The organism is Vibrio sabulosilitoris, assembly GCF_055391395.1.
The window spans coordinates 115,343-230,685 of the sequence record NZ_AP029600.1 but is presented as its reverse complement, the minus strand read 5'-3'; the positions used below and the strand labels follow the sequence as shown (position 1 = coordinate 230,685).

90 protein-coding genes and 3 pseudogenes (1 of these 93 cut by a window edge) are annotated in these 115,343 nt (G+C 47.6%); 51 read left to right on the top strand and 42 right to left on the bottom strand.

Annotated elements, in window-relative coordinates:
• The 3 genes in view from ACZ5R2_RS16950 to ACZ5R2_RS16940 are tightly spaced (at most 41 nt apart) and all read right to left on the bottom strand, a layout consistent with a single transcriptional unit that may run on beyond the window.
• On the bottom strand, positions 1-206 hold the start of the coding sequence (locus tag ACZ5R2_RS16950; protein WP_464903402.1) for a COX15/CtaA family protein. It extends 793 nt beyond the left edge of the window; only the first 206 of its 999 coding nucleotides appear in the window; the start codon lies at positions 204-206; its stop codon lies beyond the left edge, outside the window.
• 41 nt (positions 207-247) lie between these two features.
• A complete protein-coding gene (locus tag ACZ5R2_RS16945) occupies positions 248-805 on the bottom strand; it encodes a hypothetical protein (RefSeq protein ID WP_464903403.1) in 558 nt (185 codons plus the stop codon).
• A complete protein-coding gene (locus ACZ5R2_RS16940) occupies positions 802-1,518 on the bottom strand; it encodes an SURF1 family protein (RefSeq protein ID WP_464903404.1) in 717 nt (238 codons plus the stop codon). The genes ACZ5R2_RS16945 and ACZ5R2_RS16940 overlap by 4 nt, the downstream gene beginning before the upstream one ends.
• Before the next feature lie 25 nt (positions 1,519-1,543).
• Between ACZ5R2_RS16940 and ACZ5R2_RS16935 the strand changes: the two genes are divergently transcribed.
• Complete coding sequence (locus ACZ5R2_RS16935; RefSeq protein WP_464903405.1) at positions 1,544-1,777, top strand: DUF2909 family protein; 234 nt, start codon at positions 1,544-1,546, stop codon at positions 1,775-1,777.
• A 99-nt stretch (positions 1,778-1,876) separates the two neighbouring features.
• On the opposite strand, the gene ACZ5R2_RS16930 is transcribed toward ACZ5R2_RS16935, so the two are convergent.
• The 4 genes and pseudogenes from ACZ5R2_RS16930 to coxB form a co-directional block, all read right to left on the bottom strand.
• Positions 1,877-2,800: a cytochrome c oxidase subunit 3 gene (locus ACZ5R2_RS16930; RefSeq protein WP_464903406.1), complete on the bottom strand. Its 924-nt coding sequence runs from the start codon at positions 2,798-2,800 to the stop codon at positions 1,877-1,879.
• Complete coding sequence (locus ACZ5R2_RS16925) at positions 2,797-3,432, bottom strand: cytochrome c oxidase assembly protein (RefSeq protein ID WP_464903407.1); 636 nt, start codon at positions 3,430-3,432, stop codon at positions 2,797-2,799. The genes ACZ5R2_RS16930 and ACZ5R2_RS16925 overlap by 4 nt, the downstream gene beginning before the upstream one ends.
• A gap of 10 nt (positions 3,433-3,442) precedes the next feature.
• A pseudogene (gene ctaD / locus ACZ5R2_RS16920) lies at positions 3,443-5,005 on the bottom strand (cytochrome c oxidase subunit I); the annotation flags it as partial.
• A gap of 65 nt (positions 5,006-5,070) precedes the next feature.
• The gene (gene coxB / locus ACZ5R2_RS16915; RefSeq protein WP_464903408.1) at positions 5,071-6,285 is read right to left on the bottom strand and encodes a cytochrome c oxidase subunit II; all 1,215 of its coding nucleotides are present in this window, start codon (positions 6,283-6,285) and stop codon (positions 5,071-5,073) included.
• Between the two features lie 668 nt (positions 6,286-6,953).
• Here coxB and ACZ5R2_RS16910 point away from each other — a divergent pair.
• On the top strand, positions 6,954-7,568 hold the full coding sequence (locus ACZ5R2_RS16910; protein WP_464903409.1) for a fumarylacetoacetate hydrolase family protein: 615 nt from the start codon (positions 6,954-6,956) through the stop codon (positions 7,566-7,568).
• Between the two features lie 187 nt (positions 7,569-7,755).
• On the opposite strand, the gene ACZ5R2_RS16905 is transcribed toward ACZ5R2_RS16910, so the two are convergent.
• Positions 7,756-8,757 (bottom strand): porin, encoded by a 1,002-nt coding sequence (locus ACZ5R2_RS16905; protein ID WP_464903410.1) that lies wholly within the window; start codon positions 8,755-8,757, stop codon positions 7,756-7,758.
• Between the two features lie 604 nt (positions 8,758-9,361).
• Here ACZ5R2_RS16905 and ACZ5R2_RS16900 point away from each other — a divergent pair.
• From ACZ5R2_RS16900 to ACZ5R2_RS16890, 3 genes are all read left to right on the top strand, one after another.
• The gene (locus tag ACZ5R2_RS16900; RefSeq protein WP_464903411.1) at positions 9,362-10,249 is read left to right on the top strand and encodes a porin; all 888 of its coding nucleotides are present in this window, start codon (positions 9,362-9,364) and stop codon (positions 10,247-10,249) included.
• Positions 10,250-10,440: 191 nt separating this feature from the next.
• A complete protein-coding gene (locus ACZ5R2_RS16895; RefSeq protein ID WP_464903412.1) occupies positions 10,441-11,055 on the top strand; it encodes a glutaredoxin family protein in 615 nt (204 codons plus the stop codon).
• Positions 11,056-11,183: 128 nt separating this feature from the next.
• Positions 11,184-12,590 carry a response regulator gene (locus ACZ5R2_RS16890; RefSeq protein ID WP_464903413.1) on the top strand — a complete coding sequence of 469 codons (1,407 nt, stop codon included), beginning with the start codon at positions 11,184-11,186 and terminating at the stop codon, positions 12,588-12,590.
• A gap of 189 nt (positions 12,591-12,779) precedes the next feature.
• On the opposite strand, the gene ACZ5R2_RS16885 is transcribed toward ACZ5R2_RS16890, so the two are convergent.
• The 7 genes from ACZ5R2_RS16885 to ACZ5R2_RS16855 all read right to left on the bottom strand — a co-directional run bounded on the left by ACZ5R2_RS16885 (position 12,780) and on the right by ACZ5R2_RS16855 (position 17,127).
• Complete coding sequence (locus ACZ5R2_RS16885; protein WP_464903414.1) at positions 12,780-12,926, bottom strand: hypothetical protein; 147 nt, start codon at positions 12,924-12,926, stop codon at positions 12,780-12,782.
• A 219-nt stretch (positions 12,927-13,145) separates the two neighbouring features.
• Positions 13,146-13,493, bottom strand: a complete 348-nt coding sequence (locus ACZ5R2_RS16880) for a hypothetical protein (protein ID WP_464903415.1) — start codon at positions 13,491-13,493, stop codon at positions 13,146-13,148.
• A gap of 2 nt (positions 13,494-13,495) precedes the next feature.
• Positions 13,496-13,897, bottom strand: a complete 402-nt coding sequence (locus ACZ5R2_RS16875; RefSeq protein WP_464903416.1) for an OsmC family protein — start codon at positions 13,895-13,897, stop codon at positions 13,496-13,498.
• A 19-nt stretch (positions 13,898-13,916) separates the two neighbouring features.
• Entirely contained in the window at positions 13,917-14,897 is a 981-nt protein-coding gene (locus tag ACZ5R2_RS16870; RefSeq protein ID WP_464903417.1) for a Gfo/Idh/MocA family protein, read from the bottom strand.
• A 48-nt stretch (positions 14,898-14,945) separates the two neighbouring features.
• Positions 14,946-15,560, bottom strand: coding sequence for a LysE family translocator (locus tag ACZ5R2_RS16865; protein ID WP_464903418.1), 615 nt, complete (start codon positions 15,558-15,560; stop codon positions 14,946-14,948).
• A 404-nt stretch (positions 15,561-15,964) separates the two neighbouring features.
• Positions 15,965-16,483: a hypothetical protein gene (locus ACZ5R2_RS16860; protein WP_464903419.1), complete on the bottom strand. Its 519-nt coding sequence runs from the start codon at positions 16,481-16,483 to the stop codon at positions 15,965-15,967.
• A 131-nt stretch (positions 16,484-16,614) separates the two neighbouring features.
• Complete coding sequence (locus tag ACZ5R2_RS16855; protein ID WP_464903420.1) at positions 16,615-17,127, bottom strand: nicotinate-nicotinamide nucleotide adenylyltransferase; 513 nt, start codon at positions 17,125-17,127, stop codon at positions 16,615-16,617.
• A gap of 235 nt (positions 17,128-17,362) precedes the next feature.
• Here ACZ5R2_RS16855 and nadE point away from each other — a divergent pair, with 235 nt between their 5' ends.
• A complete protein-coding gene (nadE, locus tag ACZ5R2_RS16850; RefSeq protein ID WP_464903421.1) occupies positions 17,363-18,193 on the top strand; it encodes an ammonia-dependent NAD(+) synthetase in 831 nt (276 codons plus the stop codon).
• A gap of 96 nt (positions 18,194-18,289) precedes the next feature.
• Here nadE and ACZ5R2_RS16845 read toward each other — a convergent pair whose 3' ends face one another.
• Positions 18,290-18,967, bottom strand: a complete 678-nt coding sequence (locus ACZ5R2_RS16845) for a LuxR C-terminal-related transcriptional regulator (protein WP_464903422.1) — start codon at positions 18,965-18,967, stop codon at positions 18,290-18,292.
• Positions 18,968-19,321: 354 nt separating this feature from the next.
• Here ACZ5R2_RS16845 and ACZ5R2_RS16840 point away from each other — a divergent pair, with 354 nt between their 5' ends.
• The 5 genes from ACZ5R2_RS16840 (at position 19,322) to ACZ5R2_RS16820 (ending at position 26,044) form a co-directional block, all read left to right on the top strand.
• Complete coding sequence (locus ACZ5R2_RS16840; protein WP_464903423.1) at positions 19,322-20,998, top strand: RluA family pseudouridine synthase; 1,677 nt, start codon at positions 19,322-19,324, stop codon at positions 20,996-20,998.
• A 126-nt stretch (positions 20,999-21,124) separates the two neighbouring features.
• Positions 21,125-21,820 carry an HAD family hydrolase gene (locus tag ACZ5R2_RS16835; RefSeq protein WP_464903424.1) on the top strand — a complete coding sequence of 232 codons (696 nt, stop codon included), beginning with the start codon at positions 21,125-21,127 and terminating at the stop codon, positions 21,818-21,820.
• A gap of 534 nt (positions 21,821-22,354) precedes the next feature.
• Positions 22,355-23,659, top strand: coding sequence for a dicarboxylate/amino acid:cation symporter (locus tag ACZ5R2_RS16830; protein WP_464903425.1), 1,305 nt, complete (start codon positions 22,355-22,357; stop codon positions 23,657-23,659).
• A 333-nt stretch (positions 23,660-23,992) separates the two neighbouring features.
• Positions 23,993-25,417, top strand: a complete 1,425-nt coding sequence (gene nhaD / locus ACZ5R2_RS16825; RefSeq protein ID WP_464903426.1) for a sodium:proton antiporter NhaD — start codon at positions 23,993-23,995, stop codon at positions 25,415-25,417.
• Between the two features lie 270 nt (positions 25,418-25,687).
• On the top strand, positions 25,688-26,044 hold the full coding sequence (locus ACZ5R2_RS16820) for a MaoP family protein (protein WP_464903427.1): 357 nt from the start codon (positions 25,688-25,690) through the stop codon (positions 26,042-26,044).
• 55 nt (positions 26,045-26,099) lie between these two features.
• On the opposite strand, the gene ACZ5R2_RS16815 is transcribed toward ACZ5R2_RS16820, so the two are convergent.
• On the bottom strand, positions 26,100-26,351 hold the full coding sequence (locus tag ACZ5R2_RS16815; protein ID WP_464903428.1) for a DUF3081 domain-containing protein: 252 nt from the start codon (positions 26,349-26,351) through the stop codon (positions 26,100-26,102).
• 277 nt (positions 26,352-26,628) lie between these two features.
• Here ACZ5R2_RS16815 and ACZ5R2_RS16810 point away from each other — a divergent pair, with 277 nt between their 5' ends.
• The 4 genes from ACZ5R2_RS16810 to malZ all read left to right on the top strand — a co-directional run bounded on the left by ACZ5R2_RS16810 (position 26,629) and on the right by malZ (position 32,404).
• Positions 26,629-27,249 (top strand): NAD(P)H-dependent oxidoreductase, encoded by a 621-nt coding sequence (locus ACZ5R2_RS16810; RefSeq protein WP_464903429.1) that lies wholly within the window; start codon positions 26,629-26,631, stop codon positions 27,247-27,249.
• Complete coding sequence (locus ACZ5R2_RS16805; RefSeq protein WP_464903430.1) at positions 27,246-29,186, top strand: monovalent cation:proton antiporter-2 (CPA2) family protein; 1,941 nt, start codon at positions 27,246-27,248, stop codon at positions 29,184-29,186. The genes ACZ5R2_RS16810 and ACZ5R2_RS16805 overlap by 4 nt, the downstream gene beginning before the upstream one ends.
• A complete protein-coding gene (locus ACZ5R2_RS16800; protein WP_464903431.1) occupies positions 29,167-30,507 on the top strand; it encodes an MATE family efflux transporter in 1,341 nt (446 codons plus the stop codon). The genes ACZ5R2_RS16805 and ACZ5R2_RS16800 overlap by 20 nt, the downstream gene beginning before the upstream one ends.
• 106 nt (positions 30,508-30,613) lie before the next feature.
• Positions 30,614-32,404, top strand: a complete 1,791-nt coding sequence (gene malZ / locus ACZ5R2_RS16795) for a maltodextrin glucosidase (RefSeq protein ID WP_464903432.1) — start codon at positions 30,614-30,616, stop codon at positions 32,402-32,404.
• 94 nt (positions 32,405-32,498) lie between these two features.
• Here malZ and ACZ5R2_RS16790 read toward each other — a convergent pair whose 3' ends face one another.
• Together ACZ5R2_RS16790 and lamB are read right to left on the bottom strand one after the other, a co-directional pair.
• Complete coding sequence (locus tag ACZ5R2_RS16790; RefSeq protein WP_464903433.1) at positions 32,499-33,404, bottom strand: MalM family protein; 906 nt, start codon at positions 33,402-33,404, stop codon at positions 32,499-32,501.
• An 80-nt stretch (positions 33,405-33,484) separates the two neighbouring features.
• Positions 33,485-34,828 carry a maltoporin LamB gene (gene lamB, locus ACZ5R2_RS16785; protein WP_464903434.1) on the bottom strand — a complete coding sequence of 448 codons (1,344 nt, stop codon included), beginning with the start codon at positions 34,826-34,828 and terminating at the stop codon, positions 33,485-33,487.
• Positions 34,829-35,269: 441 nt separating this feature from the next.
• Here lamB and glgX point away from each other — a divergent pair, with 441 nt between their 5' ends.
• The 4 genes from glgX to ACZ5R2_RS16765 all read left to right on the top strand — a co-directional run bounded on the left by glgX (position 35,270) and on the right by ACZ5R2_RS16765 (position 42,055).
• Positions 35,270-37,228 (top strand): glycogen debranching protein GlgX, encoded by a 1,959-nt coding sequence (gene glgX, locus ACZ5R2_RS16780; RefSeq protein WP_464903435.1) that lies wholly within the window; start codon positions 35,270-35,272, stop codon positions 37,226-37,228.
• A gap of 379 nt (positions 37,229-37,607) precedes the next feature.
• Positions 37,608-39,314 (top strand): GGDEF domain-containing protein, encoded by a 1,707-nt coding sequence (locus tag ACZ5R2_RS16775; protein WP_464903436.1) that lies wholly within the window; start codon positions 37,608-37,610, stop codon positions 39,312-39,314.
• 327 nt (positions 39,315-39,641) lie between these two features.
• A complete protein-coding gene (locus ACZ5R2_RS16770) occupies positions 39,642-40,979 on the top strand; it encodes a sodium/glutamate symporter (RefSeq protein ID WP_464903437.1) in 1,338 nt (445 codons plus the stop codon).
• A 173-nt stretch (positions 40,980-41,152) separates the two neighbouring features.
• The gene (locus tag ACZ5R2_RS16765) at positions 41,153-42,055 is read left to right on the top strand and encodes a LysR family transcriptional regulator (RefSeq protein ID WP_464903438.1); all 903 of its coding nucleotides are present in this window, start codon (positions 41,153-41,155) and stop codon (positions 42,053-42,055) included.
• A gap of 63 nt (positions 42,056-42,118) precedes the next feature.
• On the opposite strand, the gene ACZ5R2_RS16760 is transcribed toward ACZ5R2_RS16765, so the two are convergent.
• Positions 42,119-42,394 (bottom strand): nitrogenase-stabilizing/protective protein NifW, encoded by a 276-nt coding sequence (locus tag ACZ5R2_RS16760; RefSeq protein WP_464903439.1) that lies wholly within the window; start codon positions 42,392-42,394, stop codon positions 42,119-42,121.
• A 337-nt stretch (positions 42,395-42,731) separates the two neighbouring features.
• On the opposite strand from ACZ5R2_RS16760, the gene ACZ5R2_RS16755 reads away from it, so the two are divergent.
• The gene (locus ACZ5R2_RS16755; protein WP_464903440.1) at positions 42,732-44,570 is read left to right on the top strand and encodes an ABC transporter ATP-binding protein; all 1,839 of its coding nucleotides are present in this window, start codon (positions 42,732-42,734) and stop codon (positions 44,568-44,570) included.
• Between the two features lie 619 nt (positions 44,571-45,189).
• Here the strand turns inward: ACZ5R2_RS16755 and ACZ5R2_RS16750 are convergent.
• The 4 genes from ACZ5R2_RS16750 to ACZ5R2_RS16735 form a co-directional block, all read right to left on the bottom strand.
• The gene (locus tag ACZ5R2_RS16750) at positions 45,190-46,839 is read right to left on the bottom strand and encodes a FapA family protein (protein ID WP_464903441.1); all 1,650 of its coding nucleotides are present in this window, start codon (positions 46,837-46,839) and stop codon (positions 45,190-45,192) included.
• Positions 46,840-47,046: 207 nt separating this feature from the next.
• Entirely contained in the window at positions 47,047-49,071 is a 2,025-nt protein-coding gene (locus ACZ5R2_RS16745) for a GNAT family N-acetyltransferase (protein WP_464903442.1), read from the bottom strand.
• A 99-nt stretch (positions 49,072-49,170) separates the two neighbouring features.
• Entirely contained in the window at positions 49,171-50,139 is a 969-nt protein-coding gene (locus ACZ5R2_RS16740; RefSeq protein ID WP_464903443.1) for a ParB/RepB/Spo0J family partition protein, read from the bottom strand.
• Positions 50,140-50,147: 8 nt separating this feature from the next.
• Positions 50,148-51,365 carry a ParA family protein gene (locus ACZ5R2_RS16735; RefSeq protein WP_464903444.1) on the bottom strand — a complete coding sequence of 406 codons (1,218 nt, stop codon included), beginning with the start codon at positions 51,363-51,365 and terminating at the stop codon, positions 50,148-50,150.
• Between the two features lie 1,262 nt (positions 51,366-52,627).
• On the opposite strand from ACZ5R2_RS16735, the gene ACZ5R2_RS16730 reads away from it, so the two are divergent.
• Both ACZ5R2_RS16730 and ACZ5R2_RS16725 read left to right on the top strand, forming a co-directional pair.
• Positions 52,628-54,598, top strand: a complete 1,971-nt coding sequence (locus ACZ5R2_RS16730; RefSeq protein WP_464903445.1) for a replication initiator protein RctB domain-containing protein — start codon at positions 52,628-52,630, stop codon at positions 54,596-54,598.
• A 715-nt stretch (positions 54,599-55,313) separates the two neighbouring features.
• Positions 55,314-55,511 (top strand): hypothetical protein, encoded by a 198-nt coding sequence (locus ACZ5R2_RS16725; RefSeq protein WP_464903446.1) that lies wholly within the window; start codon positions 55,314-55,316, stop codon positions 55,509-55,511.
• Between the two features lie 108 nt (positions 55,512-55,619).
• On the opposite strand, the gene ACZ5R2_RS16720 is transcribed toward ACZ5R2_RS16725, so the two are convergent.
• Positions 55,620-56,375 carry a substrate-binding periplasmic protein gene (locus tag ACZ5R2_RS16720; RefSeq protein WP_464903447.1) on the bottom strand — a complete coding sequence of 252 codons (756 nt, stop codon included), beginning with the start codon at positions 56,373-56,375 and terminating at the stop codon, positions 55,620-55,622.
• 68 nt (positions 56,376-56,443) lie between these two features.
• On the opposite strand from ACZ5R2_RS16720, the gene ACZ5R2_RS16715 reads away from it, so the two are divergent.
• The 3 genes from ACZ5R2_RS16715 (at position 56,444) to ACZ5R2_RS16705 (ending at position 59,535) form a co-directional block, all read left to right on the top strand.
• A complete protein-coding gene (locus ACZ5R2_RS16715; RefSeq protein WP_464903448.1) occupies positions 56,444-58,363 on the top strand; it encodes an ATP-binding protein in 1,920 nt (639 codons plus the stop codon).
• Between the two features lie 92 nt (positions 58,364-58,455).
• Positions 58,456-58,662, top strand: coding sequence for a DUF3283 family protein (locus ACZ5R2_RS16710; protein ID WP_438456730.1), 207 nt, complete (start codon positions 58,456-58,458; stop codon positions 58,660-58,662).
• Positions 58,663-58,818: 156 nt separating this feature from the next.
• Entirely contained in the window at positions 58,819-59,535 is a 717-nt protein-coding gene (locus tag ACZ5R2_RS16705) for a YebC/PmpR family DNA-binding transcriptional regulator (protein ID WP_464903449.1), read from the top strand.
• 231 nt (positions 59,536-59,766) lie between these two features.
• Here the strand turns inward: ACZ5R2_RS16705 and ACZ5R2_RS16700 are convergent, their stop codons facing one another.
• Positions 59,767-60,096: a hypothetical protein gene (locus ACZ5R2_RS16700; protein WP_464903450.1), complete on the bottom strand. Its 330-nt coding sequence runs from the start codon at positions 60,094-60,096 to the stop codon at positions 59,767-59,769.
• 247 nt (positions 60,097-60,343) lie between these two features.
• Between ACZ5R2_RS16700 and ltrA the strand changes: the two genes are divergently transcribed.
• Together ltrA and ACZ5R2_RS16690 are read left to right on the top strand one after the other, a co-directional pair.
• Complete coding sequence (ltrA, locus tag ACZ5R2_RS16695; protein WP_464903451.1) at positions 60,344-61,627, top strand: group II intron reverse transcriptase/maturase; 1,284 nt, start codon at positions 60,344-60,346, stop codon at positions 61,625-61,627.
• 145 nt (positions 61,628-61,772) lie between these two features.
• Positions 61,773-62,651: pseudogene (locus ACZ5R2_RS16690) on the top strand (NAD(P)-dependent oxidoreductase); the annotation flags it as partial.
• A 220-nt stretch (positions 62,652-62,871) separates the two neighbouring features.
• Here ACZ5R2_RS16690 and ACZ5R2_RS16685 read toward each other — a convergent pair.
• Both ACZ5R2_RS16685 and malT read right to left on the bottom strand, forming a co-directional pair.
• Positions 62,872-63,972 (bottom strand): annotated as a pseudogene (locus ACZ5R2_RS16685) (alkene reductase).
• 149 nt (positions 63,973-64,121) lie between these two features.
• Positions 64,122-66,830 carry an HTH-type transcriptional regulator MalT gene (malT, locus tag ACZ5R2_RS16680; protein ID WP_464903453.1) on the bottom strand — a complete coding sequence of 903 codons (2,709 nt, stop codon included), beginning with the start codon at positions 66,828-66,830 and terminating at the stop codon, positions 64,122-64,124.
• A gap of 575 nt (positions 66,831-67,405) precedes the next feature.
• Here malT and ACZ5R2_RS16675 point away from each other — a divergent pair.
• The 4 genes from ACZ5R2_RS16675 (at position 67,406) to ACZ5R2_RS16660 (ending at position 75,513) form a co-directional block, all read left to right on the top strand.
• Positions 67,406-69,859 carry a glycogen/starch/alpha-glucan phosphorylase gene (locus ACZ5R2_RS16675; RefSeq protein WP_464903454.1) on the top strand — a complete coding sequence of 818 codons (2,454 nt, stop codon included), beginning with the start codon at positions 67,406-67,408 and terminating at the stop codon, positions 69,857-69,859.
• Between the two features lie 121 nt (positions 69,860-69,980).
• Positions 69,981-72,161, top strand: coding sequence for a 4-alpha-glucanotransferase (malQ, locus tag ACZ5R2_RS16670; RefSeq protein WP_464903455.1), 2,181 nt, complete (start codon positions 69,981-69,983; stop codon positions 72,159-72,161).
• A 289-nt stretch (positions 72,162-72,450) separates the two neighbouring features.
• Complete coding sequence (gene glgB / locus ACZ5R2_RS16665) at positions 72,451-74,610, top strand: 1,4-alpha-glucan branching protein GlgB (RefSeq protein WP_464903681.1); 2,160 nt, start codon at positions 72,451-72,453, stop codon at positions 74,608-74,610.
• Between the two features lie 243 nt (positions 74,611-74,853).
• Positions 74,854-75,513 carry an HAD family hydrolase gene (locus ACZ5R2_RS16660; RefSeq protein ID WP_464903456.1) on the top strand — a complete coding sequence of 220 codons (660 nt, stop codon included), beginning with the start codon at positions 74,854-74,856 and terminating at the stop codon, positions 75,511-75,513.
• Between the two features lie 78 nt (positions 75,514-75,591).
• Here the strand turns inward: ACZ5R2_RS16660 and ACZ5R2_RS16655 are convergent, their stop codons facing one another.
• Positions 75,592-76,542 (bottom strand): AEC family transporter, encoded by a 951-nt coding sequence (locus ACZ5R2_RS16655; protein WP_464903457.1) that lies wholly within the window; start codon positions 76,540-76,542, stop codon positions 75,592-75,594.
• Positions 76,543-76,745: 203 nt separating this feature from the next.
• Between ACZ5R2_RS16655 and ACZ5R2_RS16650 the strand changes: the two genes are divergently transcribed.
• Both ACZ5R2_RS16650 and ACZ5R2_RS16645 read left to right on the top strand, forming a co-directional pair.
• Entirely contained in the window at positions 76,746-77,597 is an 852-nt protein-coding gene (locus ACZ5R2_RS16650; protein WP_464903458.1) for an alpha/beta hydrolase, read from the top strand.
• A 454-nt stretch (positions 77,598-78,051) separates the two neighbouring features.
• Positions 78,052-78,474: a hypothetical protein gene (locus ACZ5R2_RS16645; RefSeq protein ID WP_464903459.1), complete on the top strand. Its 423-nt coding sequence runs from the start codon at positions 78,052-78,054 to the stop codon at positions 78,472-78,474.
• Between the two features lie 192 nt (positions 78,475-78,666).
• Here the strand turns inward: ACZ5R2_RS16645 and ACZ5R2_RS16640 are convergent, their stop codons facing one another.
• The gene (locus tag ACZ5R2_RS16640; protein ID WP_464903460.1) at positions 78,667-79,335 is read right to left on the bottom strand and encodes an NADPH-dependent F420 reductase; all 669 of its coding nucleotides are present in this window, start codon (positions 79,333-79,335) and stop codon (positions 78,667-78,669) included.
• A 113-nt stretch (positions 79,336-79,448) separates the two neighbouring features.
• Between ACZ5R2_RS16640 and ACZ5R2_RS16635 the strand changes: the two genes are divergently transcribed.
• From ACZ5R2_RS16635 to ACZ5R2_RS16610, 6 genes are all read left to right on the top strand, one after another.
• A complete protein-coding gene (locus ACZ5R2_RS16635; protein ID WP_464903461.1) occupies positions 79,449-80,336 on the top strand; it encodes a LysR family transcriptional regulator in 888 nt (295 codons plus the stop codon).
• A gap of 135 nt (positions 80,337-80,471) precedes the next feature.
• On the top strand, positions 80,472-80,675 hold the full coding sequence (locus ACZ5R2_RS16630; protein WP_464903462.1) for a hypothetical protein: 204 nt from the start codon (positions 80,472-80,474) through the stop codon (positions 80,673-80,675).
• Positions 80,676-81,442: 767 nt separating this feature from the next.
• Positions 81,443-81,931: a porin family protein gene (locus tag ACZ5R2_RS16625; protein ID WP_464903463.1), complete on the top strand. Its 489-nt coding sequence runs from the start codon at positions 81,443-81,445 to the stop codon at positions 81,929-81,931.
• A gap of 444 nt (positions 81,932-82,375) precedes the next feature.
• Positions 82,376-82,813, top strand: coding sequence for an IS200/IS605 family transposase (gene tnpA, locus ACZ5R2_RS16620; RefSeq protein ID WP_464903464.1), 438 nt, complete (start codon positions 82,376-82,378; stop codon positions 82,811-82,813).
• Between the two features lie 593 nt (positions 82,814-83,406).
• Positions 83,407-85,020 (top strand): IS1634 family transposase, encoded by a 1,614-nt coding sequence (locus ACZ5R2_RS16615; RefSeq protein WP_464899543.1) that lies wholly within the window; start codon positions 83,407-83,409, stop codon positions 85,018-85,020.
• An 87-nt stretch (positions 85,021-85,107) separates the two neighbouring features.
• A complete protein-coding gene (locus ACZ5R2_RS16610) occupies positions 85,108-86,019 on the top strand; it encodes a transposase (protein ID WP_464919462.1) in 912 nt (303 codons plus the stop codon).
• Positions 86,020-86,379: 360 nt separating this feature from the next.
• Here ACZ5R2_RS16610 and ACZ5R2_RS16605 read toward each other — a convergent pair whose 3' ends face one another.
• Together ACZ5R2_RS16605 and ACZ5R2_RS16600 are read right to left on the bottom strand one after the other, a co-directional pair.
• The gene (locus ACZ5R2_RS16605; protein ID WP_464903466.1) at positions 86,380-88,131 is read right to left on the bottom strand and encodes a S41 family peptidase; all 1,752 of its coding nucleotides are present in this window, start codon (positions 88,129-88,131) and stop codon (positions 86,380-86,382) included.
• 336 nt (positions 88,132-88,467) lie between these two features.
• Positions 88,468-89,262 carry an alpha/beta fold hydrolase gene (locus ACZ5R2_RS16600; protein ID WP_464903467.1) on the bottom strand — a complete coding sequence of 265 codons (795 nt, stop codon included), beginning with the start codon at positions 89,260-89,262 and terminating at the stop codon, positions 88,468-88,470.
• A 229-nt stretch (positions 89,263-89,491) separates the two neighbouring features.
• On the opposite strand from ACZ5R2_RS16600, the gene ACZ5R2_RS16595 reads away from it, so the two are divergent.
• Both ACZ5R2_RS16595 and ACZ5R2_RS16590 read left to right on the top strand, forming a co-directional pair.
• Positions 89,492-89,992 carry an acyltransferase gene (locus tag ACZ5R2_RS16595; RefSeq protein WP_464903468.1) on the top strand — a complete coding sequence of 167 codons (501 nt, stop codon included), beginning with the start codon at positions 89,492-89,494 and terminating at the stop codon, positions 89,990-89,992.
• 123 nt (positions 89,993-90,115) lie between these two features.
• On the top strand, positions 90,116-90,637 hold the full coding sequence (locus ACZ5R2_RS16590; RefSeq protein WP_464903469.1) for a GrpB family protein: 522 nt from the start codon (positions 90,116-90,118) through the stop codon (positions 90,635-90,637).
• 205 nt (positions 90,638-90,842) lie between these two features.
• On the opposite strand, the gene ACZ5R2_RS16585 is transcribed toward ACZ5R2_RS16590, so the two are convergent.
• Complete coding sequence (locus ACZ5R2_RS16585) at positions 90,843-91,196, bottom strand: MerR family transcriptional regulator (protein ID WP_464903470.1); 354 nt, start codon at positions 91,194-91,196, stop codon at positions 90,843-90,845.
• A 79-nt stretch (positions 91,197-91,275) separates the two neighbouring features.
• Between ACZ5R2_RS16585 and ACZ5R2_RS16580 the strand changes: the two genes are divergently transcribed.
• The 3 genes from ACZ5R2_RS16580 to ACZ5R2_RS16570 all read left to right on the top strand — a co-directional run bounded on the left by ACZ5R2_RS16580 (position 91,276) and on the right by ACZ5R2_RS16570 (position 94,301).
• Positions 91,276-92,106 (top strand): aminotransferase class IV family protein, encoded by an 831-nt coding sequence (locus ACZ5R2_RS16580; RefSeq protein WP_464903471.1) that lies wholly within the window; start codon positions 91,276-91,278, stop codon positions 92,104-92,106.
• A 101-nt stretch (positions 92,107-92,207) separates the two neighbouring features.
• Positions 92,208-92,672 (top strand): GNAT family N-acetyltransferase, encoded by a 465-nt coding sequence (locus tag ACZ5R2_RS16575; RefSeq protein WP_464903472.1) that lies wholly within the window; start codon positions 92,208-92,210, stop codon positions 92,670-92,672.
• Between the two features lie 492 nt (positions 92,673-93,164).
• The gene (locus ACZ5R2_RS16570; protein ID WP_464919461.1) at positions 93,165-94,301 is read left to right on the top strand and encodes an MFS transporter; all 1,137 of its coding nucleotides are present in this window, start codon (positions 93,165-93,167) and stop codon (positions 94,299-94,301) included.
• 142 nt (positions 94,302-94,443) lie between these two features.
• On the opposite strand, the gene ACZ5R2_RS16565 is transcribed toward ACZ5R2_RS16570, so the two are convergent.
• Both ACZ5R2_RS16565 and ACZ5R2_RS16560 read right to left on the bottom strand, forming a co-directional pair.
• Positions 94,444-95,061, bottom strand: a complete 618-nt coding sequence (locus ACZ5R2_RS16565) for a helix-turn-helix domain-containing protein (RefSeq protein WP_464903474.1) — start codon at positions 95,059-95,061, stop codon at positions 94,444-94,446.
• A 121-nt stretch (positions 95,062-95,182) separates the two neighbouring features.
• Entirely contained in the window at positions 95,183-96,130 is a 948-nt protein-coding gene (locus tag ACZ5R2_RS16560; protein ID WP_464899512.1) for an IS30 family transposase, read from the bottom strand.
• 540 nt (positions 96,131-96,670) lie between these two features.
• Here ACZ5R2_RS16560 and ACZ5R2_RS16555 point away from each other — a divergent pair.
• Positions 96,671-97,573 carry a DMT family transporter gene (locus tag ACZ5R2_RS16555; protein WP_464903475.1) on the top strand — a complete coding sequence of 301 codons (903 nt, stop codon included), beginning with the start codon at positions 96,671-96,673 and terminating at the stop codon, positions 97,571-97,573.
• Between the two features lie 19 nt (positions 97,574-97,592).
• Positions 97,593-98,204 carry a LysE family translocator gene (locus ACZ5R2_RS16550; protein ID WP_464903476.1) on the top strand — a complete coding sequence of 204 codons (612 nt, stop codon included), beginning with the start codon at positions 97,593-97,595 and terminating at the stop codon, positions 98,202-98,204.
• Positions 98,205-98,419: 215 nt separating this feature from the next.
• Here ACZ5R2_RS16550 and ACZ5R2_RS16545 read toward each other — a convergent pair whose 3' ends face one another.
• The 3 genes from ACZ5R2_RS16545 to arfB all read right to left on the bottom strand — a co-directional run bounded on the left by ACZ5R2_RS16545 (position 98,420) and on the right by arfB (position 101,342).
• A complete protein-coding gene (locus tag ACZ5R2_RS16545; RefSeq protein ID WP_464903477.1) occupies positions 98,420-99,082 on the bottom strand; it encodes a DUF2057 family protein in 663 nt (220 codons plus the stop codon).
• A 351-nt stretch (positions 99,083-99,433) separates the two neighbouring features.
• On the bottom strand, positions 99,434-100,771 hold the full coding sequence (locus ACZ5R2_RS16540) for an MATE family efflux transporter (protein WP_464903478.1): 1,338 nt from the start codon (positions 100,769-100,771) through the stop codon (positions 99,434-99,436).
• Between the two features lie 157 nt (positions 100,772-100,928).
• Positions 100,929-101,342 carry an alternative ribosome rescue aminoacyl-tRNA hydrolase ArfB gene (gene arfB / locus ACZ5R2_RS16535; protein WP_464903479.1) on the bottom strand — a complete coding sequence of 138 codons (414 nt, stop codon included), beginning with the start codon at positions 101,340-101,342 and terminating at the stop codon, positions 100,929-100,931.
• A 183-nt stretch (positions 101,343-101,525) separates the two neighbouring features.
• Here arfB and ACZ5R2_RS16530 point away from each other — a divergent pair, with 183 nt between their 5' ends.
• Both ACZ5R2_RS16530 and ACZ5R2_RS16525 read left to right on the top strand, forming a co-directional pair.
• Positions 101,526-102,236, top strand: a complete 711-nt coding sequence (locus ACZ5R2_RS16530; protein WP_464903481.1) for a DUF1223 domain-containing protein — start codon at positions 101,526-101,528, stop codon at positions 102,234-102,236.
• Between the two features lie 245 nt (positions 102,237-102,481).
• Entirely contained in the window at positions 102,482-103,606 is a 1,125-nt protein-coding gene (locus ACZ5R2_RS16525; RefSeq protein WP_464903482.1) for an MBL fold metallo-hydrolase, read from the top strand.
• A gap of 33 nt (positions 103,607-103,639) precedes the next feature.
• On the opposite strand, the gene ACZ5R2_RS16520 is transcribed toward ACZ5R2_RS16525, so the two are convergent.
• The 4 genes from ACZ5R2_RS16520 to ACZ5R2_RS16505 form a co-directional block, all read right to left on the bottom strand.
• Entirely contained in the window at positions 103,640-105,754 is a 2,115-nt protein-coding gene (locus ACZ5R2_RS16520) for a type I secretion system permease/ATPase (protein ID WP_464903483.1), read from the bottom strand.
• 110 nt (positions 105,755-105,864) lie between these two features.
• Positions 105,865-107,781 carry a bifunctional diguanylate cyclase/phosphodiesterase gene (locus ACZ5R2_RS16515; protein WP_464903484.1) on the bottom strand — a complete coding sequence of 639 codons (1,917 nt, stop codon included), beginning with the start codon at positions 107,779-107,781 and terminating at the stop codon, positions 105,865-105,867.
• A gap of 5 nt (positions 107,782-107,786) precedes the next feature.
• On the bottom strand, positions 107,787-108,464 hold the full coding sequence (locus ACZ5R2_RS16510; protein WP_464903485.1) for a transglutaminase-like cysteine peptidase: 678 nt from the start codon (positions 108,462-108,464) through the stop codon (positions 107,787-107,789).
• 25 nt (positions 108,465-108,489) lie between these two features.
• On the bottom strand, positions 108,490-109,881 hold the full coding sequence (locus ACZ5R2_RS16505; protein ID WP_464903486.1) for an HlyD family type I secretion periplasmic adaptor subunit: 1,392 nt from the start codon (positions 109,879-109,881) through the stop codon (positions 108,490-108,492).
• Positions 109,882-110,143: 262 nt separating this feature from the next.
• On the opposite strand from ACZ5R2_RS16505, the gene pdxH reads away from it, so the two are divergent.
• The 3 genes from pdxH to ACZ5R2_RS16490 all read left to right on the top strand — a co-directional run bounded on the left by pdxH (position 110,144) and on the right by ACZ5R2_RS16490 (position 115,293).
• Positions 110,144-110,779 (top strand): pyridoxamine 5'-phosphate oxidase, encoded by a 636-nt coding sequence (gene pdxH / locus ACZ5R2_RS16500; RefSeq protein WP_464903487.1) that lies wholly within the window; start codon positions 110,144-110,146, stop codon positions 110,777-110,779.
• Positions 110,780-111,478: 699 nt separating this feature from the next.
• Positions 111,479-114,595 (top strand): bifunctional proline dehydrogenase/L-glutamate gamma-semialdehyde dehydrogenase PutA, encoded by a 3,117-nt coding sequence (gene putA, locus ACZ5R2_RS16495; protein ID WP_464903488.1) that lies wholly within the window; start codon positions 111,479-111,481, stop codon positions 114,593-114,595.
• Positions 114,595-115,293 (top strand): 1-pyrroline-5-carboxylate dehydrogenase, encoded by a 699-nt coding sequence (locus tag ACZ5R2_RS16490; RefSeq protein WP_464903489.1) that lies wholly within the window; start codon positions 114,595-114,597, stop codon positions 115,291-115,293. Before putA ends, ACZ5R2_RS16490 begins: the two co-directional genes overlap by 1 nt.
• Positions 115,294-115,343: the final 50 nt, after the last annotated feature.

Genomic DNA, 115,343 nt, shown 5'->3' with positions numbered 1-115,343 from the left:
GCTTTGTAGGGCTCGACGGCGCGCTCTGGATAGAGTTGGTTTGCGAGCGCAATGTCCGCTTGAGATTGAGGGACAACCAGTTTGCCATAGCAACCCGGCCAGTCTGGGCACCCTAATCCAGCATCGGACAGGCGAGTGTACGCGCCCAACGCAATCACGACGACAGCCAAGTAGAGAGTTAAACGAACAAGATCTAAAGTTTTCAATGCTGCCTCCTTGCATCAATGATTTGTGAGTTTGCTGAATTCTACCCAACGCGTGAAAGTTTGAGCAGTTTCTTAAAGTCACGCAGCATGCCCTTCATCAACTGCGGGGTCTTCTCGGCATCACTCTGCCCAAGCGAATAGCGCATCACCCACTGCCCCAACGGATCAATAATGATCACATCTTCCCCAACCGCAACTGTCTCGGGCAGGGCATCAACCATTTGGGTATTAATATCCGCTTGAGCGATCACCCTTGCGTCGCTTTGTCCCTGAACAATCATGACTGGCTCAACCCGCTCCTGATACTTGCCCAGTGCAAGATAGCTTTGTCTGAGCAGATACAGCCGCTGCTGGCAAGATTCATCACACTGCTTAGGCACAATATAAGCCAATTGCCACATTGGCTTTTCTGGCTGATAGGTCACGCCAAGATTTTGATAGGTCAAACGGGGCTCGATCAGTTGCCCTTGATTGGTCACGCCAGGTTGGTACCACTGATTGGCGAGGATCAGGTAGGCACTGACCGCTGGTATCGAAAAAAACACTACCAGTGCGATAAGGGTTGCTCGACCTCGCCAAACTGGATTAGAAGTCGTCATTTTGCCTCCTTAGTGGCAGTTGAACTGAGCCTTATTGCGCGCCAACAACACCAAGCAACTAGCCCAAAAAGCACACTCGCCATCGCAAACCATTGCACGGCATAGCCAAAGTGTTTGCGAGAGGGCAACGGCAATGGATTCCACGGCATTGGGTACGGCCACTGTGACACTTGAGGCTGAACGAGGTTGGCTTCGATCGGTAAGTCAAACAGCCGTGACAGTTGGCCAAGGTTGAGATTTTGAATCCGGTAAGGAGCGATAAATTCTGGAGACAACTGACTGCTTAGCGGGTTGAGAGAACGGCGATACACGCGCCCGACAAACTTGACCTCTCCGCGTAACCAGTCCACCTGAGGCAGCACCTCGCGAGATGGAGGAGCGGCAACAAACCCACGCTCAACCAACCAATAGCGATCTTGGGCTTCTATGACTTGATAAGCAAGATAACCCACCTTGCCCTGCCAAGTCTGATTATCCAGCAGTACGTAGTGCTCAGCGACAGCGCGTCCCTCGACATTCACCCGAAAACCCGTTGGATTACTGATAGATAAGGTATGCTCCAAGGCGACTGGTGGCATCTCAGCGCGCTGGGCAAGCGTCGACTCGATCTGTTGTTTATCGTAACCCCGCTCTAATTGCCACAGTCCTAATTTGACCAACAGTGAAAACACAACCACAGTAAATACAACTGCAAACAACACTTTACCGCTCATGAGCGTTTTCCAGCGAGGTTTTATAATGGTCTTTTTGTTCAAAGCCGCTTTAGTCATACTACTACTCTTTATCATCCTTAACCTGGCCTTCGCCCTATTCCAATTAGTGCGCGACAACGGCCAACATGACCAACAAAAACCTATGAGTCACTACTTGGGCCGCCGAGTGATGATCTCGGCAGTGGTGGTTATTCTCCTCATCCTCGCCCTGACCAGCGGATTGGTTGATCCAAACCAATCCCCTTATCAAGTGCCGTAATGGTGGTTATTGAGGCTAGTCTCAGTGGCATGATACGTTCACCTTGAGCCCTCTCTAGCCTCTATAAGCCTAGTCTATTCATGCAGATACGCCCAAGTATTACAGGACGTAGACGAAGACAAACAGGCATAACCACACCACATCGACAAAGTGCCAATACCAGCTTCCTGCCTGAAAGGCAAAATGGTTATGTGGCGTAAAGTGATCCTTAGCAATACGGGCGAGCAAGATGATTAAGAAGATGGTACCCAAACAAACATGCAAGCCGTGAAAACCGGTCAGCATAAAGAAGGTGTTACCGTAAATGCCCGATTGCAGCGTCAGCCCCATCTCCTGATACGCATGCACGTACTCTTCAACCTGAAAGTACAGGAAGAACAGCGCGAGGATGATGGTCAGCTCGAGCCACACGATTAAAGCAGTACGACGATTCTTCTCAAGACTGACGTGAGCAAAGTGCAAAGTGATCGACGACAACAGCAGGATAATGGTGTTTTTCAGCGGTAGGCCCTGCCATGGCATGGCTTCTGTCGTAACACCACTGGGCGTGGTCAATAATGGCCAAATAGCTTCAAAACTGGGCCACAACAGCTCGTTAGTCATCGCATTGTTGCTGGCCCCACCAAGCCAAGGTACCGAGATCATTCGCGCATAGAACAAGGCACCGAAGAAGGCACCAAAGAACATGATTTCAGAGAAGATGAACCAACTCATTCCTTGGCGAAACGATCGCGACATCTGCTCGGAATACAAACCCGCCATGGATTCAGTGATCACGTTTTTAAACCATCCCGCCAGCATGTAGAGCAAGATGCCAAAACCGACAAATAAGATAATCTTGCCCAATATGCCACCTGCGCCATCGCTGCCAATATTCTGAATCGTTACTCCAGCACCAACGGCAACCAAAAATAGAGAAACAGCACCGACAATCGGCCAGCGGCTCTGAGCAGGAACATAATAAGAATCGACAGTCGTATCCGATTGAGAGCGAGGGTTTGAGCTCCCAGTATTTGAGATCATAGCGCCACTCCTTGTTTCGCTTGAGAGTTCAAAGGCGTTGCTTTAGCTTGGCTTTGTTTCGCCACCGCCGGTGCGGAGTCCGCCTTAAGCGAGTCTTTAGAGACCCGATTAGAGATGTCATATAGTGTATAAGACAAGGTTAAAGTATGAATTGAGTCAGGGATATCTGGCTCAATGTAGAATATCAGCCCCATATCGGTGGACTCACGCGCTGCCAGTGGTTGTTGGTTGAAGCAAAAACACTCCATTTTATTGAAGTAACTCGCCCCAAGCCCCGGCGACACCGAAGGCACCGCCTGTCCAACCATATCGACATCTGAGCGATTTTCTGCCAAATAAGACGTTTGAATCACCTCTCCTGGGTGCACCTCCATCGAGGTCACCTTGGGGGTAAACCCCCACGGCATACTGGGCGAAATATGCGATAAAAACTCGACTTTGACAGTACGACTAATATCCACCTGCATACCCACAGGTGCCTCGACCGACGCCGAATTAGTCTTGCCGTTAATGCCAAGCACGTCGCACATCACATCGTAAAGTGGGACCAACGCAAAACCAAAGCCAAACATAGCCACGACGGCCACGGCGAGTTTGGCGACAAGCTTGCGATTTTTTTCTTGTGTGTCCATCGCCCGCCTCCTAGTCCACCTTTGGTGGCGTCTCAAAGGTATGGTGCGGAGCAGGGCTCGGCACTGTCCATTCTAGCCCCTCAGCACGCTCCCAGACTTTCGCTTGTGCCGCGTCGCCACCACGGATGCACTTGATCACAACCCACAGGAAGATCAGCTGTGACAAGCCAAAGGCAAAACCACCAATCGAGACTATCTGGTTCACATCAGCGAACTGGATAGCATAGTCCGGGATACGCCGCGGCATACCAGCGAGTCCTAAGAAATGCATCGGGAAGAATAGCAGATTAACCGAGATAACCGAGCACCAGAAGTGCCACAAGCTGAGCTTGTGATCATACATATGGCCAGTCCATTTAGGCAGCCAGTAATAGGCGGCAGCCATGATTGAGAACACCGCTCCCGAGACTAATACGTAATGGAAATGTGCGACCACGAAATAGGTGTCATGATACTGGAAATCAGCCGGAACAATCGCCAGCATCAGCCCAGAGAAACCACCTATGGTGAAAAGGACAATAAAGGCGATCGCAAACAGCATCGGCGTCTCAAAAGTCATCGCCCCACGCCACATTGTCGCCACCCAGTTGAACACCTTAACCCCAGTCGGCACCGCAATCAGCATAGTGCAGTACATAAAGAACAGTTCGGCAAACACCGGCATCCCAGTGGTGAACATATGGTGCGCCCATACCAAAAAGGACAGCAAAGCGATTGAGCAGGTTGCGTACACCATCGAGTGGTAACCAAACAGCTTCTTACCGCTAAACGCAGGCACGATCGCCGAGATAATACCGAATGACGGCAAGATCATGATGTACACCTCAGGGTGACCAAAGAACCAGAAGATATGCTGGAACATCACAGGATCGCCACCGCCTGCGGCATCAAAGAAGCTGGTGCCGAAGTATTTATCCGTCAGCACCATGGTCACCGCGCCAGCGAGCACCGGCATTACCGCTATGAGCAGGAATGCGGTGATCAACCAGGTCCAAACGAATAGCGGCATCTTAAACCACCCCATGCCTGGTGCACGCATGTTGACGATAGTAACAATAACGTTAATCGCCCCCATGATTGAGCTGATCCCCATTATGTGCACGGAGAACACAAACAACGCGGTACTGTCAGGACCATAAGTCGTCGATAGCGGTGCATAGAATGTCCAACCAAAGTCTGGACCGCCACCGGGCATGAATAGCGAAGCCAACAGGATTAAAAAGGCAAAAGGAAGAATCCAAAAACTGAGGTTATTCATCCGTGGCAGCGCCATATCTGGAGCCCCGATCATCATCGGAATCATCCAGTTGGCCAAACCGGTAAAGGCAGGCATAACCGCTCCAAACACCATGATCAAACCATGGACCGTGGTCATCTGGTTAAAAAACTGCGGCTCAACCAATTGCAAGCCAGGCTGGAACAGCTCAGCGCGAATGATCATCGCCATCGCGCCGCCAGTCAAAAACATAATAAAGCTAAACCACAGATAGAGCGTACCTATGTCTTTGTGGCTGGTTGAGTAAATCCAGCGCGCAATCCCCTTGGCAGGACCATGCGCGTCGTGATCATCATGGGCATGCCCACCACCAAGCACCTCGTCCGCTGCCGATTGTTTGGTCGGCTGGTTGATGTGTTTGCTCATTGTGCCTCCTTGGCAGGTGCTGCTGAGCCTGTGCCTTGCTTAAATTGATTAATATCCGATGCCTGAATGGTTTCACCGGTGTCGTTACCCCAGGCATTACGTTGATAGGTGATCACCGCAGCGATCTCCTGCTCGGTCAGCTGGTTATCGAACGCCTGCATCGCCGTTCCAGCGCGTCCATTGACAATAATATCGATATGCTCGGAAACATCGCCAAGCGCAATCGCACTGCCTTTAATGGCCGGAAATGCCCCAGGGATCCCCTCACCGCTCGCTTGGTGACATACCGCACAGCGTCCGCTGTAAACCGCCTCACCCTGAGACATCAGGTCTTCCATACTGAGATTGTTGGCAAGTGCAGCCGCCGCTTGCTCTTGCGCCAGTGCCAGCTCTTGCTTCTTGCCTGCCAGCCACTGGTCATAATCGTCTTGTTCCATCGCGTGTACTACAATCGGCATAAAACCGTGCGCCTTACCGCACAACTCCGCACATTGCCCGCGATACACCCCTGGCTCGTCAATCTGCGTCCATGCTTCGTTGATAAAACCGGGAATGGTGTCTTTTTTGACCGCAAAATCGGGCACCCACCAAGAATGGATGACATCGTCTGAGGTAAGGAGAAAACGTATCTTCTTAGCAATCGGGACAACCAATGGATTGTCTACCTCCAGCAGGTAATGGGCTCCTTTGGCTTCTAAACCATCAATCTGCTTTTGATCGGTAGCAAGTAAGCTAAAGAAAGAGACGCCTTCATCAAGATAATCGTAATGCCATTTCCACTGTGAGCCCGTGACCTTGACCGTCATGTCCGATTGAGATGTGTCTTCCATCGCGATCAAGGTTGTGGTCGCTGGTATAGCCATACCAATCAAAATAAGCACCGGGATCACCGTCCAGATAATCTCGACTTTAGTGCTCTCGTGAAAGTGAGCAGCCACGGCCCCTTTTGACTTTCGATGTTTGAAGATGGAGTAAAACATCACGCCAAACACCACCAAAGCTATCGCGCAACAGATATAGAAGATCAACATATGCAGGTCGTAGACCTTCCCGCTTATCTCTGTCACGCCCTGAGTGAGGTTGTAACGACTCATACTGGTTGAAGGCTCTTCACTCGCGCTTGCAATAAAAGACAACAGCCAAAAGTGCACGGCAATAGCCGCAGAGGACAGTCTCAACAAGAGTCTGCGCCAGTCCATGTGAACTCGCATTTGTTTTGCTCCTTAGCGTTCCCACCAATATAGGAATTGGAAAAAGTCAGTAGAACTGTCAACCCGTGCGCTAGTCCTTGTATCCCTGCTCGAGTCGTACCATCCAGTCCCAATGACTGTTACTTCACAAACAACATAAGATGTTATTTTTATGTTAATAAACGCTAGTTAAAGATACGAGAATGCGCAAGAAATCGACCAACAAAATAGCGAGAGGCGAGAGGCGAGAGGCGAGAGGCGAGAGGCGAGAGGCGAGAGGCGAGAGGCGAGAGGCGAGAGGCGAGAGGCGAGAGGCGAGAGGCGAGAGGCGAGAGGCGAGAGGCGAGAGGCGAGAGGCGAGAGGCGAGAGGCGAGAGGCGAGAGGCGAGAGGCGAGAGGCGAGAGGCGAGAGGCGAGCAAATTTGCGGTGTTGACATAATACTGTCAACCTATTTCCAACCTTTACCACCACTATCTAGTGCTACGCCACCTCGAGCGAAGCGTACTCGCAGTGAAACGATCTCGACTCTCGACTCTGACCTCGCCTCTCGCAGGGCAAAGCCCGATCTCGATTCTCGCCTCTGCCGGTGCCTATCGATTCTGCTCCCAGAATTGAACAGGCTTAACTGAACTGTCATGGATATTTTCATACAATACGAGGCCTTAGTTGTATTGAATGAGAGATTGTTATGACCACTGTACGCTATGGAGAGCAGTTGATAGAGCCGAGTAAGATACTCTGTGTGGGACGGAACTATGTGGAACATATCAAAGAACTGGGTAATTCGATTCCTGATGAGATGGTGGTGTTTAACAAGCCAGCGACCTCTATTGCACAGCAATTAAGTGCCCAGCATCAAGAGCCATTGCACTATGAAGCAGAGATCTGTTTTCTTTACCAGCTGGGGAGACTGGCTGCAGTGGGGGTTGGTTTAGACCTAACTAAACGTGAGCTGCAAGGTCGACTAAAGCAAAAAGGGTTACCTTGGGAGCGCGCAAAGGCATTTGATGGCTCGGCGGTATTTAGCCGTTTCATAGCAACTCAAGAAATCGATATCAACAACCTGCAGATTGAGCTGTATGTCAATTGCGTTAGAGTGCAGTGCGGGCATGTGGAGCAGATGCTGTATCCACCGGCAATAATTCTTGCTGAGCTTAAGAGCTATACCACGCTTCAAGATGGTGATGTGATTATGACCGGCACGCCGAGTGGTGTGGGAGTTGTACATCGCAGGGATGTGTTTCGGGTTTGTCTTAAGCTAGGGGATAAGACTCTGATTGAGACGGAGTGGGTTGCGCAGTAGAGAAGCGAGCGAGAACATTTTCTAAATCAGACAACCACTGTCAAGTGTTCCACCGCCTCAAGCGAAGCGTACTCGCAGTGAAACGACCTCGACTCTCGGCTATGCTTTTTCACGACTCTGCTTTTCCGCATAAAAAAACGGAGTGGTTGCCCACTCCGTTTTTGAATCTTTTCTATATCAACCTAGATTATAGATAGATACGAGCACCTAGTGCCCAAGCATCAGTGTTGCTGTTGTCGTTTAGGTCAAACTGGTAACCTGTGTAACCAACAACGTTTGGCGCGAAGTTGTACTCAGCGTTAATAGCCATAACTTCAGTTTCAGTTACAGAGCGTACGCCTTTTGCATCAGCTTCTACTACTTCGTAGTTGATGCTGAAATTTAGGCTGCTTGGCAATGCGTAAGCTGCAACAACTTCGTAAGAATCTGTGTCTAGGTTCTTTTCTTCAGTCATTTGGTAAATACCAGCTACGTATAGACCGTTGCCGTAAGAACCGTACTTAGCAGATAGTACGTTGAAAGTTACGTCATCGCCACTTACTGTACCTGTGTTGTATGCATAACCAAGCTGCGCGCCTGCGACAGAGTAAGTTAGAGCGATTTGAGCACGTTGACCAGTAGGATGCTCAGCACCTTGCCAACCTGCACCGAAGCCAATTGAACCAGCATCACCTAGCTCTACACCGTTACGGTAAGAAACCATTTTATCAGCACGGGTTTGACCAGTCTTAGTGAAACCAGCACCTTCAACACCGCTGTATAGGAAGCCGTTTGCGAATGCGATTGGCATATCAGTTACAGAAGCAACGTCGTAGTATGGTGCCCACTGAGTACCCACTACTGCACGACCTAGGTCTTCGTGAGTCAGACCCATGTAACCTAGACGAGTAGTGAATGAGTTTTCACCACCGTTAAGGAAGTTAAGTGCCCACTCACCACGCGCGTCAACAGTGAAACCGTTGTCTAGTTCTTGAGTTGCCGTCATGTTGATACGAGATGAAGTCGTACCTACTTCTGTTTTTTTGTCGACTTCTTTGCCTTTAACAACGATCTTATCGCCGCCATTTAGGTTAGCAGAAACGTGACCGCTGATAGAGAACGTTGTACCGTCCTCGTTGTAAAGTTCAAAAGCTTGAGCGCCGAAAGTAGTAGTCGCTGCGATAGCGATCGCTAGAATTTTTTTGTTCATTTTAAAGTCCATATTTTTTTCTTGGTCACCGACACTCTGCTTTTTATAGGAGAGCCCAAAAAGCGCCTTCACTTCATGCCGGTTCGCGAAATGATAAACGCCTAATTCATTGAGTTTCACAAGAATCCATCTTGTCAGTCGCAATGACTTAAGAGCAATTAACCAGTGACATCGACTCTACACACGAACGTCATAAAAGTTCCATAAAACAATCAAAAACGAACAAAACACATTTTATAAAACCCATAAAATCATAAAAATCAGACACATAAACAAAAACATAAAAACCTCAATTACACACTCTTTAGGTTTTTTATGAGCCAGCGCACAAACTGTACGGAACTAAGATCACACTCGATTGATTTTGGCGTGAATAGTAATGCACTTTTAGTGCCTTTCTAGCATAGAGATCCGACCACTTATTTGACGTCAAAATGAGCAATCTTTAGACAAAAAAACCAACCAACTCATTTACTTAAGCAAATCAACAATGACATCAAAGTGTCACATATCAGCCATGAAAGTGTCATCCAATCCTTCTAACTTAGGCACCATCTTTCGTACGAGCATGAAAGCTCATATCTAATAAATAAGGTAAATGACAATGAAAACTTCAGCAGTGGCAAGTGCACTTTTTCTAGCTCTAGCTTCTACATCTACAGTTGCTGCAACTGTATACAGCAACGACGGTACTGAGCTTTCAGTTGGCGGTCGCGTTGAATTCCGTGGTGATATCCAGTCGGACGATGACAATACTATCGCTGACAAAACTCGTGCACGCCTGAATGTGAAAGGCTCATCTCAGGTGTCTGAAGACCTAACTGCATTTGGTTTTTACGAAGCAGAGCAAGAAGCTGGAGCAGAGTTTAAAAACCGTTACATGTTCGCTGGTCTAGATACTAACTTCGGTGCATTCTCTGCAGGTACACAGGACCAAGCAGCAGTAATGATCTCTAATATCTCGGACATCACTACTTTCTCTGGTAACCAACAAAACATCAATGCGAGTTCTGACAAGCAAACGGGTGTTCTAGCATACAACGCTAACTTTGACGCACTACAAGTTGGTGTTACTTACGCTGGTTCTAACGCAGATGACGCTTTCTCTCTAGCGGCAATCTATGCACTGCCAATGGGTCTTGACCTTGGTCTTGGCTACTCAGCTCAAGATGACCAAAACGAGTTGATTGCAGGTTTAGCATACTCATTAGACGCTCTATACATTGGTGCTACTTTCGGTACTGGTGAAGATAAAGATGGTGACGACTTCACTACTATCGAGCTTGCTGGTGAATATAAAGTAGCTTCTAACATTGCTCTTCAAGCGATGTACGCGAATAAAGAAGTTGATGACAACACTGACACTGACATTGCTGAACTAGGCGCAGTTTACCGCTTCAACAGCAACATGCGTACTTACGCTGCATACCAATTTGACCTAGACGACAGCGACAACAGCAAACTACGTGTTGGCCTACGTTACGACTTCTAATCAGTCATAACATCGTTCTGACAAACTATCCCTTATCCAAAAGGTCGAGCCCCCGCTCGGCCTTTTTAATTTTTAGCCACACCCCAAAGTACTGCCTCGTCGCCCTTTTTGTATCTAAACACAAATTTTGAAATAAAATTCTTCTGCCGCCTTTCCTATACTGTAACCAACTCATAAAAAAGGAATTCACCATGCCAACACCAATCAAAGTCACCCTATATCGCTGGGCAGGAAGCTGGGGACCATTTAAGGTCAATATTCCGTGTGGTGAGTGCACGCTAACTAAAGATATCCTCAAAGACACCTTTGAGGGCGAATTAGCGGGTATTCCAATTGAGCTTGAGACAAAAGATTGGTTATCACACTGGTGGGAGCCACTAAAAGCCGGAGGTTGGCATGCCCCAATCATCATGGTTGAGGGCAAGATCATCAGTCAGGGTGAAGCGCTGAATCGCGGTGTGCTGGTACAATCAATCATCGCTCAGTGGGCACAGCAAGATGAGCTCAAAGGTAATGTCGTGTTTGGCAAGGCGACTTGCCCATACTGTGTCAAAGCCAAGCAAGCACTGGATGAGGCAAACATCGATTACAACTACTTTGACGTTGTGCGTGACAGCGCAGCACTGTATCGAATGATCCCTGAGGTCAAAGCCATTATTGGTGAGAAAACGCCAGTGACCGTTCCACAGATTTGGCTTGATGGTGAATATGTCGGTGGCTTTGACAAGCTAGAGACGCACCTAAAAAAGCGCGATGAGCATTTGCAACCAGACAATATTGTTAATATCGACTCACGTGCCAGCTAAAAATCCAACATGAATTGTGCCGCATAATGCCCGAGTACTCGGGTATTATTTTGCTGTTTTTTTGCGGAGAAATCGCAAAGCGCCTCCTATACTTTTAACACCAAAGGGATTTTTAGGGCGAGGTATTGGTGACTAACAATAATAAAGACCAATCCTTGGAAAACCTATCTGTACTGGTTGTTGATGACTGCAGTGCCTCACTTCTCCTATTTAAGCAGCAGCTCAAACAGATCGGTGTCCAAAAAGTACGCAGTGCAACCAATTATCACGAGGCACTTTCGCTGGTGGGTACGCACCGATACGATGTCATTTTGCTTGATTACCATCTCGATCAATCGGTCACGGGTACTCAACTGGCGACCATCTTTTCTCGTCGCAAGTTGATTAGTCGCAGTACTGGGCTATTGCTGATTTCGAGCGATAGCAGCAAAGAGACTGTGCTGACGGGCCTGTCAGATCAGATCCCGCACTTTATGAAAAAGCCGTTTAAACCCGCCGATCTTTCCAAGCGTTTAATGCAGGTTCATCGTGACCAACTAGCGTTGCGTCAACTCGAAGACCTATTATTTGGGGAGCATGCGCAAGACCCTACTCAATACGATGAGTTGAGTTTGGTCAAAATTGTGACTCGAGCGCCAACGCCAGTATTGGCAGAAAGCTACATACTACAAACCCTGATCTCCCAACAACGCTGGGAACACCTTACCCGTTGGCTTGCACACTCACCACTGCCTGTACATGCTCAAAAGCTGATAGCCAAAGCACGCCTGCTGGCTAATCAAGGAGATATCACCCAAGCCCTGAGCTTGGCCGAGGACTATGTTCGCGATAACCCGCTAGCGATCAAAGTCATTGATCTTGTCTGCCAGCTTTATACTGAAAATGGTCACTATGACCAAGCTTATCGCTACGCTAGACTCGCCTTTGATAAAACGCCGAGCCTAAGCAGTCGAGCGATTTGTGCCGCCAGGCTGGCAACTGAGCTCAACAAGTGGGATAGATTGATTGAAGTCGGCCGCCTTTACGCCAACTCCTTATCGATTGCAGACATATCATGGATAAGCGCTATGGTGGCGTATGGTCAGTGTCTGCAACAAGCCTTCTCACAACTGATGGTAGCAGACAAACGAGAGCACTTTACCAACCAAGTAAACGACATCTTTAGCCTCACTCATCAACGCCTATCCCACGCACAACGCCGCTCACTTGAGCTGTATAAACAGCTGTTCGTTATTGGGGTTCGTCATCAACAAGCTCGCCATAAAGAGGCAAAAAAAATCCTGCTATCGGCAGTTTTGCCTTTTATCGATGATGTCGCTAAAGTCCCGACATGCTTACTTATCGAGTGTTACTTCAAGCTGCACTTCTACAATGAACTCTGGTTCGCCAACAAAGTCGCCGATGAAATCGACAAGCGAAGTGTGTTTGATGAAGAAACAGAAAGGCTATTGCAGAACTATCACGAGTACCGCAAGCTCATTCCTAAAGAAGAGAAGTCCACGGCTTTAATCGCACCTCAGACAACTAGTTCATAATACTGAACACCCAGAAAAGACAAAACCCCGAGAGCCTAAACTCTCGGGGTCAAAATCCTTGTCGCCAATCTTTAGCAAAAAAAGCTCTCCACTAAAGAATAAGGGAGAGTAACTGTCCACAACCATCCGCGCTGTGATCTTCTCTACCTTAAGCTCGGCTGCTGTTTGCACATCGGTGCCAACAGACCGCTACTTGCTGGTTTTCTTAAATAGGCGTTTAAGCATTGATGGCTTTTTCACTTTTGCAGTGGCTGCACCGTAAAACGACTCTTCAAGAATGCGCTTGGCAATTTGGTGGTTAATGTAAACCGAACCCAGTTCATTGTGACCTGTCATCGTCTTGCCTTATGAATTGTAATTAACTTTCAAATCGCGACGAATTATACGCCACAACAAGCACAAAACAAGACATTGGTCACATTTTTATAAAATCAAATATCAACGTAAGGACATCTATTGCGAGATCGATCAATGAGACAAAGGCACAAGCCTAAACTCTAGCTACCTACCACTCGCACCTCGGAACAAAGTGAACCACGCTCCCCGCCCCTGTCTTTACCGTTTGGGCTGACGATAAGTCTTACCCGCAGCTTGGTAAGTTTCTTTCACCTTAACCTCAAACTGACTGTCAAAGAACCAGGCAACAAAGCGGATGATATCATCCCCTTCATTCATCACATGCTCGACATACTCTTGCTCGTTACCTTCATCGTCGGCTTGCGTAGTCACATGGTAGATGCGCTGCTCGCCCTCTACCTCAGCAAGGGCAAACTGCCCAGTCAGGCCTTGCGCCGCCTCGGCAACATCCTTATCTTCAACGGCCTTTAGGGCGTTGAGTGCACTTGGCAAGTCAGCAAGTTGGCAAAGCTGTTTAACCAGTTGTTCAAATTCGTTGTGCTGCATAATTACTCCACGATCTCCCAGCTGTGCGTCATTTCAACCCCTTCACCCAGCATTAAGCATACTGAGCAGTATTTCTCTAGTGAGTCTGCTGCCACTTTTTCAACAATGTTCGGGTCAAGCTTGTCACCCTTGACGACAAAGTGGATATTCACCTTGGTGAAAATACGCGGCGCAGTTTCACGACGCTCTGTGCTCAAGCTTGCCACACACTCAGTGACCGCTTGCTGCGCCGTTTTTAATCCATCGACCATATCAACGGAGCTACAGCCACCTGCTGCCATCAGCACCATCTCCATCGGGCTTGGCGCCGTTGCCCCACCATTGCCATCCATCACCACGGAGTGACCGGACTGGGACTGTCCCAAGAACTTAAAGTCCTCAATCCATTTAACTTCTGCTTGCATCTGTGTTTCTCTTAAATTGCTATTGGCTATCTGCCGGGAAGATCACCCCGGTCTGATGGCGAATGTCGGTAATGATTTGAGCCACCAGCAACGATCGCTCGATATACTCTGTTGTCATCTTGTTTTTCGTGACTTGATTGGCAAACACCCGCGCCTCATACAGCATTGGGTTGTCGTCTTGTGCCACGGTCAAGTCCTCGCACGGTCCACCACGGCGGATACGCTCAACACGGCGCCCAAACGAGACCATGTCGATCAGTACACTCCCCGACTCTCCCTGAATCTCACTCGGTGTCTGCGCATCACTGGTTTTAGAGTGGGAGAGCACGACGTTAAACTGAGGATAGGACAAAATGACACTGCCGCTACCATCGACACCAGAGTCAAGGCGATGCGCACTGGCATGAATGGTATCAGGTGCACCAAATAATTCCACCGCCGCACCTACGCAATAGTAACCAATATCCATGATCGAGCCATTAGAGAACTCAAGGTTAAACGTATTGGGGTTTTCTCCGTCGAGATATTTTTGATAGCGAGAGGAGTATTGGCAATAACTGAGGTGGGCCAATCGCACTGGCCCAATGCTTTCAACTGCCTGCTTAGCAAGCTGAAAGTTAGGAGTAAATGGCGCCATGTAAGCCTCAAATAACACCACGTTACTCGCCTTTGCCACCTCAAACATCTGCTCAACCTGGCGAATATTCGAGGCCATCGGCTTTTCAACCATGACATGCTTGCCCTGTCGCATCATGATCATGGCCTGAGAGGCATGCAGCGAGTTGGGGCTAGCAATATAAACCGCATCCACTTCTGCGCTTGCTGCCAGAGATTCAAGGCAATCAAAGTAATATTTTGCCGTGTATTTTCTCCCAAACTGCTTGGCACTGGCCAGTTTACGCGAGTAAACCGCAGTGAGCGTATACTCACCACTTTTTAGCGCTGCCGCAACAAAGCGATCGCTAATCCAATTGGTACCGATAACGGCCAAACGTATCATATCTATCTCCTAAACCCATTAGCCTTATTCTGATTGCTATAGGGTGACTCACAGCGTCGCCACAACCCTGATCGCGAGTGCGATCAACACCACCCCGGTGAGACGGTCAATCAGCTGTGCACGCGAGCGCACCCGCTCTAATAGGGCTGCGCTAGAAAGGAGTAAAGTAATCAAGGTATACCAAAGACCATCGACAATTAACGGCGTCAGAACAATTACAGCATGGTTGGCAAGCGAGTCGGCCAGAGCGACAAATTGGCTGAACAGTGCGGTAAAAAACACCATAATTTTCGGACTGAGTAGCGCAATCATCAGTCCTTCTCGCGCCGCCTGCCAGGCGGATGTCGGTTGCCCTTTCTCTAGCTTCTCTACCACTCCACCCTTTGAGCGCAGCGCGTTCCAGCCTAGATAAGCAAGATAACCAGCACCAAGCAAGGTGATGATTTTAAACACCACTGGTGCTTGTTCAAGCAGAACGCCGAGGCCGGTGATGGTAATCATGGCATAAAAGCCAATTCCTATTGCATGCGCCCAAGCGGTAGCAAGGCCGTTGATTCGTCCCCCCGCTAAACTGTGTTTTGCCACCATAGCGAGGCTCGGCCCCGGCGACATTGCCCCTAACAAACAGACCAAAAATAATGAAAACCAAATTGATAGCGTCATCGCTTCTATCCCTAAAACAGAAATACCGATATCCAAGACAGCATTTGAGACCACTTGGGTATGACATCAGACTAGAACTTTCTGTTTTTTATCACTGTTTTCTAACTTATTCATCTTTTTTGTCGGTACTTTAATCATCTAGGCGGGATGGCGGCAACCAATAATGAACGCAGCCCCGGCCCAAAACGGCCAAACTTGGGTTATGAATCAAAGGCAAGGTCAGAATTGATGCGAATTACAAAAATCGAGTTGCAAGGCAGCCTGCCAGCCCTGCGGGTCTCTCTCCAGCTATTTGCCACTGAGTAATTTGAACAGCAGTGATGAGAAGCAGTATCACTAAACAGCATGCCCCATTGAGAATAGGAGAAAACGGTCACCCTCCGGCACTAACAGGAAGTAATACTCTAGTCGATGGGGATTTCAAACTGCATAAAGATATCGCCCTGATAGCTTTCATGCCAGCGATAGTCGAACCTAAGACGTGGTTCTCCGGCACTTTTATCACCAATACCAAAGCTAAATTGCAAGCCATGGCTTAACAGCCACTCTTCATAGGTCATCATGTGAACATCCTGCTCTAACTCTTCAGGAAGCCAAACCCCAACACCAAAGTAATTATTCGACAGGCGTTGAGTCAAAAATGGCGCATACTCACCAGAGATAAGCCATTGATCCCAGTAGGAGGTACCGACATCAAACTGGTTGCTACCTGGCTTCACTCTTAGGGCAGAGAAGGTGTTAGCAACGTAATCCATGCCGTCTTTTACTGAAAAACAGACCCCGGGGCTTTTCATCACGACAGAATCCACGCCGTGATGAGATTGGGCAGGGTAGCGAGTATCAAATAGATCACACGCGTGCACTGGGGCGCTGATTGCCCCCAAAGCTAAAATGACAACGAGAGATGGTTTTCCCGTAAACATATAATTCCCAACCCCAAAACAAGCCTAGTAACAAGATCTTAAAAACGACAATTAATAACAATATCATAAACTGACTAGCACAAATTAACAAAACGTGCTTCGTCTGCGCTCTAAGTTTAGTTATTAATCGGCTAGAACTGAATATTCTTTAGCATTTGGGTAACGCTTGGCGTGGTTAAGTGCATTATCGACTGTCCATTCGCAACGGCATGGCGAATATCTGTACTACGAACCGCTATTTTCTCAGGACACGCCAATACCGACCAGCGCTTAACAATATCTTCAGCGCGGTAGAACTTGGCAAAATTGAATAAGTTATCCGGACCTAAAACAAAGGTGAAGTCGATATCTGGATGTTGAACAGACAGGGCATCAAGAACCGCAAACGTGGTGACGCTCTCTCCTGGTTGATACAAGCTCTCCTCTATCGTTGATCGCAAGATCTTCTCGTGTCCCAGATCCGAAATAAAAGCATCAACAAGTTGGCAGCGTTTCGAATAGTCCAACATTGATTTTCCCCAGGCGTGGGCGATACTCGGTACAAGCCACACTTGATCGAAATGGAGTAAGGATTCAATCACACTCTTATGACCCAGACTAGGCGGGTTAAACGCGCTACCAAAAAGCGCTACTTTCTTATTCATAGAATCAACATTAATCAAAGTCAGCAAGTAATGGCGCAGCAGTCATGCCAGTAAAGCAATTCCACCGCTCGAAAAAAGTCATCAAGTTCGCCAACACCGAGTGACTTGGGGCAATAACTTGGCTTATCATACTACGAGTTACTTCAATTTTTATACCTGAATTGCTTTGGCGCACGCTATCTATAAATTATGCGTTGTGGCTTTGTTGGTATATGTGGGAATCAAGGGAATAGCAATGGAACAACCGATCCGCGAAGAAATGCGCGTCCTACCTGAGATTGACGTTGATTTTGAGATCACGCGTCGCGTCAACTTTATCAAACAAAAACTTATCGAATCTGGCTGTAAAGCAGTCGTGCTCGGTATCAGTGGTGGCATTGACTCGACCACATGTGGCCGCTTGGCACAACTTGCAGTGGATGAGCTTAATCAAGAGCAAGGCTCTGAGGCGTACCAATTTGTTGCCGTTCGTCTGCCTTATGGTGAACAGAAAGACGAAGACGAAGCACAGTTAGCACTGAGCTTTATCCAGCCGTCACACTCTGTGTCAGTGAATATCAAGGCTGGTGTCGATGGTATTCATGCTGCGACGCACACGGCACTAGAGGGAACAGGTCTGCTACCACAAGACCCAGCTAAGGTTGATTTTGTCAAAGGCAATGTTAAGGCGCGTGCCCGTATGGTCGCCCAGTACGAGATTGCTGGCTACGTAGGCGGACTGGTATTAGGGACTGACCATTCGGCGGAAAATATCACGGGTTTTTACACTAAGTTTGGTGATGGCGCCTGCGATCTCGCCCCACTGTTTGGCCTAAGTAAACGCCAAGTGCGCCAGCTCGCCGCAAGCCTCGGCGCTCCAGAGCTATTGGTGAAGAAAACACCAACTGCCGACCTTGAGGAACTCAGTCCACAAAAAGCTGACGAAGATGCGCTGAATCTTACTTATGATCAGATTGATGACTTCCTAGAAGGCAAACCTGTCAGCGATGAAGCAAAACAAACGCTGATCCGTATCTACCAAGTCACCCAACACAAACGCCAGCCAATCCCAACGGTCTACGACTAACGCAAAAGTGGCTCTACTGGAGCTGCGTAAATAGAGATGACTGACCGAGAGTCGAGGAGCTTCCACCACCGCCCTCGCCTCTCGCCTCTTCCCCAATCAAACATATTCGCTGTTTGAGATGTTGTTTTTCGCCCAAATCAGGGCTTGAAGACGATTTTTTACCTTGAGCTTTTTGAAGGTGTTGTGCAGATGCGCTTTGACGGTGTTCTCGCTGACGTGAAGGGCCTCTGCAATCTGCGTATTAGATGCACCATCGCCAAGCAGTTTAATCACCTCTTGCTCACGCTTGGTTAAAGTCGCAAAGCTGGGGCTGGTTTTGATCAGGCGCTGCCTATCTCGGTAAAAGTGGATATACTCGGCGAGCAAACGACGACTCATCCATAACTCGCCTTGCAGTATTCGTTTAAAACCGTATACCAATCTCTCGAGAGTATCGGATGCGTAGAATAACCCGACAAGATTTGGCCAATCCAACAACTGGGTATGCGATACATCCTGGGGGGTATTGAGCAAGACCTCTTTGTCACACAAGGCAAGACGCTCTTTAATCGCATCGTACTGCTCAACAAGCTCTTCCGACATCGCTGGGTAGTCAATAATCACCAAGTCCATCGCTTTGATTTGCTGCTGGATTTGCGGTGTCAACAACTGCTCGGGATCGATGAGCTCGATGGCAACCGCGAGATGTTGCTCGATTGAATCCTTGAGCAAACTGGACTGCAGCCCATCACTGGCCACCAGCATTGCCTTAATTTCGGCACTATTTTTGTCCACGACCACATCCCCGTTCTACCCTGTTCGTTTGATGTCCTTTACTTCTTTTGTGCAATTCTGCGTTCGGACCACTTTAAAAGAAGCACAGTCAGCCATCGCAAGGGGAGAGAACGCCATCATTCTGAAAGATTGGAGCATTCTATTTCTACTTATTGATACATATAAGCCAAAAGTAATAAATACTCGTCTCAGACGTTGACTATTATGTCTAGCTATACTGTTAGTTTTTAGTACCTAAGTTTACTCTCAAGGGATCTTAGTAGGCAGACTTTAAAGTTTGCTTGGGCATAGCCACTGGACTCCACCTTCAATTGGAGTAAACTTGGCCGACTTTTGATAACCTGCAGCGTTTTTATGTCTTGCTTTCATCGTTTTCAGCAACCCGTTGACCATCTGGGACTACCAGAGAAATTTACCTTTCCTTTCTTTTATCAGCCGCATCCACTGGCAGTCCAAGCTGCTGCGCAACTTATGCAGATACTCGAGCAGCCCCACTCACCGTTTACTCATCAGTTTGGTCTGAACAATACATCAGGAACAGGCAAAATGTTCGGTGTTCTGGTGGTAAGAAATCGGCAAGGTGAGTTGGGTTTCCTGACTGGATTTTCAGGGAAAATAGACGATAGCAACCACCACCTTGGCTTCGTCCCGCCAGTGTTCGATATGCTCAGTCGTGAAGGCTTCTTTCGCCAAGAGATGGTCGAGATAAATACGGTCACCGCTGCACTTAAGTGCGCCGAGCAAGACATTACCCTGCCCGAACTTAAGCAACAGCTCCATATCATTGAGCAACAAGCAGACAAAGAGATAGAAGCGCTAAGACTCGATACCGTCCAGCGCCGTGCAGAGCGAAAACAATACCGCCAAGCTTCGCTAGAAATGCTGCCACCACTGAGCGCAGAGCGACTTGACGAGCTGAACCAACAACTCGGCAAGCAGAGCGTCGCTGATAAAAATGCCCTCAAGCACCTTAAGGCTCGATGGCAATCGAAAATAGAACAAGTTAGCGACCTGCTTAGCTGTAAACTCTCTGAGATTGAAGAGCTTAAGCAGCAGCGCGCGACTCTATCTAAGCGACTACAGCACCAGTTGTTTCGCCACTATCGGTTCCTTAATGCACGCCTGGAGCAGCGTGATCTCGTAGATATCTTTGCGTCTACCAGCAATCCAGTACCGCCCGCAGGCTCAGGAGAGTGCGCAGCGCCTAAACTGTTGCATTTCGCCTACCAAAATCAGCTTGCGCCGATTGCGCTGGCCGAGTTTTGGTGGGGAAACTCACCAAAATCTGAGATCCGTAAGCACAAACAGTTCTACCCTGCGTGTCAAAGTAAATGCAACCCCATCTTGTCACATATGCTTGAGGGGCTTGAGGTGGATGACAATCCATTGCTCAATAATCCTGCCAAAGATCAAGAGCTCGACATCCTCTACCAAGATGATGCCATCGTGGTGGTCAATAAACCGGCTAATTTCCTCTCGGTGCCGGGTAAGCACATCAAAGACTCGGCGTATACGCGGCTGCAGCAGCAGTTTAGTGATGTTGAGGGGCCTTTCGTGATCCATCGCCTCGATATGGCAACCTCTGGTTTACTAGTTTTTGCCCTGACTCGCCGCGCTAACAAAAGCCTGCAAAAGCAGTTCATCTCACGTTCGGTGAGCAAGCGTTACATCGCTAAGATAGCCGCGACTGTCTCTTCCCAACATGGTGAAATCCATCTGCCAATGCGTGGCGATCCTGATGACCGCCCACGCCAGTTAGTATGCTTTGAGCACGGCAAGCCTGCTCACACCAGTTGGGAAATCAAGCACCAAGATAGTAGCGGCACAACCTTATATTTGTATCCGCACACAGGGCGTACTCATCAGCTCAGGGTCCACTGTGCTCACCAAGATGGTTTTGATAGCCCGATCTTGGGCGATACCCTTTACGGTCAGCATGCAGAACGTCTCTATCTGCATGCTGAAAGCCTGAGCTTTGAGCACCCGTACACCAAGCAAGCGATGCATTTTCAAGTCGATGCTGCTTTCTAGCTGCATGAGCTTTTCTAAGAGGTTAGTTGCAAAAGCCTTTCTGTGAGTAACTTAGCCTAGCGGCTTGAGCTGAAATCCCAGAGTGTGAGACTATACCAGCCTATTACACTAAGCTATTTGTTACTCATGAAACCTCAAGCTGCAATTTTTGATATGGATGGACTCTTGCTCGACACCGAGCAGGTCTGTATGCGTGTCTTTCAAGAGGCGTGCCAAGCGGTCGATGTCCCTTTCCTCAGGGAGGTCTACTTATCGATCATTGGTTGCAATGCCCAGCGCATCAATCAAATCCTAACCGATGGTTACGCCCCTTATATCGACTACCAATTGCTCCACAATGAGTGGCGTAAACGCTACAACGCTGTGGTGTTGCACGAGGCCATCCCGGTGCGTCCCGGCGTGATTGCGATGCTTGATTGGTTGAAGTCTCAAGATATCCCTTGCGCGGTCGCGACCTCGACACAAAAAGAGGTGGCGTTGATCAAACTAGAGCTCGCCGGCTTAACTCACTACTTTGACAACATCACCACAGGGTGTGAGGTCACTCAAAGTAAGCCACAACCGGATATCTACCTGTTGGCGGCCAAGCGATTGGGAATCGCGCCAGAGCAATGTATCGCGTTTGAAGACTCCAATAACGGTGTGAGGGCTGCAGTTGCCGCCAATATGCTCACCTATCAGATCCCAGACCTAGTCGAGCCCTGTACCGAAGTACAAAACCTCGGCCATACTATTGTAAGCTCTATGGATCAGGCCTTGGCAATACTGCATAAAAAACAAGAGGCGGAAGACGAGCTAACCTGCGTTACTGAAATCGACTAGAGAGCTGTGTATTGTAAACTTCGAGACAAAGCATAGTTTTCAACAATTAACAGTGTAAATAGGGGCGAGGCTTGATCACTCCCCTGTTTACACTTAGCAAATGGACCTCACAACAATACCCCTTTGATATCTCCGATTGTCTCTCATTCATTAATTGCAATTCAAAATATAAGCGTCTGATTTAAAATGATTTAACTCCAAAATTGTTACATCAAACTGCCGTCATTTCTTCTCTTCACCAAAGCTACTTTTATCACCTTACTCACTATCATTGCCTCGCCAGTTTTACGCGAAATTAGCCATCAAAAATGACAAAAAAACCAGTCACTTGTTAAACATAGGAAAAATCAGGTTTGATTTCTGTTTTTTATTTTAAGCAACGGTAAACATCCCATTCTCACAGTGTAAAATACGGCATTTTTTCTATGACACAGGTCACATCTTTTTTTTCTATCACTCGTTTCGGAATAAACTGCTGTTAACCTCAAGCCGCTTTGAATGAATCAAAGAAAAAAACTATAGGGAGTGTTCACAATGAATACCAAGCAACCAATGTCGCTTACCAGTCGTGTAATTATCGGTATGATTACCGGTGTATTGACTGGCTTTTTTATCCGAACTTTTCTTGCTGATATCAGCTTTGTTCATGAATACCTTGTCAATGGCCTATTCGAAGTAGGCGGCCAAATCTTTATCTCCAGTTTGCAAATGCTGGTTGTACCACTCATTTTTGTTTCTCTTGTTTGCGGTACCAGCTCACTACAGGACATTACCACCCTTGGCCGTATGGGCGGTAAAACCCTCGCTTTCTACCTGTTCACCACCGCTGTGGCCATTACACTGGCACTGACCATGGGCACCGTGTTCCAGCCGGGCGCTGGCGCTGACCTTGCCGCAGCGAGCACTTTCCAGTCGGCTGAGGCTCCGTCTCTGGGTCAGGTGATCATCAACATGTTCCCGAAAAATCCAATCGCTTCGATGGCGCAGGGTAACACGCTACAGATCATCGTATTCGCAATCCTATTCGGTATTGCCATCAGTGCTGCAGGTGAGCCGGGTAAGCGTATCGCGTCGGTCTTTTCTGATCTTAACGAAGTGATCATGAAGCTGGTTGCGCTGCTGATGAACATCGCTCCGTTTGGTGTGTTCTTCCTCATGGCGAAGCTGTTCACAGGTCTTGGTCTTGATGCTATCTGGAACCTAGCGGGCTACTTCCTAGTGCTAACCTGTACCCTGCTGCTGCACGCACTCGTCACTTACGGCGTACTACTTAAGTCACTGACCGGTCTGAGCCCAATGACCTTCTTACGTAAGATGGAAGATGCGATTATGTTTGCCTTCTCAACGGCATCATCAAACGCAACTATCCCAGTCACGCTGGAAACCGTTAAGAACCGCCTGGGCGTGAAAAACCGCGTAGCGTCGTTCACAGTGCCTCTCGGTGCAACCGTGAACATGGACGGCACTGCCATCATGCAAGGCGTGGCAACCGCTTTTATTGCGCAAGCATTCAATATTGACCTATCCATGGGTGACTACATCACGGTTATCTTGACCGCGACTCTAGCCTCTGTCGGTACCGCGGGTGTTCCAGGTGTCGGCCTGATCATGCTTGCCATGGTTCTTAACCAAGTCGGCCTACCTCTAGAGGGTATTGCACTGATCATGGGTGTTGACCGTCTACTGGATATGATCCGTACTGCAGTCAACATCACAGGTGACAGCGCGGCATCGGTTATCGTTGCAAACTCCGAAGGTGCTCTCGACAAAGAACGCTTCAACGACCCACACGCTGGGGAGAAAGAGGAAGAGGTTCACTTCGTACCTGCTGCGGAGTAATCGCCTGATTTTTCGTTAGTAAAATTGCCCATCGACGCTTTTAGTGTTGGTGGGCTTTTTTATTCCATTCGCGCGGAAGGCGAGAAGCGACAGGGATATCCTTGTAATGTCCGTTTTTTTAGCGGCTAAACCGCGCACGCTTTACGTAGTTCGTTCGACTAATATCAACCTAAGACCCAAGAATAGCCGTCTAACAATCAGAGTCAGCGTTCTCTGATTATATAAATGACTCATCCTCCACGCGCACCACCTCGCCTCTCGACTCTCGCCTCTCTAAGAGAGCGCTTTTAGGCTAGACTTTGCGCTAACATCGCCGTTCCCCCGGAGGAATTAATGAAACCCTATGCCCTGCTTCTGCCGTTGCTGCTCGTATCTCAATCTGTCGCAGCCTCATCGACCAGTTCACTCAATTTGACCCAGTCCGGCGTGGGTTATGCCTGTTTGATCATTTTTGCTATTGCCTATGCTCTGGTGATGCTTGAGGAGTATTTAGAGCTGAGAAAGTCCAAACCTGTGCTGCTTGCTGCCGGTTTGATTTGGGCGATCATTGGCTACGTGTATTCTCAGCATGGTGTGGCGGAGCAGGCGCACTCGGCGCTTGAGCATAACCTGCTTGAATATGCCGAACTACTGCTCTTCCTGCTTGTGGCGATGACCTATATCAATGCGATGGAAGAGCGTAACCTTTTTGATGCCTTGCAGGCTTGGATGGTGGGTAAAGGCTTTAATTTTAAGACTTTATTTTGGCTTACCGGGGTTTTGGCTTTCTTTATTTCGCCGATTGCCGACAACCTAACTACCGCCTTATTGATGTGTGCGGTGGTGATGAAGGTGGCCGGCGATAACAAGCGCTTCGTCAACCTCGCTTGCATCAATATTGTCGTGGCTGCTAATGCTGGTGGGGCGTTCAGTCCATTTGGTGACATCACCACCTTGATGGTTTGGCAAGCCGGTCATGTGGCGTTCTCTGAGTTTATGCCCTTGTTCATCCCATCGGTGGTGAATTATCTACTTCCTGCACTGATCATGTCATTCTTTGTCCCCAAGACTCAACCTAATACGGTTTACCACCAAGTCGAGCTCAAGCGTGGTGCGCGTCGCATCGTCGGCTTATTTATTCTGACTATCGCCACCGCCGTGGCTTTTCACGCCGTTCTGCACTTTCCCCCGGTTATCGGCATGATGATGGGATTGGCGTACCTGCAGTTCTTTGGCTTCTATTTACGTCGAACCCTGCGCGCCTCATTATCACGCAAGGCAGCACAAGCAATTGCCAATCGCGATGATCTGGCGCTTAAACGCCTAGGCTCGGTTGTGCCGTTTGATGTCTTTCGCCGTGTCTCACATGCCGAGTGGGATACCTTGCTGTTTTTCTATGGCGTGGTGATGTGTGTCGGTGGCTTGAGCTTACTTGGTTATCTGGGCTTGGCGTCAGAGATCATGTACACCCAGTGGGATCCTATCTGGGCTAATGTGATGGTGGGTGTGCTTTCTGCGATCGTGGACAATATTCCGGTGATGTTTGCGGTCTTGACCATGGATCCTGCGCTCTCAATGGGCAACTGGCTACTCGTGACCCTAACCGCTGGAGTTGGCGGCAGTTTGCTCTCGATTGGCTCAGCGGCGGGGGTTGCGTTAATGGGAGCAGCCCACGGTCAATATACCTTTTTCGGCCACCTGCGCTGGGCGCCAGTGATCGCCATTGGCTACATTGCCAGCATCCTAGTCCATCTAAGTATGAACAGCTATCTGTTCTAGTTATCTCCATTTGAGGCGTCATAGCGCACAGTGTTCGACGCCAGACAAAACTTTCTGCGAAGTGGCTCTCTTTTTTGCATCTGTACCATTTGCTTGAAATAAAAATGACATTAAGTTCAAACAGATTATATACCCAGACTGCAAGGACGCGGTTTTTGGTACTTGCTCACCAATGCCCAATAATCTCAGTCGGTAATATCAAAAAGTTGGCCGGACATACCCAAGAGTCCCTGTCCGATATAAATAAAAAAGTTACACATTGAGGTCACCATGTCAGAAACTCAGTTTCGCTACGGCAAAAAACGTTTTTACGACAACAAAAAATTCCCACGCGGATTTGCAAAATCAGGCGACTTTACACTTGCTGAAGAGGAACTATTAATCCAATTTGGCGACACCCTGATAGGCTTAGAAAGTGGTGAGCTTGTGCCGCAAAGCAGTGAAGAGCAGCATTTCATTGATATGTTGCAAGACCCTACCCTAGCGAATAGCAAGCTCGAGCGCACTTGGTTGAAGTACATCCGCCTTGCACGCTCTCGCAAGCGCTTTCATACCCTTAACGGTGCGTTTCGCACCAATGCATCCATTTATCCTGCAACAGCGACTGATTCGGTTTCTGAGGAATAAATCATCGAAGAGCGCTGCCAGCAGCGCTCTTTTTTTGTTTGACCAAAAACCACGACTACTTAGCCAGTAACGCGAGTTTTTTTAGGAAACTCTCTTTGAGGTGTGCCTGATCATACTCAAGATGATAGGTATTGTGAAAACCGACGCTAAGCTCTACCCCATTGCCTCGCAGATAGATGGTATAACCGTCGTAATCAGACATTGCTTCAACGCCCTCGTAGATTTTACCATGCTCAGTCGGTGAGCCGTTTTCCATTATCTTCTCGTAGGCATGCAAAATCTTGGTTGAGTCTAATTCGTTTTTCATAAGCCCTCCTTTCCCAACTTGGGCGTTAGACCTATATATAGTATGGTCTATTTACTCGCTCCCGATGTGACCAAGAAAGAATTTTTGAGACTGCATAATTTCACATTCTGAAGCGCTCACTTGCCCAAAGTAAGGCCATTTCTCCCAAGCCCTAACAACCCCAAAAAAGCAACGATGTAATGTACGTAAATCAACATCGAGTAGCTCAATACCAGACCTGTCCTATACTCGAATAACTGCTTCGTATGATATTGAATCTCAAAACAACAAGGTCAATATGGATAACAAAAGTGTATTGGTGCTCTACGCACACCCCTCACAACATCGCTCCGAGGCCAACCGGCCACTGTTTCGCCAAGCCAAACAAACACCCGGCGTCACCACAGTCGATCTTTATGCTGAGTACCCACGTTTCAACATCAATATTGACCGAGAGCAGCAGCGCCTAGTCGATCATGATGTGATCATCTTTCAGTTTCCCCTCTACTGGTACTCCACACCAGCGATCCTCAAAGAGTGGCAGGATCTGGTCTTAGAATACAACTTTGCCTACGGCAAAGAAGGCAAGGCACTCGATGGTAAACTGTTTCTCTGTGCGTTAACCGCGGGCGGGCGACATGACGCCTACCAGCAAGGGGGCTACAACCACTATACAATCAAAGAGCTCCTGCAACCCTTAGAGCAGATGGCTCGCCTTACCTGTATGCAATACTTACCTCCTTTTACCCTGTTTGGTTCACGTACCGCCCAAGAAGAAGGACGGATTGCGGCACATATGCAGCAGTACAAATACCTACTCCAAGGCCTTCTTACCGGCAAAATCAGTGCTGAGAACACCCTAAACCTCGAGACCATCAATCCGTTAGTGGAGCAACTTAGCAAGGAGGAGCAGGCATGACTGGACTGTTTTTACAGGCGTTTGTCTATCTTATTGCAGCGGTAATTGCAGTTCCTTTGGCCAAGCGGCTTGGCCTTGGATCTGTGCTAGGCTATCTCATTGCAGGGGTGGTTATCGGACCTATCATTGGGCTTGTGGGCGAAGAAACAACAACGATTCAGCACTTTGCTGAATTTGGTGTGGTCATGATGCTGTTTCTTGTCGGTCTCGAGCTCGAACCCAAGATGCTCTGGTCGATGCGCAATAGGCTGATTGGCCTGGGTGGTCTGCAGGTCGGTTTGACTGCCGCCGCGGTCACTGGCATTGCCATGCTACTCGGTCAGCCTTGGTCGATAGCCCTGACCATAGGCCTTATCTTTGCGCTTTCTTCAACTGCAATCGTCTTACAAACCTTTAGCGAGAAAGGCTTAACCAAGACCGAGGGTGGCAACAATGCCTTCTCAGTTCTGCTGTTCCAAGATATCGCCGTGATCCCTATGTTGGCGTTTATCCCATTGCTTGCCCTGCCCGAGTTAGTGGCCGCCGCACAATCAGCAGCGGCTCATGCCGCTGACCATCATGAGGAGCTCTCTCTCGTCGCCAATCTGCCCGGCTGGGCCTATGGCCTGGTGATCATCGCCTCGATAGTCACCGTCGTGGTCGGTGGGCATTTCTTAAGTCGTCCTCTGTTTCGCTTTGTCGCCGACTCTGGATTAAGAGAAATCTTCACTGCCACCGCGCTAATGTTAGTCATTGGTATCGCCGCGTTAATGAGCCTAGTTGGGCTGTCCCCTGCGCTTGGCACCTTCCTCGCAGGTGTGGTCCTTGCCAACAGCGAATTCCGCCATGAACTAGAGTCCAATATCGAGCCATTCAAGGGATTGTTACTCGGCTTATTCTTTATCACCGTCGGTGCCGGTATCGACTTCTCAATCCTATTTGGTGAGTTCGCCAGCATTATGTCACTTACCCTCGGTGTGATGCTGCTCAAGGCACTGGTTTTGTTTATCCTTGCGATGATCTTTCGTATCAAAGGCAGTAACCGCTGGCTATTCACCCTCAGCTTGGCCCAAGCGGGTGAATTCGGCTTTGTACTGCTAAGCTTCTCATTACAAAACAATGTCTTGCCTTTCGATTTAGCCCAAACCCTTTCACTGGTGGTCGCGATCTCGATGTTCTTGACCCCAGGGCTGTTTATCCTTTTCGACAAGGTGATTTTGCCGCGCTTTGAAGAGCAATCTAACCAACAAGAAGCCGACAGTATTGATGACCAAGGCACGGTTATCGTTGCAGGCATTGGTCGCTTCGGTCAGATCGTTAATCGGTTGCTAACCACCAATGGGGTCGAAACCGTGGTGCTCGATCACGAAGCGAGTCAAGTCGAAAACATGCGTGCAATTGGCACTAAGACCTTTTATGGTGATGCCACCCGTCCCGATCTGTTGCATACTGCTGGCATTGAGCATGCCAAAGCACTCGTGGTTGCGATTGATGATCGCGAGCGAGCTGTTGAGCTGGTGCATTACGTCAAACACACCTACCCGAGTGTGACGATTATTGCCCGAGCATTCGATCGCGGGCATGGCTACGAGCTCAAAGAAGCAGGCGCCGATATCGTGGAATCTGAGACATTCCACTCAGCGCTGGCTATTGGCGGTAAAGCGCTTGAAACAATTGGCATGCATCCTTTCCTCGCAGAACAACAAAAAGCGACCTATCAACGAGTAGAAAACAACAAGTTTGATATACTCTTCGCCGCTTGGCAGGGCGGCTCTGAGGGCGAGCGCTACGACAACAACTACCTCGAACTCTTCCGCCAAGTAGAAGCACAAATAATCACCGAAATGTCCCATGATCGCAGCGATAAGCACTCACACTCTGAGCGCGGCTGGACACCGCCACCTAAAGGCTACGCCGATCAATTTGATGAATCCGATAATGAACAAAACCAATCGTAACAAACTCGCCAAACAGCTGTACAAAATGACCTGGCCAATGCTGTTTGGCGTGCTCTCTTTAATGAGTTTTCAACTGATCGACAGTGCCTTTATTGGTCAGCTCGGCGTTTTACCTCTTGCCGCACAAGGGTTCACTTTACCCATTCAAATGGTGATTATTGGCCTACAGGTTGGTCTTGGGATCGCAACCACGGCGGTGATCTCAACCGCGCTCGGTGCTGGGCAAACCCGCTATGCCCAGCAGCTAGGAGGGCTGATCATCGTACTGGGTAGTGTTGGAATCGCCTTGTTCGGTGTGATTGCCTATCTGCTACGTGGACCAATTCTCGGGGCATTGAGCGCTCCAGACAGCATTATGCCGATCATCGACAGCTACTGGATTTGGTGGTTAATTAGCTCTTGGACTGGTGCAGTGCTGTATTTTCTCTACAGTCTCTGTCGAGCCAATGGCAACACCTTACTGCCAGGGAGCATGATGATGATCACCAGCTTACTCAATCTGGCGTTAGACCCGATTTTTATTTTCACTCTCGATATGGGCATTAATGGGGCAGCCATCGCGACCATCATCGCCTTTGGCATCGGTATCATCATTGTCTCTCCTCGGGTGATTGCCAAAGAGTGGATGTGTTTTGATTGGCACGATCTCGATGTGAGTAAAAGCATTCGTGCCCTAACCAATATCATGGGTCCAGCGATGATAAGTCAGCTTCTGCCGCCACTCTCTTCAATGTTAGCGACGAAACTGCTGGCGGGCTTTGGCACCGCTGCCGTCGCCGCATGGGCACTGGGCTCGCGTTATGAGTTCTTTGCTATCGTGGTTGTCCTTGCTTTAACTATGTCTATGCCGCCGATGATTGGTCGATTGCGTGGGGCGAATAACTACGCGGAAATACGTGAGCTAACTAAGATAGCGGCCGTATTTATCCTTGTTTTTCAGTTGGTCATTGCCCTCATCACCTATCTAATGGCGGTGCCACTGGCAGACTTGATGACCAGTGAAGAGGGCGGGGTTGAGCAGATCCTGATCTGGCATCTACATATCGTCCCCCTCAGTCTAGGGCCGCTCGGAATCTGCATGTTGATGGTCTCGAGTGCCAATGCAATAGGTCGCTCTTACCGCGCCTTATCTATCTCGGCTTTGCGCCTGTTTGCCTTCTTTTTGCCTTGCCTATGGCTCGGAGCACAATGGGGTGGCATCCAAGGGCTATTTTGCGGTGCGTTTGTCGGCAATATTCTCGCGGGTATCTGTGCGTGGCTAATGTACCAGCAGGCGCTCAATCAGCTTGAGCAACAACAACTGGGGAATGTAGCGCATTAGAGCTGCGCAAAACGCAAAACCGTGCACAGAGTTATCGCCTCAATAGTTATTCTCTCTGGCACGGCGATATAGTCAGGGCAGTTCACTCAGTTTTAATGGAGTACAGATGTCACTGCCGTTTATTTTTCATGCCCAAAGTGCTGACTGGTCGGCGCTTTGTGAGCGCACACTTACCCTAACCCTAGTTACCGAACGAGGTCTAGACTGGCAAAAAGTGCTGATCCGTCATGAGCCGGACAACGAAGAGCAATTCGAGAGAATGTCTTTGATCAGACAAACCGACCAACTATGTTTTTGGCAGGGTAAGGTGGAGCTGCGCCACGACCGCGCGCTTAATAACTATGTGTTTAAGCTAACAACGACGGACCAGCAATACTGGCTCTCGGCGCTTGGTGTGAGCAAGCGTATGCCGGGGCTCGAGACCCACTTCAAGCTCAATCCTGACCACCAGCCTCCAACCTGGGTCAATCAGCAGGTGTTCTACCAGATCTTCCCCGATAGATTTAGCAATATTAGGCCCGAGATCAGCGTGCAAGATGACCAGTTTGCTCTAGCTGATAGCACCAAGCGAGTGGTGAGCAAGGCTTGGGGCGCCCCCGTCGACACTCATGCTGGTAATGGGGGATGGGAGTTTTATGGCGGTGACCTCTACGGCGTTGAAGATAAGCTAGACTACCTGCAGCAGCTTGGTATCACCGCGCTTTATCTCAACCCAATCTTTAACGCGCGCAGCAATCATGGCTATGACACCACCGACTATTTCAATATTGCCCCGCACCTGGGCACCAATGCTGATTTCGCCAAGCTGTGTGAAGATATCCATGGCAGAGACATGAAAATCGTTCTCGATGCCGTGTTTAACCACACCTCAACCGAACACCCTTGGTTCAATAAACTCGGTCAACACTCGCAAATCGGCGCCTACCAATCCCCGACATCGGACTATCGTGACTACTATCTTTTTGCTGGGGACAGCAACCAATATATCGGCTGGAACGGAATTGACACCCTTCCGGTGCTCAACTTCAAAAACTCCGCGGTGCGTGACATCATCTATCAGAACGACCACTCGATTATCAAACACTGGCTCAAAGCGCCCTACCACATAGACGGCTGGCGCTTTGACGTGATCCATATGCTGGGTGAGGGGGAAGGTGCGAAGAACAATGCCCATTACGTCAAGGCATTCAGAGAGTCTGCCAAACAGGTTAACCCTGAGGCTTACATCCTCGGTGAGCATTTTTTTGAGGCAAGTGGTTGGCTGCAGGGCGAGCAAGAAGATGGAGCGATGAATTACTACGGTTTTGCTCACCCTCTACGCGCCTTACTGGCCAACAAAGATATCGCGCTCGACCCGATATCGATTGACATGCTTGAGTTTCGCGACTGGCTAGCAGAGGCGAGAGCGAAACTGCCTTGGGACAATCAGCTAGCCCAGCTCAATCAGCTAGACAGCCATGATACCCCACGCTTTTTCAGTCTAATCAGCGAAAGTGAGCCATTACTCACTATCGCCGCTACACTGCTGTTTACCTATGTCGGCACACCGTGCCTATACTACGGTACCGAAATCGGCATGCCAGGCGGTGCAGACCCCGATAACCGCCGCTGCATGGAGTGGGAGCGAGTCCAGTCATCCTCATTACTGCCGATATTTAAGCACTTGATTGCATTGCGTAAATCTCACCCAGCACTGCAGCGCGGCGCATTAGTCGAGCTACACTGCGACTCCGAAAGCTGGCTATTCGCCCGCCAACTGGAGCAAGATGTCGTCTTAGTCGGTGTAAACTTATCCCAACACACCAAAGTCGTAAGCCTAACAGCCCCTCAACAAGCACTGCTGGGTATAGACAAAGCTGAGCTCCAAATTACTCCAGTCTCAGCTATCATCATGTAACTTAGCAATACGAGGAGTTCGATGCATGTACCCAACTCCTCGCCTTTCACTTCTCGAATCCCGCCTGTTCTCTCCTCTCACCTCGACCCTGTGTTTATTGTTTGTTAACCGCTTTAATAAACGCCTCTTGCGCCCCACCAATATTTAAGGCTTTGGCTTCATCAAGTAGGGCTAAAGCCTTATCGAGCATACCGGCCTCAACCGCATTCTCGATGCCCGTGATGTAAAAGTTAGCTTGCGCTTGAGTCGCACCGGTTTGCGCCTGTTCCTCAGTGCTACCAACCACTATCGATGGACTAACATCCGTCGCCTGCTCGCCCTCGGCCAACTCGCGTCCAAATTCTTGCTGGGCAACATCGCTGCTGGCGACCACAACTGACTCTTCTACCACGATCGCCTCATCGACACTCACCAATACCCCTAAGTGGCCATAAGGAGAGTGAGGAATAACAGGATTGGGGACATCCGGTGGATAGTTACCTCGGGCAATCGCATCCAGCTTGACGGGGTGGATTACCTCAGATTCTCCCTGTGTTAGCTCGGGAGTGGTATAGATTAACAGCTTAACCGTCTGATTTCCCACCGGCTGGATTTTTGCTTGTGCCACCAATCGGTCACCATTCATCCCGTGGGCATGTTTGTATTTAAAATCATCATCACCAAATACCTTGAGTATTTCGTGATGATGATTTAGCAGCATGGCATTTGGGTAAAAAACCGTATTTTTAAACTGGCTGACGATCTCAATCTCCAGCTCTTTACCCTGAGTATCCACGTTGAAAGCAGCAATCGAGCTCTTGCCACTGTCTAGGTTCATGGTTTGGTTAGTTTGGTCAATTTTAAAGTCGAGGTAGGTATTTGGCGTCGCCGTCAGCCATTGCACATCGGCATAGCTCTGTGCGACTTGCGCCGTATTATCAAAATTAAACTCTACCACCTCGGTCGAGGTGCATCCCATCAGTGCCATGCTAATCGCGCAGCCGAGAACCAATTGTTTCATAATCACCTCTTCTATGACGAAAAAAGCCGACTTTTGACAGCCGGCATTGATTTATGGACTTTTAAATTAGGAGGCGTGGATTACCACCATGCTTCCATTTGGATGCCAACGCTGAATTCAGAGTCTGCAGTTGCTTTGCTAGTGTTTACATCTGTCGCGAAGCTATCACCTTCATGATTCATTAGGTAAGAACCATAAACTCGGATTTCAGGACGAGCCCAGAAGCTAGAGCCTGCTGACCATGCTTGTGCTAAGGTGAACTTAGAACCTGCACTCTTGGTAGTCTTACCATCATTCTTAACCTCATCAGCGAAGTAACCCGCCTCCAAGATAGTTCTCATGTTCTCGTCCCATTTGTACATTGGACGAACGACCGCATTGTACGCCGTGATATCGCCGTCGTCAGTGTCGTTAGCCTGCGCGAACATCGCAACGTGACCCACTTCAATTGCATCACCTAAGCCTGTTACACCCCAGTTGATTAAGCGATAGCCGTTCGCGTCGTTGTTGTCTTTTTCACGGCCAAACCAACCACCACCGCCATAGGTCGCCATCTGCTTACCGTAAGATGAAGTACCATACTGAACAATCGTTTGGTTAAAGCCATTTGCTAGACCTTGGCCTAGGACAGCCGTCACCAATACACCATCATCTACTTGAACGTCTTGGCCTTCAGCTTCAGAAGCGAAGTCGTATGCTAGGGCTAGCTCAAGGTTAGCACCATCCCACAGGTCAATGCCTGCGTAACGAAGATCAAATGTGTAACCAGTAACTTTTTCGTCTTTGAACTTCTCTTTGTTTTCGTAACTGTTTGGATTCGCTCGAATAGCTAGCTCACAAACCGCATCACCTTTACAATCCTCGATCTCTTTCTTTGCAGCTTCCGTTAGAACAGCTTCATTACCGTCAGAAACTTTCTGGCTACCATCATTGTGCATTACAGCCGCAGAGAATTTACCGCCACCTACAGATAGGTTTTCGATACCACCGCCAGCACCGCCTGACGTATCTAGGAAGTAGAAGTCAGTGATGTGGATATCTTTACGCTGGTAGTAGCGCTGACCAGCCCATAGTACTGCGTCTTTGTCGCTAAACAGGCCTTTCGCTTGTACGTTCATTACACGTAGTGCCGGCTCTTGGCCTTCCCAGTTGTTGTTACCGTCTGCACCGTAAGCCACCAATGACTCAAGGTTAAAGGTCACATCACCTTGGCTGTAAAGCTCTGCGTTTAGGCCAATCTCTGCGTAAAGGTCTGATTCGTTACCTAGACGACCAACTTTATTCTTTTCAAATGTAGCGTGCTCACCAGTACCACTAAAACCAGCACCTGCACGAGCGTAACCGTGGAAATCAACTGCAGCTGCGAAAGCACCAGCAGAAAGAGAAGCAGCAACAGCAGCAGCAATTACACTTACTTTTTTCATTATTAACTCCGTTTAGGTTTTTTATTCTTTTTCTCTCTTGTTCAACCTAAAAGGCACAATAGGTACAGCAGAAAAGAGAGATAAGATGGGATCACACTCTTTGGTGGGTTCCCCGTTTTGTTTCAACGGTTGTTAGAATAAGCGGGGCTGATAAGGTTGACTTCCTCCACCCCTGATTAATTTAGGGGGGATGAGAAAGGAGGAGAAAACGGGGGTTACGCCTCTATTTTCGGTCGGATCACACTATTTAGGGGGAGGAGACACGGTCGCGATCACAAGTTGACGAAGAAAGTGCTACGCAGTTCAAGTTTTATATATACGTGCTACTGCAAAAATGACACAAATAAATAGTAAATTATTATCTAAATGTGGCACTTGCATTTGGATCGACAAAGTTTTTTACTAATAGTTCACATGCAAGTCCGAAATGACGGCCAAATAATGAACAACAAACGCACAAAACCAATAACCCTTGGTGCGGCCCTTGATGGCTCAGGATGCCAATTTGCGATCCACGCACCCAATCAACCTTTCTTGAAACTGGCACTGTTTAGTGACGGCAATAACTATCAAACCTTTCCACTGGAATCTGATTGCCGAGGTATACAGTCTGTGTATATTGAAGGTGTGAAAGCAGGACAGAGATATGGCTACATTGGTCGTGTCGAAGGCAAACCGCATTTTATTTCCGATCCCTACGCCAAGGCACTCGATGGCCCAGTTCTCTACCCTCGCCCATTCGATTCAACCAATAGTTTTTCACTGCCAAAATGCATCGTGATCAATGATGATTTCGACTGGCAGGGAACGGATCATCCCTATATTCCGCGTGAAGAGACGATTCTGTTTGAAACCCACACCAAAGGGGTAAGCAAACTCAACCCGTTGCTCACAGCAGATGAACAAGGCACCTATCTGGGCCTTATCAACGAGGATATGCTCGCCTTTTACCGCGCGCAAAACATCAATACAATTCAACTGTTACCAATCGCAGCGTGCCTAGATGAGCCACATTTAGAGCCCCTAGAGAAGGTTAACTACTGGGGCTACAACCCCTACGTGTTTATGGCACCCGATCCGCGCTTTGCACAAAGCGATGCGGTTACCGAGCTAAAAACTGCGGTTCGCGAGCTGCACCGTAATGGTATCGAGGTGATCTTGGATGTGGTGTACAACCACACTGCAGAAGGCGGCGATGGCGGCTCTGTACTTAACCTCAAGGCGCTCGACCCAAGATACTATCTAAGGCAAAACGACCATTTCATCAACTACACCGGCTGTGGTAACACGGTGGATATGGAGTACCAACCGTCACTCAACCTGGTAATGGATACCCTGCGCTATTGGGTGACGGAGTATAAGATCGATGGTTTCCGCTTTGATCTTGCGGCAACACTCGGGCGCAATGGCGAGCAATTTAACCCAGACGCTGCATTTTTCCGTGCCGTGGCCCAAGATCCGGTTCTGAATAAGATCAAATTGATCGCCGAGCCGTGGGATATTGGTCCAAATGGATATCAAGTCGGCCAATTCCCTCTCGGTTGGAACGAGTGTAACGACAAACTGCGTGATATTACCCGTAGCTTCTGGCGCGGTGATCATGGCTATTTGAAAGAGTTTGCCACCCGCTTGATGGGCTCACGCGATCTCTACAGTGCCTCAAACTGGCCCTATAACCTGACGGTGAACTACATTACTTATCACGATGGCTTCACCATGCAGGATCTGGTGTCCTACAAGCACAAGCATAACCAGGCCAATGGCGAGAATAACCGCGATGGCCATGGTGATAATCGCTCCGATAACTATGATATCGAGGGACCAACCGATAATCATGCCATCAATGAGTTGCGTGAAAAGCAAAAACGTAACTTCATGACTAGCCTGTTGTTTTCATTTGGTATCCCACACATCCTTACCGCAGATGTACTCTCTCACTCTCAACAAGGCAACAACAATGCCTACTGCCAAGATAATCCGATCAGCTGGCTGGATTGGCGCTTAAATGAGCGCAAGAAGGCGTTTAAAGACTGGCTGGCTGAGATGATTGCGGCAAGACAGAAATATATGGTGCCGTTTATCCAAGCATTCAGTGGCCATAACCGCAACCAAAACCGCGTTTGCTGGCGCCGTGTCAATGGTGGTGAGATGTCACACGATGATTGGAACCAACTACGCTCGGTGTCAATGCATATGGGTATTGGTCAAGATGGGGATGAGCTGTTCTATTGCATCAACCAAACCAACGCCCCTGCAAGGTTTGCCCTGCCTAAAGATCGCAAGCAAGAGTGGCAAATGATCTGTAATACCGACTCACATGAACTGCACCGTAGCGTCGATCAAAGCCAAGTTCTCGTCGAACCATGCTCGATCGCTATCTTCCACTACACGGCTAAATAACGGGAGCGGGTTACACTGCGTTCCGAGGTGCGAGGAGCGAGTAGACACCAGGCGTGTCAAGCTCCTCGCTTCATTCCTGTTACTGCTTGATCTGCGAGGATCCTTTGTAAGAGTAGTAAGCATGGATCTAATTATTGTACGTTCAACTAATTACGCGCGTTGACCTCCTCGAAACTCGCTCCTCGAACCCCGCCCCTGCATTTAAGTACAATTTGTTTACACGATCCGCTCCTTATTTTGCATTGAACAAAAAGAACGATATCGTTAACATAACAGTCATACATTAATAACCTCTCTATTAACAACTGGATTAGAGCAACGGATGGCTTTACCTAAGTTTTTGATAAGAATCATACCAGTATTAGTGATTTTGCTTTGCGTGGGTTTGTTTACAACTGGCGCAGCCCAACTCGCCCAGCAACAAGAGCAGCGCGATAAGCAATTACAACTGAATTTACAGATTGCTCATGAGGTATTGGCGGCTCAATTGAATAATGCGATGAGCAAGCTTCGCCTGATCGAACAAGCAAACCGTGAGCCGACACACCTGCAACTCGCCACAACAGCTTTAAAAAAGAATATCGCATTTAATGACATCATCTGGGTCGATGCCCACCAGGAAAGCTACCTGTCACTTGCCACCAATACCCAACATGCGATGCTCGATGCCAACCTGAGGTGGCACCAAGTTGAAGATATCTCTGAAAAGTTTTGGGTCTCATCGGCCTATCAAACCTCATCAGGCAACTGGGTGTTCGCCCTGCGTGATGGTGATTCCTCCAATCAACAGAGTTTCTGGATCGAGTTTGACTTACGCTACTTAGCAGCAAGACTCCATGCGTTAAAATCAAAGGCATCCGATTCACTGTTTGTGGTGGAAAAACACACTGGCACAATTTTTATTCATCCCAATATGGAGCTCGTTGGTACCTCATTTGATAGCAATGATGCGGATATTCAAAAGCTGTTCGCGCCTCACGGTGAGGCGCGTAGCTCGCTTGATTTCCACCCAACAGCGCTCAAGGTGGGAGACTGGTATATCGATGATCACAATGGTTGGGTGTTATTATCTGGTCAAAAAGACTCACTGATGAGCAATAGCCTGCTCCCTTGGGCACTGGTTATCTTATCTTTGCTGTTCGCCGTTATCTTGCTATATCAATATCTCGCTCGACAACTTACTGATTCACTCGAGCGCATTGCCCGGTACCAAGAGTTGAACCAGTTTAAGGATGCGGTTAAATCCCTGTTTGATCGCTTTACCTATCACTCCGGTGTCTCATTATGTCTGTTCGACACGGAATCACAGCAATTTCAAACCATTGACTACCATGGCAACCTGCATACCGTCCTTATTGATGGCGTGCTCGGCGAGCAACTTGATCAACAGCCCGTGATTTACACTCGCCGACGTCGCAAAGATCCGCTTGCCAAGACGCTCAACCTTCATCGAGGACATTATGTGATCCCGCTTCATGGTGATAAAGGACTCTCTGGCGTCATCTATCTACAGACTCGACTGCCTGCTCCCAAAGTCTTACTCAAGATGGTACAGAGCTACTGTGCAATGGCACTCAACCGCTCACTTCTCAAGGCGAAAGTCACCAATAAAGATGCACTAACTCAACTCGAAAATAAGCAAACTATCCGTGCCCAAATCAATCAACACCTTGGTCAAGCCCAGACTTACTTTGCTCTGCTGGATATTGACCAACTCAAACAGATCAACGCAAGTCACGGCCACCTTGCTGGTGATAAAGTCATCGCTCATATCGCTAAGCTACTGCAAACCTGTTTTACCAAGCCAAATGCGCTGTGTTTAGCCCGCTATGGTGGAGGACAGTTCTGTATTTTGTTTCGCGCCTGTGACGAGGCTAATGCCTATGAACAGTGCGAACTTTTGAGGCTCGCAGTTGAACAAGCGCAAGTGGAGGAGGGATCGACCTTAGTCACGTGTCAGATAAGTATAGGCGTCTGTCAAATACGCGATAGTCAGCAAACAACCATCAATTGGGCGGATAAAGCCCTGTGTCAGGCGAAAGGACTGGGTCGGAATCAAGTGGTTCTCAACACCTTCAATGACTGAATCGGAAGTGTTTGGTTACATTTGCCACGATCGGTTCATATCTGTACAATAGCCGCCTTTTTCACAGTAACCTGACAAAACGAACAAACGACATATAAAAACATTTAGCTGCAATTAGCTAATTTTTAGCGCAAATTGACGCATTTAGACACTTTATCTAACGCTAACTGCCTACACTGAAATCGAAGTAATACGATAAATTTCCATCAGCTGTAGCCTGCTCTTTTACACTCTTGTTGTTTGTTTCGGGTCCTAGGGAAGGTACCACTTATTACCTGGGAGCTGTTCACCTTAACGCTAAGCGTTAAACAAACAATAGGAGATATTATGCCTCAGGGTTTAATGCTATCTGATCTTGCCATTGCAGGCGGCCTGCTTATTATCGCTAAGATACTGCGTGTCAAGATAACACTGTTGCAAAAGATCTATATCCCATCAGCCGTATTGGCAGGCCTAATTGGCCTAGCACTTGGTCCAGCGGGTTGTGAAATGCTACCTTGGACCGATACATTTACAGCCAATGCAGGTATCCTAACTGCAGCTCTATTCTCTGCACTGGGCCTCGCAACCGATGTACCATCACCAAAGGTTGTCGCCCAACGTGCCGGCTCTCTTTGGGCCTTTAACCAAATAGCATCAGTTTCGCAGTGGTTGTTTGCCGCCATGTCTGGCTGGCTAATCACCTCACTCTTCTGGCCAGAGATTAGCGCAGGACTCGGTGTGACAATGTCTGCAGGCTTTATGGGGGGGCACGGTACCTCTGCTGTGGTTGGTGATATTTTTAATTCTCTGGGTTGGGAAGATGCGTTTTCAATCAGTCTAACCTTTGCCACGGTTGGGATTTTCCTCTCGATCGGCATTGGTATGCTTATCTTACAAATCGCTCTCAAGCTTGGCTGGATATCGACATTTACTAGTTTTGATAAAATGAACGAGTATGAACGTAAGGGTCTTATCAATCCTTCACAGCAGCAGTCGGTGATGAAAGACACCACATCTTCGCTATCAGTTGACGCCTTTGCCATTCACGCGGCATTGATTGTCGTGGTGACCGCGTTCTCTTATGTAGCCGCTGGCTATTTGTCTTCATTCCATGACAAAGTTCAGATCCCTACCTTTGTAACCGGCTTTTTGGGTGGTATGTTAGTGCGCATTATAGCCAAGCAAACCAAGGCTTCGGATTACCTGTGCGACGGTGCGTTTAAACACGGCGCTGGGATCAGCACCGATTACCTGATCATCTTTGGTATCTCCTCGATTCAAATTACCGTTTTGGCAAACTACCTTGCGCCAATGATTGTCCTAGCTTTTGGTGGTGTACTCTTTACCCTATGGCTGGTGCTGTGGGTAGCACCACGTATTCTCGGTGATGACTGGTTTGAAAAAGGTATCTTCTCGTGGGGCTGGCTAACCGGTACAGTCGCAATGGGCATCGCGCTTTTGCGTATTGTTGACCCAAATATGCGCAGCAAAGTGCTCGATGATTACGCCATCGCTTATGTACCGGGCTCAATTACCGACATCTTTATCATTTCACTGATGCCACTGGCGATGTATCATGGCATGCAGTGGCAAGCGCTGGGCGTTGGTGTTAGTTACATTGCCGTAGTACTGTTTATCTGGCGCTTTGTGTTCAACAAGGTTGGCCAAACCGTCAAGCAATAACTGATTCTCGCATCGCCTGACTACTCATAAATATCCACGAGGAGCCTATGGCTCCTTTTTTTCATCTCCTCACCATTGAGGACACTGCCCGTCCCAATCTCTCGCCCCGAATTTAGGCATCTCTTCGCGTTGGAGTTATAATCTCAGTTTTAGTCGCTGGTGAATATTTCCTTATGCTCAATCGCACTTGGCTTGCGACCTTTAAAACTCTGGTTGAGGTCGGCCACTTTACTCAAACCGCAGAAAAACTATTTATGACCCAACCCGGCGTCAGCCAGCACATTCGTAAACTCGAGCAGGCTTGTGGCCACAGTTTATTAACTCGCTATCAGAAACGCTTTGAGCTAACCGAGCAAGGCCAGCTTATGTACCACTACGCTTGCCAACTTGAACAGCAAGAGCAGCAACTGTCTGAGGCGATGCAGTTAGACTCCCCCCACATTGGCGAGTGCCACATTAGTTGCTCAGGAGCCATTGCGCTTTATCTCTACCCCAAGCTACTTGAACTGCAACAGTCACACCGCCAGCTGCAGTTAACACTTGAGGCCGCGCCCAATGCAACCATTCTCAGTAGTGTTGAACAGGGTAAAACCGACTTTGGTATTGTTACCAGTATTGACCACCCTGAGATATACAGTGTCTCCCAATTGGGTAGTGAAGAGCTGTGCCTTGTATTGCCAAAACACTATGCGCGAGAGGAGCTCAATTTTTCCAAGCTAGATCAACTAGGGTTGATTGGCCATCCCGATGCTGAGCGTTATCTCAAACTCTATTGCGCTCAGTGTGCAGAGTCCGAATTAGAATCACTCGATGCAAGCCGATTTACGCGCTCGGGATATATTAATCAGATCCATCAGATTCTTATTCCAGTAGCAAAAGGCCTGGGCTTTACTATCCTCGCACAAACAGCAGTGGACAACTGTTCGTTCAAAGATCAGCTGCACGTCTTCCAGCCAAAAGCCAGCGTTAAACTGCCTCTGTCTCTGATCCATAAGTACCACCGTGAATTGCCCGCGCGAAAAGAGTTGATCAGGCAATACATCCATCAACAGTTTGAATCAAAGATCGATAAGTAGGATGGCAAAAGTCGCTGAGAGTTTTACATTGTAAATTAGGGTGCTTAGCACTCAAAATAACACTCATCGACGTAAACACGAAGTGCAGCCACGACAAGCCGAGCGGGTGTGAGGGTCGAGTCGACCACGTTGGATCTTACAATACGCCGTTCGCAGCACTCGACGGGCGGCAAACCAATCCTGGGGCTTTTGCAACATCAAATAGCCGTCAAAGCGCTTAAACAGTGGTATTCGGTACTCAGCAATAAATGCAGCGTCATAGTCAAGCTCAAACAGATCAAATACCTGCTCTAGTGTCTTGCACGCTTCGATCTTATTTATTATCTCGCTGCTCGCCATGATAGTTGCCTTGTTCTCTGCGGTAATTGGGAATCACGGCCGATAATAACATATACCCAAGCAATTCAATGCTCGTACTGGCGGCACTGCGCCAGTGTCAAATTAGAAATTGTGGGTATGTGGAACACACTCCACTCGCGCGTTTGGTCTTTGCGGCTAGCAAATAGGAAAATTTGCTCTAACAGGCCGTCAACTCGTTGGGTCTCAGTGCGCATGGGTATATTATGATTATATTGAACGCGAGTGTTGCGCTTTTCTTTTTTTTCCTCCGCCAACTCGCTCTTGCCATCTTTTTTGTCACTCGTCCATTTTGGTCACTGACGCTTTAGGAAGCTGTATGTTTAAGATATTCGAAGGTTTCACCAAGCCCTTTCCTTCTGACTCGCCTAAGCCCCCCCCAAAAGGCATTTTTGCTTTTTGCCGTCACTACACGCGTGGTTTTGAAGTTCCCTTGATCATCATGTCGCTTATGTCGACAATTGTCGCTATCGTCGAAGTCGCCCTGTTTGGCGCGATGGGAAACTTAGTCGATTGGCTCTCTAACAGTGACCCAAGCACCTTTTGGCAAGATAACCAATCGCAATTGATGGGTTATGGTCTGTTGCTGCTGGTGGTGATGCCACTGCTGGTTGTCGTCTATTCGCTATTAGTTCATCAGTCACTGCTGGGCAACTACCCAATGTCTATTCGTTGGCTTGCTCATCGTTATCTACTCAAACAAAGTGTTACCTTCTATCAAGACGACTTTGCCGGACGCGTAGCGACCAAGGTGATGCAGACCTCCTTGGCAGTGCGAGAAACGGTCATGAAGACGATGGATGTATTTGTCTACGTTAGTGTCTATTTTACCGCTATCGTGGTACTGCTTGCACAAGCAGATTGGCGGTTAATGCTACCAATGCTGGCCTGGCTGTTAGCCTACGTTGCCATTCAAGTTTTCTTTGTGCCACGACTCAAACAAGTCGCGACAGAGCAAGCCGATGCACGTTCAACCATGACCGGACGTATCGTTGACAGCTACACCAATATTGCAACAGTAAAACTCTTCTCGCACACCGACCGAGAAACTCAGTATGCAGAAACCGGGATGCGCGGCTTTTTGGATACGGTCTATCGCCAGATGCGATTGGTTACAGGTTTCGATGTTGCGGTTCAAATTACTAACTACCTATTGGTATTTTGTATTGGTGCTATCTCTATCTATCTATGGATGGCGGATTCAATTAGCGTCGGTGCAATTGCCATTGCGATTGCACTTGCACTACGGATTAATGGTATGTCGATGTGGATCATGTGGGAGGTCGGTGCCCTGTTTGAAAATATGGGCACGGTCGTCGATGGTATGAAGACGCTGTCAAAGCCTATCGACATTGAAGACAAATCCGGAGCACAACCCATCAATGTCGCGCATGGTGGCATCAAGTTCGATAACGTCAGCTTTCACTACGGTGAGAAAAAGGGCGTGATCAGCAATCTAAACTTGGATATTCAACCCGGTGAAAAGGTCGGACTGGTTGGCCGCTCCGGTGCTGGCAAATCGACCCTAGTCAATCTTCTGCTGCGCTTTCACGATGTCGAGTCGGGAAGTATCTCAATCGACGGCCAAGCAATCGATCACGTAACCCAAGATTCGCTGCGTGCCAATATCGGCATGGTTACGCAAGACACCTCACTACTTCACCGCTCGATTCGAGATAACATCCTCTACAGCAACCCGAATGCGACAGAGAGTGATCTTCGCCGGGCTACCGAACAAGCGCACGCTGATGAGTTTATTCGCACTCTCACTGACCCGTTTGGTAATGTCGGCTTTGATGCACAAGTTGGTGAGCGAGGGGTTAAGCTTTCTGGCGGGCAACGACAGCGCATTGCCATATCCAGAGTGTTACTGAAAGACGCGCCAATCCTAGTCCTGGACGAGGCAACCTCTGCGCTTGATTCTGAAGTTGAAGCAGCGATTCAAGAAAGCCTCAATCAATTGATGGAGGGCAAAACCGTTATCGCTATCGCACACCGCCTCTCGACTATCGCTGCAATGGATCGGCTGATTGTGCTCGACCAAGGGCAAATTGTTGAGCAAGGCACCCATCAACAATTGATCGACCAGGGCGGGATCTATGCGCATTTGTGGGCTCATCAAACTGGGGGATTCATTGGAGGTGATAGCAACGAATAGTCACCTAACTCGACATGTTGAGAGGTGACTATCACCTCTCGATGCTCAATTCATCAAAATCCCTTTGCTTTTCAACATCCAATCGCTAAGCCCCTGCCCAGACAATTGTTTTTACACTGTAAATTGTTAAGTTGAACTCTCTAAATAAAGCGCGTTACCAAGCTCCCTGATTCCAGACTTACTGCACCTGATCAACAAGCTGTATTGGTTGTGCGACAATTTGTTCATTGATCATCGTACTGTCGCGATTCTGTCACAGAACTGTCAACCGTGGAGGTAATGATGACCTCATGCAGACTACGATAACGCTCCAAATTCATCGAAAATGTTTCAAGAAACCCCGCTAAGTTATTACTATATTGTGAGTTCTATCGTAGAAAGTATGGCTAGGAACGATTAAATTCGAACTGTAAATAATATTGTGGTGCGCAAAAAAAGTTAAGCACCAATCAAGTTTCAGGAGGAAACGATGAAAAAAATGAGAAGAGCTCAGTTGCATCGCGTTCGTATTCAGTACTGGAAAGACAGCGCTAAAAACAGCAACAAAAAGTAAAACCATAAAAATGCAAAACGCCCACTCAAGGGCGTTTTAAATTTCTCTCATCGGACTGACTACAGTCTATTCAACCAAAGCACTTCGTTTGATCTCGTATTGATCAAAAGCAAACAAGCTCGCCGAGTGCTCCTTAGACACCGTCATACGCTCATCACCCAACTGCAGGGTAACATGAGGATAGACTCTCGCGGTCACCTCAATTGTGTTGCGCGACAATCGCTCCTCGAAATCCATTTGGTGTAACTCTATCGCGTCCTTGGCTTTGACCAAATTGGCGTCCACCTGCTGCTTGAAGTTTATCAGATTCTGCTCTGCCTCAGCGGTGCGCTCTGACTTAGCTCGCTTCTTAAAAGCGATCTCTTTACGTATCACCTCCATCGTCTGCTCTTGCGCATCACGATACTCTTGTTTGAGCTCTTCAGCGCGTTGACGGAGCTGGTGATACTCGGCAAAGGCCGCAACTGAAGTCGGAGTATTGCCTTCAACCCCTAGGCTAACACATACAAGCTTGCCCCCCACCTCGACACTGCCGCCGCCCAACGTTCCTTTGCGACGTGCATTGTCCATCACAAACAGGTCTCGTCCGGTGTTCACTTCACAGTTAAGACAGTGAATCTTGAGCTTGATATCTTGCTTAGCCAACACACGACTGTATTGCGCATAGTGAGCAGTAATAGTGCCACCACTACGAACATAACAGGTTTTCTTTTCACCTTCGGAGACATTGTGGCCAATGATCCCCTTGGCCACAATCACATCATTGCCGGCCTCTACATGCGCAGATTCAATAAAACCACCAACAATCAGCTTACCACCGACCTCCACTCGCATGTCCGATTCAATATTGCCAGAAACGAGCACACTGCCGTGAAACTTAATATGGCCAGATTCGACACCAATCGTCTGGAGTTGAATAACATCGTCCACCACCACAGATGTTGGCTTGGTGATCGGCAGTCCAGCCTGAGTGGCAATCAATATATTGGGTTGTGAAGTGCTTGGAGCCGCTCCTTTTGCCATTTGAAAAGGCGTGTCTTTTCCTGGTTTAGATGGAATTAATTCGCCAAGTACCGTAATACCCGGACGTCCGTTGGTCGGCGGCTCACGACGCATGAGCGGCTGTCCCTTGCGTACAGTCAGGGTTTTACCACGATCAAGCATATCAATTTTACTCAAAGAATCATTATCTGGCACTGCTGAGCGGTTCTTTGTGAACAATGGAATAAATTGAGCATCCTTGCCATCAACGGGCAAACGCCCCTGAGCAAATGGAATTGTCAGCTCTTCACCAGGCGACAAAACAGAACTTTTGAGCAGTGCTCTCTTGAGGGCACGCTTATTAATCCCTTTGGTCACACCAGCGTCTTGAATAACATTGATGATCTGGTCCGGCTGCAAACTGCTACCGCCATAAGCGCCAGTTACCTTGAGACTGGCAACCTGCTTATCCTCACTGAGATGTAACTCAAGCTTGGCGTTTGTACGCTCAGCCAGACACATACCGCTACGTGCGTCATTCGTCGCTTCTTTGGCGTGGCTTACAAACCGCTTGACCTCTTTCTCATCAATCTGAAGGCAAGACGCCCCTAGTTCGGCCAGCGCTTCAACTAAGCCATGTCGGCCAAACCCATGCCCCATTCCGGAATTGTCCTCTGGAAGTTGAGCAATGACTGCCGCGCCATCATCTGACCAATTTAGTAAACCTGTCCACATACGTTCTAAAGGGTATTGTTTTGATTTTTAAATAATAATGTTTTAATTGAAGGACATACAGCCAAATAGCAAAAAAATCTGTGACGGGTCACTGAATCTAACGGCCTGTACTGTCAAACGGCAAACTTTACCCTAATCTGATTTACAGTGTAAACACTCAATAACGATGCCGTTTACAGTGTAAATTGAATTTACACTGTAAACATATTATCGCTGGATAGGATTCGACTGACTCAGCTGAGAAACCAACTCACCCGTCGCAAGGCGAAGTTGGTGCTCAAACTGCTTCTTGCCAGCAAGAGTAAAACGGCGACAAGCCTCCGTCATCGGCATCTGACAGACAACGGTCTTGAGTAGTAGCTCCGAGCAAGTGGCTAGGTCTCTGGCCGAAAGCCGTAATAGAATATCGTACAAGATTGGGCGCACGCTCTCGAGGCTGCTCCCTCCCTGAGCATAACGCGTCAATTGTTGGATATCTTGTGCATTGACTCGATGACCCTGCCTGTCGATGAGCTGGACGATCAGTTCGGCTGAGATATCCTCGGCACGCCCGCTTAACCAATGAGGTAATTGGCGATGGAAGTGCGACTCTAGGTTGGTGTAATCCGCGCTGCCACTGACCATGAGTAAGGAATAGCAACCACTTGAGGCATCGCGCTGATGACCTAGCTTGAGCGGGACAAAACCATTGCGCTTCCAGAAGCTCACCAACTCCTCGTTCATAGCGAAACTGGTCGAGATAAATTCACCGGCGTGCTGTTGCTTTAATCTTTGTAGCATCGAACTTCCAAGCCCCCTACCCTGCAACGAGGGGGCGATTGCAATTCGCATAATCCGTAGACTTAAGGCATGCCCTGCTTGCAAGCACCCCAAATGATTGATCATGCTGGTTACTGCAAGTTGACCGACTGGACGCCGCTTGCCCAGGGCGATGGCCTCAATTACCTGTTCGTCAAGCAGGCCCTCCTCTACCGCTAGAATGCAGCCGGCGACGCGTCCTTGCAGCGTTAGACAATAAAGATGACTGCGCGGGTCGGCGAGAAAGGAAAACAAATCATTGGGCGATGTCTGGTAATGCGCACTGACAAGCAAAGCAAACGCTTGACGAAGTATCGACTTCTCTGTGCGTAGTGCCGACTTGCTTACCAAAGAAAACTGCTCACAGCAAGTTTCCATAGCCACAGGCTCAAAGGGCTCAAGCTCTGCATCAAGCAAAAAGCTCGAAAATGACCATGCTTCCAATGGATCGCCATGGCGCCAACGGATGGGTTGGGATAAGTGTTGATGACGGCTGTTTGGTCTGTGCTGTTTTAACCAGTTGAGAAACTTGAGCGTGAAGCCCCGCCCAGAGCCTTCATAGCCGTGAATGGTGCTCGAAAACACCAAACGATGAAATCGCTCTACCATGGCTTGCAAGATGGGCAGAGGCAGCGCAGCAGCTTCATCAACCAGTACCAAATCATAATCTGCTTCACTGCGCAGCAGGGCATCCGGAGCAATAAATTCGATTGAGCTGTTGGCACAAACCAACTTATTCTTGAGCCTAGTCGCATCCGGAAGGCGTTGCGCAGCATGAGAGAATACAGGCTCAACACTACTCGATTGTGGCGCAGTCACCGCGACTCGCAGCGTACGACGACTAATTAAACTCGCGGTGGCGATGCCAAGTGCACTGCTCTTCCCTCTTCCCCTATCTGCAGTAATGACCAAAGGACGTTTTCGGTGTCCCTCAATGACGCGGACAATATTCTCAATCGCGAGCTGCTGATCGGCAAAGGGGATATCCAGCGAATCAGGTAGATGAAGGTCAAGTTCTGGAAGCTCCCTCCCCTGCTCGACCTGCAACAACTGTGCAAGGCAATCTTCCAACCACTGCGATGCGTAATCAGACCCTCTCAGCTTCGCTTGGTATGGGAGAACAATCAATACACCACCACCAACAATTGCACCCAATGCGGCAGTAAAACTATTGGCATCAAACCCACCGTCCAGATCAACCACCAGAATATCCAATTCCTGGCCTAAAAGCTGCGCACCTTTCTTGAATCCTATCCCCCCTTCGGCAGACGTATTGCCCAACCAGGAAATTCGGCACTGTTCATACTCCGCCTCAAGTGCACTGATAAAGTGATGCTGCCAATCGCGGGAGCCGCGCAATACGATACCCTGACGAGAGTTAAGCTGTTGTAGCTCTAGGGCCATAGAACGAAGCCAAGCGTGAGTTGCGTGCATAGAAACCGCCATCAAATAGTTAACTTGCTAGAGAGTTTACCTGATGACAGACACAAAAAAAGCCGCTTACGCGGCTTTTCATTTCTAACAAGTTACAAATTAGAATTTGCTTTCGATAAACGCCAAGATTTCGTTCAACGTCTCATCATCAACCTTCTTCATGTTGAGCGCCACATTGCCACCCTTACGTGAATAAGAGACACGACCTTTAACCAAATCAACTTTCTTGGTGACCGGCTTTTGAGTCGGATTCATTTGCGCAATCCAGCCCTCAATCGTCTCCGACACCTCTTTGGTCAATCGAGCGACCCCTTGTGCATCGCTTCGCTGCCAAACTAGGGTACCATCAAGATGACACTTGTCTACCAACTCAGTCTGTTGCTCCTTGGTAAGCTCGTTATACTGCTTGTGCAGCTTAACGATTGTAGGGCGTCCCAACTCGGCAACATTTGGATATGCCTGCAGTAACTCGAGCGGTAGGTCCGCGGCCTTTAGCGCCCCACTCACCAAAGCTTCACTGCATTGGAAGATCTTCGCTAACGCCTTTTGGTCTTCCGCTTCTCCACTTTCAAGCTTTGCTAACATCTCTTTGCCTTTCTCATAAAGAGAGAGAGGCTTGTGGGCGTTAGCGACGTCTGAAAGGAACTTTGCGTGCTGTTCGTTGATACCTTCAGCAACGTAAACCAAGAACTCTTTTTCTGCCAAGATACACGACATTCGACGGCGGCTACCATCGAGAACCTCGATAAGTCCATCAGCATTACGACGACCGACGGCTGGGTACTGCTGACCACGCTCACGCAGTGTGGTTAGCACATCCGACAGTGCATGCTCGTTAAGAAACGACTGTTCACGCGCATTATCGGCAAAAACAACCGTTTGTTCTTCGACGCAGTCAGCTGGGATACGAACCAATTCAAACGAGATCAGCTCCTCTCCAGCAACAGACAGCTCAATCACTTGTGCTTGCTCTTTGGCAGCCGCTTGTGCTTCCTGTGGTGTGGTTGCGCGACGTTTGTTCGCTTTACCGAACAGTTTGGCGTTGAGATCTGAAGTTTTGATTGCCATTTATTATGTTACCCCTTGTTCAGTGAAGACCAGTTACTGTGCAGAACACGCTCAAGCTCAAGTGCGCTCTTCTGCACCGCATCTTGTGCAGTATGGAGGGTTTTCTTGCCCCCTTCAAAGTCTGCAATGGTTAAATCGAAGACCGTACTGTACGTATCAGCACAGGTTTCGAACGCTCGGCTGCGCGGAATGGTGGCCATCATCACCTGATCAGCCAATAGGTAATTCATTTCTGTCAGGACGGAAACCTGTTTTTTATTATCATCTTCAAACATGGTTGGCATCAGGCGGACAAACTCCAAACCTTTCCAATCCTCTGGGAACATTTCGTAAACCGTCGGAAGATGTTGGAAGAAATTCACCGTTGCCGCCCAGTCTAATCGCTTAGCCGCACATGGGATAAGCAGTGCATTTGATGCGTACATCGCATTCCATACCAGAGGATCAACGTGTGGACCGGTATCAATCATAATTAAATCAAAATCATCAGCAATTTTGTCGATCAATTTCTCTTTGAGCAGTTTAACAATGTCCAAAGATTGATTCTCCGACAGATTTTGCCACGCTTCGGCATTGAACATGGCGTCTTCCGGAAAGGCTGAGACTGTCTTTAAGTTAGGATATTGTGTTGGTAACAGCACTGATTTGCGTAAAAATTCTTGGTCGACTTCGACGCCCTCTGGCACATTGTCGAGCATGATATCAACTGCAGAGTAGATGTTATCGTGTTCAGCAACGCTAACTTGCGGGTTAAGGAACAGACGCAATGAGCCCTGTGGGTCTAAGTCGATAAGACAAATACGGTAGCGCTTATCAAGATTAAGTGCCATACACGCCGCCAGATGGACCGCGGTCATTGACTTACCAGTACCACCCTTTTGGTTCTGAACGTTAATAATCCAAGGCTTGTTGTCTTGGTTTTGCTTACGCTCATGAAACTTTGGAACACCCGCAGCATCCATCAGCATATGCGCTTCATTCAAAGAGATCGAATAGTGATTCGCATTGTTCTTTGTGAACTGGTGGCCCTCGGATTCAAGCTTGTTGATCGCATCATCTAATTTACGACGCGTCAATCCAGAGCGAGTTTCCATTAACGCCTTTGACATTGGTGGAAAATGCTCATCGCTACGCTCTTCCAATACGATTTCAATGCGGTCAGATTGAACTTGCTGAGTACGTTCAGCAAGATCATACAAATTCTCAATGGTTTGTTCTCTTTTCATCACCAAAGCTTCCGTTAGATTATCTCCTTGCTATTGTACAGCGATTAACGACAACTTCAATTAAAAGGTGTACGATATGTTTGTGGTCCAAATCACATTAATTTAATGTATCGACAATTTAATGATGAACAATTAAGCAATTTGTTCATTATTGCACTTAATTTTGTGGCCAAATAGCCCAACGAATTTAGACAAATTTAAACTGTTACCGCGTCACCTATTTACAATGTAAACATAATTTCAGGACATTTTTCTCGGAACGATTCAAAATCAATCAATAGTTACGGCGTATGTCATTTCAACTCTGGACAAGTCGTGGAGAGCATAGATTCTATATTGGCTTTGAACAATGGAAAGCGCACTATGGGTTAAAAGCAATCAATATCGCAACGGTCTTAAAATTAGGAAGCATGATCAAGATTCAAGCTTGATCATGCTTCCGACCTAATCAGCTGTATGAGGAACGATGATCAAGGTCTGTTTGCTGCCCGATTAGCGCTATGTATGATCCTGACTCGTTGATCATAATCCGGATCAATGATCAAGAGTAATAACCATTCGGAAGCATGACTAATCTTGGCAAACTTACGGACAAATGCTGATGAACATTAGGTTTAATCACCAAATCCGCAAATTTTGTCGATAAATTGGATATACAGTGTCGCAACCACCCAATCTGCTCCCTTACTTGATCATCGTTTCGATACTAGTGGAGAATCACTGGATGACAATCGCCGCACCAACATGTCGGAGTCGATAAAGAGATTCGCTGCTCACAACGCTGATAATTGCATACTTGATCATGCTTTCGGAGCAAAATCAGCAGCATTGTCAGTGCTGATCCATTGAATTGGTTCAAATAGTGTACAATGAGCGACTTGCTGCGATGCTGTTTAGGCTACCCCCTGTGGATAACCTGTTAGTGTTCGATGATCATCGTTTCGAATTTGCAATGATCATCTTTCCATTAGGCTCATGATCATGCTTTAGCGTGTTGATGATCATAGTTTCAATGCCAACTTGATCACTCTTGCGGTTTCTACTTGATCATAGTTTCGGCGCGCAATGAAATATAGTTGTTTATTTTCAGCGTCTTACGCTGATAAATTTAGCCAGATCATAAGATCATATATATCAATCTAGATCAGAATAAATCAAAAGATCAGTTTAAAATAAAACAAAATTTTTCTTTATTTATGATCTTTTTTTCTTTATTCTTTCGGAACTATGGCGAAGTTACGGTAAAAGAACACCCAACAGCAATGAGTAACGAAGAAAAAATACTGATCAAACTGCCAAGATCTCACAAAGGCGGACACCTATTCCAAGTTTCTGAATCGTCGATCGAATGGATCGAGCAGTATCCTCACTTCAAAGGAGTAACGAAAAGTATTGTCGAGTTACTAAATTTGATCGCTCTTCAGGGGTTACGCAGCAAGGATGGTTACGTATCGACAACCGAGTTGATTGATGCGACTGAGGGTGCTTTAACGCGTGCTGCCATTCAGCAACGATTGAGATCCGCAGTCAGTATAGGTTTGTTTACCCAACATCGGGTTAAGTTCGAAGAAGGGCTTGCCGGTAAAACCATGCTCCACCGTTTCGTCAACCCCAATCTACTGATTTCAGCACTCGGCAGTACTAGCTTGATGACCGAATCAAGCAAGCAAACCGAACGCCAAAAGCGCTCAAAAGCCTTAGCTCAGAATCAGGTTAATCGACGTTTGCTTACCGAGCATGGACTGAATACTCCTCCATCGATGAAAGATGAGGCGGATCAGTTCGTTGTTTCACCAACCAATTGGGCAGGGATCATCGATCAAGCGCTCGCGCCACCGAGAACGCGTAAAAGTTACCAGAAATCGATGGTTTCGATCTCAGGAACGCGTGCGGTGATCGAGACTCGATCGTCAAAAAATATCATGACGGTCGATGATCTGATGACGCTTTTTGCCCTGTTTACGTTGACGGTTCAATATCATGATCACCATCGCGAGGCGTATCAATTACATGGTGTCGCAGCACCAAATAAAACGCCGCTGTACATTACCGATATTTTGTCACTACGAGGTAAAAAAGACAGTGGCCCGGCGCGTGACGCGATTCGTGACAGTATCGATCGAATCGAGTTTACCGACTTTCAGCTCCATGAGCTGACAGGGCGCTGGCTCAGTGAGAATATGCCTGAGGGGTTCAAGAGTGATCGCTTCCGCTTCCTTGCTAGAACCATTACTGCGTCGGAAGAAGCCCCAACGGAAAACGCTGAAGGTGAGATCCGAATCAAGCCGAATCTGTATATATTGGTGTGGGAGCCATCGTTTTACGATGAATTGATGACACGTGATTATTTCTTCCTATTCCCACCAGAGATCCTGCGTCAACATACGCTCGTGTTTCAGCTGTATTCCTATTTCCGTAGTCGTATGTCGCGTCGCCACACTGATGCGATGCTACTTTCAGAGCTCAACCAAAAGCTTGCGCGTAATATCGAGTGGCGCCGCTTCTCAATGGATCTGATCCGTGAGCTAAAAAAACTCTCCAAAGGCAAGGGGAGTGATGATCTATTTGTGGTTAATCTGTGGGGTTACCACCTTACCATTGAGGCGATCCTCGAGAAGGGCAAAACGATCGATTATCAAGTTGACATCAAGTGTGATGTTGAAGAGGTGTTGCGTTACTGTCGTGCCCGCACAACTAATGCAGGCAAGCGCAATATGGCACCGACTCTGCCTAACCCGCTGCGAAACGAGATGGTCAGCAAGCAGCAGCTCGATGAGCTCTCTAGCGTGATTGATGGTGAGTTTGAGCCGATCAAGCGTAAAACAGGGCCATCAAAGGGCAAGCTAGGTCGTCGAGTCAAGCAGCGGAAACACTTGGTAGAGATCAATGCTGATGAAATTACCATTACTCTGACCAAATATACCTCTCAGGAGGCTCTAGAGCGCAGTATCACGGCTTTATCAGCAATGACTGGGCATTCCCCTTCCTCAATCAAAGAAGAGTGTCAGGGGCTCATAGAGAAGCTTGATTGGTTGAAGGTCAAAGATGAGGTCCTGCCTTACGAAACATTGAGCCAAGTCGTTGAGCTCTATAACAAGCAAAATGATGCGAAACACCTGACCATTGAGCGCTTGATTGCTGGCCTAGCAGTGAGGCGTAAGGTGTGTAAGCAGGTTTTTGAGGGGCACCTGGATGAAAATGTGTTCCGTGCGCTCGATGAGATTGCAACCTAACGGTTTGTTGACATTAGCTGCTGGTTATCTGACGCATTTTTGACAAAGCCATTAGTCTGTCTTCCTAAGATGAAAGTCGATTCTATGAGTATATCCTCTTTAGAATCAATTAGATTGGCTCATATTTTTAAATACTTATTTTGTGGCGAGTTCTTTGAACTCGCTTTTTCTTTTATTGCGTTATCAATTTTCCTCTATCAAACGCCTTATCTTGATCATGCTTCCACACTTAATCCACTACCTAACTTTCTGTGTTTGTCATCATTAGTGCCATCTTGAACGATATGTACAGGGGACTGGAAAACATCTCATTTGCCTTACGTGACTCTTGTCTTATCGCTGTGTCGAATCGCCACTAATGGAGGGTCTATCTGCATCTTTGTTAGCCTAGGGTATATACTTGGGTTATGACACGGTCGAGTCACTGGTGATAAGGCCTTGATCATCGTTCCAGACAAGAGGCGTTGGACTGGGTTGCACAAGGGCAGCATTAGGACTTGCTGGAAATAACTAAGGCAAGTACAAGGCGAGAATGTGGGGCTGAACCTCACACTGTACTGGTTGTTGTGGTTCAACGCAAAGCAATATTGACTGGGTTATCAACAGATGTAATGAACCATTATCGCTATCACAGAAAGGGAGAAAAATCCTTAACAGCGTAACACGGCTTTGATAAAGATTAGTTGTCCCAACATGGTTATTGCGGGAGGAAATTATGTCCATAAATTCTATCGACCATGATGAAATGACAAACATTGCTCACAAATGGGAATTACCAGAAGAAGAAACACTAGTTAAACCAGATAAAACCGTCAAATGCGCGGAGGCGAGGCGTCGTATTGAGGTCTTGCGTGAGATCCGCGACAGCGGGTTGAGTATGGAAGAGGCGAGAGAGCTCGGCTTGATCCACTAATCTCGACCTCGTCAGTGTAATAGGGTAGCTTTATGAGGCTACCCTAATGTTTTTCATATCCAAGTAATTTTTTTGGTGCGGCGAGTTCAGGCGGTTCATCGCCATTATTTATATGTATTTGTCTATTATCGACTCGATTGCACCGCTTTGCTTAAGCTCCGCCAGCCGCTGATTGATATACTGCTGCAACTCAGGATCCATCTCTGGTGCAAACGCCAAGTAGATCGAGTAATCCGGTATCACGCTGCTAAACGGCTGGATAAGAAAGTCTTCTCGGTTGAGTTGCAATCGATCAATGTTATACACCACACGCGACTCCATCTCGACGAATGCCGTGTCATCCGGGGTTCTGTTAAGAACGCGATACGCGGCTTGGTAGTCTTTTACCCGCATCTCATTAATCACGCCATCGTTAAATAGGGGGGTGAGGTTGGGATAATCAAAGCCATGCAACAGTACTATAGACCGCCCTCGCAGCGTCTCAATATCAGCGAATTTAAACGTCGACTCACCACTTGAAACCAACACATGTTTTACAGTGTAAACAGGAAGCTCTGATAGGTTTTCTGATTGCGCCTTGCCCCAGTTTGGACTGCCGTAGGTGAGCCAATTTTGCTCTCCCCCAGCTTCAAGTAGTGAAATCATACGTTTAAAAGGATAGGTGTGATAATTGAGTTGATAGTCTGAGCTATCGAATATCGCCTGAACAATATCGGTGACGATACCTGAGTGCTTATCCCCTTGTTGTTCAATTTGAAATGGTCTGGCTTGCTCAGCAATCACATAGTAATTGACCTCTTCGGCCACAGCCATTGCGCTGTAGGTTGTTAGTGCGATTGCCAGCGTGGATATGAGTCCCTTCATAGTTACCTCGAAATTTGGTTGCCTCGTCCTATAGTTATACTAGTGCAAAATTGAGGGAATGATTGCATATGAGTTACTCGAGTAGGGGGCGGCGTCGATTTGGGATTGGTAGTCAGTTAATGGTTGCCGTGGTCTCGCTGAGCCTGATCTTCACGATTATCATTGCTGCGTATAGTGTTAGCCGTGAGCTGGATGAAGAGCTGAGCCATATTGACGCTGAGTTGCAACAGATTGAAGACAGCTATCTCTCGAGCTTTACTGCTAGCTTGTGGGTTGAAGACAGAGAGTTATTGATGACCCAGGTGCAGGGTATGGCGCGTCTGCCGGGTGTCGATTACATACAGATAGTCAGCTCGGATGAGGTGATTATTGAGATCGGAACTCGACTCAATGGCGATGTCGTTGAGCGGCGCTGGCCGATGGAGTTTGATACAGGTAGCAAGCGCTTTGAACTCGCGGAGTTGATCGTTCAGTCGGATCTGACTGCGATCTATCAGGGAGTCTGGCAGCAGTTTTTGTTTTTGATCGGCGCTGAGGCGATCAAGATCTTTCTGCTTATGCTTGCGGTATTGGCGGTGACTTTCCGCCTGATGGTCAATCCGCTCAAGTTATTAGCCGGTGCGGTTTCGGATTTTAAGGGGGGTCATGTACCGAGCACGGTGACGCTGCCTGAGCGATGGTTTGTCGACGAGGTTGGGGTATTAGCAGAAAAATACAACCAAAGTGTCGCCCGCGTGCGCGAGCACCACGATGAGCTTGAGCAGGAGCGGGATAAGGCGCAGGTGGCGAACCGCAAGAAAGGTGAGTTTCTGGCGACGATGAGCCATGAAATTCGTACACCGATGAACGGCATCATGGGGGTGGCTTCGCTGTTATCAGAGACAGAACTCGATGATCAGCAAAAGGAGTATGTCGCGATCATTAACACTTCATCGGGCTCTCTAATGACGATCATCAACGATATTCTCGATTTTTCAAAGATCGAGGCGGGCAAGATCGATCTTGAGCACTGTCCTTTCCACTTGCTGCAGATGCTGGATCAAGTAGCAAGCTTACATACGGTCAAGGCTCATGAAAAGCACCTGCAGTTGGTGTGTCAAATTGATCCCAAGCTACCCACTACAGTCACGGGTGATGTGGTGCGAGTTCAGCAGGTGTTGAATAACCTCCTGAGTAACGCAATAAAGTTTACTGAGCGAGGCCATGTCAAACTAGCGGTGAGTTTGCAATCCAGCGCTGAGCGCGAGGTGACGGTCCACTTTCAAGTGACCGACACGGGCATCGGGATTGCCAAAGAGCACCAGCAAGCGATATTTGAACGCTTTCAGCAAGCCGATGGGAGTACCACTCGAAAATATGGTGGTACCGGGTTGGGACTGGCGATCAGTACTCAATTGGTCACCCTAATGGGGGGAGAGTTGCACTTGACCAGCGCACTTGGGCTTGGCAGTAGTTTCGAATTTATTGTGAGCTTTGCCACTGCGGGTGAAATGGCGAGCCCATCGACACCAAGTAATGTCCTTGATATACGCCACCCTGAGCCAACAGCAACTGATGAGGTGGTAGCTGAGACCGAAGTCGATGCCAGTCAGCTGTCGGTCTTGGTGGTAGAGGATACGATCGTCAACCAGAAAGTGGTCAAGTTCATGTTGGAGAAACTCTCAATTCGCGTATCGATTGCTGAGCATGGTGAGGTTGCGCTGCGCATGTGTGCTGAGGACTCGTTTGATCTTATTTTGATGGATCTGCAGATGCCAGTTATGGATGGCTTTATCGCCACTGAACATATCCGACAAATGGGCGATTGGGGCGCCAAGGTGCCAATCATCGCTGTGAGCGCCAATGTGATTCGTGAAGATCAAGAGCGCTGCTTTGAGGTGGGTATGAACGAGTTTGTGCCCAAACCTATCGATAAACAGCGCCTGCGTGAGGTGATTGAGCAGTATGCCCCTGGCAAACTCAATCTTGAGCCTCAGAAAGCCACCTAATCTCTTGAGTCTCCTTGGGCATAAGGGTTACGAGCAGGGGGGGCCTTATGCTATAGTGCGGTGTTGTTATTATTTGGACAAAGGGGCTGTGAATGTCTTTAAATCTCTCCTTGCTGCCACACAGTGAAAAAAATCTGATTGAGCTGGATAAGCAAGCTTCCTTCATCGTTTGGAAGGTGAAAAATGGCAAGGGAACCTTTGAAGAGGTACAGGCGCAGCTAAGTAAATTGTCTGATCCGACAGAGCAAGAGGCGTTTCAAGCCTCAGTGAGCAAATATCGCCAGATGATGGGGCTGTAACGCTGTCTTATTGACACATCACTTGCTCTGAGCCAGAGCGACAAATGCCTATGGATATCAAACTTACGTGGTAAGTCGGGCGGTAGTCATTGAAATGGGCAATGGTTTTGCTAAAATCTTGCCGTTAAAAAACGAAACACTAGAGAGAACATCCCGATGGGAAGAAGTTTTGAAGTGCGCAAGGCCTCTATGGCAAAAACTGCAGGCGCAAAAATTAAAGTTTATTCTAAGTACGGTAAAGAAATTTACATGTGCGCGAAAAACGGCGGTGCTGATCCAGACATGAACTTGTCGCTTAAGCACCTGATCGCAAAAGCAAAGAAAGACCAAGTTCCAGCGCACGTTATCGACAAAGCGCTAGACAAAGCGACTGGCGGCGGCGGTGAAGATTACCAGCCGGCACGTTACGAAGGCTTTGGCCCAGGCGGTGCGAGCGTGATCGTTGACTGTCTAACCGACAACGGCAACCGTACTTACCAAGATGTTCGCCAGTGTTTTGTAAAAACCGGCGCTAAAATCGGCTCTCCAGGTACAGTAGCGCACATGTTTGATCATCAAGCGGTGTTTCAGTTCAAGGGTGACGATGAAGAATCGGTACTTGAAGCACTGATGATGGCAGACGTTGATGTGACTGACATCGAGCTTGAAGACGGTGTGATCACGGTATTTGCACCAAACACAGAGTTCTTCAAAGCGAAAACAGCACTGAACGCTGAGTACCCAGAGCTAACGCTTGACGTAGAAGAGATCACTTTCGTTCCTCAAACGCACACGCCTGTAACGGGTGAAGATGCTGAGAAGTTCCAGAAGTTCCTAGATCTTCTTGACGATTGTGACGACGTTCAGCAGGTTTACCACAACGCTGAGCTGTAAGCCGGCGCTGATTGAATGACCAAAGGCCAGTTTTCTAACTGGCCTTTTTTGTTTGCCCAGCGAAGCTGGCAAACCCGTCAGGTTGAAAGAAACCTGAGTCACCCCGACTGAGGGGAAGATAATCCGAATCGCAAGGGCGTTGCTGGCCAACGGCAGGGTCTGAAGGAAGCGATAGGAAGTTAACAGTACACAACGTAAGTGAAGACTAGGCGTCCCCCCTGTTTCGGCAGCCTAGGTGGGTAAGCGTGCAAAATAGCGCGAAGCCCAATACTCAGTCAGACCTAAGCTGTGCTTGAGGGTGGCATTGTTAACAGGGAGCCAGTGCAGTAACTGGGGAAGCCTGGCACCACATCCGGGCAAATGCCGGAAGCGCTGAATCAAGGTGAAAGCCAAGCTCAGCGTTGGTGTGAGGTGGCAGATGAATCCGTAGTAGTGAGTAAAGCTTGGCCGACGAAAGCCAGTAATGGTGTGGAGGACAAAACCAAGCAGATCATCAGCAATATGTCTGATGGAGTGCAGGTTGCCAAAAGCAATCCAGCGCTGCGAAGGGATGAAGTACATTTTAAGTCTGTGATGAGCAGATGTTTTTTTTAGTGGTACCCAAACCGGTTCGCTATCGGGGTATTCCAGCTTGGTCAGTTATGGAAATAATCGACTGAAATGAGAAACCGTACATGGGAGTAGCTTTGATGAACTTTAGTAGATTGCCCTTGAGCTAGAAGGCTAAAGAGTGAAGTGAAATAAACCGACACGAAGAAGAAATATCGCGCCCCCACACAGCGCACAAACCGAAGGAAGAGATGAGACTTTGAGAGTTTATTACAGTTTGTATGGGCACTTATTAAGTAAACGTCGCCTGTACAAAGGATTTATCAAAGTGAAGAAAGCAAAAGGCGCGGCTGGAATAGATAAGCAGAGCCTGAGTGACTTCGCCTCAAATCTGAGTGATAACCTCGACTTACTTCTTCTGGAGCTTAAAACCAAGCAGTATTCCCCTCAGCCAGTCAGGCGGGTAGAGATCCCCAAAGACGGAGGAGGAGTAAGACTCCTTGGTATCCCGACAGTTCGGGATAGAGTCGTTCAACAAGTCTTGAATGATATCCTCACTCCCATCTTCGAAGAGCGGTTCCATCCATCAAGCTTTGGATACCGTCCAAAACGAAGTTGTCACGATGCTATCAACAAAGCCACGATGTTTATACGCCGATACGGTCTACAGCATGTGGTGGACATGGACTTATCAAAGTGCTTTGACAAGCTCGATCATGAGCTGATCTTAAAGAGCATCCGAAAGCGTGTCACAGATAGCAGCGTACTGGCACTGATTAATCAGATGCTAAAAAGTGGTGTGATGATAGATGGCTACAGGCAGCAGACAGAAATAGGCAGTCCGCAGGGAGGGGTGATAAGTCCCTTGATAGCGAACATCTATCTGGATGCATTCGACCAAGAGATGCGCAGACGAGGTCACCGTATCGTTCGCTATGCAGATGACATACTGATCTTCTATCGTAGTCGAAAGGGAGCAGAGAATGCGTTATGTCAGGCGAGTAAAATACTGGAAAGCGATCTGAAGCTTAGCGTCAATCAGAGCAAATCCCACATAGCGCATAGCGATGAGGGAGTGAAGTTCCTTGGTGTAGAAATCGGGAGTCGATATACCCGTATTCAAACGAAGAAACTGTCAGCGCTGAAAGAGAAGCTAAAGCAGATGACCAAGCGCAGTGGTGGAAAACCAGTGAGTCAGGTGATATCAGATCTCAATCTAGTGCTGAGGGGTTTTAGCCAGTACTTCAGGATAGCCAATAGTAGCAAGGAGTTCAGGCGTATAGCAGGTTGGGTAAGACGAAGGCTGAGAAGTATCCAGTTAAGACTGTGGAAGAAACCGACACGGCTACACCGTAGGCTAAAACAGTTAGGCTATAGTCCGCCGTTTAAGTTTATCAATATGACGAACTGGAGAAACTCGTTAAGCCCTTTAGCGAGTCTTGCGATGCCAAACCAATGGTTCAACGACCTTGGTCTGGTCAACCTTGATCATGTTAGAACAGGGTATGTGTTCAGCGAATATGCTGAATGGAAATGTGCATGAGCCGTATACGAGGTCCGTACGTGCGGTTCTGTGAGAGGGATGAGGCGGTAACGCCTCACCCTACTCGATGATCCTAACTTCGGCGATTATCAGTAGCGGTTAGAGGTTAGAGTAGTAAGAATAGTATTTTGATGGGAAGGGACAAAGACAGATGAAAGTGACATTTCTCGGTTTAGGGGTGATGGGCTATCCCATGGCAGGACACCTAGTCAAGGCTGGTTTTGACGTTACTGTGTACAACCGTACTACACAGAAAGCGATTGATTGGGCGAACCAATATGGCGCAGAGCAGGCCGATACGGTTGCCGAAGCAGTTAAAGATGCCGATGTGGTGTTGATGTGTGTCGGTAATGACGACGATGTGCGCAGTATCGCCACCAGCGACTCTGGGGCATTGCCGGCAATGAAGCCAGGGGCGATTTTAGTCGACCATACCACCACTTCGGCAAGCCTTGCGGAAGAACTCAATGAAGCGGCGCAAAGCCTCTCTATTCAGTTTATGGATGCGCCAGTCTCTGGTGGCCAAGCGGGCGCTGAGAATGGCGTACTGACGATCATGTGTGGTGGTGAGCAGGTGCTTTTCGATGCCTTGCAGCCGGTTTTCAGTGCCTACGGCAAATCGTCGGTGCTAATGGGCAAGGTTGGCCAAGGCCAGCGCGCCAAGATGGTCAATCAAATCTGTATTGGCGGCGTTCTCACCGGCTTATCTGAGGGTTTGCTTCTGGCTGAGAAATCCGGCCTAGACATCGCTACGGTTGTCGATTGCCTCAAACACGGCGCCGCCGGCTCATGGCAGATGGAAAATCGCGGCGTCACCATGGCCGAAGATAAGTTCGACTTTGGCTTTGCCATCGACTGGATGATCAAAGACTTAGGCTTCTGCTTAGACGAAGCCGAGCGTCAGGGACTCGCCCTGCCACTCACCAGCAAAGTGATCGAGCAATATCGCCAACTCAGCGCCAAAGGTGACAACCGAATGGATACCTCGGTGCTGATCCTCGCACTGAAACAACAGCAGGCTTAAGTTTTACACTGTAAAACTTAAGCAGAGTCGAGAGTCGAGATCGTTTCACTGCGAGAACGCTTCGCTCGAGGTGGTGGAACACTTGACTGCGGTCGTCAGAGTTGGAAAATTTTTCTCGCCTCTCGCCTCTCGCCTCTCGCCTCTCGCCTCTCGCCTCTCGCCTCTCGCCTCTCGCCTCTCGCCTCTCGCCTCTCGCCTCTCGCCTCTCGCCCCTGCGCAGTTAAGCGCGCGCTGAAGGATAATCCGTATACCCTCTCTCATCCCCACCATAAAACGTCGAGTGGGCGTCATAGCCAATCGGTGTTAGTGGTAAGTTGTGCTATGCGCGGTAGACAAAGTCTGGGTTGGTGATAAATGGCTGACCAAAGGCAGCGAGGTCGGCGTAGCCCTTATCGAGTAGCTCTTGGGCGCTCTCTTGAGTCAGCTTGCCAGCCACCATGATTGGGTGTGGGTAGATAGCCCGAGCGCGCTGACGGAAGTCTTCAGTGGCTTTGGTGTAATTGGAGATATTCTCGCTAAAGTGCACATAGGCAAGCTGCATTGGCGCAAGTTTTTCGAGCGTGGCCAGAGTCAGTTCAACAATGTCATCATCAGCCTCGGCGTAACCCTCGGTCACGAACGGCGATAGACGAATTGCGGTTTTGTCGCCACCAATTTCATCAGCGACCGCTTGAGTGGCTTCAAGCAAGAAGCGCATACGATTTTCGGCGCTACCACCGTATTGGTCTTGACGTTGATTACTGGCTTTACGCATAAACTGATCGAGCAGGTAGCCATGCGCGGCGTGGATTTCTACGCCATCAAAGCCCGCTTCCATCGCATTACGCGCTGCTTGGACAAAGTCAGAAATGGTGTTTTGGATGTCATCTAGGCTCATTTCGCGCGGCATACCGGTCTCGATCATGCCAAATCCGCCTTGTGGTAGAGGGCCAAACACTTGGTCAGCCTCTTTGATTGCCGAGGCGGAGACAATTTGCTCGCCAGTAATCGACTCATGGCTGCGGCGGCCCACGTGCCAAAGCTGGATAAAGGCTTTGCCACCTTGCTGATGAATCGCCTCGGTGGTTTTCTTCCAGCCATCAATATGGGCCTGGGTGTAGATGCCGGGAGTGAGCGAATAGCCACGACCAATCGAAGAGATAGGCGCACCTTCGGTGATAATTAATCCGGCGGTTGCGCGCTGAGCATAGTAGGTTGCCATTAGCTCGTTTGGGACATCACCTGGCTGAGAGGTGCGTGAGCGAGTCATAGGTGCCATCACGATGCGATTGTTAATTGAGGCTTGACCTAATTGGAAAGAAGAAAATAGCGATATAGTCATAATCTGGCTCCTTATCGAAATTTGCACGCAGTTTAAGGTCAACCTTGATGATGATTAACAACGGTTTTGACATATTACTTTTGTATTTTCTGCAAAAATAACAAAGCACAGCGGCGCTGTGCTTTGTTAAGTAGGGGAGGAGAGGGGGCTTAGTATCCCATCAATTGCAGCAAGTTCTCTGCTGTGCGGATCGCTTCTTTGCGATTAGCGATATTGAGTTTTTGGTACAAGTTACGGATGTGGGTCTTAATCGTTGTACCGGCGACATCCAACTCTTGGGCAATCTGCTCATTACTGAAGCCAGAATAAATTAGGCCAAGTACTTGCCATTCACGCTGCGTCAGCGGGCTGGTTCGCACTAATTCCGGAATATTCGGGTGATTGACCAGCTTTTCAACAAACTCCTCGTCAAAGTGTACTGAGCGGCTGCGCTGGGTGGTTGAGATGTCTTTCATCAACTGCTGTGCGCGGTGGCGCTCCAGGTCGCCAAGCTCTGCCTTATGGGTGAGTTTTTCCAGTAGGTGACCAATCTTATTACCGTCAATCAGGAAGTTACCTAAGATCCCAGTTTGATTGGTCATCTCAAGGGCGTACTTAAGACTCTCTTTCGCCTGTTCATCATCGCCACGACAGGCGAGCAGGATAGTCTCAATAATCAGGTTGCGATTGATATCGGTAACGAGTTGGTGCTTGTCTGCTTGTTGTTGCAAGAAGGTCAAGGTCTCTTTCGCCTGACCAAACTGGCCAAGGTTGATATGCGCGCGCACGATATTACGCCACTGAAGTTGAGTAAAGTGGTTGTAAGCCTCAGATGGACGCGTGGTCGTCTCCAACCATTTTTCTATCGCCGCGTTATCCCCGCGTGCTTGCCAAAATAGCAGTAGTGATAGAGAGGCGTTGGCGGTCCAATCAACGTGGTAGGTCGACTGATTCATCAAATGCTCGATCTGCTTGATGAATTTAGCCGCTTTATCCAGTTCACCGCGACCAATCGCAATCCGCGCCAGCATGGAGTAGGAGTGAAGGTTGCGGTTATCCGACTCTTTGCCGAGCACTTCTAATCCCTTGTAGGCGCAGACCTCAGCCTCATCGAGGCGGTTCCAGCACCACAACAGTTGAGCGCGCAGGCGTAGAAGGAACTCGTGCATCGGTACTTGGTGTAGCTGGTGCTCTTCAATTAGTTTGAACGCATTGTCTTGCACTTCGTAGGCGGCTTGTACATAACCTTGAGCAATCAAAATCTCACTTTGCTGCAGCATCGCCCACAGTGCTTGGTGATACACCTGGTATTGACGCGCCAACTTCTCAGTTTGCTGCATCATAGGCAGTGCGCGGCTGAGTTGACCGGTTACGTGATTAACCTCTCCGACGATAGATGTGGCAACAATACGACTGCGATACACCGTGTGGTCAAGTTGGCTAAGGGCCAGCTCTGCCAGCTCAAGGGCTTTCTCCGGCTCATTGTGGTTGATAGCCACCTGAGCCTTGAGTGCGTTAAGTTCACCCTGCTCTTTGGCTGTGAGAGTGACGTTATAGTGCTCCATCTGCTCCGAGGCTTTGGCCACCAGCTGGCCAACATTGTTATAACCATTCAGGCTTTGCTCAACCCAAGCTTGTAGCATACACAGCTTTGGCACGGTGTAGAGCTGCTCAGCTGAGAGTGAGTTGATGGCTTTCTCTAGTGACTCCAACTCACCCTGGTTAAACATCTTCCAGCCGTGTTCACGCAAAATGGTCGCCATTAGTTCGGTATCATTGGAGATCAGTGCGTGGCTCAGAGCGCGATGTGGCATCGCCTGCTCAAGCCATGCTTGCGCGGCTGCGCGGTGCAGTTCGCTCTCTTTTTGCGGAATACGCGCCAGACGTTCGTGGGCTAGGAATTCAGCAAACAGATTATGAAAGCGATACCAGTTCTGCTCCCCCTCAAGCGGGTAAACAAATAGGCCGTAGCGGTTAAGCGACTCAAGCATGCTCAGCGCATCTTCGCGCTTGGTGAGGGTGCAGACCAAAGTATCGTTGAAGTGATCCAGCACTGAACACTCAAGCAAGAACTGACGCGTTTCTTGATCAAGTAGGTCAAACACCTCTTCAATCAAGTAATCCCATAGGTGGGCGTGATTAAATTGTGAGACCGACTCTGCGGTTTGGGCCAGCGTGCGCTGCTGATGTTGTGCTTGTAAAGCAATCAACTGCAGCGCAGATGGCCAGCCCTCAACATAGGTACACAGGTTGGTGGCAGTCATATCATCGATACCGTCATCCACGCGCTGATTAAAGAAACGCGTGGTCTCTTCGGTATCAAACGCTAACAGCTCGTTGCCAATCTCAATCATTAGGTCGCGCACACGTAGGTTAGCGGTGCCAAGTGGCGGCGCGGCGCGGCTGGTCACCACGAGGGTGAGGTTGTCCGGCATGTGTTTAAGGAAAAAGCGCATCGATTCATGGATCTCATCATCACTGATCAGATGGTAATCATCGATAACCACATAGCACTCCTCACCAAAATTACTCAACTCAGTAAATACTTCACCAAATAGTGAGTGTAGCGAGGAGAACTGGCGTTTTTCGGCCAGCTTTTGCGCGTTAGGGCAGCAGTTATGGGTAGCCTTGTTCAGCGCTTGAAGAAAATAGTTAATGAAACGAAACGAGTCGTTGTCGCTCTCGTCGACGCTGTACCAGCCGACATTGTGCTTATCAGCGAGCCATTGTGCCGCCATCGTGGTTTTGCCATACCCGGCAGGAGAACGAAACAGGACGAGTTTGTAGCAGTTCGCGCCTTGCAGTAAGTCGAGAACTCTTGGACGGGCAATCGCGTTGTGCAGGCGACCCGGACGAGTTAGTTTTGATGGAATCCACATCGTGTTCTTACCCTACGTATTTGCGCATCGTTTTTTTCGATGTCTCTATTTTTGTTTTTTTAATCAATCACTTTTCTTTTTGCGAAAAGTGTGATTACACCAGCGTAATGACATGGTACTTAATTACGGTTAAGTGGCATATTGATCTAGCCCGCGTTTTTGCATCAATCCCTCTGTTATTGCCATCTACGCCCCAAATTTGAGTTATTGGTCACAGATCGTGCAGCTTTGATCTCTATATTTGAAATTGGTTGCACTGCTTTGATAGTTCAATAAGCCAGCATAAGGAATGTTTGTGATCAAGGTTGGAGTTTTAGCCTTCACCACTTTGTCACTGATTTTTCTGCTGAGAAAACAAGTTGATGATTAATTGAACGTCAGTGTGATCAGTCTCAACACAAAATTGGCAAAAAGTGGTCCTAGTGCGATTCGGATCACTTTATTGACAGAGTAATAGGCTCTACGCCCTGTATTCTCCTCCCATCCTCCGCCTCTAACGGGAGGATGTTTTGCTCAAGGGGAGAATGCACGATATGTGGTAGATGGATTAAAACCAAATAAGTGAGATTTCTGTAATGAAACCTACTCAACAACAAAACTTCGATAAAGCTACATTTCAAGCTGACGTAAAAAAACACCTTTCAGCAACTTACGCAACGACAGTAGAAACTGCTTCGCCACGTGCATGGTACCTAGCAATGGGTCGTGCGCTAGCCGAACTCACTACCTTCGACTTGCTGCAAACTGAGCTGGATCCAAAAATCAAGAACGCGAAAAGCGTGAACTACTTATCTCTAGAGTTCCTGATTGGTCGTTTGACAGGTAACAACCTGATCAGCATGGGTCTTTACGAAGAGATCACGGAAGCTATGGAAGAGCTAGGTCAAAACCTAACTGACCTTCTAGAAGAAGAGCGCGACCCGTCATTGGGTAACGGTGGTCTAGGTCGTCTAGCGGCATGTTTCATGGATTCTTGTGCAGCACAAGAGTACCCAACCGTGGGTTACGGTCTGCACTACGAGTACGGTCTATTCAAGCAGTCATTCGAAGACGGCCGTCAACAAGAAGCGCCAGATGCATGGCGTTGTGTTGAAGGCTACCCTTGGGAAGTCGCTCGTCCAGAGCTGGCGCAAGAGATCGGTTTCTTTGGTCACGTAGAGGTTGTAAACCAAAACGGTCAAGAAGTACGTAAGTGGGTACCGGGCATGTCAGTAAAAGCAATGCCATGGGATCTACCAATCGTGGGCTACGAGTCAGACACGGTTTACCCGCTGCGCCTCTGGGAATGTCAGGCGATTGCCCCATTCTCACTAGAGAGCTTTAACAACGGTGACTACTTCGAAGCGCAGCACGCGCTGATCGATGCCGGTAACATCACTAAAGTCCTTTATCCGAATGACAACCACGAGAAGGGTAAAACACTGCGTCTAATGCAGCAGTACTTCCACTCTGCGGCATCGGTACGCGATATCCTGCGTCGTCACGAAGCAGCAGGATTCACACTACAAGACCTGCCTAAGCAAGAGACTATCCAGCTAAACGATACGCACCCAACGATTGCTATCCCAGAGCTAATGCGCATCCTTATCGATGAGAAAGGTCTATGCTGGGAAGAGGCGTGGGAAATCAGCTCACAGACGTTCGCGTACACCAACCACACTCTACTGCCAGAAGCACTGGAAACTTGGTCTGAGTCACTGATCCAACGTCTACTTCCTCGTCACATGGAGATCATTTACGAGATCAACCACCGCTTCCTAAAAGAAGTTCGTGCAATGTGGCCTGGCGATGTTGAGAAGCAGCAGAAGCTATCCATCATCCAAGAAGGATTCCACCGCATGGTGCGCATGGCGAACCTATGCGTAATCGGCTCTTACGCGGTGAACGGCGTAGCAGCACTTCACTCAGAATTGGTTAAGAAAGACCTATTCCCAGAGTTCCACGCAATGTACCCAACGCGTCTACACAACGTGACAAACGGTGTAACACCACGTCGTTGGTTGAAGTTCTGTAACCCAGGTCTGTCTGCGCTTATCACAGATAAGATTGGTACTGAGTGGCCAGCAAAACTTGAGCAGCTAGAAGCGATTGCTGAGTTTGCTGAAGACGCTAAGTTCCAGAAAGAGTACATGGCTGTGAAGAAGCAAAACAAACAGCGTCTGGCTGATTGGGTTGCTGAAAACATGGGCATCGAGCTAGACACTAACGCTATCTTTGACGTGCAAATCAAGCGTCTGCACGAGTACAAGCGTCAGCACCTAGACCTTATCCACGTACTATCGCTATACCACCGTCTATTGAACGACCCTACGTTTGACATGGTACCTCGCGTGGTGTTCTTCGCAGCGAAAGCAGCACCAGGTTACCACCTAGCGAAAGAGATCATCTTTGCCATCAACAAGGTTGCAGAGAAGGTGAACAACGACCCACGTCTAGGCGGCAAGCTGAAAGTGGTCTTTATCCCTGACTACCGCGTGAGCATGGCGGAGATCATCATCCCTGCAGCGGACGTTTCTCAGCAAATCTCAATGGCGGGTAAAGAAGCTTCAGGTACGGGTAACATGAAGATGGCACTTAACGGTGCACTGACTATCGGTACTATGGACGGCGCGAACGTTGAGATCCGTGAAGAAGTCGGTGATGAGAACATCTACATCTTTGGTCTAGACGTTGACGGTGTTAACCGCGTGAAAGCAGCGGGTTACAACCCATTTGATTACTACCACGCAGATCCACTACTGAAAGCGTCGCTAGATCTACTCCTAGGTGATGAGTTTACTCCAGGTCAACCAGGTCTACTACGTGCCACGTACGACAGCCTGCTAGACGGCGGTGACCCATACCTATGTCTTGCTGATTTTGCTTCTTACGTGAAAGCGCACGAGGCAATGGATGCACAATACCGCGACCAAGCGGGTTGGGCGAAGAAGGCGATCTTGAACACGGCACTAGTCGGCAAGTTCAGCTCAGACCGTTCAATCCGTGACTACGTGAACAACATTTGGAAACTAGAAGCGGTTAAGCGCTAATTTCCTAATGATATTGATAGAGCCAAGGCGGAAAGGCCTTGGCTCTATAACTTGCAACAATTTTCGACCAACCTTGGTCAAACCCTACAGGAAGAAGGTCTGCAGTCCTTCGGAGAGAGCGATGAAACAACAAAGTGTATTAAAACAAGTCGCTGAAATGGCGCGTTTAGCCGATAGCTACGTCAGTGCATGGGGCGATGAAGCCCAAGTGGAGGAGGAAACTCTACGTCGGCTACTAGCCTCGCTTGGTTACGATACAACCAATGATGAAACTTTGCTTAAGTCTGCTGAGAAAAAGCATAAAAAGGATGTACTTGACCCGGTTCTTGTCTTAAGAAGTGGAGAGCCCGTCGAAGTACCGCTTTACCTAGGCACAAGTGCTCGCGAAAGCGAGTTTAGTTGGTCTTTGACCACGGAAGAGGGTGAGGTAATGGAAGGTTACCTGCAGTCTCAAGTGGTGCGCGATGAGCGTGCACAAGGTGGCCCATTGGTGTTTGCACTGCCAAGCAACCTGCCATGGGGTTATCACAAGGTCGAAATCACGCGTAAACGTCGCAAAACTCCATACTGTATGACTCTGATCATCACTCCCGAGGCGTGTTTCAAACAGCCGCAGATGGGTGAAGGTAAAAAAATGTGGGGCCCGAGTGTTCAGCTTTACACGTTGCGTACTCAACACAACTGGGGCATCGGTGACTTCGGTGACCTAAAACAGCTGGTGGCTGATATCGCATCGCGCGGTGGTGATTTTGTCGGTTTAAACCCGATTCACTCACTGTTCCCGGCGAACCCAGAGGGCGCAAGCCCATACAGCCCGTCTTCGCGTCGTTGGCTGAATATTATGTACATCGATGTGAGCTCAGTACCTGAGTTCTCTCTCAGCGCAGAAGCACAGCAGAAAGTCGGCAGTGCGGACTTTCAGCGCCGTCTGTCTGATGCGCGTGATGCACATTGGGTGAACTACTCTGAGGTGTCTACGCTGAAGATGAGCGTGCTGCCACTGCTGTTTGACGAGTTTAAAGCACGTCATCTAGATAAGGGCACTGAGCGAGCGCAAGAATTTGAAGCGTTTGTTGCCAAAGGCGGCGTTAGCCTGCAGCACCAAGCAGCGTTCGATGCGTTGCACGCCGAGCTGCATGCGGAAGATGCCAACGTTTGGGGCTGGCCAGTTTTCCCTGAGAAATACCGCCGCTTTGAAAACGTTGCCGTACAAAAGTACATCAAAGATAACCAAGATAAGATCAATCTTTACATGTACTTGCAATGGGTAGCCGATACTCAGATCAAAGAAGCACAAACACTTGCTCAAGAGAAGGGCATGTCAGTTGGCCTTTACCGCGACCTCGCAGTTGGCGTAGCGGATTCTGGCGCAGAGACCTGGGCTGATGATGGCAACCTAGTGCTGGATGCAAGCATCGGTGCTCCGCCGGATATCCTCGGCCCTCTAGGTCAAAACTGGGGCCTACCACCACTTAATCCACAAGTGCTACAAGCAACGGGTTATGAAGCCTTTATTGAGCTACTGCGTGCCAATATGAAGCACTGTGGCTCACTGCGTATCGACCATGTGTTAGGCCTTCTACGCCTGTGGTGGATTCCGAAGGGTGAGGACGCGACCAATGGCGCTTACATCTACTACCCAGTAGAGGACATGCTAGCGATCTTGGCACTTGAGTCGCACCGTCACCAGTGTAGCGTGATTGGTGAAGACCTTGGCACGGTACCAGATGAGATTGTCGGTATCTTGCGTGATGCGGGTGTGCACTCTTACAAGGTGTTCTTCTTCGAAACATCAGAAGATGATGGCGGCTTTATCTCACCAGGACACTACGCGAATCAGTCAATGTCAGCGCTGTGTACCCACGATATGCCAACCCTACGTGGCTTCTGGCACTGCGATGATCTGAAGATGGGTCGTGAGCTGGGTCTCTACCCAAATGAAGAGCAGCTAGAGGGTTTGTTCGCCGATCGCCTTAAGAGTAAACAGGGCATCTTGGATTCAGTTGCATGGCACGGTTACTTGCCTGAGGGCGTGGGTCGTGACGCGCAGTATGTACCAATGGACACGCATCTTGCAGAAGCGCTGCAACTGCATGTCGCGGCAGGCTCATCAACACTGCTTAGCGTACAGCTTGAAGATTGGCTTGAAATGGACAAGCCAGTTAACATCCCAGGCACAGTAGACGAGTACCCGAACTGGCGTCGTAAGTTGTCGGTAAACCTTGACCAGATCTTCGCTCAAGACAATGTTAATCGTCTTGCTCAGCGCCTGACTGAAGTACGTGCCGAAGCAAGTAAATAGCCTTGCTGCATAGAAATATCGGTTTGGTCACTCTATCGATGGTGAATATTAGGTAGACTGGCCGAACGCTAATTTTAGACCCGCTCTTAGCGGGTTTTTTTTTGCCCAAATTTGGCCAAGGCGTCAAATGATTCGGGCACATTATAACAAAGAAGAAAGAATCCGAGCGTGCTACTAACCGTATCCACTTCTCGTCTGGCAAGTGGTGGATACTGTTGGTTAGGGTTGCTGTCCGTTCGGTTCGTTAGGTCTAGGAGAGAAAAAATTGAAGAGCGAAGGGCTTAAGGATATGACGCTGGCGTATACCCAACTAGAAAATGCCGCGTACGCGGATCCGTTTGCATTTATCGGTCCATTTCTAACTGCAGAGCAAGGAAGCCTGCGTGTATGGATGCCGGGTGCCGACAACATTCAAGTCGTCTTGGATGACGGCTCTCGTTTAGCGATGGTGCGCGAAGAAGCCTCAGGCTTTGTGCTAGAGCACCCGTTTGATTTGCACCTGCAACACTACCAATTGGCGGTGGATTGGCAGGGCACTGAGCAGTACATTGATGACCCATATCAATACCATAATTTATATGCAGAGTTTGAACAGCTGCATACCCCAAAAGAGATGTACCACCATCTAGGTGCACAATTTATTACCCTAGAGCGTGGTGGTGAGCATATCTCAGGCACGCGCTTTTTGGTTTACGCACCACACGCGTCTGCTTGTAGCATCGTGGGTGACTTTAACCAATGGGATGGCCGCCGCACGCCGATGCAGCGCCTAGATTACGGCATTTGGGGGATTTTTATCCCCAACCTTCCTGAGGGATCTCAGTACAAATTCGAGATGAAAGGGCCAGATGGCAAGGGCTTACCACACAAAGCTGACCCTTGGGGTTTCCACTCTGAGCAGCACCCATCGTTTGCGTCACTGACTTACGATCACGCGCGCTACCAATGGCAAGATAACGAGTGGCAAACACGCCCAGTGACAGAAAAGCGCAAAGATGCGCTGTCTTTCTATGAGTTGCATGCAGGATCATGGCGTCGTGATGCAGATGGCCAGTTTCTTAACTATCGTGACCTAGCCGATCAGTTGGTGCCTTATCTGGTGGATATGGGTTATACCCATGTTGAACTGATGCCAGTGTCTGAGCACCCATTCTATGGCTCTTGGGGTTATCAGCCTGTTGGCATGTTTGCGCCGACCAGCCGCTTTGGCTCGCCAGATGATTTCAAGTACTTCGTTGACCAGTGTCACCAAGCAGGCCTGGGTGTGGTACTTGATTGGGTACCAGCACACTTCCCATCAGATGACCATGGTCTGGCGAATTTCGATGGCACACCATTGTTCCATGACCCAGATCCTCGCCGCGGTTGGCACCAAGACTGGAACTCGTACATCTATGACTTAGGTCGTGAGCACGTACGCCGTTTCTTGGTTTCCAACGCGCTGTACTGGTTTGAACAGTTCCATATTGATGGCATCCGTGTTGATGCGGTCGCGTCAATGCTGTACCTCGATTACTCGCGCAGCCACGATCAGTGGGTTCCGAATATTGATGGTGGCCGTGAGAACTACGACGCCATCGCGACACTTAAGTGGATGAACGAAGAGGTGTACAAGCACTTCCCGAATGCGATCACCATTGCTGAAGAGTCAACTGCTTTCCCTGGCGTATCAGCGCCAACCTTTGCTGGTGGCCTTGGCTTTGGCTTTAAGTGGAACATGGGCTGGATGCACGACAGTCTTTCTTACATCAAAGAAGATCCTGTCCATCGTAAGTACCACCACAATACGCTGACTTTCCCACTGGTTTACGCACACAGCGAAAACTACGTGCTGTCACTCTCACACGATGAAGTGGTGTACGGTAAAGGCTCAATCATCGGCAAAATGCCAGGCGATGAGTGGCAACAAACCGCCAACTGCCGTGCCTACTACGGCTACATGTATGGCCAGCCAGGCAAGAAGTTGAACTTTATGGGCGCCGAGCTAGGTCAAACCGCCGAGTGGGACCACGATGATCAGCTGCAATGGTTCTTGTTGGAATTTGCCCGTCATAAAGGTATTCAAGACCTGACACGCGACCTGAACAACCTCTACCGTGGTGAGAAAGCCCTGCACGAGCTCGATAGCGAGCCACGCGGTTTCGAGTGGCGCTTACAAGACGATGCGGATGCGAGCGTGATTGCCCATGAGCGTATGAGTGAAGACGGTGAGCGCGTCCTAGTGGTGACCAATTTCACCCCAGTCCCACACGAAAACTTCCGCCTAGGCGTACCATTCGAGGGCAGCTATGAGCTGCTACTTAACACGGACGATAGCAAATACGACGGTAGCGGCGTTGTCGTACGCGAAGTCGCAGCAGTAGAGCCAGTCGAGTCCCAAGGACTAGACAACTCCATTGAGCTAACACTTCCGCCGTTAGCAACGATGTTCTACAAGTACCAACGTTAAACACAGGGTGCGGGGAGCGAGTACGTTTCACTCCGAGGAGCGAGGACTCCCCGCGAGTGAAATGTTTCTCGCTTCTCGCTTCTCGCCTCTCGATTCCCGCCTCTGCATTTCCCCTCAGGGCAAAGCCCGTCCTCGCCCCTCGAACCTCGAACCTGTGTTTTCCCGCCCCCCAAACCTTTGTTTTCCGTTTGTCACAGATATGTGGTTAGATAGGGCTGTATTATCAAGGAAAAGAGAAAATCGATGTCAGAACAAGCTATCAAGTGCGTCATTTTTGATTGTGACGGCACATTAATTGACAGTGAAAAGCTGTGTTTACAAGCCATCTGTATCACCATGGAAGAGCTTGGGATACAGATTGAATACCAGTGGGTAAAAGAGAGTTTTCAGGGCATCCACATTAATGTGGTGTTTAATGCTATTTTGGACCAGCACTGCCCAGGGCATGAGTATGATGTTGAGGCGTTGATCCGCCGTTATCGCGAGAACTGCAATACCTTGTTTGAGCAATATCTTGAGCCGATTGACGGGGTGCGAGAGGTGATTGAGACCCTCAAGCAGCGCGGTATTGCGATGTGTATTGCTTCTAATGCGCCGCAAGAGAAAATGGCGATTACTCTCGCAATCACTGATTTGGAGAAGGACTTTACCGGTCGTATCTATAGTGCGTTTGATGCTCAGTCTTGGAAACCAGACCCAGAGCTGTTGTATTACGTGATGGACAAGATGGGTTATCAGGCCGATGAGTGCCTGTTTATCGATGATTCGATGGCGGGGGTTGAGGCCGGGGTTCGAGCTAAGATGAGGACCTTGTACTTTGCTCATGATGCGTTGACTAACGACAACCCTTTTAAAGCGCCCACCATTCATCGCTTGGTTGAGTGTTTAGACTATCTAGACTAGTTAGCAATTCATCATTAGCAAAAAGCTCCTAGACCGGAGCTTTTTTATCATCATGGCAGTGCTATTTACAATGTAAACCTAGATCAGGTTGAGGTTGGTGAGGATGAAGATACCAAGCGTACAGGTGATGATAGAAGCGACCGTAGTTAGAGCAATAATGTTTGCCGCTAAGGTGGCATTGCCGCCCATAGAGCGCGCCATCACATAGCTTGCCGCAGCTGTGGGTGCTGAGCTCATTAGGAATAATAGCCCCAGTTCCATGTCACGATAGCCAAACAGATAGGCGCTGATGGTAACAAACAACGGCGCTATCACCAGCTTAATGCTGGAGGAAAACCAGGTTGGTTTCTGGTCTTGCTTTAGCGCGCTGAGATTTAGCGAGCCGCCCGTACACAGCAGTGCCAGTGGCAGTGTCATTCTGGCAAAGTAATTACCCGTATCGATGACCATCATTGGAACGGGAATATTAATAATCTTGACTACCAGACCACAAACAATGCCGATGATCAGCGGGTTTTTGGTGATGTTTTTCAGAATATCTTTAATTGTTGCAATGCTGCCTTTGCCTGTTCCTTTCGGTGTGAGGATCAAAACCGCCTGAATGTTGTATAGCAGTGTGGTAGAAGCGACGTACAGTGCGGCAAGCGCAATCCCCTCATCACCAAACAACTTCGCCATATAGGCCAGTCCAATAATCGCAGTATTGGCGCGAAAGCCCCCTTGAACAACCACGGCGTGGTCTGGGTGCTTAGGCAACCCAACTTTACTGAGCAAGATACTGAGCAGGAACACCAGCGTGTTGATGATAAAGCCAAATACAATCAGGGTACCACTGCCGCCCAAATCAAAGTTGCCATTAACGATACTTAAGAACAGCATGGTGGGCAGGGTGATTTGAAATACCAACTTTGACGCACTCTCAATAAAGGCGTCGTGGATCATACCCACTCGTTTTAAAAGCACCCCCATCACCAACATAAGGCAGATAGGGCCGGTAACAGAAGCAGAAAAAATCAGCTGTTCGAGCATAGTATTTCACTGTAGGAGGAGGAAAACAGTGGTTATTTTGACATAGGCGATTGGGCTTGGGTATTAAATTGTCGTACAAAAAGAGCCGATTGTGGCTGCACTGTCAGGTTTGCTTTCTGGAAAAAACTGTGTCGTAATCTCCGTTTAGCCTGAAGACACTCAATTCGCGGTAAGTCATTCGCGCAAGTAATAGGATTCAATTAATGAGTGAGAAAATCTACTTTAACACTGGCAATCGTTTCAGCCTGCGTCGTGGCATGATCAACGTTACCACGCGCCTGCACCACAGAATTGCGCCCAAACATGCCAAAAAAACTGCTCATAAGCTGTTCCTGACGCCAGTAAGAACTGAGCCTAAGAATGCCCAGCCAGAGGGTTTGGTGATAGGCCGTGTTGCAGGCCAAGAGGGCGCGCTGACCACCTACTCGTTAGGCAAAGGTCCGGTATGGGTGCTGAGTCATGGCTGGTCAGGCAGTGCCAGTCAGTTCTTCCCTTTGATGGAGCATATCGCCAAACAGGGATTTACGGCGCTGGCCTATGATCACCCTGCCCACGGCAAGAGTGAGGGTGCATTTGGTCATATCCCAGCGTTTGTGAACGGATTAGAGTCGATTCTCGATAGTGTGGATGATGTCGTGGGTGTGGTGGCACACAGCATGGGCACCGCCTCGACGCTGGAATGTCATCATCAAAAACTTCAATCGGTACCACTGCTGCTGATTGCTCCCGTATTGAACTACGTGGAAAACCTGTTTGGCAGTGTCGCCCGCTCTGGATACTCGATGCGCTTGTTTAATGAGGTTCTTAGTGATCTTGAGCAGCGTTATCACTATCCACTTCACTCGGTCGACCCGTACCAAAAACTGGCTTCACGCAGTGCGCCGACGATCATAGTCCATGATGAGCAAGATAAGTTTGCCAGCTTTGCGGTTTCTGTCCAGGCTGCAGGAGAGATGGACAACGTGACACTAGTGGCAACGCAAGGGCAGGGGCATGGCCGAGTGATGACTTGTCAGCAGGTGATGCAGGCGTTTGATACCCTGAATCAGTCATAAAGCCAAATATCGGCACTAGCGAGAGTATTCACTCAAACACATCATTTCTAGGACTTTCTCATAGGACAGTGCACTAGGCTAGAGCGTAGTGTACATGTTCCTGCCAGCTACTTTCTAGAGCCCGATTGCTTTCAATATCATGTGTTTAGCACGCCTTGCCGCGTTTGATTCGATGGTTAAGCCAGTATTAAAGCTCACTTTGGTCAAATTAAAGCGCCTTAGCCATGTGTGAAACATTGAAGCAAAACAGTTCGAGAGGCTGACACGCTGTCGATGGTATTTGATTTGGTCGTATTGAAAAACCAGGTCCATGGTAGTAACCTTATCCGATAGGCAGATTGGATGCCTATCTCGCAAAAACGATAGTACCAATTTACAACCAATCTCTAGCAAGCGCTTTCTTGCGTATCATCCCACAACCGACAGCGAGCAGGTTGAATTGAAGGAGGACGATATGCGTCATCAAGAAAACCCAGATCTAAATTTGTGGCTCCGAGAAGCAAAAGTGTTACATAGGGCTGCAAAGTCAAAATCCCTTGCCCAATCACTACCGGTACTCCGACGTCTACTTAATAGCAATGTACTGACAAATATTTCATTAATTCAACTTAAGCAAAGCGTAGATATTATCCAACGCAAGCATTTGCTAAATATGCTTGCAATCGAGAATGGAAGTTTTTGCTGGGCTGATTTCAAACAGAAGTTAATCAACGAACCAAATGGCTCAATAATTCCCAGTAGCATTGAGTTGAAAAATGCTGGCTATCCAGTACTTTGGTTTTCTACTCCTGAAGAGGCAAGCTTATACACTGATAAAAATGGTGGAAGAGTGGTTAGGGTGGGTACTCAAGCTGTAGTCATATCAAAAAGCAATTAAAGAAATCGTATCAGGGTAAAGCAACGCGATCCTACTGAGGAGCTTAGCAAGGGGCATAAATTGTTTATGCCCCAAAGCCACTTAGCGTAACTGACAAGTCACTGATGCGGGCTTCTCTAATACACGGCCTAATCTGAACTTCAGTTTACAGCCTGACTGTAAAGTCATTACTGTGAGTTAAAATTAGGCCTCTTATCTAAGACTATCCCACGCACTTAATGGCAGTTCTATATGCCTCTCTGCTTTTGCTAAAGCATCTTTCATCTCACTGTAGTTTAAAGAAAAGCAGTAGGCTGGTTTACCCCTTTCATAACGCCAACTTTCTGCCAACGTTCCTCCATCAAGTGGATCGAAACCCAACTTATCCATTAAGGACATAATTGTCGTTTTAGCTTCACCGTCATCACTGGCAACGGGCAGAGCACGCCTATCACGACTGCCTTTCGGTCGAGCGTCTTGGTAAATATGTTCTGCTAAGATGTTATTGAATGCCTTTACAATAGTGGATTTGCATAGTCTATTTGCGACAAATTCAGCAGTACTGATTTCATAGGTAGATAAGCCTGCGATATCACCATCACGAGCTGGATAATAGTTGTTGAGATCTACGATAAGTTTTCCTGCGAAGTCATCTGCGGTTAGTTGAGTTACGTTTATAAGTGGTATCGCTAGGAAAATTATATCTGAATATTCACAAACCTGACGAACAGTTCCTAGTTTTGCTTTCGGAATCCTCATTCCCAAGCTAAATAATGAACTAGGATCTCGAGAGTTAGCAATCATTACTTCAAACTGATGTTTGATGAATAACTTTGCTACAGACTTACCAACGTTTCCCGCGCCAACTACTCCAATTTTCATAAATCACCCCATTAGTTATTGATTCTCTTCAAGTAGAAGTGACATAGTATTTACAGTTAAACTGGTGATAAATACACCAAATATGTAAACAGTAACAATAGACAGTTGTGAATATGGACAAGTTGAGTGCAATGGCTGCTTTTACTCAAGCCGTCGAGCAAGGATCATTTACCGCAGCAGGTAACGCTATTGGGATTTCCCAACAAATGGTAGCTAAGCATGTATCCAATCTAGAAGCCATGTTGGGTGCAACTCTGCTACGACGTACAACACGCAACCATACGCTAACGGAGTTTGGTGAACAATATTATGTCAGGTGTAGGAGGATTTTAGAGGATGTGAAACAAGCTGAGCGACTAAGCGATGTCAGTACTAGCTCTCCTAGAGGACGCTTAAAGATTAGTGCTCCAAGAGCTTTTGGTGCCTTCAGCCTGACTGATTTTTTGGTTAGCTTTATGCGTCAGTACCCTGATATCTATGTTGACCTGCACCTCGCTGACGAGATAGTCGATTTATATGCTGGAGGTTACGACTTTGTTTTTAGAGTCGGAAAATTAGGAGATTCAAATCTGATCGCACGGAAGCTTGTTGATTACAAACTGGTATGCTGTGCATCTCCCTCCTATCTCATAAAACATGGTGAACCGAAAAAACCTGCAGATCTTTTGGATCACCAGTGCCTAGGGCATATTATGACTACTTACAGTGAGTGCAATAATTGGTTTTTTTATCATCAAGACACCAAAATCAAAATTCCAATTGAGCCAAAGTTGAAGGTAAACGAAAGCCGGTCTCTAGTCTCTTGTGCTTTACGCGGCTTCGGAATCGCGATGGTACCTGAGCTGATAGTTGTGAATGAAATCAGTCAGGGAAAGTTAATAAGAGTTCTCCCGAACTTCGATACCATATCAAGAAACTTCAACCTAGTTTATCGTCAAGACAACTATAAGACCGCGACTATGCGAGTATTTATAGATGCTATTTTGGATAACTATCGATAGTTATCTAAAATAAGCGAACTAAAAATAATGATATCAAAGTAATGATATAAATTGATATAAAGACACCCATACTACTGATGGAGTCATCGACCTTCTCCTACACTGAAGTAGTGCTCAATTCTTAGGAGATTCACGATGCCCAAAGCTCGCTCTGAACAAGTTAGTCTGGATGATACGGCCTATTACCACTGTGTCTCACGCTATGCGCGCAGGGCCTATTTGTGTGGTGTTGATGAGATTACTGGCAAGAGTTATGAACATCGGCGGGTATGGGTTGAAGGACGTTTGCTCAAGTTGGCACGTGTGTTCGCCATTGATGTTTGCTCGTATGCGGTATAATCGTGACACCCATATTACAGGTGTGAAAAAGAGTTCACTGGACCTATCGGCGGTGAAAAGTCTCTACGTCAATATCAGCGACATCACGGCCTGCAGCGGATGAAAGGCGTTAGAATCGCCAGGCGATGTTTTAAAGCGGCTTAACTTTCCATTTATCAAGCTCGATTTTCCGCTGATGAGTGCAGTGGTGAAGAACTTTTTGCACGATACTGCCCAACAACCAGCAATATGACTCTGATGATAGATTTTGTCGGATACTTGACTCTTTTTCTGTTCTGTATCCGGTATCATTGTTGACTCAATAGGACGGTAATCTTCTTTAGCTTAAATATTAATATCTAAATGTAATTGCAATTGAGTTACATACCATCTTGCGCTCCCACTCTAAGATTATATAGTGCTTTTTAAGTTACAGAGCTGTCACTTATTATCACTAATTTACACGCCTTTCGTCACATTTTTATAATTTCCATGTATATCTTTGAGTTTTATGACTTACGTTCCATAAAATATATGTAATTATATTGCTATTGACTAGAAGCACATTAATTTTCCTTAATGACCATGAATCTATCCTTTCAGCTAACAAACTTGTTCGGGTGGTTTATGTGTAACAATTAAGAGGACAGATTGTATAGAGTAACTGCTTTTATAAACGGACTGTCGTAATTAGCACTTTTTCAGTTGTTACTGTTTCTGAGTGAATAATTATCGCTAACTAATATTTATATATTCCATAAATTGATTGTATAGTAAGGATTTATACTATGAATAAAATTGGCTCATTAGTCGTTGCAGGTTGCATGCTATCTTTTTCGGCAGCAACATTTGCACAAGAAGTAAGTACAGGGCAAGGTGCATATGTTGGCCTAAAAACAGGTAGTATGGATATTGATATCTCTGCATATAATACCAAGACTCCGTTTGGTATTATGGGGGGATACTCCTTTACTGAGAGTTTGGCTCTAGAGCTAGAATATACCAAAACAGACTTTGATCTCATGTCTGCCTCAGGCGATCTGACGACGTTTGCTATTTATGGTGCCTATCGTACCAAAGGAGATCTGTACTTAAAGAGTAAAATTGGCTACTTGAGTGAGAATATCGAGGTTGCAAGCATCTCTATGTCTGACTCTGGTATTTCATTAGGCCTTGGCCTGGGTTATAAGTTTAGTCAGTTCAGTGTTGAAGCTGAATACACGATTATCGAGCAGGATGTTGATTTTCTGAGTATTGGTTTAAATTACCACTTCTAACACAGAGAACCGGACTAAATTGAATTGTAGCTTAGGCTCTATTAATACAATTTGGAGCCTAAGTTGTTGTCCATTTACACCTTAAGTCATAAAGTGCAACATAATTGCAATAGCTCGGGTGGCGCTACACTTTGAACTAGGATTGTGTTTATATAGCTATGACTATCTAATGAGATTTTATAATTAATCTGCTAAAAGCTCTGATTTTTGGTGTGATTTATCTAGACACCTTGTGCTTAACGCAGAACAAAAACAATGAAATAGGGTGAATTACGGCATTAAATAGCAAGGCACTCAGAAATTTGTTACCCATTCCATATTTTATTATCGGCCCTAAACCACCGCCTAGGGCGGTGGTGATTGTCCCTTTGGGCTCTTGCCCGAAGGAGTGCCCATGTTAAAAGTTAGTCTCTTATTCACCACAAGTAAGAGGAAACAAATAACATGAGCGACTACAGAAGTTCATCACATGTGTATTGGCGTTGCAAATATCATATTGTATGGACGCCAAAGTATAGGTTTAGGATTCTGAAAGGTAATGTAGCCAAAGAGCTTTACCGGTCAATCTACATTTTGTGCAATATGAAAGATTGCGAAGTCCTAGAGCTGAGTATCCAAGCAGACCACGTTCATCTCGTAGCAATAGTGCCGCCTAAAGTGTCGATATCGACTCTAATGGGGGTATTGAAGGGGAGGGCTGCAATTCGATTGTTCAACAAGTTTCCCCACATAAGGAAACGATTGTGGGGCAATCATTTTTGGGCCAAAGGTTATTTTGTGGACACGATTGGTGTCAACGAGCAGATTATTCGAAGGTATGTTCGACACCAAGAGAAGAAAGAGTTGGAGCACGAGGCTCAGTTAGAGATGAAGATAGACTAACCACATCGCACGCCCCCTTATAGGGGGCTCAAAGCAAAACCGCCTTCTCAGAAGGCGGTCAGTTTTTTATCTCACGCTAGCACGATATTAAAGCGTTAGGGTTTGTACTGATTAGTACCTAATAGATAGGTTAGTACGTTCTTTTGCTTGACCTAAGGTCCTTGTTTTGCCTTTAGCATTTAAACATATAAAGTCTGAAAAACTTGTCATCATTTTTATTTAAATTAGCTGGAATAAAAACATAAGGATATGATTATGCGAAAAATATTAACTGTTCTTCTTACCTCTTTACTTGTCACAGGGTGTGGAGGCTCATCCTCTGATGATAACGGCAGCCAAGGCGGCAATCCGTAAATGTGATATCTAGACACCCATATTGCTGGTGAAGTCATCGACCTTCTCCTACACTGAAGTAGTGCTAAACGCTCAGGAGAATCACGATGCCTAAAGCTCGCTCTGAACCCGTCATTCCGCACCTAATTTTAGAATTAAAACAGTGTGATCCAGTGAACATTTAGCAGTGAAAAGGATGATAACATCTTGACCGCGATCTGCAGGTTTGATCTATTACTGTTATTTGACGGTTTTAAACTATGCCTACTCAGCAACCTGTTATTAAGCGTTTGGATCACCTCGGGCTCATTGCTGCATTTTGTCACGAGATTGGCCTATCAAAAATGATAGATTCAGTCATTCCCAAGTACTCTAATCACAACGTTTCCCATGGTGATGCAGTCTTAGCCATGATTCTCAATGGGTTAGGCTTTCACAGTAGAACATTGCATATGTTCTCTGACTTCTTTGAAACCAAACCCATCTCTAAGTTGCTTGCTAAGGATATTGAAGCGCACCATCTCACCGATGATGTACTCGGCCGAACCTTGGATGCGCTGTATGAGGCCGATGTCTCAGCGCTTTATCAGGTCATCGCCGAACGTGTGGTCGATAAACTTGGCCTCGCTAGCGACTCTGTACACCTTGATATCACGAGCTTTCACGTTGATGGTGAGTATGCGCACGAGGAAGATACCAAGGCAATCAAGTTAGTGAAGGGCTATAGCCGAGATCATCGTCCTGAGCTCAATCAGGTGGTTCTTGAGCTCATTTGTGAAAACCAAGCTGGCCTTCCTGTTTATATGCAGGCGCTTAGTGGCAACACCAATGATGCCAAGGCATTCGCTGAAGTCACTAGTAATCATATCCATTGCTTAAAAGCGGCACAGAATAGTCGATACTTTATCGCTGATGCAGCCCTATACACTGAAGAAAGTATCTGCTCACTTGATGAGCAAAAACAAAAGTTCATTACCCGTGTTCCAATGACTATCAAGCAAGCAAAACAAGCACTACTTAGCCTAGAGCCAGAGCAGTTAAGTAAGATTGTAGATGGCTATTCAGGATGTTGGGTAGACTCAAACTATGGCAAGGTTGCTCAGCGGTGGTTGTTGGTTCACAGTGAGCAAGCAACTAAACGAGAAGAAATTACCTTCTACAAGAACTTAGAGAAAAACATCGCCAAAGAAATCAGAGCGTTGAACAAGCTCAGTAAAAAGCCATTTGCATGCGATACTGATGCTGAGCATGCGCTTAAGGAGTTCAAGGCGCAGTGCCTGTTACTAGGCTTTGAACACTCCGCTATCGTCAAAGCTGCTATTTATGCCAATCCAGGTCGTCCGAAGAAAGGCGATGAACCCTCAGGATATCAGTATTTTATAGAGGCCGTGCCGTACACCGACCTAGAAAAAGTGAAGCTAGCAAAGCTCAAAGTAGGCATGTTCATTCTAGCCACTAATGACATCGGCAACGAAAGTCTGACAATGGCAGCACTTCTAGATCACTACAAGTCTCAACAAAAGGTTGAGCGTGGCTTCCGTTTTCTAAAAAGTCCCGAGTTTTTGACCTCTTCAATATTTTTGAAAAAGCCCCAACGCATTGAAGCGTTACTCATGATAATGACATTGAGTCTGCTAGTTTATGCCAGCTTAGAGCACAAGATCAGAGAGCAACTGGGACAAACCGAGGAGTTTTTCCCGAGTATGGTTAAGAACAAGCAAACATCGAAACCGACTGCACGCTGGGTCTTCTTGAAGTTCGAGGGAATAGATACCTTAGATATTAACGACCAACGATTCATTACAGGGCTTCAAGAGCACCAAACTCGGCTGCTTAGTTTACTGGGTAAGTTCTATGAAGCGGTTTATTCCTGAATAAGGTGCGGAATCTCGGCTGAACAAGTTAGTCTGGATGATACGGCCTACTACCACTGCGTTTCGCGCTGTGTGCGCAGGGCCTATTTGTGTGGTGTTGATGAGATTACTGGTAAGAGTTATGAACATCGGCGGGGTTGGGTTGAAGAGCGTTTGCTCAAGTTGGCGCGTGTGTTCGCCATTGATGTTTGCTCGTATGCGGTGATGAGTAATCATACCCACGTGGTGCTGCATGTTAATCAGGTAACGGCTCTGAGTTGGAGTGCGCGTGAGGTCTTGGAGCGTTGGCATCAATTGCACAAAGGAACGCTGCTAACAGCTCGCTATCTTAGTGGGGAGCAGCTTGATGACGCATCATTGAAAGCGGTTATGGATATTGTTGAGGTGTATCGCCAGCGTCTGTATGACATCAGCTGGTTTATGCGTAATCTCAATGAGGCCATCGCTCGTCAAGCTAATAGAGAAGAGGGGTGCACTGGACGATTTTGGGAAGGGCGCTTTAAGTCGCAAGCGCTGCTTGACGAAGCTGCTTTAGTTGCTTGTATGGCTTATGTCGACTTAAACCCGGTCCGTGCCCAGATAGCACCAACTCCTGAAGAGTCTGAATATACCAGTATCAAGGCTAGGGTGGATACTCTCCAGGATTCTGACGGCTGCAACCCGCGCCAACCTGAAGCCTTATTTCCCTTTGTTGGTGACCCTAGGCAGGAGATGCCAGAGGGGCTGCCGTTCCGACTTGAAGATTACCTATCACTGGTGGATTTCAGTGGTCGCGCCATACGCGAAGATAAGCGTGGGGCCATAGCTGAGCTCTATCCGCCGATTTTGTCCAGACTAGGAATCGATGAAGCGATTTGGGAAACACTGATTGTTTCGCTTGAAAAAGAGTTCACCGGACCTATCGGTGGTGAAAAGTCTTTGCGTCAATATCAGGGGCATCATGGCCTGCAGCGGATGAAAGGCGTTAGAGTCGCCAGACGATGCTTTAAAGCGGCTTAACTTTCTATTTATCAAGCTCGATTTCCGCTGACGAGTGCAGTGGTGAAGAGCTTTTTGCGCGATACTGCCCAATAACCAGAAATACGGTTCTAATGATAGATTTTGTCTGATATTTGACTCTTTTTCTGCTCTGTATCCGGTATCGTGGTTGAGTCAATAGGACGGTAATCTTCTTTAGCCTAATATGGATGTCTTGATATAGCGATCAAAATACGCTTGCACTTCTGTCGTATCTTAATTATCAAGTGACTTTGTCACTGAACTAACCAACGAGCGGATCAATCGTTCTTTTTCAATCAAGCTCCTATACACAGATAAATCACGCAAAATTCTCTGAATTTGGTACGTAGTTTGAAACCATCAGATCTTATTTAAAGTCCGTGCGATATCAATCGCCAATTGGGTAGTTTCCTCAACAGAATGATTGGATAGGCTTAAGCCCTCATCGAGCTTGGTCAATTGTTGATGCTCTCCACTAAATGCACTCGTGCCATGAGTTTTGCGAGAGTGAGTAGTATTGTGGCTCAGATCTTTGTCGAGGGTTTGCGGTATCAGAACATCGGGCTGGACGCCCAACCCATCCACTGGTGTCCCATCAATGCGATGCAAGGTGGCGAAAGTCAACGCCACATACCCTAGCTTATCTTCAAATAGGTCGTAGATACGATCAAGCGAGCGATATTGACGTACTACCCCATGTCCATAGGTGCTTTCACCGACGACCATCGCGCGATGATAATCCTGCATCGTTGCCGTTAGCATTTCAGCCTCACCGGCGGTGTTGTGATCCACCAGCACCACTACGTTGCCAGCAAATGATGTCTCGGCAACAACAATATCTTGAAATGATACTTCACTCGGCTGGTGAAGTGCATAAGCCTTGCCCTCAAGACCAAACTGGCCCAGCAGTTTGGTTAGCTCCCTGAGAGTACCGCCGCCATTTCCCCGTAAATCAAGAACTAAATTATTAATGCTGCGTTGACGCAGTTGCTTAATAACCTCAGCAAATTGATCCGATACGCCCACTGGCATTGAGGAAAGCTTCACCAAGGCAACTTGCTGGTCTGTACTCAGTGAAAAAGACAACGTGGACTTTCGCGCTGGCTGGTGGCGAGTTTCTTCGACAATCCGAATCTGATCTGATTGTGGGCTGTAGAGCCATAGGGTCAATGAACTGCCAGCTTCACCGCGAAGGAAAGTTACCACTTCCTTAAGTGGTCGATTGAGCATGGGAGTCAGGTTGAGCTGGTCATCGCCTATCGCGATCACAACCTCTCCAGGGACGATATTCGTTGGGCTGGTCGTAAATGGCGTATCAATGACTTCAGCTCCATAACCGTTCGCCACGAGTAAAAGTCCGAGCCCTGCGTGCTCCTTAGGCTGCTCAACAACATGATTAGCGGGTAGATATCCATCGTCCTTGCCAAATGCTTTGGCATATGCTGATGCCCAGCGCTGCGCGCGTGACTTTTGGCTTTGAGCCTCGATTTTGTTGAGTTGTGACTGATAGTTTGCCACAAGGTATTCGTTGCTCGCTTCACTGCTCATTTCAAGCCTACTCAGCCAGCTATGATCATCTGCAAGCTGCTGCTGCCAGCAATCTAATAATGGGTTATCGATGCCTACAGTTTGCACTTGACGCCCAGCAAGGGCGTCGAGTTTGTAGGTTAACTGCTCGCTGTGGCGCAAATCAATTTGTTGAAAAAGCCAGTCACCACTGTCAAATCGGCGGTTTTGCGCATCTGTTAACATCTCAGATTGGCTGCGTGCTCTCAACGATTCGATTTCAGCTACCGTAAACAAACACTGCCCGTCTATCTGCACTTCAACAATACTATTAAACAAGTTCTCTTCTCGTTCGGATTGTAAGAGATCTTGATTGAGATGGCGATGATAAAAGATGCTATGCACGCGATTGACTAGGGTACCAGCCCAGTTAAATTCGTGCTTAGATTCAGAGTTGGCTAGAGTTACGTCAACATCATTGCTCGCCTTCTCAGTCAACGTGGTCGATTTTGCCTGTGGCTGATCGTGTGTCTGAGTCGATTGACAGCCGAGCATCGTCAGTAAAAATGTTAAGACATATCCTATACTTAGCTTGCTGATTTCCATCTCTTGTCGTCCTTATCATGAGATTAGTGGACAACTATACCAACTCTCATCGACAGATACTCCTACCCCTTTCTCACAAACCGCTTCCATAATTCGATTATTAGTAGGGATTTATAGCCAAAAAAAGGGAACGACATGACTGTCGGAGATGATAGACAACACAATGTCACAGTGGAATTAAATGCGCTAGTGAGTCAAACATCTGGACAACAAATACTGTAGAGTTGGCCTGAATCAGCACAAGTGGCAAAGGATTGGATCGTCGGTATAACACGTAACCGACTGATTAAAAATTAAAAAGTAGAGCGTGAAGTTGTCCGCCCATACACAAAAAAATTAATGTGATTTGGAGCTCTGCGAGTTGATTGCATTGACTATTGCCTCCGCTAACCCCGGTGGATTCTCCCATGCCATCGAGTGACCAGCGTTAGGAACTATACCTACTTGTACACCATGCTTTGACAATACTTCCAAGTCATCGTCGGGTAAAGACTGACTACCAAAAAGGTAGGTTTTGGGTATGCTAAGTGAATATAAGATTTCTCTCCAGCTGGGGTCGCTGCCTTTAATTAACGATACAGACTGGCGATATATCGCTTTTGGAAGACTACTAGTCAAACTAAGAGACCAGCAGGTTGCAGATGTGTCACCTTCGTTTCGGCTTTGCGAAACCAACTCATCATGACCAAAAGCGACGTAATTTTCCTCTGACATGGCTGCGATTTTCCGGCTGAACATACCGCCACCACTATCTAAGTTTGATTCAGATAGAATAATTCCTTTTATGTCTGATAGCATCAAGTTTGCAAGCTCTAAAGCGATGGCACCACCCATGCTATGTGCATAAACATAGAACTTCCCAAGCTTGAGACTAGCAAGGAAGTCATGTAAGTACTCAGCATGAGCTTTAATCTCGTAGGTAAAGAGTTCCGGTTTATCACTGAACCCTGAGCCCAAAAGGTCTATCAATATTCTTCTATGGTTGTTGAGTTTGTGGGTCGTAGCAACGGCTGGATAGTCGAAGGATGAGGCGCATCCTAATCCATGAATGAAAACTATCGGCGTACCATCTCCCAAAAGGTCTTGATAGCAAAGGTTTGAACCGACACTGCTAATACGAAAGTGCTTCACAATAATCCTTTATTTCGATAGCAAACATCTGTATATACAACCAGTATTCATTGTCGATGTCAAGAATCAAGCGTGATAGCAGCATGGTTTAAGTCTGGCTGGTTGTTAAAAGTGACTCGCAACACATGACGTTATTACTATCCGTTGTGTATAGCGTGTAAGATGATAAGCAACTTACTTAATATAACATTGCCCTCTCCGTGACAGGGCGCTAGGTTTTGGAGTTTAAATGGGAAGCCCGAGAGTATTGAAATCTCAAATTAAAGATATTATCTGTGGTGAAGACGTCACTATCATTGAGCCGTCAAATGTCTATGGTTGTGAGCTGAAAAACAATGTATTTATTGGTCCTTTTGTCGAAGTACAGAAAAATACGGTAATTGGAGAGCGCACCAAAATTCAGTCGCATTCTTTTATTTGTGAATATGTAACTATAGGTAACGATTGCTTTATCGGCCATGGAGTAATGTTTGCAAATGATCTATTTAAAGATGGAGCCCCCGATCCAGATCCTGAGCATTGGGAACGCACAGTTATTGCCAACAATGTCACGATTGGTTCGAACGCGACAGTGCTATCTGTAAGTATATGCAGTGGTGTAGTTATTGGGGCTGGTAGTGTAGTGACAAAGGACATCGTTGAACAAGGCATCTATGCAGGGAACCCGGCTAGAAAACTGCGTGATCTACCTAGCAACAAATCTAGCAAATTGCTCAAGAGCGACAGCTAATCTTTGGCATTTTGGACTCGGTTAGGTTTAGTGTTTAAGGCAGCTTTGTTTGTTTTCAGTAGTAGGTTAGCTACACCTTGGTAAGGCGATAAAGCACTTATAAAATAAAGAGTAAAGTTACTTATGGAAATACTTAAATATAGGAAGGTTGAAGCTAGTTTTAATCCTTGGACTCCATCTTATCTGGAGGTGGCTCAATCGATTATTAACCTAGTTAGTACAGATAAAGTTGAGGTCATACATATTGGCTCTACATCTTTTAGAGTTGGAGGAAAAGGTATAATCGATCTATCTGTTTTGTACAAAAGTGGTGACTTAGACCTGGCAGTCAATCACCTAATAGACTTAGGATTTCAAGACCAAATCAGTAATAAGCCATTTCCACCAGAAAGACCAAGAAAAGACGGTACTGTTCTATTTAAGGGGAAAGAATATTTAGTGCATGTTCATGTTATTGAGTTTGAGAGCGAAGAGCACAAAAAGCAGGTGCAATATAAAAATTATATGCTGAATGACCCAGCTGCTAGGGAAAAGTATGAGTTGTCCAAGAAATCCATAATAGCAAACGGTGTGACTGAGCAAGAATCTTATGGCAAAGAAAAATCACCGTTCGTCAAATCGGTTTTAGAGAGAATAAACAACTAGACTGGTATCATCTCTGGGTGTGATTTAGCTGTGCAATAAATGATCAGTGCTACTAGCTAGCCTAAACTATTGTGCGGCTGACACTGCTTCTGGTAAAAAGTCCCAATACCAAGGGATTTGCTTTAATCTTCTATTTTTACCAGTCACTGTTTGCATAAGGCAAGACAAACCTTGAGCCACTTTAGCAAGATTAATTAATATTAATTCAGCGCGATTCAATCTCGAATAAAAAGCTATCCAGTATTTCTCGGCTTTTTGCCAGTTTGGCCGCTTTCTCATCGGCAATTTGAATTTGCTCATGCAATAGCTTTCTCAGCTCATCACAAGGCTCAAAAACAGGCTCATCGCCTCTTATACAAGGCAAAAACTGTAAAATTGTCGTCAGGTTCATACCCGCAGAGCTCAGTAGTTGGATCCGCTCGAGCGTGCGAACTTCTCCCTGAGCAAAATCTCGATACCCCGCGACAGTCCGCTTGGGTTTGAGAAGTCCACGTTCTTCATAGTAACGCAGCATGCGGATACTTACACCCGTTTGCTTGGACAGTTCGCCTATTTTCATGCTTACCTCTTGACCCTCACAGTACTGTGAGGGTTTATGCTAACGGCTCGACAAAATTGTTCAACTAGGATATTACACTATGGCTATAAAAACACTCACCGACCAAACTTTACTAAATGGGCAGTCGATACCTAGCTCTGAAATGACACTCTTAGCATTTTCTGGATTTGCACACTTCACCGCACTGCAGGTTCGAAACAAAATGATAAAAGGATTAGACCTACACTTAGACAGGTTACGTCAGGCTTCTAAGGCACTATTTGGCAGAACATTACCTGATGAACTCGTGCGGTCTTACATTCACTCAGCCGTTGAAAGTGGGTTGGATGACCAATCACTCACAGTGACCATGTATTCGCCTAAAGGCGAATTTACAGTCGACAGCATGGACAGTGATCCTGCAGTACTCATCCGCACCAGTTCACCAGCGAATGGTCCCAAAGGTCCACTAAGATTGGCAGCGATTAACTATGAAAGACCACTTGCTGAAATTAAGCATGTCGGAGAAATAGGAAAGACCTACTTCTTACACCAAGCTGTGCAGCAGGGCTTTGATGATGCGGCGTTTGTAGATAAAAACGGTCACCTCACCGAAGGCTCTATATGGAATCTGGTTTTTTGGGATGGCGAAACCGTTATCTGGCCAAGAGCACGCATGCTCAGAGGCACGATGATGGCAATAGTGCAAAGACAGTTAACTGAGCTTGGTATTCCGCAGCGTAGTGAATCGATAACCCTTGAGCGACTTACTGAACTACGAGGTGCCGCGGTCATGAATTCATGGACTCCTGGTATTAGTATTACAGAAATTCAGTCAAGTAAATTCACCAACTCTGAGCAATTAATTTCGCTACTTCATAGGGCTTACAATAGAATGCCGTCCAAAAAAGTATTAATAGATACCATCTAAAAACGGATATGCAGTACTTTTTTTGTATCGGCGCTGACAAATGGAAAGTACCCATGTATAAAAGGTGAGTACTTTCCAACGAATAACTAATAGTAAAAGCCATGATAGAAATCCGAAATTACGAAAGAACAGATGCATACGTAACGTGGACTTTAAAGTTCCAGACCATTCGAAACATCAATATTCGTGATTACTCATCAGAGCAAGTTATAGCTTGGGCTCCCGATAACATGGATATGGATACTTGGACCAAGCGCATCGATGACATTAAGCCATTTATTGCCGAGATTGATGGTCAAGTCGTTGGTTTTGCCGATTTGCAACAAGATGGCTATATTGACCATTTTTTCTGTCATCAAGACTATCAAGGTATTGGCGTCGGTAGAGCATTGATGGAGCAGATATTTTATATTGGGAGAGCAAGAGGCTTGTCACGTTATTACTCTTGTGTCAGTTTAACTGCTCGACCATTCTTTGAGCGTTACGGATTTGATATAATCAAAGAGCAACAAATGGAGGTTAATGGGCTGTCAATACCAAATTTTGTTATGGAGAAAGTTGGATAGCAAAACAACTTCAACTCAATCATGTGCAAAATAAGCTTTGGAACGACTTAGTATGTTAGAGTTCATAGACTGATCAAAACCTGCTAAAAGCATGGTCGATTAACAATGGACATGCAGAGTAAGTTCAATACTGCGCTTGTAGATAGCGAATCATGCCCTGATGTTATTAGCATACCTTTTGAATCAAGTTATTCCGATGAACGGATACAATGAAAACGGCTGAGATAAGCTAGCGTTAGCTTGAGGCTTCAAGTTCCTTACGGATGTCGTGAAGGGGAATGCTTCACAGTGGTATCTTCTCTAGTCATGACGATAAAAAGGTCACAACACTGGCAGCGATACAGCAAATTTTACTGTTGCTTCTAGTCTTAGTGCCTGCTTAGCAAAGTATGTAGCCAAACCTGTCACATTTGACAGTTTAATTTCAAGCTGAAAACGGTATAACTGCATAAGGCACTTTTGGGGGAGGTGCTGCAATTAGAGGATAGTGAAATGATAATGTATATAATACCGATAATATGTGGCTTGACCGTAGCAAATATGTACTATGTCCAACCATTGGTTCCCTTGATCACTAATGACTTAATCATCTCCTATGAGAAAGCTTCAATGCTATACTCCCTTTCTTTATTTGGTAATGCGCTATCTTTGTTATTTTTGACTCCTTTAGGGGATTTTTATAGCTATAGAAAATTAGTCTCTCTGCTATTTTTTATTTCTTCTGTATCATTAATGGGTATCTTTTTTTCAGTAAATTATCGCACTTTGTCTATTGCATCAGTATTTATTGGAGTGGGAACATCAGCTATCCCTCTTATTACTGCTGGAATAAGTAAATATAATAAGCAAGAAGAAAACACACAATATATTGGCAGAATAGTGGCGGGTGTTTTGATTGGTATACTTATGTCTCGCTTTCTATCAAGCATGATGAGTGAGTTTTGGGGGTGGAAATCTGTCTATGCTCTTTCCGCGCTACTTATGTTCCTTTCTGGGGGCTTTCTAACTGTTTATTTTCCCGAGACTAAAAGAATAGATAGGGTAAAGAAAAGCTCGTACAAGCGTATTTTGTACCAAAATATCAGTGCATTTTTACAGAATACGACAATTAGGCAGCACTGCTTCAATGGTTTTTTTATCATGTTTTTATTTTCCGCTTTCTGGAGCAATGTTTCTATGTATTTAACAACATCTTCCGGGCTTAATCAGTTTCAGATTGGGTTGTTCTCCCTGACTGGTGTGGCTGGAGCATCATCCGCACTTTTCTCTTCCAGCATACTGAGGCGCTTACGCTACAGGAGCAATGCAATGTATCTGTTAATCGCAGTGAGTTTTCTGGCGATGGGATTGTTCGGGGCTCACTTGTCTATAACAGTCTCAGCTACCCTCCTTTTTGATGCGATGATTCAGTTAATACACATCAATAACCAGCGTGGTATTTTTTCTTGTTGCCAAGGAAACGAAGCGAGTGCTGCAAGCTGCTATATGATAAATTTTGTTATCGGTGGTACGATTGGTGGTTTTACGTCATCTTATATCTATGCAATATCAGGATGGAAAGTACTACTTGTTAGTTGTGCATTAATATCCCTATTTCCTGTATTTATCAAAATGAGAAATAAAAGCTAGTACTAGTGTCTATGTGCATGACTTTAGTGACACTATTAATTTTTCATAAATAAGATATTGTTGTCATCCAGCCAAGAGATAAAGTGAAGCTACTTTGATCTAGTATCTTTGCTGAGATAATATTATGAAGATTTGATTCTTGCTAGATTAATCTTTCAGAAGTTGCTTTGTATATCGCATAACGAACAGAAGTTACATCCAGCTTAGTGAGAATGTTATTGACATGAAACCTTACTGTTCTTTCAGAAATGTTGAGAATTAGTGCAGACTCTGCATACGTTTTCCCTAGTTTCACTAGGTGAAATACTTCTTTTTCACGTCTGCTGAGGGAATATTTATTTTTTTTGACATAATGATTCTCAAACAGACTCATTATGTCAAAAAAAATCTGATGTTTATTCTGACTGTATAGCTCAATAAAAGCATCATCATTATGATTAAAGTACATAGTGAAAATAATAAAATCATAGTTTAAGCGTATGGCAAAACTCACGCCATTGTATATGTTGTATTTTGATGAGAAGTATGATAGGTCAGTATTTTTAGTCTTAAGGGAGGACCATTTTAAAGGTGTGATTCGGTCTTTAATATTTAACACAAGATGACTTCGAAGGTGCATTTTTCTTTCTAAGAAATCTTGCTCCCATCCACGTGACAGATTCGACATAATTGAAACTTCATCGAGAGGGTTGAGTATGACAATTGAATACTTTTGCAAATCTATCTGATTGAGATACTCTTCCACAATTTTATTTAACATAACTTTATCTACACAGGTAAAGGCTATTGACACTGCCAGCTATCGGCACAAAGACTTTTGTAGTACCTTTATTAACTTAGTTACCCCCGAATTCAACTGCGAAGTGCGACACTCTCCAATATCAAGCAGCTAAAGCCATTTTGGTAAATACAATGGCTGGCTGTTTGAAGCCTAAACACTTTCTTGGTCGATAATTTATCCGCGATAAAGCAAACTCTATATCAATGTCCGTCACCGTCGATAGATCGGTTCCTTTCTTCACATATTGCCTCAAAAGGCCGTTCGCATTCTCATTAGCACCTCGCTCCCAAGAGCTATAGGGATGAGCAAAGTACACATCTGCCTCCAACTCTTTTGCGATAGTTTCATGACCTGCAAACTCTCGCCCGTTGTCCGCGGTGATGGTATGCACATGCTCCTTGTAAGGCATGAGTAGCTCTATTGTCGCCTGGGTAACGTCATCGGCTGACTTAGATGGTACTTTCTTTACCAAGTAAAACCGGGTCTTACGCTCTAAAATAGTTACCATTGCGCCTGTACCATGCTTACCTAGAACAGTGTCAATTTCCCAGTCACCAAACCGCTCTCTGCTGTCGACAATGCTTGGTCTGTCATCAATTGAAACGGCATTCTTAATCGCAGGAGCTTTCTCTTTTTTACCGCGACGATACCGCTTATGGCCTTGCCTCAAGTGGCGATATAATTTACCGCCTGAGCGCTTGTCGCTAGCAACAAAACGATAAATCCACTCATGGCTGACTGCTGCGCCGGCTTTCGTTAAGACGTTGGATATCTGCTCTGGACTCCAATCCGCCTCTAGAAGAAGACGAATAAAGTCAACACGTTCCTTTGGAATTCGGTATTTTAGTGCAGCTCTCCGTCTGGTGATGGACACCATCTGTGCCGTGCTTGGACAGTAATGATTGCTCTTACGGCCTCTTTTTAGCTCTCGATAAACCGTCGAGCGATGGCATTGAACTGTTTTAGCGATTTCAGAAACTGAAATTCCCCGTTCCAAAAGAGCAGAAATCTGGTATCTTCTGCCCTCGGTCAACTGCTGATAATTCATGGTAGTACTGCTTGTTTCTTTGGCGAGAAGAGCGTACCACTTTCAGCAGTTGGCTTCCTCTTCTACACCTTCCCATGAATGTCGCACTTATTATCTGAAATCGGGCCATTATAACACTGTACTTATTTAATTAACACGACCCTATGCCAAAAGAGCGTCACATTAATTGATAGTATTGATAATTACAATTAATTGTAGCATCGAACGACTAGTCGTTTTGATTCGTACTTGTTTATGAAGTCCTTCCTAGATACGCCTTTGTAAGAGTATTAAGTTGAGTAGTGTTAACTTGTACTCTTAGATAGAAAGATTAATCACTTTGTCCGAGTGGATATTCAATTGGTTTTGAAACAATTAACTATATACATCAAAATATCACATTATTAATATCGCTTTATTTGATGTGTCATTTTAGTTATTGGTTTTTATTGTCTATAGTGCCGTAAAGTATTTTTGGGCACAATGGCACATATGATAGCTAGGGTTAACTCAAAAAAAAAACAGATAGTGAACTAGCAACGTACCTGATAGGTAAAGCTGATGACTAATAATCTTTCCAAAGAAAAATGCCTTTTTATCGCAGCATGCACGTCATTAGCATGGGGAGCGACAGGTGTGTTTATTCGTTTTTTGCCTGCTCTTTCACCTTTTTCTATTGCAGCAGGTCGTTTATTATTTGCCTTTTTGTTCCTTCTACCAACATTTTTGTTTTCAAGTAGAGTAAGGCATAGTTTTATAGAGGTAATAACCGAGCCTATAGCGTATTTTTTAGCGCTATTAATGATTGGTTATTACCTGCTCGCTACAACCGCTTTTCAACTATCTTCTGTCGCTGAATTAGCTTTATTGCTGAGTATTACTCCTATATATGTGATGATGTTTTCTTTTATATCTGGGAAGAAACCATGTTTCCTAGAGGTCTTGGGAGGAGGGGTAGCTATCAGTGGCTTAGTAATAGTCTTGCAACCTAATGCTATGTTGATGGTTAATAGTAGCAACCAATTGTTTGGTAATATATTGGCGATGATTGCAGCTGCTTTGGTAGGGTTATATTCATTTATATATCGCAGTCTTAGCCAAAAGAAATCCTCACCTGATAGTATTGGAGTCTCTGCTCTCACTTTCTTTCTGGGGAGCATTGTATTACTGATTTTTACGTTGAATGAAAGAGATTATGGTAATTTAAGTAGTTTAGATGGTAAGCAAATATTAGTTTTGGTAATGTTGGGCGTGTTCTCTACTAGTTTTCCTTCGATAGGGTTTGCTATCGTATCAAGAGAACTACCACCATTGATAAGTGCATGTGTTTCGCTAATGATTCCTCTTTTTGCTAGTGCTATGGCTTTTGTTATTTTAACTGAAGTTCCGTCTTTATGGTTTATCCCAGGGGGGACGCTTGTTTTGGTAGGGGTTGGGATTATCCTACGTTATCAAAGTTCTTGACTTAATAATGGTGTTCGAGATGTTATACTTAGATGTAATATTATCTATATCAATAGTTTGGGTGGTTGCTGTTATATCACCTGGGCCGAACTTTTTTTTAGTAGTTTACACAGCAGTCAAAGGTAGTAAATCAATGTCTATCTTTACTATAATGGGCATTGTAACTGGTACCTTTGTATGGTCATTGTTAGGCTTTCTTGGTATTGCATTGATATTTAGTACGTTCCCATTAATATATTTTTATCTTAAGATACTCGGAGGTATTTATCTTATTGGTATTGGGGTCAAACTACTAAGTAGGAAAGAAAAACATGTAAGTGATATAAGTAGTCGCCATCGTTCCGCTCTTAGTTGCTTTCTAGCAGGGTTTTTGACGAATGTACTGAACCCCAAGACGGTAGTATTTATTACAAGTATGTACGCAGCAACTATACCGGTAAATGCTTCTTTGGCTATTGGGCTTATATGTGTTGCCACATTGTGCATTATCTCTGGATTATGGTATTCGTTGGTATCTGTGATATTTTTCAATGAATCTGCTAGAAGGTTGTACCTAAGAGAAAAAGGTAAAATTGAAGCTATAGCTGGTACTATTTTTATTGGTTTTGGGCTGAAATTAGCAATACTTTGATAGTAGATTTTGTTGATATATCGAATTTACCTATCAAGAATGAGTGATGAGAACATATTAGTGTAAGCTTTAAAGTAATCAAAACAGCTGAGAAGGTTGTTAGATTTTTTATTCACGAAATAATAAAGGCTCTAAATTTGACTTAGAACCTTCATTAACTTGTTATAACTATCTGCGCTTGTGCCCTGTATTAGTGGACTAAACTAAAAGGACTTTTATTGAGCATCAATATACGCTTTAAAGCGCGCTTTAGCATCATCATCAGCTTTGCCATACCAGAAGTACAGCATCTCTTCTGCGGTGCTGATTGAGCCTTGTGTTTCTGGCAGCTGAGTAGGGACCGCAGAGGTCTCAGGAAGTTGGGCAGGGATCGCCGCCGTAACTGCAATACCAACCGCCGCTACACCACCTGCGCGGTTGTAGTCCTCAATTTCACGCACGTAGTCGCGACCAATCTGCATGCCGTCTTTGATCAACTGATCTTCTTTAACATCAACGCTTTGACCAGCTTCGTCAACGAATTGCCACTCCATGGTGTTGATTTTTGAACGGGCATCAGCAGCATTGCGGTAGCGCGGTAAGTCAAATTGCAGTTCTTGGTTGCTGGCATTGAATGTTGCGATAGTCGCTCGGCTATCAATGATGTCACGGTCACCACCACGGTCGAAGTAAGGCGAATAGCGAAACACAACTTGGTTTTCACCATCAGGCAGAGTCAGGGTTTTGGTTGCCGAGAACAGGCCCCCAGCGAGCTCAGGCTTGTCTTGGTTGACGGCCAGAATTTTCACGGTCTCGGGTACATCGATGGTCACAGCGGCCATACCGTGTGCGCTAAGAGATAGTGCGATTAACGCTGCTAGAGAATGAATACGTTTCATTGCAATTATCCTAATTGAATGGTTTAACGACCCAGCAAAGTTGCTGATTTCGAGTTAGATTGCCTAGCTGTGCTTCAGAATGCAACTGTTGGATGGACTGTAACGCAAAGTTTTGCTTGTATTTGACCTTTTAGTAGCTGGAAAAGGTTATAGGAGCGAGGACGGGCATAGCCCTACGAGTTGCGAGGCGTGTTTTGGTTGTTGTTACTTTTATTGCTAAAGACTAAGTTGTCGGTGGGTGGTAAGGGTGTGAGAAACCAGAAAATATGGGGCATGGAGTCTAGGTTTGTTAGGGAACACTCGATACTCGATACGAAGTGCACCCGCAGTAAAACATCCTTGCCCCTTGTCCTAAACCTTGGTGTTGACCCAGCAGCGTGAGCGCCAGCGGTAAGCCATGATGATACCTCGAACCCATTCATCTAGCGCAGTGGCCATCCAGGCGCCGATCACGCCCCAGCCCCAGTGAATACCGAGAATGTAGCTCATGGTGACACTCAGGCCCCACATGCTCAGTATGCCCATTTGAACCGGGAATTTAACGTCGCCGGCCCCTTTGAGTGCTGAGATGTAGATAAGGTTAAATACTCGCCCTGCCTCTAGTACGATGGAGCCTAAAAGCAGTGACGAGGCTAAGAGCAAGATCTCTTCTTGGTCGGTAAAGATGGGTAGGATGAGGTCGCGATTGAGGTAAAAGAACACCGACATCATGGTAGAAACCACAAAGCCGATTAAGAAATAACGGTGCACACGCTTGTAGATGGACTCAACCCAGCCACGACCAATGTAGTACCCTGCCTGAATCTGTGAGGCTTGACCGACAGCCAAAGCGAACGCAAACGAGAAGCGTGCGATATTTTGCGCGTAAGTGAACGCCGCCAGTGAGGCGGTGCCCATTTGCACTACAAAGTAGACGATACAGATTTGCGCCAGATTGTAAGACAGGACTTCACCGCCATTCATACCGCCAATCTTAAGGATACTCTTGTAGATTGGCTTAGGAACCTGCTTACCTTGATTGAGTGGCAATGCGATTGGGCTGTGTTTGGCGATCCAAACCAGCATCAAAGTGCCAATCACCTGGCTGGCTACTGTTGCGATAGCCACACCTTGTACGCCATACACCGGCAAGCCAAAGGGCTGGTACAGTGCAAGGTAGTTACCTGCTACGTTTAACACACCGCTGATCAGGTTGACCACCATTGGTGCCCGAGAGTAGCCATGGCTGCGCAGGATAGTAGTCAGGACAATACCGACGGTGACATTAAAGGTCATCACGCCGCTGATCAGAAGGTAGTCTTTAGCATATTGCTCGACTTGGGCCTCCAAACCGTACAGCGGGATAAAGTACACTGCAACCATTATCGCCAGCCCACTCAGTAGTGCGCCAATCGCGAACGATAGCCAGATACTTGCCACCCCGACATGGGTAGAGTCACTGTGTCGCCCCTCACCGTTGTAGCGCGCAATCAAGATCCCTGTGCCGCTGCTTACAAAGGTGGAGACAATAATTAAGAAAAACGTTATCTGAGTGATCACACCAACGGCTGATACCGCTTGGTCTGAGTAGCCACTCAGCATAAATACATCGCTGGTCCCTAGCGCAGTACGTAATAGAATTTCGATAAGAATCGGCCATGCCAGTGCGACGATGGACATTCGTTTATCGAGATTTTGACCTTTTGACATCAATTTCTACTCGAAGCACTAAAAATAATAAAAACGCGGCAATATACTCGATTTTGGGGTCACAAGGCTATGACTATTTTCTGCGCAGTTTGATTTTTCGTTCGAGTTGGTTGTATTTGGAGGAAGGGGAGGGGGCAAGGATCGTCATCACATAGCGCTAGTAGCTTACCTTGCCACGCAGAGACTTGGTGGCACCAGCGCGCTTTTTGTTGTCTAGGCGTTTACGTTGCGAGGTGCGAGTGGGTTTAGTCGGTCGGCGTTTTTTCTGCACCACCATCGCGGCTAAGATCAGCTCTTTAAGGCGATTGAGTGCGTCCTCGCGGTTCTGCTCTTGGGTGCGGTATTGCTGCGCCTTGATCACAATCACGCCCTCTTTGGTAATGCGTGAGTCAGAGAGCGTTAATAGGCGCTCTTTATACACACTAGGTAGGGCTGATCGATGGATATCAAAGCGCAGGTGAATAGCGCTGGAAACCTTATTGACGTTTTGACCACCGCTTCCCATAGCGCGGATAGCCGAGAGCTCGACCTCCCATTCTGCGATGGTGACATTGTTTGACAGTGTGATCATAGTGGCGCTATCCATTGATGAGTTAGCGCTGATTCTAATCAACTTTACCCAGTTTCGCCATGGTCTTGGCAAGTTCGGCTTTTTTCTCCAAGCGGGAAGCATGACTCAAAGCCGGGTTGAGATGAAAGAAACTCAATTTCTTACGGGTCTTTGTCTAAAACTCGCGTCTCAAGGGAGAGGGTAATGATGCATTCTATGCCACTGATGAGCAGTTTGGGCTTATTGCTCTTGGCAACCACTGTCAATGCCGAGCAGCAGACCTGGACACACCAAGGCAAGCCCGCACAACTGGTGGAACTGTTTACCTCCGAGGGCTGCTCCAGTTGCCCACCAGCCGATCAGTTTTTAAGTCAGTTACAGTCAAAGCCGCGCTTGTGGCATGAGGTGATCCCAATGGCTTTTCACGTTGATTACTGGGACCGCTTGGGCTGGAAAGATGAGTATGCCAACCCCGCCTACAGTCAGCGGCAGCGCCTGTATTACTCCTACGGCGCACTTAGCTCCGTCTATACGCCAGGCTTTGTGGTTGATGGGCGAGAGTGGCGCGGTTTTTTTTATCGCCATAACCTGCCTGAAAAAGTGGTTGAGGATGCGGGTGCTCTGACTCTGGTCCGGCAAGACGATGGCTTTTCTGTACGCTTTGAACAGTCGGGTCGCTACACCGCCCACTTGGTGCTGCTAGCGATGGACGAATCGACTAGGGTCAGAGCTGGTGAAAACCGAGGTCGATATCTGGAACATGATTTCGTGGTGTTAGAGAAACTTCAGGTCTCAGGAGAGCAGCAATGGCAATTTGATAATGTGCCAGTCGATGCCAGAGCTGATGCGGTGGCAGTCTGGTTGACACAAGGGGTTGATGGTCAGCCTGTTCAGACGGTTGCCGGTCTTTTGTAGCGTTTCACATATTTGCGGTGTGGCGTATCACAACATCAGCCAACCTAGATACGACTAACACTCAGCCCTGTTTGGCGGAAATATTAAATTACACTAACTAGTTTACTTTTCTCTGATGCATGCTTATAGTACACCGAGTAGTTTACTTATGATGATGAACCACCATGGTAAACGGGTACGCTTCGCCAACTCAACAGAGGTCATCCGGCGCTAAGCGTGATGTTCCCAAACGTTAGAGAGTAATCATGAAATTGACCCTTCCTCGAATCACGCTGGTAGGCCTGGCGGCTATGTCGCTACTGGCATGCGGTCGCCAAGAGATAGAGTTTGAGCATCAACATAGTTTAATTCAACATGGCAAACCAGGCGCTCAATACCGTGATGGTAAGTTCCACAACACAGAACTGGTTTGGGATATGAGTATTGGCAAGATGCGCGAGGCAATGACATCGGCGCGCCACGAAGCCTCGACACCAGACCACTCTTTGCCAAGCCGAACGATCCCAGAGGGTGAGTTGCAAGCACAGGGCGTCGATCGCCTTTACCGCTTAGGGCACTCGACGGTATTGATGGAGCTTGGGCAGGACTGGGTGATCACGGACCCGGTATTTGTTGATCGCGCCTCACCTTTGCAATGGATTGGGCCAAAGCGCTTTGACCCTAGCGCTGTTACGATAGACCAACTGCCGCAGCTTAAGGCCGTGGTAATCTCGCACAACCACTATGACCATTTGGATAAGCACAGTATCCGTCAGCTTGTTGACAAGAGTCAGCATTTTATCGTGCCGCTCAAACTGGGCGCGCTGCTTGAGCGTTGGGGCGTACCGCGCGAGAAGATTATCGAGCTGGACTGGTGGCAAGGGGTTGAGCTTGCGGGCCTGACCATCAGTGCTACCCCAGCACAGCACTACAGCAACCGTGGTCTGCTCGATCGTGATAAGTCGCTATGGGCAAGCTATGTGCTTGAGACAGAGCAAACACGAGTGTTCTTCTCTGGCGACAGCGGCTATTTCTCCGGATTTGCGGAGATTGGTGAGCATTTCGGTGGCTTTGACCTTGCCCTACTCGAGGTGGGTGCCTACAACGAGTTGTGGCGCGATATCCATTTATTGCCAGAGGACGCGATGCAAGCGCACCTAGACTTGCAGGCACAGGTTCTGGTGCCGATCCACAATGGCACCTTTGATTTAGGACGCCACGCATGGTGGGAACCGTTTGAAGCGATGGAAGCACTCGGTGTTGAGTATGACACTCAGGTGTTGCTGCCGATGTTTGGTGAGCCAGTGAGCATCAAATACCCTAAGCAGTCAGTGGCCTGGTGGGAAGACTACTTACCTGCTGACCATCAGCCATATATTGCGAGCTACTGATTATCTCACGAGTCAGCCATGTGGCTGACTCGTTCAGTTTACCGCCCTCACTCGCCCATTTTTCAGGTCATTGAGTACCTCCGATTTACGCCCATCGGCGATAATCGCGCCTTTCTCCATCACAATCACCCGATCAACCACATCCAGCATCGACATCTTGTGTGTGATGAGTATCAGTGTCTCATGAGACTTGAGCTGAGAGAGCTGGTGCTTGATCTGCATTTCGGAGCGATTATCCATCGCGCTGGTAGGCTCATCGAGCAGCAGTACTGGCGGTCTACCCAACAAGGCGCGCGCGATGCTGACTGCTTGACGTTGTCCACCTGAAAGCAATGCTCCACCCTCACCCACCTGGCGCTCAAGCCCCGCGGGGTCTTGTTGAGTAAACTGAGTGACGCCGGCGCGATTCGCCGCATCCAGTACGTCTCTGTCATCCGATAGTGGTCGACCTAAAGTGATGTTGTCGCGGATACTGCCGTAAAACAGTTGACTGTCTTGTGGAACGCAGCCGATGTTGCGCCGGATATCAATATGATGCAATTGCTCGATATCGGTATCATCGATACGCACGCTGCCCTCTATCGGTTGGTATAGACCCATGATCAAGCGCTCAAGCGTGGTCTTGCCCGAGCCAATTCGGCCAATGATCGCCACTTTTTCACCGGGCTCAATCGAGAGGCTAACATCGCGGATTGAGGCGACCTGTGCTTCTGGATATTGGAAGGTGACTTTATCTAGCTCAATCTTGCCTTGGACAATCGGGCGGTGGATGTAGCGCTTGCCATCTTCTTGCTCGTCTGGCATCGCCATCACCTGCTCAATAATGGCTAAAGAAGATTTGGCTTGGTTGTAGCGGGTAGAGAGCAAAGACAACTGCACCAAAGGCCCAATGGCTCGGCCACTGAGCATGGTCGCAGCAATCAGTCCGCCCATGGTGAGATCGCCGCGCGCGATCAGGTACACACCGACAATGATCATCCCGACACTGCAGGCTTGCTGGACAAAGCCCGCGGCATTTTGGATCCCATCGGTGATCCGGCGGCTCTTGATGTTCCAGTTGGCCATGTGCGCGACGGCCTCTTCCCAGCGATACTGATACTGACTTTGCGCGCCAAACAATTTTAGCGTCTCAAGACCGGAGAGGCTCTCGATCAGGTTGGCGTACTTTTGTGAGGACAGGCGCGATCCTTCCTCGATCGCGCGCTTGAGCGGCCCTTGGATCAATAAAGAGTACAGGATCAAGATGATCACGCCGGCCAGTGGTACATAGACCAGATCGCCAGCCATAAGCCAGATCAAGGTGAGGAATAAGATCGCAAACGGCAGATCAATCAGCGAAGAGATGGTGGCGGAGGTGAAAAATTCACGGATCGACTCGAACTCCTGTAAGTGGCGAGCAAAGGCGCCAACTGAGGCGGGTTTGGACTCCATGCGGATCCCCAGCACTTTACTAAACAGCTTTGATGAGATCAGGATATCGGACTTTTTGCCAGCAATGTCAATGAAATAGCTTCGAAGCAGCTTCAGAAACAGATCAAAGCTAAAGATAATAAATACCCCGCTGGCGAGCACCCAAAGCGTCTCAAAGGCCAAATTGGGCACCACCTTGTCATACACGATACGTGTGAACATGGGGGCCGCGATGGCAAATAGGTTTATTAGCACCGAGGCGATCAACACATCGCGGTAGATGCGTTTCGACTGCCACAGCGTGCCCCAGAACCAGTGGCCATCTTTGGTTTTCAGCACCTCGGGTGAGCGCTCATCATAGCGAAACTGCTTTTTGACCAGGAAGTAACGACCAATATATTGCAGCTGTAAATCTCCAAGTGGAATAGAGATCGGTGCCAGCCCCGATTCAACGTTAACAATCTCTGCTTCTTGTTTTTCGCTGTGAATGGCGTTGAGCACACAGGCATCACCGCCTTTAAGCATCAATACCACCGGCAATACTAGCTGGGATATCTGCTCAATATCGCTGCGATTTTCACGCGCCACCAATCCTGCCCGCTCCGCCGCGCGGGGAAAAAGAAATGGAGTGAGGCTGCCGTCAGCAAGTGGCAGGCCATTGATCAGGGCTTCGGGTGAGTTCGCTAAGCCGTAGTAGCGACTGATGTAGATGAGCGAGTTAAGTAATGGGTCTTGCATAGTTGCGTTGCCTTTTATTTTGCTCAAGATAGCTTTCTGCTTAAATTGTTCGTTGTTGTCATTATTCGCTGCTTAAAGAGCTTGTTGCTTCAATAACTGGGGTACTCAAATTACTCCGGGCTGTCGACAATAAAGCCCTGGAAGGCATCGATAAAGTGCTCTGATAGCATCTCCAGTTGTTGTTGGGTTTCAACCCTTGAGGCGATGGTGGTGATACCCAGATTATGCGCAGTGCGTGATATCGACGTCAGGGTGTATTTTTGTTGCTCGTCATCGAGTTGGTGGGTAAATAAGTAGTCAATCTTGACGTATGAAGGCGCAAACTCGCGCAGATATTCGAGCGCTTGGAAGTTACGGCCATAGTTATCGACACCAAAACAAGCGCCATGGTTGCGCACCGCATTACAGAACAGAGCAGCATAGTGGGGGCTCTCAATGAAGGCGCGCTCTGGCAGCTCGAAATGCAGCAGCTGAGCGATACGTTTGTGCTTACCAAGCTTGTAGGTGATCCAGCGAATAAAGCTGGGCTCTTCAATACTGGTGGCTGAGATATTGATGGCGATAGGCTCTTCGAGTGCCTCAAGCTCCAGCCTGTCAATTACCTTATCAATCACGTATTGGTCAAGCTCATGGCTGGCACGCAGCTGTTCGAGGGCAAACAGGTATTGGTTGGCACTATAGCGCTTATCACCCACCACGATCGCAGTGAAGACCTCACGATGGTAGGTTTTGCCCCAGTTGCTGTTGGCGGCCTGATAGCGAAACTCAAACCAATCATTGTGAATCGCTTCCTCCACTAAGGCTTTCCACTGCTGCTTACCCATCACGGACTCGGCATGCTCACTGGCGACAAAGTGATAGGGTAGTTCGGGGTTGCTGGTGGCATTGGCCAAGGCATTATCAAGCAGTGACATAATGACGCTGCTGCTTTGTGGGCGCTGGTTATAAACTACACCCAATGACAGGGGGAGCGACGCCGTAGCGGTGGGGTCGGGATTGACACTCTGCACATAGTTAATGATGTCATTTGCTAGCTGGTGCAGCTCTTCTTCACTCGCCGCCGGGAGGATAAAGCCTATCTCATTGGTTGAAATCCTGGCGATGGTCACGTCAGGCAGATGGATCGAGTTCACGAGCTGCTTGGCGACTCGGTTGACCATCTCATCCCCTTGCTCGTAGCCTTTTGTGTCGTATATCTGCTTAATAAAACGTGCCTTAAGGATGGCAACGCCGCCAAGCCCCCCCTCTTCAAGCCAGCTCTCGAGCTGACCGAAAAATAGGGTTCGGTTACCTAGATGCGATACTGGGTCGATGTACGCCTGCTCTCGCAAACGCTGCGCCTCCATGACTTGTGATTTAAATGCCTCTTCAACCTGTGCAGACATTTTATTGATCCCACTGACAACAAACTGCAAGTCTTTGGTGGCGGGCTCTGGTAGAGGGTCGCCAAATTGATTGTTGGCGATTTGCTCCATCTTGCCGACGATCATTTTGAGTGGATTGAGGGCACGCTTGAGTACCAAAGAGATGCTGATAAGCCCCAATAGAAAAATAACCCCGAACGCCAGCATAATGCGCTTTAGCGCATGCCAAAGTTGCAGATAGGCCTCGCCAGGGTGGCTGACGATCTCCACCTGTGCCAGCTGCAGCCAACCACTGGTGATCACCCGTTGTTCGCTGATCTGGTCAAAAATACCAAGATTAAGGAACCAGTTGGGCACCTGGCTGGGATGAACGGGGAATGAGCGTAGGATCTCGTTGTCGTTTTGCAGAAACTCAAGCCGGACCCGTGAGTAGGTGCCCCCGTCAAACAGGGCGTTGAGCACCGATTCCACGGCAACATTGTCCTCGTTTTCTAGGTATGGAGCCAGTGCCAAGCCGACAGTATTGATGGTGTTACGTACCTCGGATCGTTGTTGCTGCTCAAGGTTGTTGCGTGTTGTCTTAAGCTCAATGATCGCAACCGATACCAAAAGCAAAACGAACACGGCAATCATCCCGACTACCAACTGTTTATAAAGTGTCATAATCCCTACTCATCAACGTCAATTATTGGTCTGTTCAAACTGTCTGCCTTTTGACGGGCTTGTAAATCGTTCCACAGGTTCAAGCGAGAGGCATCACCTGCTATGCGGCTTTTTTGTGCCTTGATTAACCATAGATTCTTCGCATTGAAGCTAAAAATCGGCTGCAAATCTTCACGTGTCGAAGCCCTACGTACCACAGGGTCGAGATTGTCGAGTATCAAAGGCTCGGCACTCGGGGTAGAGTAGTAGGCCAGTACCATATGAAATTGGTCTAGCTCTATCGCCTTAACATAGATAAGGCGCAGCTTATTTTCCTCAATCCCTAACTCACGCAGTGAGTAATACTTAGCGATGGTGAAATCTTCACAATCTCCTGCATTTGAGCCAAGGAACTCCAGTGGGGTCGCCCAGTAATCCTTTTTTCCCCAAAGCTTGAAATCATCGATAAAATGAATCTGGTTAAAGAAATCGTTGATTTCACTCAATTGCACCATAGCAGGCTCCTCAGCGAGATCGGCCATTAGGCTGCGCCAGCTCATGACTCTTTGCCCTGCCCTTGGGCCGTAAAACTCACTGACCATCTCGACCCATTGCTGCTCGACTCGACTAAATGCACTTAAACCAGATGGCGTTATCAGCACTAGGCTCAACAGCAGCCATTTTGCTGCCTTGCACTGACTCATTAGCAATCGTAGGTGGAACACATGCTTATTCTCGTAATGCGTTTTGCTGCGCACTGAACAAGGGTCTCAATAGATAGTTCAGTACGGTACGCTTGCCAGTGATAATATCCACGCTCGCCGTCATACCGGGAATAATTGGCAGTGATTGATCGCCACCTAGGCTGGTTTGTTCGGTGCGTACTCGAACCAGATAGAAACTGTTGCCCTCTTCATCTTGAGTCGTGTCAGCGCTGATGTGCTCAAGTTTGCCACTCAGCCCGCCATATTTGGTGAAGTCATAGGCACTGAATTTAACGATGGCGTCTAAGTCTGGGCGTAAAAAGGCGATGTCTTGCGGGGCAATCTTGGCCTCAACCAATAAGGTATCTTCACTTGGCACGATCTCCACAATGTCCATACCCGGTTGAATGACACCACCTACGGTGTTGACATTAAGGGTCTTGACCGTACCTGTCACAGGGGAAATCACAGTGGTGCGATTGACTCTGTCTTCCAGTCCTATGGTTGACTCGGTCATGGCGGACAAGCGATCCTGAGCTTCATTCAACGCCTCTTGGTGCTCAATGATGAACTTCTGCGCGGCATCAATCCGGCTGAGCATGGCCTCGCGCGCTTCTGAGCGCAGGGCAGGGATTTTAAGCTCGGTTGAGGTGAGATCGCGCCGCGTATCATTGACTTGTCGTTGAAGTTTGAGAAGCTCAACCTGCGGCACCACGCCTTCGTCGGCCAAAGGTTTAGTGATATCGAGCTCTTTTCGCGCAAAGTTATAGCTTTGTCGTAGGTTAACTGTGCGGGCTTGCGCTTCAACCAACTCTTGCTGTTTTTGTTGAACCTGTTGGTCAATCAAAGACAGTTGACTACGTAGCTCATTAAGCCCTTGAATATATTCAGCGCGTTGACGCGAGACCAAGGTCGGCTCCTTCTCAAGCAATTGTTCAGAGTAGATCAGCTTGTTGGTGGCGATCTTGACGTTATCTCGCCAGTTATCCTCGCTGAAGTCACCACTGATTTCGATACTGTCGATGGAGGCCCTGAGTTGCTCTACCGTGGCGCTAAGGTTGAGAACCTGTTTTTCGCGCTCACGAAAGTCGGAGCGAAAACGAGTGTCATCCAAGAGCAATAGCTGCTGCCCTTGCTCGACCTGTTGACCTTCAGTAACGAGGATCTCTTTAACTAGCCCTCCCTCTAAGTTTGATACCACTTGGATCTGCGAGGAGGGGACAACCTTGCCTTCTCCAGCGGTGACCTGATCAATTTCCGCCCAAGCTGCCCAGGCACCGGCGGCAATAAAGAATATCATCACTACCCAAAGCAACACACGTGCACTGCTTGGGGTGTTGAGGAGCAATGCCGCGGTTTGGTCATCGACATAGTCGAGTTCTTTATCTGAGAGCTTGTCAAAGCGATCTTTGCTCATTGCTGTCCAGTCCTTGATCTATCCTTGATGCCAGAGCACTTCGCTCGGGCGAGGTTAACGCTTTGATGATGTTTAAATTACGCGTACGTAGGTTACTACTAGTTAAGGACAAACTTTGTTGCTTTCCAAATCGTATACCCAAAGGATCTGAAACGGCATCTTGCGGTTAGTTGGCTATAACAACTTGCAGTATGTGGACTATCCAAGCACAATCTATATCCAAGTCACTTGGGTATAGCAAAACCGAAATAAGAGAGAGCACATGGACTTAGCGGGCATTCGCCGTGAGTACAGCCGTGATGGCTTACGACGTAAAGATTTAAACGATGATCCAATTGATCAATTCAATTTTTGGCTTCAACAAGCGATTGATGCGGGGTTAACCGATCCTACCGCAATGACCGTTGCGACGGTCGATGAACGTGGGCAGCCGTTTCAGCGCATTGTGCTGCTGAAAAACCTGACTCAAGACGGGTTTGTGTTTTACACCAACCTGGGTAGTCGTAAGGCGCAGCAGATAGAGCACAACCACCGCGTTAGCCTGCACTTTCCATGGCATCCACTCGAGCGCCAAGTTCATGTGACTGGGGTGGCTGAAAAACTCAGCGCCGTGGATAACATGAAATATTTCTTGTCACGACCTAAAGAGAGCCAGCTTGCGGCAATAGCCAGTAAGCAGAGCAGCCGCATCTCAGCACGTGGTGTGCTTGAAGCCAAATACCTTGAACTGAAGAAGCAGTTCGAGCAGGGCGAAGTACCCGCACCTAAATTTTGGGGCGGCTACCGCATCAAACCTGAGAGCATCGAGTTCTGGCAAGGCGGAGAAAACCGACTTCACGACCGTTTCCTCTACACCAAAGACGATCAGCAATGGCAGATTGAGCGTCTAGCACCATAAATGCATAAAATAAAGGGGCGAGTAGCGGGTTTCGCTTCGCTCCGAGTGGCGAGGGGTTTGATACGTGTGTTAAGCCCTTTGCATCCCTTGCGCTTCGTTTATCTTCGTCCGCTATGTAAATAAAGTTACCCGTTGGGTTCTGATATCAAGTAACTAATTTCGTGCACAGAACGCCTCGAACCTCGTAGGGCTTTGCCCGTCCCCGCACCTCGAACCTTAAAAAACTTGGTCAAGCATTAGCCGTAAGTTATCTGCTCTTGATCATCGTTCCGAGTGGTTTTTATCACAGTTTTTTACATGATCACGACTTGATCTCTCTTCATTACATCTATTCTCGAAGCGCCTACACCAGTGGGGTTGAAGGTACCTTGCAGTAGAATGCACCTCTTTTTACTCACTGTGCCAACTCCGCGAAAATCTCGATTGTGTAGGCCAAGCCAGTCACTCTTTCTGCAACGATAGTTCGCCATGATCATCGTTCCCGGCCATAAAGATTAACTCGACAAAAATGGGCTTTGTTTTTGCCTTGCGTGTTAAAGGCTGCTAATCATAAAGGGTTAAAGATCAAAAGGATTTATCCCGCAATCAAAACACACGGCAAGGAAGGGCAAAGCCCTTCGAGGCGCACCTATCCTCACAACGCAGTGTCCCCGAAGTGAAACGTCCCCGCCTCTCGCCCCGGTCATCTAGAGGGAAGTCATGTTCAATGCAAAAGAGGTACTGAATCGCGAGTTTCTCGAGCAGCCGCTCGATGTGCTGTGGGCGCATATATCCCCTCTGTATATGGTGGATGAAAGCCTATGGTTGCAAGAACTTATCCCACTCGCCACGCCCAGCGAGGCAGAAAAAGGCCAAATTCAAGCCGATACCCATTCGCTTATCGCATCGATTCGTCAAGACAAACAGTCAGTGCAGATGATTGATGCATTGCTGCTTGAATACAGCCTAGATACCCAAGAGGGAATTTTACTGATGTGCCTTGCTGAGGCACTGATGCGTATTCCCGATAGCGCCACTGCGGATAAGTTGATCAAGGATAAACTGAGTGTGGCGAATTGGCGCTCTCATCTCAACAGCTCAGAATCAGTGTTTGTCAATGCCTCTACCTGGGGCTTGATGCTAACAGGCAAAGTCATTGGTCTGGCTGAGAGTGATAAGCAAAGTGCGGTCGGTGCGCTCAACCGCTTGGTGAATACCTTGTCTGAGCCAGTTATCCGCCAGGCGATGCATCAAGCGATGAAGGTCATGGGGCACCAGTTTGTGCTCGGACGCAGTATTGATGAGGCACAAACCAATGCATCCGTCATGCAAAAGCAAGGCTATACCCACTCTTACGATATGCTGGGTGAAGCCGCATTGACCCAAGAAGATGCCAGCAAGTACTTTGAGGATTACCTGAGTGCTATTGAGGCGGTAGGGCTGGCAAGGGTTGAGCCCAACTGCCCACACCCGTCGGTGTCGATTAAGCTCTCTGCCCTCCATCCCCGCTATGAGGAGGCGCAACGTGAGCGAGTAATGAGTGAACTGTATACCTCGGTCGAAAAGCTGCTGCAACGGGCTGTCGCTCTTGATGTGCCCATCACCATTGATGCCGAGGAGGCGGATCGGCTTGAGCTGTCACTGGCTCTGTTTGCCAAGCTTTATCAGTCGCCTAGCGTAAAAGGCTGGGGCAAGTTCGGCTTAGTGGTGCAAGCCTACTCCAAGCGAGCGCTTGCGGTATTGGTTTGGCTTAATCGATTGGCACAGTTGCAGGCCGATACCATCCCAGTGCGCTTGGTCAAAGGGGCTTACTGGGATAGTGAGATCAAATGGTCGCAGCAAGCGGGTTATCAGGCTTACCCTGTATATACTCGTAAAGAGGCCACCGACGTTTCGTATCTGGCGTGCGCTCGCTTTCTGTTGAGTGGGCCCGTCCGTGGTCATCTTTATCCACAATTTGCCAGCCATAACGCACATACCGTCACTGCGATAGCCAGTATGGCCACCCATCGCGACTATGAGTTTCAGCGTCTGCATGGCATGGGGGAGTCGCTTTACCAGCACGTGAAGGCGCGCTGCGACCAGCCAGTGCGGATCTATGCGCCAGTTGGCAGTCATAAAGACTTGCTGCCTTACCTAGTTCGTCGTTTGCTAGAGAATGGCGCCAATAGCTCTTTTGTCCATCGCTTGGTGGATAGCCGCTGTCCAATAGAGGTGCTGACTCAGCATCCAGTTGATACGCTGCTGGCGCAGCCGAGGTTAGCAAATCACCAGATCCCTCTGCCACCAAGAGTATTTGGTCCACGTGATAACTCACGCGGCATCAATATCGATATTGAGAGTGAGCGCTTACCGTTTGAGCGTGAGGTCATGTCTTTTCATCAGCAACAATGGCAGGCCGGTCCCCGGATCAATGGTCAATATGTCGAAAGCATGATCAAGGAAGCCTCACACTCTGTCTATGCGCCTTATGATCGGCGCAAACAGGTGGGTAAGGTGAGTTTTACTCACCTTGATCATGCGTCCGAAGCGATTGACGTCGCCAAGCGTGGCTTTCGCCGCTGGTCTGAGTGGCCAGCTGCTGAGCGGCGCCAGTGCTTACTGCGTTTGGCCAACGCACTAGAGGACAACTTTGCTGAGCTGGTAGCGATGTGCCATCACGAAGCAGGTAAGACGCTATATGACAGTATCGATGAGGTGCGCGAGGCGGTGGACTTTTGTCGCTATTACGCCAACTTTACCTCGCTGTTTGAACCATATCACCAGGTAAACCATCGCGGTGAGCCGCAGCAGTGGCAGCGTATTGGGTGTGGCGTGTTTGTCTGCATCAGTCCGTGGAATTTTCCGTTAGCGATTTTCACCGGTCAAATCTGTGCAGCGCTAATGGCGGGCAACTCAGTGATAGCCAAGCCAGCAGAGCAGACAAGCTTGATCGCGGCGCGCGCGGTGGAATTGATGCATGAAAGTGGCTTCCCTGGTGATGTTATCCAGCTGCTTCCTGGACAAGGTGGGGAGTTAGGTGGTTATTTGACCCAACACCCGGACATTGCCGGTGTCGCTTTTACTGGCTCAACCGCAACAGCACAAGTGATCAGTCGCTCATTGGCAGCGCGTGATACTCTGCCAGTGCCCTTTATTGCCGAAACTGGCGGGCAAAATGCAATGATTGTTGACAGCACAGCACTGCCTGAGCAGGTGGTACGTGATGTGATTCGCTCAGCCTTTGCCTCGGCAGGTCAACGCTGCTCAGCGCTGCGCGTGTTGTTTGTGCAAGAGGAGGTTGCTGATCGGATTATTTCCCTTATTCGCGGGGCCATGCGTGAGTTGAAGGTGGGGCTGCCTTATCTGCACAGTAGTGACATTGGCCCTGTGATCGATCAAGCAGCAAGGCGTTCACTTGAGCAACATATCGCTACGCTGCGCCAAACCCAAACCCTAGTCGAGCAGGTGTGCCTTGATCATGCTTACGAGGTGGGTGATTTTGTTGCCCCCTGTGCGTTTGAGATTGACGATATTAATTGTCTCACCAAAGAGCAGTTTGGCCCCATTTTGCATATCGTGCGTTATCGTGCACAGGAGCTTAGTAAGGTGGTGGAGCAGATCAACGCAACTGGCTATGGTTTGACCATGGGGATCCACAGTCGCAACGAGAGCACCTATCGATGGATTGAGCAGCATGCCCAGGTGGGTAACTGCTATATCAATCGCGATCAGGTTGGGGCTGTGGTTGGGGTGCAGCCATTTGGAGGACAAGGGTTGTCTGGAACCGGCCCTAAGGCAGGTGGTCCACACTATCTGTACCGCTTTACGCGTTTGATCGCTATGGAGGCGCAGTGATGAATCCGCAGACTAGGTTATTTGAACAGGCAGAGCGTGCGTATGAGTACTGGCGTCTTGTCGAAGTAACACAGCGCAGTGAGTCTTTACATACCTTTCAGGCTCAGCTTGCGAACCAAGAGCCTGCGCTGGCCGCTATAACGGCTAGGCAGTTAGCGCAAGGTCTTGAGTTGCTGCAAGAAAGTATCTCGCTCGATGGTCCTACCGGTGAAACCAACGAGCTGTACTTAGCGCCGCGTGGAGTGACCCTGCTGGTTCAGCAGCAAGAGGGCACCTCTGGGCGAATCGCCATCGCAGTACAGCTGATCATGGCGCTAATGGCAGGCAATAGCGTCATGCTGTGCAGTCAAGATAGGGCGTTTGTCCAAACGGTTGAACAAGCATGGCAAAGCACCGCTCAACCGACCAATCTTGTCCAATGCTGTAGCTTGGAAAGCTACGCAGATATTGTCAAGCAGGCGATCCGAGTGACGGGTTTTGTTGGCAGTGAGGCGATGGCCATTGAGCTCAATCGCCGCCTAGCACAGAAAAAAGGATATATAATTCCGTTAGTTACTGAAACTGATATGGTGCAATTACCGCAGGCACACGATATGATGTTGCTGTTGAGATTTTGTACAGAGCGTACACGAACGATCAACATTACAGCTGTGGGCGGCAATGCGACATTGTTGGAGCTAGGAAAGCCGCCACACTGATCACAGCATTATTTCATCACAAGGATTGTGTGCCTACGTCCACTGCATCT

What these genes read in the sequence shown, in the direction of transcription:
- ACZ5R2_RS16945 (WP_464903403.1), bottom strand. Translation starts at nt 805, where the DNA reads ATGACGACTTCTAATCCAGTTTGGCGAGGTCGAGCAACCCTTATCGCA.
- ACZ5R2_RS16940 (WP_464903404.1), bottom strand. Translation starts at nt 1,518, where the DNA reads ATGAGCGGTAAAGTGTTGTTTGCAGTTGTATTTACTGTGGTTGTGTTT.
- ACZ5R2_RS16935 (WP_464903405.1), top strand. Translation starts at nt 1,544, where the DNA reads ATGGTCTTTTTGTTCAAAGCCGCTTTAGTCATACTACTACTCTTTATC.
- ACZ5R2_RS16930 (WP_464903406.1), bottom strand. Translation starts at nt 2,800, where the DNA reads ATGATCTCAAATACTGGGAGCTCAAACCCTCGCTCTCAATCGGATACG.
- ACZ5R2_RS16925 (WP_464903407.1), bottom strand. Translation starts at nt 3,432, where the DNA reads ATGGACACACAAGAAAAAAATCGCAAGCTTGTCGCCAAACTCGCCGTG.
- coxB (WP_464903408.1), bottom strand. Translation starts at nt 6,285, where the DNA reads ATGCGAGTTCACATGGACTGGCGCAGACTCTTGTTGAGACTGTCCTCT.
- ACZ5R2_RS16910 (WP_464903409.1), top strand. Translation starts at nt 6,954, where the DNA reads ATGACCACTGTACGCTATGGAGAGCAGTTGATAGAGCCGAGTAAGATA.
- ACZ5R2_RS16905 (WP_464903410.1), bottom strand. Translation starts at nt 8,757, where the DNA reads ATGAACAAAAAAATTCTAGCGATCGCTATCGCAGCGACTACTACTTTC.
- ACZ5R2_RS16900 (WP_464903411.1), top strand. Translation starts at nt 9,362, where the DNA reads ATGAAAACTTCAGCAGTGGCAAGTGCACTTTTTCTAGCTCTAGCTTCT.
- ACZ5R2_RS16895 (WP_464903412.1), top strand. Translation starts at nt 10,441, where the DNA reads ATGCCAACACCAATCAAAGTCACCCTATATCGCTGGGCAGGAAGCTGG.
- ACZ5R2_RS16885 (WP_464903414.1), bottom strand. Translation starts at nt 12,926, where the DNA reads ATGACAGGTCACAATGAACTGGGTTCGGTTTACATTAACCACCAAATT.
- ACZ5R2_RS16880 (WP_464903415.1), bottom strand. Translation starts at nt 13,493, where the DNA reads ATGCAGCACAACGAATTTGAACAACTGGTTAAACAGCTTTGCCAACTT.
- ACZ5R2_RS16875 (WP_464903416.1), bottom strand. Translation starts at nt 13,897, where the DNA reads ATGCAAGCAGAAGTTAAATGGATTGAGGACTTTAAGTTCTTGGGACAG.
- ACZ5R2_RS16870 (WP_464903417.1), bottom strand. Translation starts at nt 14,897, where the DNA reads ATGATACGTTTGGCCGTTATCGGTACCAATTGGATTAGCGATCGCTTT.
- ACZ5R2_RS16865 (WP_464903418.1), bottom strand. Translation starts at nt 15,560, where the DNA reads ATGACGCTATCAATTTGGTTTTCATTATTTTTGGTCTGTTTGTTAGGG.
- ACZ5R2_RS16860 (WP_464903419.1), bottom strand. Translation starts at nt 16,483, where the DNA reads ATGTTTACGGGAAAACCATCTCTCGTTGTCATTTTAGCTTTGGGGGCA.
- ACZ5R2_RS16855 (WP_464903420.1), bottom strand. Translation starts at nt 17,127, where the DNA reads ATGAATAAGAAAGTAGCGCTTTTTGGTAGCGCGTTTAACCCGCCTAGT.
- nadE (WP_464903421.1), top strand. Translation starts at nt 17,363, where the DNA reads ATGGAACAACCGATCCGCGAAGAAATGCGCGTCCTACCTGAGATTGAC.
- ACZ5R2_RS16840 (WP_464903423.1), top strand. Translation starts at nt 19,322, where the DNA reads ATGTCTTGCTTTCATCGTTTTCAGCAACCCGTTGACCATCTGGGACTA.
- ACZ5R2_RS16835 (WP_464903424.1), top strand. Translation starts at nt 21,125, where the DNA reads ATGAAACCTCAAGCTGCAATTTTTGATATGGATGGACTCTTGCTCGAC.
- ACZ5R2_RS16830 (WP_464903425.1), top strand. Translation starts at nt 22,355, where the DNA reads ATGAATACCAAGCAACCAATGTCGCTTACCAGTCGTGTAATTATCGGT.
- nhaD (WP_464903426.1), top strand. Translation starts at nt 23,993, where the DNA reads ATGAAACCCTATGCCCTGCTTCTGCCGTTGCTGCTCGTATCTCAATCT.
- ACZ5R2_RS16820 (WP_464903427.1), top strand. Translation starts at nt 25,688, where the DNA reads ATGTCAGAAACTCAGTTTCGCTACGGCAAAAAACGTTTTTACGACAAC.
- ACZ5R2_RS16815 (WP_464903428.1), bottom strand. Translation starts at nt 26,351, where the DNA reads ATGAAAAACGAATTAGACTCAACCAAGATTTTGCATGCCTACGAGAAG.
- ACZ5R2_RS16810 (WP_464903429.1), top strand. Translation starts at nt 26,629, where the DNA reads ATGGATAACAAAAGTGTATTGGTGCTCTACGCACACCCCTCACAACAT.
- ACZ5R2_RS16805 (WP_464903430.1), top strand. Translation starts at nt 27,246, where the DNA reads ATGACTGGACTGTTTTTACAGGCGTTTGTCTATCTTATTGCAGCGGTA.
- ACZ5R2_RS16800 (WP_464903431.1), top strand. Translation starts at nt 29,167, where the DNA reads ATGAACAAAACCAATCGTAACAAACTCGCCAAACAGCTGTACAAAATG.
- malZ (WP_464903432.1), top strand. Translation starts at nt 30,614, where the DNA reads ATGTCACTGCCGTTTATTTTTCATGCCCAAAGTGCTGACTGGTCGGCG.
- ACZ5R2_RS16790 (WP_464903433.1), bottom strand. Translation starts at nt 33,404, where the DNA reads ATGAAACAATTGGTTCTCGGCTGCGCGATTAGCATGGCACTGATGGGA.
- lamB (WP_464903434.1), bottom strand. Translation starts at nt 34,828, where the DNA reads ATGAAAAAAGTAAGTGTAATTGCTGCTGCTGTTGCTGCTTCTCTTTCT.
- glgX (WP_464903435.1), top strand. Translation starts at nt 35,270, where the DNA reads ATGAACAACAAACGCACAAAACCAATAACCCTTGGTGCGGCCCTTGAT.
- ACZ5R2_RS16770 (WP_464903437.1), top strand. Translation starts at nt 39,642, where the DNA reads ATGCCTCAGGGTTTAATGCTATCTGATCTTGCCATTGCAGGCGGCCTG.
- ACZ5R2_RS16765 (WP_464903438.1), top strand. Translation starts at nt 41,153, where the DNA reads ATGCTCAATCGCACTTGGCTTGCGACCTTTAAAACTCTGGTTGAGGTC.
- ACZ5R2_RS16760 (WP_464903439.1), bottom strand. Translation starts at nt 42,394, where the DNA reads ATGGCGAGCAGCGAGATAATAAATAAGATCGAAGCGTGCAAGACACTA.
- ACZ5R2_RS16755 (WP_464903440.1), top strand. Translation starts at nt 42,732, where the DNA reads ATGTTTAAGATATTCGAAGGTTTCACCAAGCCCTTTCCTTCTGACTCG.
- ACZ5R2_RS16750 (WP_464903441.1), bottom strand. Translation starts at nt 46,839, where the DNA reads ATGTGGACAGGTTTACTAAATTGGTCAGATGATGGCGCGGCAGTCATT.
- ACZ5R2_RS16745 (WP_464903442.1), bottom strand. Translation starts at nt 49,071, where the DNA reads ATGCACGCAACTCACGCTTGGCTTCGTTCTATGGCCCTAGAGCTACAA.
- ACZ5R2_RS16740 (WP_464903443.1), bottom strand. Translation starts at nt 50,139, where the DNA reads ATGGCAATCAAAACTTCAGATCTCAACGCCAAACTGTTCGGTAAAGCG.
- ACZ5R2_RS16735 (WP_464903444.1), bottom strand. Translation starts at nt 51,365, where the DNA reads ATGAAAAGAGAACAAACCATTGAGAATTTGTATGATCTTGCTGAACGT.
- ACZ5R2_RS16730 (WP_464903445.1), top strand. Translation starts at nt 52,628, where the DNA reads ATGAGTAACGAAGAAAAAATACTGATCAAACTGCCAAGATCTCACAAA.
- ACZ5R2_RS16725 (WP_464903446.1), top strand. Translation starts at nt 55,314, where the DNA reads ATGTCCATAAATTCTATCGACCATGATGAAATGACAAACATTGCTCAC.
- ACZ5R2_RS16720 (WP_464903447.1), bottom strand. Translation starts at nt 56,375, where the DNA reads ATGAAGGGACTCATATCCACGCTGGCAATCGCACTAACAACCTACAGC.
- ACZ5R2_RS16715 (WP_464903448.1), top strand. Translation starts at nt 56,444, where the DNA reads ATGAGTTACTCGAGTAGGGGGCGGCGTCGATTTGGGATTGGTAGTCAG.
- ACZ5R2_RS16710 (WP_438456730.1), top strand. Translation starts at nt 58,456, where the DNA reads ATGTCTTTAAATCTCTCCTTGCTGCCACACAGTGAAAAAAATCTGATT.
- ACZ5R2_RS16705 (WP_464903449.1), top strand. Translation starts at nt 58,819, where the DNA reads ATGGGAAGAAGTTTTGAAGTGCGCAAGGCCTCTATGGCAAAAACTGCA.
- ACZ5R2_RS16700 (WP_464903450.1), bottom strand. Translation starts at nt 60,096, where the DNA reads ATGTACTTCATCCCTTCGCAGCGCTGGATTGCTTTTGGCAACCTGCAC.
- malT (WP_464903453.1), bottom strand. Translation starts at nt 66,830, where the DNA reads ATGTGGATTCCATCAAAACTAACTCGTCCGGGTCGCCTGCACAACGCG.
- ACZ5R2_RS16675 (WP_464903454.1), top strand. Translation starts at nt 67,406, where the DNA reads ATGAAACCTACTCAACAACAAAACTTCGATAAAGCTACATTTCAAGCT.
- malQ (WP_464903455.1), top strand. Translation starts at nt 69,981, where the DNA reads ATGAAACAACAAAGTGTATTAAAACAAGTCGCTGAAATGGCGCGTTTA.
- glgB (WP_464903681.1), top strand. Translation starts at nt 72,451, where the DNA reads ATGACGCTGGCGTATACCCAACTAGAAAATGCCGCGTACGCGGATCCG.
- ACZ5R2_RS16660 (WP_464903456.1), top strand. Translation starts at nt 74,854, where the DNA reads ATGTCAGAACAAGCTATCAAGTGCGTCATTTTTGATTGTGACGGCACA.
- ACZ5R2_RS16655 (WP_464903457.1), bottom strand. Translation starts at nt 76,542, where the DNA reads ATGCTCGAACAGCTGATTTTTTCTGCTTCTGTTACCGGCCCTATCTGC.
- ACZ5R2_RS16650 (WP_464903458.1), top strand. Translation starts at nt 76,746, where the DNA reads ATGAGTGAGAAAATCTACTTTAACACTGGCAATCGTTTCAGCCTGCGT.
- ACZ5R2_RS16645 (WP_464903459.1), top strand. Translation starts at nt 78,052, where the DNA reads ATGCGTCATCAAGAAAACCCAGATCTAAATTTGTGGCTCCGAGAAGCA.
- ACZ5R2_RS16640 (WP_464903460.1), bottom strand. Translation starts at nt 79,335, where the DNA reads ATGAAAATTGGAGTAGTTGGCGCGGGAAACGTTGGTAAGTCTGTAGCA.
- ACZ5R2_RS16635 (WP_464903461.1), top strand. Translation starts at nt 79,449, where the DNA reads ATGGACAAGTTGAGTGCAATGGCTGCTTTTACTCAAGCCGTCGAGCAA.
- ACZ5R2_RS16630 (WP_464903462.1), top strand. Translation starts at nt 80,472, where the DNA reads ATGCCCAAAGCTCGCTCTGAACAAGTTAGTCTGGATGATACGGCCTAT.
- ACZ5R2_RS16625 (WP_464903463.1), top strand. Translation starts at nt 81,443, where the DNA reads ATGAATAAAATTGGCTCATTAGTCGTTGCAGGTTGCATGCTATCTTTT.
- tnpA (WP_464903464.1), top strand. Translation starts at nt 82,376, where the DNA reads ATGAGCGACTACAGAAGTTCATCACATGTGTATTGGCGTTGCAAATAT.
- ACZ5R2_RS16615 (WP_464899543.1), top strand. Translation starts at nt 83,407, where the DNA reads ATGCCTACTCAGCAACCTGTTATTAAGCGTTTGGATCACCTCGGGCTC.
- ACZ5R2_RS16605 (WP_464903466.1), bottom strand. Translation starts at nt 88,131, where the DNA reads ATGGAAATCAGCAAGCTAAGTATAGGATATGTCTTAACATTTTTACTG.
- ACZ5R2_RS16595 (WP_464903468.1), top strand. Translation starts at nt 89,492, where the DNA reads ATGGGAAGCCCGAGAGTATTGAAATCTCAAATTAAAGATATTATCTGT.
- ACZ5R2_RS16590 (WP_464903469.1), top strand. Translation starts at nt 90,116, where the DNA reads ATGGAAATACTTAAATATAGGAAGGTTGAAGCTAGTTTTAATCCTTGG.
- ACZ5R2_RS16585 (WP_464903470.1), bottom strand. Translation starts at nt 91,196, where the DNA reads ATGAAAATAGGCGAACTGTCCAAGCAAACGGGTGTAAGTATCCGCATG.
- ACZ5R2_RS16580 (WP_464903471.1), top strand. Translation starts at nt 91,276, where the DNA reads ATGGCTATAAAAACACTCACCGACCAAACTTTACTAAATGGGCAGTCG.
- ACZ5R2_RS16575 (WP_464903472.1), top strand. Translation starts at nt 92,208, where the DNA reads ATGATAGAAATCCGAAATTACGAAAGAACAGATGCATACGTAACGTGG.
- ACZ5R2_RS16570 (WP_464919461.1), top strand. Translation starts at nt 93,165, where the DNA reads ATGATAATGTATATAATACCGATAATATGTGGCTTGACCGTAGCAAAT.
- ACZ5R2_RS16565 (WP_464903474.1), bottom strand. Translation starts at nt 95,061, where the DNA reads ATGTTAAATAAAATTGTGGAAGAGTATCTCAATCAGATAGATTTGCAA.
- ACZ5R2_RS16560 (WP_464899512.1), bottom strand. Translation starts at nt 96,130, where the DNA reads ATGAATTATCAGCAGTTGACCGAGGGCAGAAGATACCAGATTTCTGCT.
- ACZ5R2_RS16555 (WP_464903475.1), top strand. Translation starts at nt 96,671, where the DNA reads ATGACTAATAATCTTTCCAAAGAAAAATGCCTTTTTATCGCAGCATGC.
- ACZ5R2_RS16550 (WP_464903476.1), top strand. Translation starts at nt 97,593, where the DNA reads ATGTTATACTTAGATGTAATATTATCTATATCAATAGTTTGGGTGGTT.
- ACZ5R2_RS16545 (WP_464903477.1), bottom strand. Translation starts at nt 99,082, where the DNA reads ATGAAACGTATTCATTCTCTAGCAGCGTTAATCGCACTATCTCTTAGC.
- ACZ5R2_RS16540 (WP_464903478.1), bottom strand. Translation starts at nt 100,771, where the DNA reads ATGTCAAAAGGTCAAAATCTCGATAAACGAATGTCCATCGTCGCACTG.
- arfB (WP_464903479.1), bottom strand. Translation starts at nt 101,342, where the DNA reads ATGATCACACTGTCAAACAATGTCACCATCGCAGAATGGGAGGTCGAG.
- ACZ5R2_RS16530 (WP_464903481.1), top strand. Translation starts at nt 101,526, where the DNA reads ATGATGCATTCTATGCCACTGATGAGCAGTTTGGGCTTATTGCTCTTG.
- ACZ5R2_RS16525 (WP_464903482.1), top strand. Translation starts at nt 102,482, where the DNA reads ATGAAATTGACCCTTCCTCGAATCACGCTGGTAGGCCTGGCGGCTATG.
- ACZ5R2_RS16520 (WP_464903483.1), bottom strand. Translation starts at nt 105,754, where the DNA reads ATGCAAGACCCATTACTTAACTCGCTCATCTACATCAGTCGCTACTAC.
- ACZ5R2_RS16515 (WP_464903484.1), bottom strand. Translation starts at nt 107,781, where the DNA reads ATGACACTTTATAAACAGTTGGTAGTCGGGATGATTGCCGTGTTCGTT.
- ACZ5R2_RS16510 (WP_464903485.1), bottom strand. Translation starts at nt 108,464, where the DNA reads ATGAGTCAGTGCAAGGCAGCAAAATGGCTGCTGTTGAGCCTAGTGCTG.
- ACZ5R2_RS16505 (WP_464903486.1), bottom strand. Translation starts at nt 109,881, where the DNA reads ATGAGCAAAGATCGCTTTGACAAGCTCTCAGATAAAGAACTCGACTAT.
- pdxH (WP_464903487.1), top strand. Translation starts at nt 110,144, where the DNA reads ATGGACTTAGCGGGCATTCGCCGTGAGTACAGCCGTGATGGCTTACGA.
- putA (WP_464903488.1), top strand. Translation starts at nt 111,479, where the DNA reads ATGTTCAATGCAAAAGAGGTACTGAATCGCGAGTTTCTCGAGCAGCCG.
- ACZ5R2_RS16490 (WP_464903489.1), top strand. Translation starts at nt 114,595, where the DNA reads ATGAATCCGCAGACTAGGTTATTTGAACAGGCAGAGCGTGCGTATGAG.